Origin of the sequence: Flavobacterium anseongense (assembly GCF_021608185.1) — a bacterium.
GTDB classification, from domain to species: domain Bacteria; phylum Bacteroidota; class Bacteroidia; order Flavobacteriales; family Flavobacteriaceae; genus Flavobacterium; species Flavobacterium anseongense.
On sequence record NZ_JAKIHN010000007.1, the window covers coordinates 1 to 115,343 of the forward strand.

Genomic DNA, 115,343 nt, shown 5'->3' on the forward strand with positions numbered 1-115,343 from the left:
CCGTTATGGCAAACTGCTTAAACAAATCAGTCCGACAGGAGCGGGTTGGGACGGTACGTATAACGGACATCTGTTACCATCGGATGATTATTGGTTTACGGTTGACTTTGCAGAAGGCGGTGTGATGAAACAGTTTAAGTCACACTTTGTGATGAAGCGATAGTTTGAGTTATCAATTATGAGTTATAAATTATAAGTTAAAAAGCCCTGATTAAGTCAGGGCTTTTTTTATGTGATAGAAAAATCAAACGTGATAATAGCCCCGATAGCAGCGAGCTACCGTGTAGCGCGGATAGCGGGAGCAGGGTTGTGGAGAAATCTAAAACGTCTGCTCCTGAAAGAAAAATCCCGTCTCGTATCAAACAAGACAGGATTTTATTGAATATAATTGAGGTAGATTAGAGTTCAATCATAATTTGATTCTGTAGCAGGTTTTCAAAAGTATCACGTTCGCGTATCAGATGACCTTTTCCATCTTTCCATAATACTTCAGCGGGTTTGAAGCGCGAATTATAATTGGAAGCCATAGAGAAACAGTAGGCGCCGGCATTTCTGAAGCAAAGCGTGTCGCCTTCGTGGATTTCAGGAATTCTTCGGTTGCTGGCAAAGGTATCTGTTTCACAGATATAGCCCACCACAGTATAAAAGCGCTCTTTCCCTTTTGGATTGGAAATGTTTTCGATGTTGTGTTGTGACCCGTAAAACATTGGACGGATTAAATGGTTAAATCCGCTATCAATTCCGGCAAAAACTGTCGATGTTGTTTGTTTGATTACGTTTACTTTGGCTAAAAAATAGCCTGCTTCGCTTACTAGGAATTTTCCCGGTTCAAAGGCTAAAGTCAATTCACGCCCATATTCTTTTTCGAAAGCCAGGAAACGTTTGGTTAGTTTTCTTCCTAACTCTTCTATGTTGGTTTCGATATCACCTTTTTTATAAGGCACTTTAAAGCCTGAACCAAAATCAAGGAATTCTAAATTTTTAAATTGTTTCGCAGTATCAAAAAGGATTTCAGAAGCGTATAGGAATACTTCAATATCCAGTATGTCAGAACCCGTATGCATATGGATTCCGTTGATGTTCATCTTAGTATTTTCAACAATTCTTAAAACATGTGGAATCTGATAAATAGAAATTCCGAATTTGCTGTCTATATGTCCAACTGAAATATTTTCATTCCCACCAGCCATCACGTGTGGATTAATTCTGATGCAAACCGAAGTTTTAGGATATTTGGCACCAAAATGCTCTAAAACAGAAAGGTTATCAATATTGATTTGAACACCCAATTTAGCCACTTCTTCAATCTCTTCAAAAGAAACACCGTTGGGTGTAAAAATGATCTTATCGGGAGTAAAACCTGCATGAAGTCCGAGTTGCACTTCCTGAATAGAGACGGTGTCCAATCCGGAACCCAAATTCTTCAGCAGTTTTAGTATTGAAATATTAGATAAAGCTTTCATCGCATAATTGATGCGAAGCTTTTCTACTTTTGCGAAAGCATTAGTTAAGCGGTTGTACTGAACTTCAATTTTATCGGCGTCATAAACGTAAAGAGGATTTCCAAATTCATTGGATAGCGAAAGTAGTTCTGCTGGCTGCATATATAATTTTTTAACAAAGCTATAGTTCTTCAAAAAGAATTGCAATTGTTTAAATATCGAAATTCATCCTTTTTAAAAACATGGAATAGATTAAAGGATTAAATAAGAACCTTTGTGTTTCTTGGTCAGACTTGTTATTTATAATTTTTAGTGCTCTGAAAATTCTTTTAAAAACAACTAAAATCGCTTTCTAAATTCAGTAATTTTGAAAGTGTCGATCTAAATAAATAGGTTATAAGTAATTACATTGCGGTTAATTATTAACTAACTATATTCCACAGCTTATGTATTTAAATTACATTTTAAAACATTCCCCAACTCACAGTGTTTATTCGGTAAATCTTAAAAAGATTTTCTTTGCGATGGTACTACTTTTTAGTGTTGCGTCTATGCAATCGCAAGCTACGTTTACTTCCGTACAATCAGGGAATTATACTGACCCGGCAACATGGGGAACAGTTACGGCTCCTACTTCGGCTGACCATGTAGTAATCAGCACCGGAAATACAGTTACTCTTGATGCTTTGCTAACGGCACAAAATGTTACTATTAGTGGGACATTAGAAAGTACGGCTGCTTCTCCGGAGTTTACAGTTGAAGGTAATTTGACAGTTAATTTGGGAGGATTGCTTAATGGGATTTATTATTATGATGCGGGTTCATTTGGATATTACATAGGGATAAAGATTTCTGTTGCAGGTAATATTACAAATAATGGAAGAATTGATTTGTCTGAGGGTTCAAGTTATTACCCTGAAGGTGTATTGAATTTAAATGGAACAACTGTGCAAACAGTTAGCGGTTTGGGTACGTTTGGAGGTACTGTTTACAGCACTGACAATAGCAATACCGGAGCGGTAATTAATCAATTAATCGTTGATAACTCAAGCATTACATCTCCAAATATTATCTGGGGATTTAACAATATAAAAATTAGAAGTGCTTTAGTGCTAACCAATGCCAAAATAGATTTAGGCACGAACAAAATGAGTATAGGAAATTATGGAAGTGCCAACACTACTTGTTCATCTGGTAGTGGTTTTTTAAACGGAACTATTGGCAGATGGTATGGTGCATATGATACTTTTCCTCAAATAACTCCTGGTTCTGATTATAACAGCGACAAAACTTTGTTTCCTTTTATAAGTGCTGATGGTAAAAATAGAGACGCATTTATTTCGAGACCAAATGACACAACCAATTCGGCAGTTTCGGGAGAACTTTCGGTAAGTTATTTTGATGCAACGTCTGTTGCTGCAGGTTTTTCAGTTCCTGATGGTGCTTATACAGTAACCGACATCTATGAAGGTGCGTGGATTATAGAAAAAGATGCCAATTATGTATTTCCTTTAGGAAATCATGCGATAGCTTTTTCAATTGAAGATGCTTATTTGATAAAAAATGGAAATTCCAGAATTATTAAGGTTGATGAAACGACAGTTGGAACACATCAAACAGGAACAACAACTCCATTTGCACAAAGAATTGGACTATCAGATGCGGATTTAAATAATACTTTCCTTGTCGGATATAATGCAGTTTTAGATACACCTGTAACTTCGGTTCAAACGGGGAATTTTAATGATGCTTCGACATGGAGCAGTAATTCGGTGCCAACATGTGCCGATACTGTGACTATTCTTTCAGGTCATACCATAACTGTTAATTCAGTTAGTAGTGTAGCCGGAGTCAATATTAATGCCGGTGCTACTTTGATTTGTGATTCTTCAAGCTTAACAGTTGGTTGTACTAATAACAACGCTACTTTTTCTAACAAAGGAACGTTTACTATTAATGGTGGTTCTCTTATTGTCAACGGTAATATTTCACATACTAATGGAAGCACATTCAATCAAATTGCGGGTGATATTATAGTTGATGGTAATCATAATGGTGATGCTGCAACCAGCATTGATCAAACACTGTTTAAAATAGCAAACACTACATTGAACTTGACTGGCGGGAAAATAACAATTGTTGACCCACCGGTTGTTAGTGCTAATTTAGTGACTACGCATACAATTACAAGCATAGTTCCATGTACCGGTTTTTTCTGTTGGTTTTCAAGCGATATATTTTTAGATTCAACAACTGATTTGGCCATCGGTCAGGTTTTGGTTGGTACAGGTATTCCGGCTGGGACAACAATAGCTAGTATTAATTTTGATGGTTCAATTAACACAAACCCTAGTTTGCCTGCTACAGGATTAAGCGTGCCTTTAAACGTTTCATTTTATAATGTTGGTAATTCTGTTTCGGCATTTGTTTATGAATCAATTAGCAATTACGCTGTTGGTTCAGGTCACACATTGCAAATTGGAGATGGAATTTCGACAGAAAAAAGTGTAGTAACAACCAACGGTTTCAATTGTAATTTTAGAGCTGCAGACGGTACGTTATCATTGAATAACCTAATTGTTGATGCTTTAGATGCTACAGACAGATTTATTAATTTAGATAATAATAACGTCAATTTCAATCCGGTTATAATGAATGTACAAAATGATTTCACCATTGTACATGGAAAAGTAAAAGGTTCGGGAGTTGATACATATTATGGCGGAAACGTAGTTAATAACGGAGAATTATTTGTGTATAATACAACCACTTTAGGAAATTATATAGATGGTTCTTATGTGGCAACAGCAAATCCACAAACAATTTCAGGAACAGGAACGTTTAATGCTCAAACTGATTTAGCACTTAATACAGATGATAATACAGGTTCGGTAAATCAATTAAGAGTTAATAACACTAGTTTGGCTGGAGTAACATTTACGATACCTTTTAATGTAGTTAGCTCGCTAACTATGACAGATGGGATAATTCATACTTCATCTTCAAGTATTCTTAAAATAGGAGCTCCGGCAATGTCATATACCGGAAGTGTTACAGGTAATTTTGGGGCTAATTGTTATATTGATGGTCCGATGTCAAAAGATATTGGAGGCGGACAGAATGCTGCTAATATAAACAATGGTAGTGGTTTTGACGGTGCTTTCTTTTTCCCTGTAGGGAAATCAACATATTCTCCAATATGGGTTGGAGCTACAACACCTTCAGGAGGTTTTGGAAGTCCGGGTGCGAATTTTAACGTAGAAGCCTTCGAAACAAATTCAGGAACACCATCAGCCAATATTGCTCATTTAAATCAAAATAGATGGGAAGTTTCTAAAACAGCCGGTACGGTTATCGATTTTAATATTAAAGTTACTGCAGATGCTTCAGTAGACGACAGTTATATTATTGTACAAGCACCAGCTGCGGCGGGAGTTTATGATAATGATTTTGGAATAACAGCAACATTTGCTACAGGTACACCAAATACATTAACTTCAACAAGTGACCCATTACCATTTTCTAATTTTAATGGTTTCTTTTCTACAGCAAGACAAGCAGAATGTTCTGTTGTGACTCCGGGTAATACTGTGGCTTCTGAAACGGCTATTTGCGGAGGGAAATCGGTAAAGTTAAGTTTGCAAAATGTAATTGTCGGAGAAGGTATTAGCTACCAATGGCAAAGTTCAACAGATGGAGTTAGCTATACTGATATCAGTGGAGAAACGGCTACAACTTGTTCCGTTACTCCGGTAGAAAACACTTACTATCTATGTAATGTAACCTGTTCTTTTAGTTCATCAACAGTGGCTTCATCCCCAATTCAGATTACTTTAAATAACACTATAATTACTACTACACCGGCAACTATTTGTCAACCAACAGATACAGCCATTTTATCAGCAACTTCATCAGTTGGAGATGTTAAATGGTATCAAACACAAGTTGGTGGAGCTTCTATCGGAACCGGAAATTCATTTACAACTCCGGTAATTACAACAACAACAACATTCTATGCCGGAACAGAAACAACAACAGCTGGTACAGCAGGTTTAGTTTACACTAATGATGGATATGGAACAGGCGGAACTAATAAAGGTTTGGCATTTAATTTATCCAATTCGATTATCTTAAATTCGGTTAAAGTTTACCCACAACAAAGTCCAAGTGGAACTGGTCCGGCACCAATTACAATAAAAGTATTGCAAAATGGTGTTCAGGTACCGGGAACTGCGGATGTTATTTTTACACCAGATGTGGCATCAGGTTGGTCACCAACTACAACTGCTCAAACGGTTACTCTAAATTATTCATTACCTGCAGGAGACAATTATTCTCTTGAAGCAACGGATGGTATATCATACGACAATGCGTTAGCTTATGTGAGTCCGTTTCCAAGTCCGTTCCCGGTTACTACTGGAGCAGTTTCTATAATCGGAGGTATTGATGGTGGATTTGTAAGCGATTACAGCTACTACTTTTTCTTTGATTGGGATATTACCGAAGTTTGCTCTTCTGCTAGAGTAGCGGTAACAGCAACAGTACAAACTGCTGAAGATTGTGGTTTGGGAGTTAATCCAATTACGGATTTGTTGACAAAAGTGGTTGCTTATCCAAATCCGTATTCAAATACATTTAAATTAGCTATACAAACCAATAATACTGCTGATGTTGATGTTAAAGTTTATGATATGCTTGGAAGATTGATAGAGCGCAAAGTGACTAGTTTTGATAGAGCATCACAAATTGAAATGGGTTCAGGTTATCCTTCAGGAATATACAATGTAGTTGTAACTCAAGAAAATGAAACCAAAACACTTCATGTGATTAAAAAATAAACGCCAACTAGCCAATTTTTATAGTGAAAAGACCGATTAGGAAACTAATCGGTCTTTTTTTATTTATTTCGTCGTGATGTTTTAGTAACTTTTACCAAATATAATCGAAGTAGGGGCAATAGATTAAAATTTTAAAAGAGCTTGTCAATTAAGTTTATTTTACAATTAATTTCTTAACGCTTTTTTGAGAGCCCGAATAAACAGTCAATAAATAGATTCCTTTGGACAGGTTTTTAATAGGTATCTCATTAGTATTTTTGTTTGTAGCTAAAACTAATGCACCCAGCATATTGTATATTTCTACTTTATCAATAGTGATTTTTGAATTGATGTAAACATATTCGTCAGCGGGGTTTTGAAAAGTAAATTCTTCCAAATCAGACGGACTTATCGTACCTAATGAACAATTATTTCCAACGACATAAGAAATATATCTGGTAACTGACTGTCCTCCTGAATAAGCAAATTTACAGGCATAATTAATGGTTGAGCCAATAGTTTGCCCGGTTATGGTTTTAGTAAAGATATTTCCGGAAACATTGGTCATTTGAGTTTCAGTGAAAGGGCTTTGCTTCCAAAGAAAAGCAACTACACCAACTCTGCCAGTATCCAATAATTCAAAATTGATTTTAACATCTGTACCTATAGTTTCAAATGTATAATTATAACCCGTAGTGAACGATGTAGATATTTGTGCTTGATTATCAGTACCAGAACAGCCTAATACGCTTGTAGTTGTGGCATTTACAAGTATAGGATTATTGGTATATGCATTTCCGGCCAAATCGGTTGCTGATACTGTAAAAGTATAGTTGGTATTGGGTAGCAAATTAGGAATGATAACCGATTTTTGTACTCCGGAAGGATTGGCAAAAGAAATAGTATTTGACCCATAAGTTATAGTATAGACTACCGTTCCAGAATTGTCGTTTGAATTCAATAATAATTCTACTGATGAACTGGTTACGACACCTAGAGTCGCCGTCAAATTAGTTGGGTTTTCTGTATCTGCCAAAGTATTTTGATACACTCGAACATAATCAACTGCCATTGAAGTTTGATTGAAAGCTGTTGGGATTGTTCCTGCAATTCCTCCCATGGCAATATTTAACAGAAGATATTGTTCAGCATTAAACGGCCAATTGCTTGGCGTTTTAACAGTAGGGTTGTAGGTGTAATAAAGAACACCATCAAGAAGAAATGATATTTGGAAAGGCGACCAATTCATTGAATAAACATGATAATCGTTTCCTAGATTGTTGGCAATGATTCCACCAATATTTGTTGTATTCCCAAAAGAAGAAGGTGTGTGAAGTGCGCTCTGTACGTAATTTGTAGGTTGTGATGGCGTTATGCCATGTTCCATGATATCAATCTCTCCACAAGCAGGCCAATTTGTAGTTCCGAAAGCAGCATCAAAATAGGCACCATCTTCATTTACATTCTTACCTAACATCCATATTGCCGGCCATGTTCCTTGGTCCAAAGGTATTCTTGCTCTTACATCTACACGACCATATAAAAAGGAAAATTTAGAATTCAATCGGGCAGAAGTAAATTGTTTTGTTATTCCTTGATTTGTATAATTTTCTCTTTTTGCTACAATATTTAATAAGCCTGCATTTACAAAAGAATTATTGATTCTATTAGTATAATGTTGTACTTCGCCGTTAAACCAACTTCCTCCTGCGGGTAATTGCGTTTGATGAAACCATTTGGTTGTATTTACGGTTCCATTTGTGTCAAACTCATCTGACCAAACCAAATTATTATAAACGACGTCAACTTGTGAAAAGGTGAATTGTGTGATTAGAAAAAAGAAAATTAAAGTCAGAAACGATGTAGTTTTTTTCATAGTAATTACTTTAAATGATTTTTTTTGAATTTGAAAAAGCTACACTTTTATATCAGTATTTTTAACTTATATAACTTTCATAACAAATTATTTGAATGCTTGAATATTTATGATTTACTCATCAATGAATTTTAATTTTTCGTCCTTATCCCATAATCCCCAATAAGCGCCAACATCACCTTCGGCACCAACTTTCCATGATTCATCAAATGAGGAAAAATAGAACATATCAATATTGTCATTAGCTGACCAGAGTTGAGCATTAATAAAATATTTCATGGCATTTTCTTTAGATGAAAAAGCGCCTCTTAGGCTACCACCTTCGCTTGGCCAACCAGTTTCTGTAATAATTACTTTTTTGCCATTGGCGGCATGGGCTGCCTGACCAAACATGGCTTGCATGTGCGCCAAGGAATTGTCAATATCGCAGCCTTCCCAATAAGGATAACAATTAGACAGGATTACATCACACGCTTCAGTGATTCTAGGTCGATGGGAGAACTCATAATAGGCATCTACATAACCAACCGGAATTCCCGGCAAGGCTTCTTTTACCTGATTAATATAATCTAATAATTCATCTTCTGTTAAATCACCACGGTACATTACCTCGTTACCAACAGCAGCTATGTCTACACATCCTTCTTTTGCTAAGGCAATAAGACCTTCAATTTCTGCATCATTCATTGTCTTATCATTACCTAACCATGCACCAACTAAGGTTTTAAGCCCATTTTGATGTGCGATTCGAGGAATATGTTCATTCCCTTCCACACAAGAAAAAGAACGAATCCATTTGGTATATGGCTTTATGATTTGAATCCTTCTGTTTACTTGTTCTTCAGAAATAATATCACCTGGTTTTTGTCCATCTTCATACATACTAAAACACAGTCCATGCATCCCTTTTTCAAGCGTTTTTAGCCATAATTTTTCTAGTTTTTCTGTTGATGTAGCACTAAAATCAACACCATCATAATGGTTATAGTTCCCACTATATTGAGTATAATTTGTCTCATTTATGGAAGATTGATGGTCTTTTCTATATGACATATTGCGTTAAATTAAAATTAATAAGTCTCGTCTACTTTTTGTGCTTTGTAATGAGATTTTTTATGTTTAAAATCTCCTTTATCATCCCATAATCCCCATGAAGTTCCTGCTTTTCCTTCGGATTGCATTTTCCAGAATTCATCAAAAGAGGAAAAATAAAATAAATCAATATTCTCTTTTTGAGCCCACAATTGTGTTTTGATATAATACTTCATCACATTTTCATTTGAAGCTACTGCTTCTCCAACAGCTTCTCCGCCACTTGGCCAACCTGATTCTGCTATAATCACTTTTTTTCCATGAGCCGCTTCAAGTGTTTTTCGGTATATTTCCTGAAGATAGAATCCGGCAATTCTTATGTCAGCACCTTCCCAAAATGGGTAGCAATTGGCGAGTATAACATCACAAGCAGCTGTTAATTTAGGTCTGTTTATAAATTCAAAATAAGCGTCTACATAACCAACAGGCGTATTTTTGGTTACTTTTTTGACTTGTTCGATATAATTAATAATTGCTTGTTCGTTTAATTCTTCTCTGTATAATACTTCATTTCCAACGGCAGCAATATCAACAAAATCATTTTGTATTAGCTCAACAAGATTTTTGATTTCTATTTCATTCTCTTTGATATCATTACTTATCCAAGCACCTACAATAGTTTTTAGTCCAAGTTCTTTAGCAATTTTAGGTATTTTTTCATGCCCATGTGTACAAGAGAAAACACGTATCCATTTTGTATGTGGTTTAAGTATTTCCAGTCGTTTTCTGATTTGCTCTTCTGAAATAGCGTCTCCCGGCTTTTGTTTATTTGCATAGGCACTAAAACAAATACCATGCATTCCATTTTGAAATGCAGTAGTAAACTCTGCCTCAATATCTTCTGTTGTTAAATCAGAAAAATCAACTTTAGTTGTGAAAAAATCAGGATATTTTTCATTTAATTCTTTCTCGGATAAAACATCGATGTTAATTTCTGAAAGCAACTTCAATTTAGCGTAACCAGAAGGTTTAATTGCTTTTCTTTTTTCTAATTCTTTTGATATTTCTCTGGCTTTTTCTTCAGTCAAGTCATAATTTCTCATAACCCACATAGCTACTAATGTTCCTAAAATTGGAATTCCTGAGAAAAAAAGTCTTAATCCGGTAACGGCACCTTCTGTTTGCGTTGCTGCCCCGGGATGGAAATCTACAAAAGACATAATCATACCCGTTAACAGACCCGCAATGGCAAAACCAAATTTTACCATCCACCAATAAATAGCTCCAAAAATTCCTTCTCTTCGTTTACCTGAAATCAACTCATCCATATCGCAGACATCGGCTGTCATTGACATCATCAAAGTAAATAAACTTCCGATACCAAAGGAAAAGAAGGGTAAGGCAAATATAAACATGTAAGGTTTTCCCGGAATGAAAAGAAACCAAAGCAAAATATATCCAAAAATTGATATTCCTTGACAAACTAAAAATGCTTTCTTTTTTTCCATTTTTTTAGACATCCAGGAAACAATAGGAATCACGACAAAAGTGGTGGATAACGCCCCTAAACATCCAAAAAGTGTTGGCCAAATACCGGCATCTGATGAGCTTCCATTAAATAAATGGTAAACAACTATAAAAAAAGTAAAGCCGGCAACAGTGTTGAAAGCATTAAAAATAAAGAAAGTGGCAATACAAAGCTTTCTGAAAGGGCTGTTTTTAAAAGCTTCTACAAAACTTAAAAAAATCTCTTTTAAACTTCCTCCCATTGTTTTAAAAGTTAGGGGAGAAAAACTCTCTTCATCTTTAGTTGACTTGCTCTTAATGAAAATAGCTGGAATCATTGCCAATATCATACACGAAATTCCAACCCAAACAGCCAAAGTTCTTGTTGCTGTATCTGCATTTGGAAACCAACTTGGATCATACATAACAACCCAAAACCAAGGTGCTATTACCCAAGCCCATTGCCCAATCCATTGTGATATGGCCATGATACTGGTTCTTTCGTGAAAATCATCACTCATCTCATAACCCATTGCCACAAAAGGAACACTAAAAATGGAAAGTCCTAAATAAAATACAATAGACCATATTAAAAAATAATAGAAATTATAATCTATTCCGCTTTCTCTGTACAATTGCCACATTGCAACAAAAGAGATTCCCATAATAATGGCTCCTACAAAAACATATTGTCTTCTTCTTCCCCATTTAGATCGGGTGTTGTCTGAAATGAAACCCATAATTGGGTCAATAAAAGCATCTAATATTCTGGGTAGAAAAAAAGTAATACCCCACATCCATGTTGGCATACCTAAATTTTCGACCAACACGACCATAAAAATGCCCAAGGCAGCAGGAAACATTTGGTTTGCTAACATTCCCAACCCAAAAGCAACTTTCTGTCCGAAGGGTACTTTATTTTGATTAACATTTGTATTTGAACCCATAATTTCTTTTTTTAGATGATATTATTTAATAACCAATTTTTTGAATCGCTTAGTTACCGATTTATCTTAATGCATTGCTTTTGGAACCAATACATCCTTTATCAACGCTTCTTCATTTCCGTTGTATGTTTTAGTTATTTTATTTCCATTTCTGGTTAGTCCCTTGAATATGCCTTTATCAACCAAGTTCCACAGCGCATATTTTGCTTGTCCGTTTAAGGTAAATAAACCAAAATGATTTTCAGAACCCGATGGATTCTTGGCATCTTTCCATTGTTCATCAAAAGCTTCAAAGTAAAAACAAGACATGCCGACATTATTGGTCCAGTCTCTCATATGGTTATAATAAACGGCCTCTTTATATTCATCTGTAGCTCTAGAACCTTCGTTACCATAGTGTTCATTTGATAAACTCGCCCAACCGGTTTCCCCAATATGAATGGGTTTGTTTACCCCTAAGCTTTTCATGTACTTAGAAACCGCTTCATATTGTGAGATGGCGTATTCTTTGGCGCGAAGCATAGCAGCATTTATCTTTTCTATGTCGGTCAAATGGTTTTCCTTTTCGAGAACTCCCCAAAATGCCGGATTGTAATGAGTGTCATGCATAGGGTAGGTGTGCATGGAGATATAATCTACGGCTTTTATTAATTTTTCTAAATCGGGAACGTGATATTGACTTTCACCTCCACCCCAAGAAGCGAAATTATCGGAACTGGTAATCCATAAGTCAGATGGTAGTTTTCCGGATTTTTTTAACTCTTGTAAATGATTGACCCATTTTAGAATCACACCTGGTTGCACAAAATAACTGGTTGCCCATTTTACCATTGCTTCATTTCCAACGGCTATAATCTTTACAATTTCAGGGTATTCATTTGCTAATTCGACTGCTCTGGCAATTTCTGTGGCATTGGCTTGGCTTTCAATATCATGATTTGGTGCTAGATTTGTCCATGCATTTTGACAATCTATCCAAGCGCCTAACATTACATACATTTCAAAGTTTTTATCTTCATTTTTGAGCTGACGAATCACTTCAAGAAGATTAGCTGCTTCTTTTAAATGAACATTATATGTCCTCAATACCTTAATACCCATAGCCGATAGAATTTTCATGTCCTCTTTGAGTTCAGGCATTGTAGGCTCTATATCTCTTGAGGTCTGTCTGAAACCTCCATAAGATATTGCTAAATATTTTGAGTTGCCCAATATATCGGCAGCAGTAAGATTTTTATTTGGCATTGGTTTACTTTCTTTTTTTTGAGCTTTCATGCTTCCACATCCAAACAGTACCAATAGCATTGGAACCAGTAAAAATATATTTTGGATGTTTTTCATTTGGTTATTTTATTATTGAAACTATGATTTGACTAATAGTGTTTTTCCTTCCAAAAACCAGTTTTGAAGTAGTTTCATCTAAGCTCAAATTTTCAAAAAAGCTTGATTGATTATTGTTGTAAACAACTTCTAAACTTTTATTATCTGCTAGTTTATATACGATTGGAATTTGGCAATACGTAAAACACAATGAATTTGGCTCTAACTGAATTTGGGCTTCTTTATTTTCTTTTGTGATATAATTAAATGTTTTGGGAGATTGCAAAAACTCGTTTTTTCTCAACAATCGAGGATTAAAAATGATTTTCCCGTCTTTAACAAAGACACCAACTTCACCTATTCGACTTAATATATCTTCTTTAACCTGACCTGTCATTCCGGGTTGTTGCGCTCCTTTTCCTGCTGGAGTATGAGAATACGGATCGGTTGGGAAAGCACCGTATAATTCAGGCGATTTGTGCACGCCAATTCCGGCATTTATTTCATAATAGTGGTCTAAAAGTTTTCCAATGGTTACGTCATCTTCTTTTGTATTTATGGCTAGTAGACAATTTTCCTGAACGGCCAGCAACAATTTAGAAACCATGTGCCAATAAATAGAACCTAAACCTTCATAACCGTAGAATGTTCCTGAACGCCCTGTAAATGCTTTATGATTAAAAACTTCCTCATACATATCTAATAATAAGGCAGTATCTTTTTCAATTAATGTTTTGTATTTTACTTGATTTAAATTTGACAAGGCTCTTTTTAAAACATTGGCATTATTAAAATTTCCATTAAAATGATAGTTACCTAAAACATCTTTTTCTACGATTTGAGTATTTCCGTCTTTAATTAATTGGATAACCAATTCTGATTTTTTAACTTTTTCAGATGATATATTGTTTTTTTTATCAAATCGAGGTAACTCTTTGTTAGGGTATAAAATATAACTGTATTGATCTTCTCTGAATAAAGCGCTGCTTTTTAATCCGTCGAGTACTTTTAATGCTTCTTTTGGTGATAACATTCCGGAACTTAACACAGCAACTTGTCCTTCTAACATTTCCGGAAGATAGGAGATAGCTATTTCTTTTTCATTTTTAACAGTCATTAGGTTGTAGGCATGATACATGGCATCATCTCTTTTATTTGCTGTTATGGTGTGCGCTAAAAATTCTTTAAGGACTTCAAAAAACGCTAAAAGGTCGTTTTTAGAGATGGCTTTTTTAGCACCTTTAAATCCGTCTTTGTAAATAGATAATCGGTATATACTTCCAGCATTTCCTAGTCCATCAAGTACTGTTTTTCTATCCTTATCGGATATTTTATCAGACAGTAAATGTTTGTTATTAACAAGAGTTGTAACAACAGCATTGAAAAAATTAGCCAATTCTTCTGACAAATCAATTTTGTCAACAGTAGATTTTGCAATCATTTTTTCATAAAAAAGTATAAATCGGTTCAGGTAACACAGAGTCACCATCGAAACACCATTTCCAACTAAAGCGTTGTTGGCGTCATTCCATTCCGGACGCTGGGTGTTCATCCAAATACCACCTTCGGGAATAAAGTTGGCTACTTTTGCTAAAAGAGTGGCTAATAATTTTTCAGTTAGGTTTACTTTATAAATAGTGGAATTACCATCCATTATAAGTGTCCCATCAGAGCCCATTTCGCTTCTCAATTGCCTAATTTTTCCATCTAATTTGTAATCAAAATCGATAGTGTCTTTTGGATTTAAGAGTGTATCCTGATAGCTTTTTATTTTGTAAGGCACATTGGCATAAACAAAAATATTTTGTGTAAATCGTTTTTCTAAAAGGTTCGGATAGTGATTTTCTATAAATTCTAAAAACTTGAGTAAATAAATAATTTGGTGATCGCCCCAATAACCAATGTAAGACCACGGATCGTGTTCTTCGATAGCTTCCCAATCAAAACCATCTTTGGTAACACGGTATGGATTGTATCCATCAAAGGTTGTAGCGTTCAGAAATTTATGAATCATACTTTCTATAAACTCCGGAAAAGAATGTGCCAATGCTTCCCAATTCTGGAAAATATCTCTCCAGTTTCCTTCATAATCAAGTATTTTAGAACCATCTATTTCGCTTCGGGTATTAATCGAAAATTTATTCCAAGGTCGGCTTGGGTCACCATGACGGCGACTGAATTTAAGTGGAAGGTATTCAAAACAAAGACGTTTAAAATTGCTGTCTTCAATAGTATCCGCAGTATTTTTTAACTCTTCTAAAGTAAAATTGTAGGGCAGAGCGGAAAGTATGTTTTGATTAGTGTTGAAAACATTTTTGTTGGCTTTCTCTAAATATGTTATAAAATCTTGTTTTTCAATAGTATATCCATCGTCAAATATACCGCCTCGCATGATGTTAAAGAGTGTATTTGAAAAATGTCTGGTATTAGTTAGTTCATCCTGAGTTATTTGCAACCCATCAGATGCTGCGGTTAATGCGATTAGTTTTTTGGTGCCTAATTCTACATCTTGCTGAATAACATCTGCCAAATCTTTTTCGGTAGTGATAAAAATAAACTCTGCTAAGGCTGTTACTTTGGAAATGGTCTGATTTACATCGGCTACAAAAAACCAATTTTTTTCTGATTTTGCTTCTAATGTAATAGTAGAACTAACAAAATAAGCACCTCTTTCCGCTTTGATATCTACTTCTTTTTTTACGCGATTTCCTTTTCTAAAATTATCAAGTTGTAGAGATGAGATTAAATGCGTTGGAGATTCTAATCCGAATGACCAGACAATATTGGTTTTTAAGCATTCACTTGGTTCTGCTTTATCAACAATGATGGCACTTAATGAGTAAATTCCCATTCCCGAATTAGTTAATAATTCACTCTTTTTATACGCATCGACAAGATTACTTTTACTGCTTTGTAAATCTTCGTTTACACCATTTGGCAAAATGTTTTGCATCCCGTCGAGCAGTGTAATGTCAAGATCATTTTGAGAGTTATTTATTAAGGTTGCCTTTTTTATAAACCCAAATTTATCACTGGAATTCCATTGATATCGGTAGGTTAAATTTAAATCCTCATTAATTTCTTCAAAAATTATTTTATTGCCATAATTGTTTTTATACAGATTTTGGGTCGTTTTGTAAACACCCATTTGTCTGATTGAGAAAGGTTCCCAGATTAGAGTTTTTGAATCTGAATGAATTTGAAAAATGCTCTTGCTGCCTGTAACTTCAGCATTTTCAGTTAGTTTATCGTCTGTGTAATAAGGGAACAATGCATTGTTACTGTCTTTTCTACCGGCTGTTAAACCACCGTTACTGGAAATAAACATCCAATGATTGGAATCGCTAACGATGCTCATAAAAAAAGGTCGCATCACATCACTGTTTGCGATTTTATAGAACTTTTCGTTTTCGAGAGTTACCCATTCCACTTTACTATTCTTTACTTCCATTGAAACCTGTTTACTTAAATTATTTAATGAATTTATTTTCTATTTGTTACTTATTAAAATAGTTTGAATTGAATGAGGTAGCGCTTTTAAATAAGCTGAATTTGATTGAAGAGTCAGGCTGTAATCCAGATTTTTATCACTTGAATTCATGACAACAATGGCCAGGCTTCCATCTGTATTTTTAAAAGCTGTTGTCAATAAGGCATTGCTACTGGAAACACTGGCAATTTTTTTGGCTCCGGGACGAATAAATTTTGAAAAATGTCCTATGTAATAATACGAGTTGGTAAACGTAATTTCATCGGTTTTGGTATTGCCATGAACAGGTGAAAAACAAAGATTTGCCACGTGATTTGGGCCGCCGGTTTCATCAAGAAGGATATTCCAGTCTGTCCAAGCCACGACACCATTATTAAAATCGTTTATCATTGATTTTCCGTAGCGCTCGGCTAATTTTGGATCTTCATTTTTTATTCTTTCCAGATTATAACTTTCATTACAACCTTCAGTAAAAATTAAATTTTTATCGGGGTAAGTTTCTTTAACATACTTAACAGCCTCATACATTGGCACACCGTCTTTCCAATCTTCATACCAATGAAAGCCAACACCCCAGGCATATTTTGCTGCTTCAGGATCGTTTAAAATCACATTGGCCCGCTGAAATAATAAGTCTCTGTTATGATCCCAAACAATATTTTTTATACGGCCCAAACCTTCTTTTTGCAATGTTGGTCCCAAATAGTTTTTTAAAAAGTCGCGCTCTTCTTCAGCAGTATAAATACAAGATTCCCATCGTTGTACTGCTAATGGTTCATTTTGGATGGTTAAACCCCAAACAGGAATGCCTTCGGCTTCATAGGATTTGATAAATTTCACATAATAATTTGCCCAGGATTGATAAAATTCAGGAAGCAACTTTCCTCCATTGAGCATATTCTTGTTTGATTTCATAAAGGCGGGTGGACTCCACGGACTGGCGTACAACGTTAGTTTTCCTCCGGCTGCTTCAATAGCTTTTTTAATGAACGGGATGCGGTATTTTTTATCGTGTTCGATAGAAAAGGTAGTAAGTGCGTTATCACCTTCATCAATATAGGTGTAACTTGATGTTGAAAAATCACAGCTATGTATAGAAGTCCTGGCTAATGAATATCCTATTCCTTTTTCTTGATTATAGTATGCTTCTAAAAATATTTTTTGATTTTTTTTTGATAGTTTATGGAACGTTTCAGCTGCGGCATCGGTTAATGCTCCTCCAATACCTAAAAAGGTTTGAAATTCCTTACCTGAATCAACAATTATAGAAGCATCCGTTTCAAGAGGTTGTTTGAGCTCGTAAAACTTTAATGAATCGGTAACGGTTAATTTTAAATTAGAATGATGTGCGGTTGTATAAACAGCTGTTTTTATTGATTTCAAGTTTAAGACTTTACTAACATTGTACTCTTGTTTGGTATGACAGTTCCCTTTTATTGGCTTGCAACAAATGAACAATAACAACCCAATGAACTGAATTGTTTTTAAATTAAAATATTGGTTCATTAATTGCATGTTGTGCTATAATCTTTAGGATATTTTAAAAATAAGGTTAATCATATACATATGATTAACCTTATTTCTTGACTCTAATTGTTATTGATAAACTCTTACGTAATCAACATACATGGTTTGAGGAAAACTTGTTTCGCCATTAGGAGAGCCTACATAATCTCCTCCCACAGCAAGATTAAGGATGATATAAAAAGGTTTGTCAAATACCCACTCGCCAGTAACTTTATCAGGAGTAATTTGATTGTATAAAACATCATCTACATAGTAGTTTATGTAATTTTTTCCCCACTCAATACCAAAAATGTGAAAATCAGTATCAAAACGGTCGTTTATCAAATCATAACTTTTTGAAATTGAAGTTGCACCTGAATACCCTGGGCCATGAACTGCACCACCAATTTTAGTTGGCTGTTGTCCTCTGTACTCCATGATGTCAATTTCACCACATTGAGGCCAACCAACCGTATCGGAGTCGGCACCTAGTAGCCAAAATGCTGGCCAAAGACCTTGTCCCCATGGCATTTTAATTCTGGCTTCAAATCGACCATATTTTTGTTCAAATCGACCTTTAGATAATATTCTGGCAGAAGTATATGGTGAACCTAAATACAATTCGCTCTTGGCGGTTATTTGAAGCATCCCGTCCAATACTTTAATATTTTCAGGTCTATCAGTATAGTATTCTAATTCGTTGTTGCCCCATCCATTATTTCCAGTTCCGATGTTATATCCCCAAATAGTACTATTCGGTGCTCCGTTGACATCAAACTCATCCTGCATAACGAGCTTAGTCATGGTAATAACAGTTTGTTTTTCATCAGTAGAGCAACTAAGTAACATAAGTAATGCTGCCAGAGTGAAAACACTTTTCTTTATTATACTATTTCTTTTAATCATTTTTAATTATTTAAATTAGGTGTAAATATTTGATTGTTAATTGTTAAGATAGATGTTGTCTACATAGATTACAGAATTATCTCCACCCTCTAAAATTAATTGCGCAAGATGTGATCTGCTGGTTAAACCTGGCATTGCTGAGAAAGGAATGTTGATAGGTATCCAACTTTGTGAAACCAATGTTGGAGCAGTAAATGTTGTAGAGTGTCTTGTATCATCGCCTCCACCAAAAGCTCCATTTGCTCCAAAATCTACTAAAATGACTCTAAGCTGTCTTCCCGGAGCAATAGGACCCGGAATAAAAACATCTAAATGAACATTAGTCATTGCGGTTGCATTGATTGTTGGACTGCTAAATTCGATACCTACAAAATTAAAAATGGTATAGTTTAAAATATTATCCCCAAGAACCGAAAAATCATTTGAAACAGTTGTTTGCCATGGTTGCCAATAACCATTATAATAATTTACCGGGACATTTGTATAAGCATCTGAAAAAATTGAAATTACGTTTGCCGGATTTAATGTTGGTGTTGGTGCGTGAACAAAAGTACCTACACAATTAATTGTTAAACTACCAGTGGTTGGTAAGCCGTTAAATGTTGCTGTGATTACAGCAGTACCAGCGCTCAGCGAAGTCACTTCACCTAAAGCATCTACAGTTGCAACGCTTGGATTTGAAGATGTAAATTGCAAATAAGCAGGGCTAATAGATACTGATTGATTTATTCCATTTGATAAATTAAATGTTGCAATTACTCCATCAACTTTAGATTTAACACCTACAAAAGTTGTTTCAGATTTATCGATACCATTTAAAATCGATGCTTGTCCATGAGCGATTGTGCCTAATTTTTCATACTTTACTTCATCAATCCAAAAGGTATATCCTTGTCCGTTTTCCGGTCCTTCGGCATACCAAAACATCCCTTTTTCACTTTTTAATTTTGAAGCATCCGGAATCGGAATAACATATTTTTTCCAATACGTAGCCAAAGGAACATTTGACATCGTAACCACGTATTTATTTTCATTAAAATCATTTCCGAAACCAAGCTCATTGATAGTAGCTGATTGAGAACCTTTTGCCCAAAAAGTTAGTGCATCATAGCCGGACAAATCTCGTCCACCGCCATCTATAAATACACCACCTACATATGCGCCTTCAGGATCTCCAACATTTGGAACATCAAAACGCATAGAAGCCGTACCTTTATATTTAACCTCTGTATCAACATTAAAACCGGTAAGTAATGTATTGCCAAAGGCACCATAGTCTAGACCGGCACTGAATGCATCTATGAATACCTCTGCAGTTTTTGGATATGTTGCTAACACCGAATCATCAGAAGGTTCTCTGTCACAACCTACAACCAAGCTGAAAATCAACCCTATAAGAAGTGTGATTTTTGAATAAATAAATTTTCTTGTTTTCATATTCATTTTATTTTTATTACTATTTTATTTTCCTATGTTAATATGCACATATGTTCTAATTTCCCATTCACTACCGTTAGGGAATCCAACCGGACTCACGATAGGTTCTGTTATAAATTCTCCGGAGGTTTGATTTGGACTGTAACGAGGAGAATATTGGTCTAAAGATCTCCATGTTCCCATTATTCCAATTTTTGTGTTTGGTAAAACGAACCAATTTGGTTTTCCTACAGATGTTGATAAATCTAACATTAGTTGGAGTGGGTATGTTAAATTAAAGTCACGATGGTAGTCAAATGGTCCCCAATCGTTAAACTTGATTGAACTTGTTAGTTTAATTTTTCTGTAAATTAATCTGATATCACCACCAGCTCTATTTATTGTTCTTTCAGAATCCCCATTAGCTTGTCCATTTCCAAAATAAAAATTTCCGATAATGCCAAGATCCGGAGTTAGTTTTGAAACTATTCTGGTATTTGATTCCCATAAATTTTGAGCAGGCGCAGATTTAGCAAATGCAAAAGCAGTACGATTGCTGAGGAATCCAATTGCAGCATCTTGCGTTGTAGGTAAATTTCTGTATACAAAACCTGTGCTTACCGCAAATTTTGCATCTTCAACCATATCGTTATTCCATTCATACATCCATGTTGCAGGAGTAGGGTCGTAGGTTAATAATAATTCTCCTCCAACAGTTTCTCTATTCGCTCTAACCACAAATGGGTCATCTTGAACGTTACGCAATCTTCCGGGTGCATTTACATCATTTGGCATAGCTTCAACTAGTGGTTTTTGCCATAAAAAATTTGGTGCGATTTGAAAGTTTGAATTAACATTATAAGTAAATCCGGTTAAGAAGTTCATTTGATTTCCGCTTCCGGTATCTTTCAATCTCCAACCTGTGAAAGTTTGAACATTATCGGCACCACCATTTGCAACCAATCCCATAATTGCACCTTGTGTGTAAACATTAAACCTTCCTTTTGAGAATGTTAATTTAGCCTTCCCTCCCCAATTGTCGCCATTATTAATTTTGTCGTTATAAACTGTGTAGTTTCCTGGTGTAGTTTCTTCAGCATATTGAAAAACTCTGCCGTTTAATGGTTGTCCACCCCAAATACCTCCGAACTCTATACCTAATGAACCAACTTTAGTTTTAAGATGTAAAGTCGCTCTTCTGGTTTTTGGTAACGGAATAGCTATAGATGTTAGCGCTGCACCAGCATTTGCAACATCTTCATGATAAACTGCAGTGGCATCAAAGGCACCAATTTTTTTACTGTACTTTAACAATAATGCAGGGTTTGCTCCCCACCAAAGTTGCGGTCCGAAAGCTGCTTTAAGTCCATTTAAACTTCTTTTACCATCTATCTCTAACCCGAGAGTTTCTCCGTTGTATATGTCTAAATTTGGACCGTAATTAGCTTCAGGATATAAGGCAAAAAAATCACCTTCATATCCCCAATGATAATGACCGGTTCTGTAAAATCCTCTTAAATCAAAATCTTTGTCATTCCAAGAGTAAGAAGCATTGTAAATTTGTACTCTGTTGTTATCATTAATTTCAACAGGTCCATCTGGGGTGTTTACTGTTTGTGTGCGCCCTCTATTTTCATAAAATATTTCATTTATTGGATTTTCTGCAACACGACCCAAAATATTCACATTCACATTAGCTTTCATATTTGGAGCAGGATTTCCTTCGACACCAATAAAATAAGATTGCATATGATCGAAGCCTAGCTTATTTGGATAGTTATTTGTTTCTGGATCATCATTTTTTGGAGTTGTAATTAAACTTCCTCCGGTATTAAAAGTGGTGAATTCAGCTCTTAAATTACTGATTTTCAATATTTCATTATCATTACCTCCTAAAGCAGCTTTATCGCCTCTTGCTCTTAAAACAGCATCCATTAAATTTACATTATTGAAAGCTCTGTTTATAGTTTCATTTGTTGTTCCTTGTTCATAAGGATTAACTCTATGAACTTCTTTTAGGGCATAATATGCTGCGCGAGGATATAAATCATATAAGCCTCTTGAATTTGTTGGACCTTTTGCACAAATCCCAAACCATTCCTCGTTCATATTATTTTGGCCTTTAATAAAATCATTTAAATAGCCACCATTAGACCATGAAGCATTATCATCATGTATTTCTAAATTTTTTGTTTGACCATATTTCCACCACCCATCGCTAAATTGAAAAGTAAAACCTCCAATTGAATTGCCAACTTTACCCATACCTGCTGCATTTTCATATATCTCTTTCCAATTACCAACCATGTAGTAAGCTTGTGATTTTTGATCTTCAGCATTTTCTAATACATTAAAAGCATCAGCTCCGAATTCAGTAAATAATATTGGTTTATCTATTTTTTCTTTAACTTTTTGGAAGGCATCTCCGAAAGACACTCCGCGATACATATTAACCCCCAAAATATCAATGTCTTTACATTCTTCAGCGATAATATCTAAGAATAGTAAATCTCCGTTACAAATTGCAATAGGATGCGATTTGTCGATTTTTTTCATTTCAACTACTGCATCATTAAACAGCTTGTACATATCTTTAGATCTTATAGTAGATTTTCTATCTTCCATAGGAATGTCTTCTGTTTCAGCGCCATCCCAAAATAAACCATAGTTATTTTCATTCCCTAAAAGAAATAATAAAACACCGGGAGTATTTTTATACTCTTCAACCATTTGTTTAGTTTCTTTTAGTAGTAATTCTCGAGTTAACGGGTTTGAATATTCTGTATTAGGAACCCAGGTTCCGTTTAAGGTTAAACCATATCTACCAAAAGAGTGATTTAACATAGTGCGAATTCCGTATTTTTCATATATATATTGAATCCATTTTGGCTGAATCCCTGTATATTGTCTCACAGCATTTACCCCCATGTTTTTTAATAATGACATCTCGGTATCGAGAGCAGCTTTAATGACATCATCAGATTGTTTCCACAAACTGTAATTGTAGTTGGTACCAATCGGAAAATAATCCCAGTTCATACCGTTGATTATAAAATCTTTACCGTTGACAACTAGTTTTGTTCCTTGAGCATTTTTTTCAAGTGAAACCTTATCAGCTTGAGCATGAATAGTTGATGAATAACTCCAAAGAATTAGAAGTAAAATAATTTTTCTCATATGTTAATATTGATTATTGGTTTTGAAAAATTTTAAAATTTGATTTAGTATTAATTTTCCATTATAAAAATAGATTTATAAATTATAATAAAATCAAAAACAACCACAACAAAAAACATACATCGCAATATTTTTGCATGTTATTTGTCATTTTTATAGAAAAATAGATTAATTATGAATAAATTAAATCGCATTAATTTAGTTATTATTACTATTGAAAATCAAACTACAAGCTTATTGTTGTGCTTTTGTATAGGTAAATAGCCAAAATTTGTATAGGCTATATATTTAAAATGTATTCAACTAAGCCTTGTTCGTGTGGTAAATCCATTTTTTTACGTAAACGATATCGTTTTATTTCTACACTTCGAACAGAAATATTAAGTAATGGAGCAATTTCTTTGGAAGACAAATTCAATCGTAAATAAGCACAAAGTCTCAAATCATTGGGTGTAAGCAACGAATGTGCCTGCTTAACTTTTTTCAAAAAGTCTTTATCTGCACTATCGAAAGCATCTCTAAATAAATTCCATGAATCCTCTTCGTTAATGTTTTGAGTAATCGTAGAAATTACTGATTTTAAGCTACGATTACCTTCTTCGGAAGTTTTATTTAAATCCTCTTTAATTAAAGCTAATAGTTTGTTTTTTTCTATCAAATTCATAGTAGAGACTGCTAACTCTTTATTCTTACTATCAACATCTTTAGTCAATTGTTCATTTTTCAGCATCATTAATTGTCTAGAGTTTTCGAGCTCATTTAATTCCAGTAAAAGATTATTTTCTTCTATTAATTTTTCTCTTTGTCTTTGATAATAAATTTTATACTTTTTGTTTATAAAATAAGCCAAATAGAGAATCAATAAAAAATAAACAAATAAAGCTAAATTAGTTGCGTACCAAGGTTTTAATATAGTAAATGAATAAACTGCAACATTTTCAGGTAAAGAATTAGCTATTTTAGCTTTTACCTTAAAAGTGTATGTGCCTGGAGATAAATTTTTAAAATTCACAGATGATTTTGAATCCCATTCGCTCCATTCATATTGAAGCCCCTCTAATAAATATTGGTATTCTGTATTGATATATTTATTATATTCCGGAACAGTATAACTAATAGTTATGTTATTTTCATCGTGCTTAAATTCTCCCTGATCAGTGGTAGAAGCATTTCTGACATTTTCGTTAATTTTATTACTGCTTACAGCAGTTATGGAAACGCTGTAGTTTTTAAAACTTAAATCATCAATATTTAATATATAATAACCATCAGTTGTACCAATTAAATATTCCGAATCCGATATTTGGTTAATGTTTTCGTATCCTAACATTGAATTGTTAAGAGATGTTGGGATTGGAATTACGTTCTTTTTAAGTTGCTTACTTAATTTACTTGAAGAAAAATAAATGATGTAATTTTTAGTGAATACCCATATTTTATTTGACTTATCAAGAATCAATTTTCCGGATGTATATTCGTCTTTGTCAAAAATGGCTGATAAAACTTTATCTTTTGTAAAAGTCTTATTTTTATTTAACTTATAAATTCCATCCTTGTTAGCATACAAAATGGAATTATTAAAATTGATTAAACTTGCATTTTTCCCTTTTTTTGGATTAGTATAAGTAAATACTTTCTCAGCTTTTTCAAACATATTGTTTGTTTGAAATCTGAAAACCCCTTTATATTCGTGACTTATATAGAATTCTAAATCTGTTGTCACACCAAAATTTTTAGCCGAATAATCAAATCCTTTAATCTTATTTTTATAGACCCATTGATTATTCTCTTTTTTCAAAACAGAAATCCCAAAATAATTTCCCTGAAACAATATATCTTTTCTACCTGGCATGGGTTCGAATTTCCATGTTCCGGATTGGTAGAAAATATTATTCGAACTATCTTCATTAATTATAAAAGTACCTGAGTCATGTCCACAAAAAAGTGTTCCGTCATGTTGAAATAATGACCAGACTTGACCTTTAGTACCTGATACAAATTTGAATTGCCCTTCTCTTTGAAATGGTTTGTAAAACAATCCTTGATTTGTCCCTATGTATAATTTGTCTTTGTAAACAATAGATGCATAGATAGTTCCCAGAATTCCGGTATTGTCAGAAAAACTTTTTATTGGTGTTTGAAGATTGACACAATTTATTCCATTGTCGGAACCAATCCATAAATTTTTATCAATATCTTCAAATAGAGAAAGCGCTGTATTATTGCTTAATCCTATATTTTGGGTTATATGAAATCTTAAATTCATTTCTCTTGAAAGTATAAAAATCCCATTAGAAATAGTTCCTAATACGAATCCACCATCTGAAAGTTTTTGGCTGCTATATACACTACTCGATTGTAAATCAGAATCAATAGGAGTATTCTTTTTTGTAATTAAATTATTAGACAACTCGTAGAAACCATTACTCTGTGTTAAAATGAGTATGCCGTTATTTGATTTAAAAATACCTTTAACTTTATTTTGTAGTATAATCTGATTATTTGAAAGTAGTTTACTTGACCCATTTTCAATCTCAAACAATCCTTCTGAAAAGGTTTGATAATACAATCCGTTTTCGGTTTTGAATGCTTTTAGAATATTACTTTTTGGAGTAATTATTGAAAATTTATTCAGTTTGGTATCATAAACATATATTCTGTTTAATGATTGAAATAGAACCCATTGATCAAATTGAAGTATGCCCCAAAAATGTTCATCATCAAGAATTTTATTTTTAATACTATTGCTCAACGAATAATATTTTAACAGCCCATTCTTTTGACGTTTCCAATAGCCAAATTCCATGTAACAACCGGTATAAATTTTATCATCTATTACCTTAACTGACCTAATTATTGTTTCATTAGGAGACTGATAAAGTGTCCAATTGGAACCATTAAATTCTAACAATCCTTCATTATTCGCAAAAAACATATAATGATTAGCATCTTGAGCTATCATCCAGTTTTGATTACCGGCAGCATAATTTGATGGTGAATACTTAACAATTGGCGGAAGCTCTTGCGCAAGAAGAGGAATGCTTAAAAATAGAGTTATCGCTATTCTAGAAAAATATCTTTTGATGTATGTTGATTTTTGAGTTGTCATAGTATTACAATATACGAAAACAAAGAATAAATTTATGGATTGTTATGTAAAAATAAAAAAGAAGAGCACAAAATCTCTTTTGTGCTCTTCAAAACTAATTAACTTAATTTATTCCTTGATAAATCTTGTTGAAGAAACGTTTCCATTAATAGAAGTTTTTACAACATAAACCCCAACTTGCAAACTAGCAATATCAAGAGTTACTAACCCGCTTTTAGGGGTTTGTGATATCACTTCTTGTCCCAAAAGGTTGAAAACTGAGACTTTTTCAATAGTCATTGCTGATTCGATGTTTAAAACATTGGTAGCAGGATTTGGATATAATCTAACATTTGAAGCTTCAAAATCTTCAGTACCTAAAGTAGTGTTTTTGTGTAAATACAGGTTGTCATAATATACTGTTCCTAAATCAGAAGTTATAACGAATTGAGCAAAATCAGAAACGCTAGGACAAGCATTTCCTGGTGGTGTATTAATACATTGGAAAGCAGTAAGAGGTAAATCTATTGAAATCCAAGTTCCTTCTGAACCACTTGTTAAAATGTTGGAATTATTTGCAGAGTATTGTAAAGCATTAGTTTCTCCTCCAGTACCATTCCAGTTAGAGAATTTGAAATTAAAACTTTTATCTTGAGTTGGTGTAGCTGTCCAAATATCCATATGAAAGCGAGTAAACCCAGTGGCATCGAATCTTCCTGCTAAAAAGGCTACTCCTTCACATCCTAAACCAGTAATTTTATTGGTATTATTTCCTTCAATTTGAACTAAAGTTGTATTAGCACCACACCAAGAAGTGTTGAAGGTGTTATCGTTGCCCGTGTAACCAATAGTTGTTACAGGTGTATAGCCAACAAGAGCATCACAAAATAATGATTTTACATCAGCAGCAGGTCTGTTTGGAGGAGTTGGTGCTGCAGTAGTAGGAGCTGGTACTACAGGAGGAGTTCCAAGCGGACCTTTAATATTATCAACGTAAAAAGTTCTTGCAGGTGTCGGACAAACTGTTGGAGTAAAGAATGCAGTTCTTCCTGTTTCCCAATAGGTATGAATTACAAAACCAGCGTAAACCCCATTTGCCGGCGCTGCTTGTCCGTCTAATGAAGTGTCAAATGTAAATGAAATTGTTTGCCAAGTGCTGCCACCAGTATGCGTTGCAGAAGCTGCGGATATAGCTGGACCACCGGTTCCGCCAGTAACTTTTACTAAGAAAGTGATAGGAGTGTCAGAAAAAACATCCATTGTCATTGTTTTGGTAGTTGTTAAATTGACAAGAGATGTTAGCGTTAAATTTACTCCTTGCCAAGGTTCGCATGCAGGGTTTCCAACGATTTTAAGAACTTTTGTTGTATTTGTACCAGTTCCATCTTCAACAACAGGTGTAGGCACGACGTTAGCGCCTATATCGCCAAAAGTAGATCCTACACTTCCAGTTTCTCCTGGTTCAAACCCTAATAATTGGTCTTGTGAATATCCAAATGATGTCAAAAATAATGTTAGTGCTACTAAAATTATTTTCGTATTTAAAATAGTTTTATTCATGATTATTTTTTTTAATGATTATTATTTGATTTTTATGCTTGTTTAATCCCAATATTTTATTTTAAATACAACGGATATTTAAAAAAAGAGGAATTTTCGAAAGTTTTGAAAATTCCTCTTTCGTAACCTAATTAACTTAAACTTATTCTTTTATAAATCTTGTTGAAGATACATTTCCGTTGATAGAGGTTTTTACAACATAAAGTCCAACTTGTAAACTAGCAACATCAAGAGTTATTAGCTCAGCGTTTGGAGATTGTGAAATAACTTCTTGCCCCAAAAGATTATATACTGATACTTTTTCAATAACTGAAACTGATTCAATGGTCACAACATTGCTAGCTGGATTTGGATATAATTTAATAGCGTTTGCAGCAAATTCATTAGTACTCAAAGGAGCTCTCCAAATGTAGAGATTATCATACCATATGACATTATTTAAGTTACTTGTAACTCCAAATTCATGCATAATTGGATTACTTACTAAATTTGAAAGTTGGGAAGGAGAAAAAGCTCTATCGAAAGAATACCATGTACCAGGCACTGGAACAGGAGAAAGACCATTAATGTCAATAGGAATTTCTACTTCAGCCGGACCGCCACCTGTATTAGGAACTATTTTTAAGTTAAACACCTTTCCAATTAAATTTGTTCCAGTTGCAATAAAGAAATCAACATGTATATTAGTAAAACCACTAACATTCTGCGTAGCTGAAGGAAAAGTAATTCCTTGACAAGCATTACCTTTGTATGCTAAGACATTGTTGGCAGGACCACCTGCTGTAGTAGCTTGTACTGCATTGGCGCCACACCATCCCGCATCTAAATTTATAGGCGAAATACTAGTGTAAGCATCACTATAAATAGAAACTACATCAGAAGCCGCTCTAGCTGGTGGTACAGGAGAATTAACAGTTGGAGGCGAAATACATGGAGCGCAAGAACCACCACAATCAATTCCAGTTTCAGTACCATCCTGAATACCGTTTGCACAAGTATTTACAATTTGAGTAACAGATACATTATCAATAAATACAAAACCTAAAGCTGCACCCATGTCAAAAATGACTCTGTCATTAACAGCGTCTCCGTAGTTAATGGTGAATTGATATGTAAATGTTTGGGCGGTTGCAGTTAAAACTGGTGTTGCAGTTAAAGCTGCATACGGAGCATTATCTTGACCAAGGCCAACGACCATTGTACGTGTACCAGTAGTAGCATCAGTGAATGCATCAAATTTTAATTCATACGTTAGACCACTTGTTAAAGTAACTACTTGGCTCAAGTTAACGTCATATGGATTACCTACAGATGTTACTTGAGCTTGGTTGACCCAATTCAATCCGCCTAAGTCAACAACATTTGCTGCATTTCCGTACCAAGGTGCGGCCGTACCGGTTTGAAAATCTCCATTAGTTACAATTTGTGAATGAGCAAGTGTACAGAAAATTAATAATAGAAATAAAGTAATTTTTTTCATCTTTCATTTTTTTTTGAGTTATAGTAACAAATGTAAAGAGTAATTGATTAAAATGATTTTTATCAAACTATATAAAAACTATACAAGTTAAAAATAAAATAAAATCTTTTTAAATAGTTTCAAAGTAGCATATTATATGGCTTTAAAAGGTGATTGCATAAAAGTTATCAACATTTAATGTTGTGCTAATGTTGTGGTAAAATATAAAAAAAAGCCATGAAACAGCAATTTAGCCATTGTTGTTATTATATATTATTAACATGTTTTTTTTACTTAATAAAAAAAAAAGAGTTTTTTTTTACAAATTATCTAACATAAAAATATTTCAATTAGCTCTTTTGAAACTTTTGACTTATGTTAAAAATTATAAATTTTGCAGAATAAAAAGCCAAAAAGTTGAAGTCACAGCACCACCAAATTGTGATACTTTTTAATCGGGATAACTGTGGTACTTTGCCAAAAATGTAAAATTACAAATAGTGGCAACTCTTCAGCCAACGAATGCAATCGTCAGTCCAATGAGAGCTCGTTCCTTGAACACCCAAACCAAATCCGTGACCGCCATTTTCATAAACATGCATTTCTGCCGGAGCATTATTCTTTTTTAATGCTAAAAAATAAACGATGCTGTTTTCAACCGGTACCGATTTGTCATTAGCAGCATGAACAAGAAAAGTAGGAGGCGTATCTTTATTCACAGAAAGTTCACATGAGAATTTTTGGATAGCTTCATCAGTTGGATTTTCTCCCAATAAATAATTGCGGGAGCTTTTGTGTCCAATCTCATTTTTCATACTAATTACGGGATAAATCAGCAATGAAAAATCTGGTCGGGCACTTATAGTATCACTTTTAGGATATGTGTTTTCGTTATAATGAGTTGAAAGTAAAGCCGCTAAATGTCCGCCAGCAGAAAACCCAATTACTCCGATTTTATTTGGGTTAATATTCCAAGTGTTTGCATTTCGTCTGATAAGTCTCATTGCTCCCTGAGCATCTTGCAGAGGTCCAATGCTTTTGTCATTCATAATTTTATCACTTGGTAAACGATACTTTAAAACAAAAGCGGTTATCTCTAAAGAATTTAGCCATTGAGCAATTTTCTTACCTTCTTTTAAAATTGATAAATGATCATAACCGCCACCTGGAAAAATTAGTATGGCTGTTCCATTTGCTTTTTTTGGTTTGTAAACGGTCAATGTTGGTACAGAAACATTAGTGACACTTTGAAGAATTGTATCTTTATAAACTTTGTTTTCCTGATATTCGGTATTCTTTATTTCGTTCGGAATGGGAGTTGTCCATAGTGGGATAATTTCAACCTGCGCTATACAATTTGAATTTAAACTTAAGATAAAAAATATAATCGAAAAATGTAACAAATTCTTGTTTATCAGCTTGCTATTCATGTTTAAATTTTTCTAAATCCTTAATATTGGTGTTATTTTTTTAAGATATGTGTTTTTTTTAATAATAAATTTAAAATTATTTTTAAATTATTTGCGTTATAATTATAATAAAATTTATATTTGTGCAATCGATTACATTAATTCAGGTGTAAATATAAAAGTACTTTTCAATAAAATATTATTCTAATGGAAGAAAGAAATAAAGTTAACGGTAATTATCGATGGGCAATTTGCTCGTTATTATTTTTTGCAACTACAATTAATTACTTAGACAGACAGGTATTGTCATTGACGTGGAAAGATTTTATTGCTCCTGAATTTCATTGGACTAATAACGATTATGGAAACATCACAGCTTTATTTTCAATTTTTTATGCGATATCTTTATTGTTTGCCGGAAGGTTTGTAGATGTATTAGATACAAAAAAAGGATTTCTTTGGGCTATTGGAGTTTGGTCAGTAGGAGCTTGCTTACACGCTTTTTGTGGTATAGCAACGGCTGGATATATTTCAGGGGATTGGTTTGTGAGCTTTGAAGGAGCTAAAGATATCATTAGTACCGTCAATGATACAGGAATGGTAATTTCTGTCAGTGTGACCTTGTTTATCTTTGCCCGTTTTATTTTGGCGGTTGGTGAAGCAGGAAATTTTCCAGCAGCAATTAAAACAACAGCAGAATATTTTCCAAAAAAAGACAGAGCTTTTTCTACCAGTATCTTTAATGCCGGTGCTACTGTTGGCGCATTGTTAGCGCCATTGTCTATTCCGTTTATTGCCGAAGCATATGGCTGGGAAATGTCGTTTATTATTATAGGTGCTTTAGGTTTTGTTTGGATGGGATTTTGGGTTTTTATGTACGATAAACCGGAAAGGCATCCTAAAGTGAGTCCGGAAGAATTGGCTTATATCCAACAAGATATTTTAGCAGATAGTAAAATAGAAGGATATGTTCCTGAAACTGCTGATAAAGTGTCTTTCGCGGCTTGTTTTAAATACAAGCAAACCTGGGCTTTCGCTTTTGGAAAGTTCATGACAGATGGTGTATGGTGGTTTTTCTTATTCTGGACGCCGGCTTATTTAAGCTCTGTTTACAATATGGATTCTACACAAGCTGCTTTACCATTGTTTGTTTTATATGCAATTACATTGCTTTCTATTATAGGGGGTTGGCTTCCGACTTATTTTGTTGAGAAAAAGGGTATGAATCCCTATGAAGGCAGAATGAAAGCCATGTTGATTTTTGCATTTTTTCCATTATTAGCATTAATAGCTCAGCCATTAGGGCACTATACCTATTGGATACCGGTAATAATAATTGGTATTGCTGGTGCTGCACATCAATCATGGTCAGCTAATATCTTCACAACAGTTGGTGACATGTTTCCCAAAAAAGCCATCGCTACAATTACTGGTATTGGAGGATTAGCCGGAGGTCTTGGGTCAACACTTATCAATAAAGGATCAGGTGTATTATTTGATTATAGTAAAGATACTGATATGAGTTTTATGGGCTTTCATGGTATTGAAGCCGGATACTTTATCATCTTTTCTATTTGTGCGGTTTGTTATTTAATCGGTTGGTCTGTAATGAAAACTTTAGTTCCAAAATATAGCCCTATAACTGATTTATAGAAGATTAAAAATAAAAAGAATAAATATTACAAATGACAAATTTTGAATTCAGATATGCATCCAATCCAAAAGATGCAGCTAAATATAATACTGAAGAACTAAGAGAACAGTTCTTAATTGACAAACTGTTTGTTGAGAATCAAATCCAACTGACGTATTCTATGTACGACAGATATATAGTAGGAGGAGCCATGCCTGTGGGCAAAAGTTTACCATTGGAAACTATTCCCTATCTAAAATCAGAAAACTTTCTGGACAGAAGAGAACTTGGAGTAATTAATGTAGGCGGTAAAGGAACAGTTAGTGTTGACGGAGAAGTATATGTATTGGATAAAAAAGAAGCACTATATGTTGGTCGAGGCGCGAAAGAAGTTTTGTTCTCAAGCACTGATGTTGCAAATCCGGCTTTGTTTTATATCAATTCAGCGCCAGCGCATAAACATTTTCCAAACAAAAGAGTAACCAAAGAAAATGCAGAAATTGTTCACTTGGGCGAAGAGAAATTTGCCAATAAAAGAATTATCAATAAATTAATAGTAAACAGTGTTGTTGAAACCTGTCAACTGCAAATGGGATTAACGGAGCTTTTAGAAGGCAATATTTGGAATACTATGCCGTCTCACACTCACAACAGACGCATGGAGGCTTATTTCTATTTTGACTTGGAAGCTCCGCAAACCATCTGCCATTTTATGGGTGAACCACAAAATACGAGACACATTTTCATGCAAAACAATCAGGCAGTTTTATCTCCGGAATGGTCAATACATTCAGGTGCCGGAACAGCAAACTATTCCTTTATTTGGGGAATGGCAGGAGAAAATTTAGATTATGGTGATATGGATATTGTAGCACCAAATGAATTAAGATAAGAACATGAATTTATTCGATTTAAAAGGTAGAAGAGCATTAATAACAGGAGGAACACACGGTCTCGGAATGGCTATGGCTGAAGGTCTAGCCAGTGCAGGAGCAGAACTTGTAATTACAGGAACGACACCTTCAAAAATGAAAGAAGCATTGGATTATTACGCAAGTAAAGGATTCAAAGCTTCAGGATATTTGTTTGATGTTACCAATGAAACAGCTGCCGCTGAAAATGTTGCTTTAATTACCAAAGAACTCGGAGATATTCATATTCTGGTAAATAATGCCGGAATTATCAAAAGAGAACCTGCTATATCAATGGCTGTTGCCGATTTCAGACAAGTCATAGAGGTAGATTTAGTTGGACCTTTTATCATGTCTCAATTGATAGCAAAACAGATGATTAAAAGAAAAGAAGGAAAGATTATCAACATCTGTTCTATGATGAGTGAGTTAGGCAGAAATACGGTTTCTGCTTATGCGGCAGCAAAAGGCGGATTGAAAATGCTGACCAAAAACTTAGCGACTGAATGGGCTAAACACAACATTCAGGTTAACGGAATCGGCCCGGGCTATTTTGCCACATCTCAAACAGAACCAATCCGTGTTGATGGTCATCCCTTCAATGAGTTCATCATTAGCAGAACACCGGCAGCACGATGGGGAAATCCTGAAGATTTAGCCGGAGCAACCATTTTCTTAGCTTCAAAAGCAAGTGATTTTGTTAACGGACAGATTGTATATGTTGATGGTGGAATTTTAGCTACCATTGGTAAACCTTCAAACGAAGATTAATATTTTATAGATTTATAATGAGCGCAAATTTCATAAACGATAACTTTTTATTAGAAAATAAATACGCAGAAGAATTATACCATAATTATTCTAAAAATCAACCTATTATTGATTATCACAATCACTTATCGCCTCAGCACATTGCAGAGAATACGATTTTTGATAACATTACAAAGGTTTGGATTAATGGAGACCATTACAAATGGCGAGCCATGCGAACGTTAGGAGTAAATGAGCAGTTTATTACCGGCAATGCAACCGATAAAGATAAATTTTTGCAATGGGGAAAAACGGTTCCGTATACCATGCGTAATCCTTTGTATCACTGGACTCATTTAGAGTTAGCCCGTTATTTTGACATCTATGATTTATTAAACGAAAAATCTGCGGAATCAATTTATGAACAGGCATCTGCCAAAATAAACTCTGCGGAATACAGTACACAAAATTTACTTAAAAAAGTAAAAGCCGAATTAGTTTGTACTACCGAAGATCCAATTGATGACTTAGCGTATCACAAGCAATTAGCGTCAAGTAATTTTGGAGTAAAAGTTAGCACCGCTTTCCGACCAGATAAAGCAATCCTGATTTCAAATGATGGCTACAACGCATACATTGATACTTTGGGCGATGTTGCCGGAGTTTCAATCAACACGTATTCAGATTTACAGTCAGCTTTAAAAAACAGAATCGAATATTTCCATGCCAATGGCAGCAGACTTTCTGATCACGGTTTGGAACATATTTATTTTGAAAACTTTACCGAAAGCGAAATCAATACCATCTTCAAAAAGAAGAGAGAGAATAAGGAATTGAGTTCTGAAGAAGCCTTGAAATTCCAAAGTGCGGTTTTATTATTTTTATCTGAAACCTATCATGAATACGGTTGGGTGCAACAATTTCACTTAGGCGCTTTAAGAAATAATAATGCCCGTATGCACAGAGTTTTAGGTCCGGATACAGGTTGGGATTCTATTGGAGATTTTTCACAGGCACAAAAATTATCATCCTTTTTAAATGCTTTGGACAGCAAAGATAAATTGACAAAAACAATTATTTATAATCTGAATCCGGCAGACAACGAAGTGATGGCAACCATGATTGGGAATTTCAATGATGGAAGCGTAAAAGGAAAAGTGCAGTTTGGCTCGGGTTGGTGGTTTTTAGATCAAAAAGACGGAATGACTAAGCAATTGAATGCCTTATCTAATATGGGATTAATAAGCTGTTTTGTCGGAATGTTAACAGACTCACGAAGCTTTTTATCGTTCCCGAGACATGAATATTTCAGACGTATTCTTTGCAACCTTTTGGGAGATGAAATCCAAAGAGGTGAATTACCAAATGATATGGAATGGATTGGAAAAATGGTAGCGGATATCAGTTATAATAATGCAAAAGAATATTTTAATTTTTAAGTTATGTTGGCAAGCGATGTTTTTTTTAAGTATTTAAAAACCGAATGGGAATCTGTTGATGATAAGATTCAGAGACAGATTGTAGGTTTTGATGATAAAGTGATGATGGTGAATGTACGTTTTGAAAAAGGTGGAGTTGGTGCTTTACACAATCATCCTCATTCGCAAGTAACACATATAGCAGAAGGTAAATTTGAAGTAACCATCGGTGAAGAAACAAACGTATTGGAAAAAGGAGATTCTTTTCATGTTCCGTCTGAAGTATATCACGGAGTAGTTTGTCTGGAAGCCGGAATGTTGGTAGATGTTTTCAGTCCAATGAGAGAAGATTTTGTACAATAAGAAAAAGCGATGAGTAAAGTCGTCACATTCGGAGAAATATTATTAAGGTTGTCACCGCCTAGTTATTTAAGATTAACACAGGCAACATCCTTCGATTTATATTATGGATGTGCCGAAGCTAATGTGGCAGCTTCTTTAGCCAAATTTGGAATTCCGGTAACATTTATTACATCAGTTCCGCCAAATGAATTAGGAGAAGCGTCAATAAGTATGTTGCGCTCTTTTGGAGTAAATCCAATTGTAACTACTCAAGGAAAAAGATTAGGGATTTATTATTTTGAACAAGGTGCTTCCGAAAGACCGGGAAAAGTAGTTTATGACAGAGAAGATTCTTCGTTTTCAATGTTAAGAAAAGGAATGATCGATTGGGAATCGATATTTAAAGATGCAGAGTGGTTTCATTGGTCTGGAATTACACCTTCGCTTTCGCTGGATTTAGCAGAGTTATGTGAAGAAGCTTTACTGGTAGCAGATAAAATGGGATTGACAATTTCAGCTGATCTCAATTATCGACCTACACTATGGAAATACGGAAAAAACGCCAATGAAGTGATGCCAAATTTGGTGAAATACTGTGATTTATTATTAGGAGGAGCAGATGAAACTGAAAAGGTTTTAGGAATTGAATATAATGAAAATGATACTCAGGAAGCCATTTTTGCGAGTTGGATGAAAACTTTTCCAAAGCTAAAAAATATTGTTACAACCCAAAGGATTCAGGCAAATGCCTCTTCCAATGGTATAAGCGCTTCGTTTTGGGATGGAAAAAATATGTTGCAATCACAAAAATACAATGTATCTCATATTATTGACAGAATTGGAGCAGGAGATGCATTTATGGCAGGAATTATATACGGATTATTGACATACGAAGAAGATTATCAAACTGCCTTAGAGTTTGCTGTTGCCGCTGCCTGTTTAAAACATTCCATTTCGGGAGATATTAATTTGGCAACCGTAAAAGAAGTTGAAGCCTTAATGCACGGTTTTGGTGGAGGCAGAGTTTCAAGATAAAATGAATTAAAATTAAAATAGTAACACAATAAAATTAAATGACAATGTCGAAAAAAGTAGTAACATTTGGTGAGATAATGTTAAGATTAGCACCACAAGGATTTTTAAGATTTTCACAAGCTGATAACTTTGAAGTAGTTTATGGAGGAGGAGAATCGAATGTAGCTGTTTCATTAGCCAATTATGGAATTCCGGTTGATTTTGTAACCCGTTTACCTAAAAATGATATCGGAGAATGTGCGATGATGGAGATGCGTAAAAGAGGCGTTGGTGTAGACAAAATTGTTTGGGGTGGTGAGCGTCTTGGAATTTATTTTTTGGAAACTGGAGCCGTATCAAGAGGAAGTAAAGTAGTTTACGATAGAGCCTATTCTTCTATGTCTACTATACAATCGGGTATGATTAACTGGGAAGAAGTTTTTAAAGATGTACAATGGTTTCACTGGACGGGTATTACTCCCGCTATCTCTCAAAGTTCTGCTGATGTTTGTCTGGAAGCTGTAAAAGTAGCAAGTAAATTAGGTGTAACGATTTCAACCGATTTGAATTACCGTGCTAAACTTTGGAAATACTGTGACGCTAAAAAAAGAGAAGAAATCATGACCGAATTGACTTCGTATTGTGATGTAGTTCTAGGAAATGAAGAAGATGCTGAAATGCACTTCGGAATCAAGCCAGAAGGAGCTGCAGTTCAAACACACGGACACGATGTTAAAGCGGAAGCATTCTTATCAGTTTGCCAACAAATGATGGAAAGATTCCCAAGAGCTAAAAAAGTGATTACAACCTTACGTGGTTCTATCTCTGCCTCACACAACACTTGGGCAGGAGTTTTATATGATGGAAAACAAATGCTTCAAACACGTCAATACCAAATTACTGATATCGTTGACAGAGTTGGTGGTGGTGATAGTTTTATGGGTGGATTAATCTACGGATTATTAACCTATCCTGATGATGATCAAAACGCATTGGATTTTGCAGTAGCAGCATCTTGTCTGAAACACACTATCAAAGGTGATGCTAACTTGGTAACTGTTGATGAGGTTAATAAATTAATGGGAGGCGATGCTTCCGGTAGAGTTGCAAGATAATTTATCATGGTAGTAGATACACTTAATAATGCTTCAAAATACAATGGTTTACACCCTTTGTTTGCAACAGCATTTGACTATTTGAAAGGAAAAGATTTAACAAGCCTGGAAGATGGAAAATTCGATATTGCCGAAGGATTAAAGCTTATTGTTAGCAACGGAAACGGAAAAACAGCAACTACAAGCTTGGAAAAATTTGAGTGCCACGATAAAAACATCGACATTCAAATCTGCGCCAACGGTGTGGAAACAATCGGATGGAAGCCAAGAGAAAAATGCAATATTCCTAACGGTGATTATAATGATGAGAAAGATGTTCGTTTTTTCAATGATGAACCGGATATGTTCTTTCAGTTGACAAACAATCAGTTTGTTATTTTTTATCCTGAAGATGTTCATGCGCCGATGATTGGAGAAGGAGCGATTAAAAAATTAGTATTTAAAGTTAAAATTTAAAAAAAATGAGCAACATACAAAAAGTAACCGATGCTATTGTTCAACAGGGAATGCTTCCATTGTATTTCAATGCCGATGAAGAGGTAACTATTGAAGTACTTAGAGCTATCTACAAAGCCGGAGTAAAAGCGGTTGAATATACAAGCAGAGGAGATGCAGCATTAAGCAACTTCAAAAAAATGATTGAAGTGAGAAATGCTGAAATGCCCGGATTATTACTGGGAATCGGAACCATCAAAAACTTACAACAGGCAGAAGAGTATTTTGCTGTAGGTGCTGATTTTTTCATCAGCCCGGGATTTGTTCCTGAAGTTGCAGCTTTTTTAAGAAGCAAAGAAGTATTGTACAGCCCAGGTTGTATGACGCCTTCAGAAATTATAGCAGCTGAAAATGCTGGAGTGAAATTCATTAAGTTATTCCCCGGGAATATGTTAGGTCCGGAATTTTTAAGCGGAATCAAAGATATTTTTCCAAAGTTATTATTCATGCCTACTGGTGGAGTGGATACCACAAGAGAAAATATAGAAGGATGGTACAAAGCCGGAGTTTCTGCAGTTGGAATGGGAAGCAAACTCATTAGCAAACCATTAATGGCGGCTAAAGATTATGCAACAATCGAAACAGAAACAAGAAAAGTTTTGGAATTAATCCAAACAATAAAATAAGTAAGAACATTAAGTAATTAGCAATAAAATGGAAAAATTAAACAGAAAAAACCAGGGATTAGAAAAGAAGTTTCCAATAAAAGTGGTACAATTTGGTGAGGGTAATTTCTTAAGGGCTTTCGTTGATTATGCTTTTCAAAGACTAAATAAAGAAGTCGATTTCAATGCCGGTATTGCTATGGTGCAACCGCTTGAGAATGGAATGATTAATATGATTAATGATCAGGACGGACTTTATACGCTCTTTTTAAACGGAATCAAGAAAGGTGAAAAAATCCAGGAAATTGAACTAATTACGAATGTTGTAAAAGGTATAAATCCTTTTAAAGAGTATTCAGATTATTTAGATTTAGCCAAAGAAGAAGAACTTCAGTTCATAATTTCAAATACCACAGAAGCCGGTATAGAATATATTGATTCAGATACGCTAGATATGAAGCCACCAGTGGCTTTTCCAGCAAGATTAACTGTTTTGTTACATGAAAGATTTAAGTATTTTAATGGCGATGTTTCTAAAGGGCTGACTATTATTCCATGTGAATTAATCAATTATAATGCAGACACCCTAAAAGAAATTATATTAAAGTATTGTGACTTGTGGAGTTTAGATAATTCATTTAAAACATGGTTGTTAGAAAGCTGCACTTTCCATAATACATTAGTAGACAGAATTGTTCCGGGTTATCCAAGAAATGAAATTGAAGAGTACAACAGCAAGTTAGACTATCAGGATAATTTGATTGTTACTGCGGAGCGTTTTTTCCTTTGGGTAATTGAAGGAGGAGAAGATTTAAAGAAAAAATTGCCATTCCACAAAACAGATTTAAATGTGAAAATTGTCGATGATATGCAACCGTTCCGAACGCTAAAAGTTCGCATTCTGAATGGAGCGCATACGGCTATGGTTCCGTTTTCATTGTTGTATGGAAACGATACGGTCAAACAAACCGTTGATGGTGATTTTACTGGTAAATTTGTAAACAGTATTATTTCTGAAATTAATGGGACATTACCATTTGATAAAGAAGAAGTTTTAGCCTATTCGGATGAAGTAATGGATCGTTTCAGAAATCCATTTATTAAACATTTATTGTCTGACATTGCCTTAAATTCTATTTCGAAGTTCAAAGTACGAGTTTTACCAAGCTTGCTTCAGTATTATAATGACAATCAGCAGCTGCCGACCAGTTTAACTTTTTCATTCGCCTGTTTGATTCGATTCTATAAAGGAAAATGGAACGGAAAAGAGTTGCCTGTAAAAGATTCTCAGGAAATTATTGATCAATTTAATGCGGTTTGGAAATTGTCAGATTTAGAATTGATTGTAAATGCGGTATTGGCTAATGAAGAGTTTTGGGGAGAAGATTTAACAAAAATAAATGGCTTGAGTCAGGATATCGTTTTTGCTTTATCGGAAATCGAAACTAATGGCTTGGAAAAAGGATATTTAAATTTTAACAAGCAATATCAATCGTAAAGAATTTATCATGCAAAAGAAATTAATAAAAGTAAACCCAGCCGATAATGTAATTGTGGCCTTGACCGATTTGGTAGGAGGTGAACAAATTGCTTTTGAGGGAACTACAGTTGTACCAACGACTGATGTCAAAGCCAAACATAAAATAGCAGAGACTGATTTTGCAATTGGCGATGACATTATAATGTATGGTGTTTTGGTGGGGAAAGCTTCACAGGCTATAAAAAAAGGAGAAGTAATTACTACCGAAAATGTAAAACATAAAAGTGAAGAAGTTTTTGGTAAAAAAAGTAATTTAGGCTGGACTCCTCCAAATGTAGATCGATGGAAAGACAAAACGTTCAACGGATATCATCGTTCGGACGGACAAGTGGGAACTAAAAATGTTTGGTTGTTTTTTCCATTGGTTTTTTGTGAAAATAAAAATATTGAGAAGCTAAAAGAGATTTTCGAAAACGAATTGATGCCCAAAAAAGATGTTTCGTATAAAAATTTATTACGCTCTTTAATTGAAGAAAAAAGCGTCGAAGAAGTAGCAGAGAAAAACCCAAATGAAAATCTTTTAGATAATATCGAAGTAAAATTTATAAATCATCAAGGTGGTTGTGGTGGAATCCGACAGGATTCAGAACTGTTGGCGAAACTGCTTGCAGGCTATGTGAACAATCCGAATGTTGCAGGTGCTACAGTTTTAAGTTTGGGATGCCAAAATTTACAAATAGATATATTTAAAAAGGCGTTAAAGGAAATAAATCCTAATAGTGATAAAGAAATTTTGATTTATGAGCAACAACAAATCGGTACTACCGATCAAATGTTCCAAATGGTGATTAAAGATTCTTATGAGGCAATTAAAAGAGCCAACCAAATTAAACGTCAACCTGCACCGCTTTCAAAACTAAACATTGGTTTAGAGTGTGGTGGATCTGACGGATTTTCAGGGATATCAGCAAACCCTGCTTTAGGCGTGGTTTCAGATATTTTTGCCGCTTTGGGTGGGAAAACCATTTTGGCTGAGTTTCCGGAACTTTGTGGTGTTGAGCAAGAATTGATGGACAGATGTGTTGATGAAGAAAAAGCCAATAAGTTTTTAACTTTAATGAAAGCTTTTGAGAAATCGGTTGTCGATGCAGGTTCAGGATTTGATATGAATCCGTCACCGGGAAATATTAAAGACGGATTAATTACCGATGCGATGAAATCGGCTGGTGCAGCTAAAAAAGGCGGAACTTCTCCTGTTGTAGATGTTTTAGATTACGGAGAATATATTTCAAAACCAGGTTTAAATCTTTTGAATACACCAGGTAATGATGCCGAATGTACCACTGGATTGGTAGGAGCAGGGTCAACGGTTGTTTTATTTACTACAGGTTTAGGAAATCCAATGGGGAATCCGATTGCACCTGTGGTTAAAATTTCGTCTAATTCGGCACTAATTAATAGAATGTCAGATATTATCGATGTAAATGCCGGAACCGTGATTACGGGGGAGAAAACCATTGCTGAAGTAGGAGCTGAAATAGTAGATTATATTATAGAATTAGCAAGCGGAAATGTAGAAACAAAAGCAGATCAACTGAAACAAGATGTATTTATTCCTTGGAAAAGAGGAGTATCATTATAAAAAAAAAGAGTGAATTTAATTCACTCTTTTTTTTTATGATTTTATTTTTGAAGATGAATTTCGAATTAATAATTCACCATTTAAAACTACCTTTTTTTCAATTTTACTGTCTTTGTTTTTCACTTGTTCTAAAAAGACTTGTGCGGCTACTTTGCCCATTTCCACACTGCATTGATCTACAGATGAAATGGATAATTCCATAAATTCGGTAAAGGGCTCGTTTCCAAAACCAACAACACAAAAATCTTCAGGAATTTTATAACCTTGTTGTTTAAGCTCTTTTATGGCTCCTAATGCAGCAAAATCTGAAGCCGAAAATATTGCGTCAGGTTTAACCTTTAGCTTTAATAATTTCTTTGCAGCTGAATGTCCGGCTTCAACACTACTTTTAATTTTTATCACATATTCATCAGTAAATTCAATGCCATTATCTAAAAGTGCTTGTTTATAGCCATTAAAACGATTTTCATAAATTTCTAAAGAACGATCACCGGTTAGATAGGCAATTTTAGAACATCCTTGCTCTATAATATGTTTTGTTGTTGTATAAGCAGCTCCAAAATCGTTAATTGTAACAGTACTTACTCCTTCAATATTTTTTTTACGGTCAAAAAACACTACAGGGACTTTCTTCTCAAGTGCTTTTTCAATCACACGGTCATTTTCAGAAGCCATATTAGAAACAGACATTAAAATACCATCAACTTGAGCGTTTAACAGCATATTAATGTTCTCTATTTCTCTTTTCTCATCTTCATGTGTTTGACAAATGATTACATTATATTTATGAGAATACAACTCTTCTTCAATTCCACGAATGACAGAAGCAAAGAAATTAGTGTTAATACGTGGAACAATAACACCAATATTATGGCTTTTTCCGCTTTTTAGTGCTTGAGCCAATTTATTCTGTTTGTAATTCATCTTGGTGGCAGTGGCCATAACAAGATCACAAGTGCTTTTACTGATTTTTGGATTGTTGTTTAATGCTCTTGAAACAGTAGCGGCAGATATGTTTAATTCTTTGGCTATGTCGTAAATTGTTGCTTTCGGACTCATTATAAAGTGCTTTTATGAAGGTAAAAGTAGCAAAATTTATTTATAAACATAATTTTGTGCTATCGATTGCACAAATTATTATTAGTTAATGGTTTTTGAATTTGATTTTGTACGGTTAATATTTAATTTTTTCTTAAATTAGCTGGAATATTAGGATATATATAAAAATTTCACGGATTTTTTATATTTATTGTTTTTTAACTATATTTTTTTGGTAAACTGAAAATTAATATTTACGTTTGTGTAATCGATTGCACTAGTTGCATTTTGTAGTTAAAAAAGAACAGGTATCGATGCAAATTAGTTAACATAAATCAAATGTCAAGACAGAATATTCTTAAGATTACCATCGCTTTTTCTTTACTTTCAGTATTGTTTTTTTCGTGTGCTACAAAACAGGATAAATCAACGACTAATGTAGTTAACTGGAATAAAATGCAGGACATTGTGAATAGTGTTAAGGAGCCTGTTTTTCAAAATAAAACTTATTTGATCTCTGATTTTGGTGCTGTAGCAGATGGTGTTTTTGATAATACACAAGTTTTTAAGAAAGCTATTGAAAATTGTTCTGCTAATGGAGGCGGAATTGTTAAGGTTAGTCCCGGAAAATATTTTACCGGTCCAATTCATTTACAGAGTAACGTAAATCTTCATTTGGAAGAAGGAGCTGAACTTTTGTTTAGTACAAATACAAAAGATTATCCAATAGTGCATACCTCTTTTGAAGGTATAGAGTTAATGAATTATTCTCCTTTGATTTATGCATACCAAAAAAGCAATGTAGCAGTTACGGGGAAAGGAACTATAAACGGTCAGGCCGCAAATGGAAATTGGTGGTCATGGTGTGGGAAAGCTGATTACGGATGGAAAAAAGGTGACCCGATTCAAAACGTTAAACGATTAATGGATATGGGGGAAAGTGGTGTTCCGGTTGCTGATCGTCTGTTCGGAGATGGATATTATTTGAGACCAAATTTTATTGAATTTTTTGACTGTAAAAATGTGATGCTGAAAGATATTAAAATTGTTAATGCTCCATTTTGGATTATTCATCCTATAAAATCAGTGAATGTTATAGTTGATGGTGTCAATATTATCAGTCATGGTCCAAATAATGACGGTTGTGATCCTGAATATTCTAAAAACGTTATCATTCGTAATTGCAGTTTTAATACAGGTGATGATTGTATAGCCATAAAATCAGGCAGGGATACAGATGGAAGAAGAGTCGGTATTCCAAGTGAAAATATAGTTGTACAAAATTGTAAAATGTTTGATGGTCACGGCGGTGTAACAATGGGTAGTGAAATTTCGGCAGGCGTAAGAAATGTATATGTAGAGAATTGTGATATGGACAGCCCTGAACTAGACCGGGCTATCAGAATCAAATCAAATACACGCAGAGGCGGATTTGTTGAAAATGTGTGCGTCAGAAACTTAAGAATCGGACAGGTAAAAGAGTCTGTACTGGGAATAGATTTATTTTATTCTATTCACGGAAATCAAACAGGAAATTATATGCCAAAAGTTCAGAATATATTTTTAGAAAATATTACTGTAAAGAATGGTGGTAAATATGGGATTTTGGCAAAAGGGCATGCTGAATCACCAATAAAAAATATTATATTAAAGAACGTTACAATTGATAAAATAGGCTCCAAATACACAGTTGAAAATGTTGAAAATTTGCAATTTATAAACACTAAAATAAACGGAATTCTGATTGAACAACCAAAATAAAATTTAAATAAACCAATAATTATTATGAGTATAAAATGTTTTTATAACAAAGCCGCAAAATATCGTTTTGCAATGACTATTATCCTAATGCTATTCATGAGTTCTCAGGTTATGGCTCAAGGTGATATTACAGTTACAGGGGTAATTATAGATGCGGGAGGTTTAACTTTACCTGGAGTAACCATTAGTGAACAGGGAACAAAAAATGCCGTTAGCAGTGATTTTGATGGAAAGTTCACAATAAAAGTTGCCGGAGCAAAAAGCGAATTGGTTTTTACTTATATCGGATATGAAACACAAACAGTGAAAGTAGGTACAAAAAAACAAGTAAATGTTGTTTTAAATAGTGCAACTAACAAACTGGATGAAGTTGTTGTAATCGGATATGGTACTTCCAAGAAATCGGATTTGACAGGTTCTGTAGTTTCTGTTTCTGGAGAGGATCTTAAAAAAATGGCAACAGCGAGTGTAGCAGAAACTTTAACAGGTCGTGTTGCAGGTTTGCAGGTTGCTTCTACAGAAGGATCGCCGGATGCAAATATAAGCTTAAAAGTTAGAGGTGGTGGTTCTATATCACAGGATAGTTCACCATTGCTAATTGTTGATGGATTTCCGGTTAATAGTATTAATGATATTTCACCATCTGATATTGAAAATATTTCTGTTTTAAAAGATGCGTCATCTACTGCTATTTATGGAGCTAGAGGTGCATATGGTGTAATTATCATAACCACCAAAAAAGGTGGTAAAGACGGGGGTAAAGTTACAGTGAGTTATAATTCATTTTTTGCAACTAAAAAAATAGCTAACACTATTTCAGTGCTGAATCCTCAGGACTTTGCCAATTGGCAATATGAGTATGCTCAACTCACAAATGATATCCCATCTTATGAAGACCCATTCGGTGGAGCATGGTCACCAACTCAATATGAAGGTGTAAAGGCTACAAATTGGCAAAAAGAAATTTATGGACAAACAGGTGTTGTGCAAAACAATGATTTAGGTATTAGAGGAGGTTCAGATAAATTAAATTACAATTTTAATTATACAAAGTATAATGAAAAAACCATTATGCTGGGTTCAACTTTTGATAGAGATAACTTATCCTTAAATTTAAGAAGTAAGGCTAATGATAAAATTGATTTATCATTCACTATGCGGTACTCAAACACAGAAATAACAGGTGGAGGAGCAAATGAGCAAAATGAAGTTTCTTCTCAAGATTCTCGTTTGAGACATGCAGTTGGATATGCTCCATTTCCACTAGCAGGTGTAACTACAGACAATACCGATGAGGCTATTTCTACCTATCTTATCAATCCACTTGTGGCTGTAGCAGATAATGATCGTTTACAAACCAGAAAAAATTATAACACTTTGGGTAGTTTCTCATGGAAAATTACTGATAATATTCAGTTTAAAACGGAATTAGGTCTTGATAATTATTTTTATAATGATAATCGTTTTTATGGTAGGTCTACTTATTATGTTAGAAACATTCCTCTACCTGAGAACCAAGGATTAGCAGCACTTATTATGCGCGGACGTAAAGAAGTGAGGTTTAGAAATGCAAATACAATAAATTATGATTTTAAAAAGACATTAGGCAAAGGTCATAAATTAAAAATACTTTTAGGTGAGGAGTCTATAAATTATAATGTTACTAACTTAACAAATACCATTCATGCTTTTCCACAGGCCTTTACTTTTGATGATGCTATGAATCTTTCTTCTCAAGGAAAACCGTTTAGTGTAGATAATTTTGTTAGTCAGGAAGATAAGTTACTATCCTTTTTTGGACGTGTAAATTATGATTTTAAAGATCGATACATATTTACAGCAACTATGCGTGCAGACGGTTCCAGTAAATTTTTAGGAGATAACCGTTGGGGCTATTTCCCGTCAGCAGCAGGAGCATGGAAACTGACCGAAGAGAAATTTTTGAAAAACGTAAAATGGTTAGACTTATTAAAACTTAGAGTAAGTTATGGTCAGGCAGGTAATAATAATATTCCAACAGGTCAAACGATACAAACATACCAATCGTCAACATCTGCTTGGATAGATGGAGTAACTAACTTTTGGGCAGCATCCCAATATTTAGCAAACCCGGATTTGAAATGGGAAACTGTAATAACACAAAATGTTGGACTTGATTATGAATTGTTTAAAGGTCGTGTTAGTGGTTCTTTTGAATTATATAAAAACATTACTAAAGATTTACTTCTTTCTTTTCCTATTTCAGGAGCTGGTTACAATTTTCAGTATAGAAATATGGGAGAAAATCAAAATACCGGTGTAGAAACTTCTTTAAATGTAACTGCAATACAAAAGAAAAATTACGGATTAAGTTTTGGTTTCAATATTAGTTTCAATAAAAACAGAATTAATTCCCTTGGAGAATTAGATGATTTTGAATGGTCAAGTGGTTGGGCTTCAACAGCTATAGGAACCGACTATGTGGTTAAAGTTGGTAATCCATTAGGGTTGATGAAAGGATATAGAAGCGATGGTCGTTACGAAGTGTCAGATTTTGATTATACGAGCGGTTCGCCTGTTTTGAAACCTGGTGTTGCTAATGCTGATGGAATTTTTGGAACTGTTGTTCCCGGAACTATGAAATTAAAAGACCTTAATGGAGATGGGGTAATAAATGCAGATGATCAAACTGTTATTGGAGATGCTAATCCGGTTCACACTGGAGGTTTTGTAATCAATGCCAATGCCTATGGATTTGATTTGTCAGCAGCGTTCAACTGGAGCTACGGAAACGATGTGTATAATGCAAGTAAGATTGAATACACTACAGCGATTTCAAATAATGATACTGGACAATATAGAAACCTGTCTGCAGAAATGGCTGGAGGAAACAGATGGACAAATACAGATCCAACTTCTGGACTAGTAGTAACTGATCCGACAGCACTCGCTGCACTTAATGCTAATACATCAATGTGGTCACCATATCAGAGCCGTTACGTGTTTTCTGATTGGGCTGTTGAAGATGCTTCTTTCTTAAGATTAAACACGTTAACACTTGGATACTCACTTCCTAAAGATCTTATATCTAAAATATCAATCTCTAAATTGAGATTTTATGTGACGGCTAATAATGTTTTTGTTCTTACCAACTATTCAGGTCTTGACCCAGAGGTATCTACAAGAAGAAATACACCTTTCACTCCTGGAGTGGATTCATCTCCATATCCTCGTAGTAGACAATATGTTTTTGGTTTAAACCTTAATTTTTAATTAAATAATTTATTTTAAAATGAAAAAAATAGTAATAATAACAGGGATATTTATAACAGGGCTGTTTTCTTCTTGTAATAATTTTGATGATGCCCTAGAATCTCAAGCAGTATCAAGTTTGGAGGAGTCTGTTATTTTTTCAAACTTGGATTTGACTAAAGGTGCTATAGACGGAATTAAAATACCATTTGGAGAAACCAATTCATACAGAGGACGTTTCCTCCCTTGGTATGGTTTTAATACCGATTCAGAATGGTACAATTCATCCGAAACAGCAGGTGATAAGGCCGATCTTTGTGTTTACGATGCTAAGCCTAATAATGTTGAGATGAATACCGCTAACAATGCCTGGTCAATGATGTATCAGGGAATTGAGCGTGCCAATCTTTGTATTCGAGGTATTCGTAATTATGGTAACCCAGCTCCAGGAAATGAAATGGGATATTTACTTGGAGAAGCTTTAACTTTAAGAGCTATTTATTATGCTGATTTAGTAAAAGCCTGGGGTGACGTACCAGCTCGTTTTGAACCTACCAACTCACAAACTATATTTTTAGGAAAATCAAGTAGAGATATAATTTATAAACAATTAATTCAAGATCTTGGTGAAGCCTCAACTTTAGTACCATGGCCTAATGGAAATGCTGCTACTACAAATGTACAAAGAATTAATAAAGCATTTGTAAAAGGACTACGCGCAAGACTGGCAATGGTTGCCAGCGGATACCAACAATATCCAGATGGAATAAGAAGAAGTACTGACACTGATCTTTCTGTTGCTAACATGTATGCTTTAGCATTAAGTGAATGTAATGATGTTATTCAAAGCGGTACAGCACATTTAGAGCCATCTTTTGAAACATTCTGGAGAAAATACAATCAGGAAAATACCGCTGCCGGTGGTGAGTCACTTTGGGAATTGCCTTTTGGAGCCGGTAGAGGAAGAATGCTTTTCACTTTTGCTGTAAACCACACTAGTATTGATCAGTTCCAGGCTAATGGTTCTAATAGAGGTGGGGTTGCAGGTCCGCTTCCTCATATCTTTTATGATTATGACGTAGCGGATAGCCGCAGAGATGTTACCTGTGTTCCTTACAGATATGGCACAGCAAGTAATACGGTATTAACAAATGGCTTTCCTACAGCAAAACAAACATTAGTTGGTATTAATAGATGGTATTTTGGTAAATACCGTTACGAATGGATGACTCGTAGAGTAATTTCAACTAATGATGATGGAGTTAATAAAATATACATGCGTTATGCTGAAGTGCTTTTAATGGCGGCAGAAGCTGCTAATGAGTTAAATGGTCCTGCAGCTGCAGCACCATATTTAAAAGAAATTCGCAGAAGAGCTTTTGCACCTGCAAATCATGCTGTGAAAGTTGATGCTTATGTAGATGCATTAGGCAGCAAAGAAGCTATGTTTAATGCCATTGTTGAAGAGCATAAGTTTGAATTTACAGGTGAAATGGAACGTAAACAAGCGCTTATACGTTGGAATTTATTAGGAGCAAAATTAACAGATGCCAAAGCAAAAATGTTCAGATTACAACAACGAACCGGAGAATATGCAGATGTGGCAACAACCTTATATTTTAAATATAATACAGATAATGTATCATTAATTATTTATGGTTTAAATCACGGTGAAACTACTGATCCGGGAGCAGGATACACCTCTTTTAGTTGGAATAATTTGTCAGACACCAAGATAAATGGTCTTGTAAAAGCAGGAGCAGATCCTGATAACAGACAGTTCTGGCCAATATGGCAGGTATTCCTTGATGGTAGCAATGGTCTTTTAGTAAATGATTACGGCTACTAGAAAATAAGTAAGTTTTTAGTAAGGCTCATTTATAGATGAGCCTTACTTTTTTAATGATTTTTTTTGAGATTTCTTATATGGTATTGATTTTAAATTATGAAAAATAAAATGTCTTTTTTTAAAATAAGAATAGCTTTAAATGTTGTAATGGTTTTTATTGGACTCAATGTTGTAGCCCAAAATAAAACGGTTTCAAATATTCCGACTAATTTAAAATGGTCAGAAAGAATGGCTTTGTCCGAAATGAAACGCTATCCTGAAGCTTACCAAATAGATGAAAAAAAAGAACCTAAATGGGATTATGTTCACGGTCTAGTTTTGACTTCGATAGAGAAATTGTACAAAAAGACTAACGATAAAAAGTATTACGACTATATAAAAGGGTATGCAGATGCTACCATCGATAATGATGGCGTAATCAAATCATATAAATTCGACACTTATAATATTGACATGGTTACTGCAGGAAGAATCCTTTTTAACCTATACGATACGACTAAAGATTCAAGATATTTAAACGTATTACAGCTCCTAAGAAAACAACTGCAGGAACAACCAAGAACACCAAGTGGTGGATTTTGGCATAAAAAAGTGTACCCAAACCAAATGTGGCTCGATGGATTATATATGGGAGAACCATTTTATGCACAATATACTGTGACATACGAAAATGGAGCAAACCTTGATGATATTGCCAAACAGTTTGAATTAATTCAGCTGCATGCCACCGATAAAAAGACAGGTTTGTTATATCATGGCTGGGATGAAAGCAAGGAAATGCCATGGGCAGATAAAGAAACGGGCTGTTCTCCAAATTTTTGGTCACGCTCAATCGGATGGTATATGATGGCATTGGTTGATGTGTTAGATTATTTTCCAAAAGAGCACCCAAAGCGAAATGAATTAATTAGCTATTTAAATAATATTGCCAATGCCATAGCAAAAGTTCAGGACAAATCCGGACTCTGGTATCAGGTAACTGATAAAGGAGGAAGCGAAGGGAATTATCTGGAATCTTCAGGTTCATCAATGTTTGCTTATGCTCTAGCAAAAGGAGCCAACAAGGGATATCTACCAAAAAAATTTAAAAAAATTGCGTGCAAAGCTTTCAAAGGATTAACAAAACAATTAATAAAAACAGATGCCGATGGTGAGATTACAATCACTCAGGCATGCGCTGTAGCAGGACTTGGTGGAAAACCTTATAGAGATGGTTCTTATTCCTATTATGTGAATGAACGAAAAAAAGATAACGATCCTAAAGCAACCGGTTCTTTTATTCTGGCCGCTTTAGAATTGAATAAATAGATTTTGTAGCTGATGAAAATGAATAGTATATATTTTTTATGCTTCTTTTTTACCTCTTTCCTTTTTGGACAAGAGCGTGGAGATTCATTTTCTAAATCAATATGGGTTTCGGATAAAGGAGACGGAACATATACCAATCCAATTTTAAATACTGATTATTCCGATCCTGATGTGATTCGAGTTGGAGATAAATTTTATATGACAGCTTCGTCTTTCAATTGTATTCCGGGTTTGCCAATTCTTGAATCTAATGATTTGGTGAACTGGAAACTGATTAATTACGGATTAAAAAAGCAAAAGCCAGTATCCTTTTATAATAAAGCACAGCACGGAAAAGGAGTTTGGGCACCATGCATCCGATACCATAACAAAGAATTCTATATCTATTATCCTGACCCTGATTATGGAATTTATATGATTAAATCCAAAAAAGCAGAAGGACAATGGTCGGAACCAATTTTGGTAAAAAAAGGAAAAGGGTTGATTGATCCAACACCACTCTGGGATGATGACGGAAACACGTATTTAGTTTATGCTTTTGCAGGAAGCCGAGCCGGAATCAAAAGCATATTGGTTGGATGCACCATGAATGCTGAAGGAACTATGACCAATAATGATGAAGTGCTTCTATTTGATGGTCATCAGGATGAACCTACATTAGAAGGCCCAAAGATTTACAAAAGAAATGGTTACTATTATATTTTTGCTCCGGCTGGCGGTGTAGCTACAGGTTGGCAAACGGTTTTCAGAGCCAAAAATATTTATGGTCCGTATGAAAATAAAAAAGTTTTAGAGCAGGGAACATCAAATGTAAATGGACCGCATCAAGGTGCGTGGATTCAAACTAAATCGGGCGAAGATTGGTTTATTCATTTTCAGGACAAAGGTATAATAGGAAGAGTTGTGCATCTGCAGCCAATGAAATGGGTAAACGATTGGCCTGTTATCGGAATAGATACTAATGGTGATGGAATCGGTGAGCCTGTTTTAAATCATAAGAAACCAAATGTTGGCAAATCGTATCCGGTTGTTTATCAAAAAGAATCTGATGAATTTAACAAGCCTATTTTAGACTTACAATGGCAATGGCATGCGAATCCTCAAATAAACTGGGGTTTTCCAAGCAGCTACGGGTATTATATGCTAAATTGTATTCCGAAACCAAAAAAAGCAGTTAATCTTTTTGATGTGCCGAATTTACTTTTGCAAAAATTTCCATCCGAAGAGTTCACAGCTACAACAAAATTGATTGTGAATTTTAATTTTGATGAAGAAGAGGCAGGGTTATTGGTAATGGGGTTGGATTACTGCATGTTAAGGATAAAACAAACAGAGAATAAGTTGTATTTGTCTCAGATGATATGCTTAAATGCAGATAAAAATCAAGCAGAAAGTGAAGCTGCTTCGGTTTTGTTAAAAAGTAACATTGTCTACCTGCAGATTAAATCTCTTGGTGACGGAATGTGTACTTTTTTTTATAGTGAAGATGGAACCGATTTTAAATCAATCGGAATTCCTTTTAAAGCTAGAGAAGGCAAATGGATTGGAGCTAAATTAGGATTTGTAGCGTTGCGTAACGGATTCATTAATAACGCAGGAAATTGTAAGCTGGATTGGATAAGATTTAATAGCTAAATCAGTAAGATATAAAAGATGAAAAAAATAGCGACTATTTTGATACTAATGTTTTTTACTGTTTCCTGTAAATCGGCAGCACAGTATAAAAAAACGGAAGATCAAGAACATTCTAAGATAACAGATTGGAACAAATTCATAGTATCCAAAGATGATAATTGGTACGCAACTGAAGAAGCACAAAAGGTAGCCGAAAACGTCCTATTGTACCAACGCGATTTTGGAGGTTGGCCAAAAAATACCCAAATGCAAAACCAATTATCACAAGCTGAAAAGAAGCAGCTTTTAGAATTGAAATCCGATCCTAATGGATGTACTATTGATAACGGAGCTACGGTTCAGGAAATGCTTTTTTTATCTAAAATAAACAAACAGCAACCGAATGAAAAATACAAAAATGCCTTTTTTAGAGGATTGATGTATTTGATTTCTGCTCAATATGCTAATGGAGGTTTTCCTCAATTCTTCCCATTGAAAAAAGGCTATGCCAAGCACATCACTTATAATGATGATGCAATGGTCAATGTGCTGAAATTATTTAAAGAAATTAAAGATAACTCAAACTATTATTCAATTGTACCCCCTGCAGAAATAGTATCCATGGCACAAACCGCTTTTGATAAAGGAATTGATTGCATTTTAAAAACACAATACAAACAAAAAGGAGTACTTACCAGTTGGTGCGCACAACATGATGAGGTTACATTACTTCCTGCTGATGCCAGAGCGTTTGAATTAGCATCTTTAAGTGGAAAGGAATCTGCAAAAATCACCTTGCTTTTAATGTCAATAGAAAATCCGTCTAAAGAAATTGTAGATGCTGTAGAAGCTGCTGTTCTCTGGTTTGAAAAAACGAAAATAACAGGAATTAAAATCGAAAATGTACCAACCGGAGATGGAGATAAAACGGATAGAACAGTTGTAGAAAGTCCAGATGCTGAACCACTTTGGGCCAGATTTATGGAATTGGATAATAATAAACCATTTTTTTGTGATCGTGATGGTGTGAAAAAGGCAACATTGGCAGAAATTGGATACGAGCGAAGAAATGGTTACGGGTGGTATGCCAGTGAACCAAGAGAAGTTTTAAAGAAATATCAAGATTGGAAAAGCAAGATTAAATAGAATTGAAACAAAACTTTTGATAAAATCTTGCTACAATGCAATCGATTACAAAAAAAATATGTATCATTATAAATTAAAAAAAATATTATGAAATTGAAAATCAAGTTACTCTTTTTTACGTTGTTACTTTCAATGTCATCTCTTCATGCTCAAACTACAGATGTTTGGGATTTTGGAGCGGTACAGTTAAATTCCGGAACATATAATAATATGTTGAACGAAACGGTGATTAACTCATGGTATGGTGCTGTAACACCCGGTAGCACTGCTATCAATTTCCCCGTTAGTTTTACTTCCGGAGCCTTGTCTTGGGTTGGAAACTCGGGAGACAGGTTGCGAACAAGTAATACCAATTTAACCCGTTTTGATGCAAATATTGCCAGTGTAACTACACATACAGGTAGAGTTTATTGTAACGGTACACCAAATCTTTCAGCCGGAGTACCAACAAACAGGTTTATGAGAATGGTTCTTAATGAAGATGACGAAGTTACTGTTGTATCAAGAACAGACGCCGCAGCCTCATTAAGCTTTGTAAATGAAGCAAACCCAAGTTTACAAACTGATCTTGTTGCACCTACTTTTGCCAGTGGTGCTGTAACCGAAGTTAAGTATGTTGCCAAAAATGCGGGTACATTTAAAATTTACTCCGCAGATGGTAAAGCCAGTTTTTACAGAATATTGAGAAGACCAGCAGTCTATACGACCGTGTCGGGAAATATAGATGTTTCACAAGCTACAGGAATTCCTGGAAATTATGCTGTAGTGTTTACAAATCTAGCCGGAAAATCATGGACATCAACCATGAATATGGATGGTACTTATAATGTTAATTTGCCTATTGGATATACTTATGAAATTAGTTTAGTGAATGCAAATGGTTATATAATTTCCAACGGCACCACTTTAAATTTAATACCTGTAACCACACCGACTTTCACACATGATATTACGATTTTACAGGTTTCGTTATATCAAGTCAGCGGTTCAATAGCGGGTCTTGGAACAGCAATATCAAACTTAGGTTTAACCTATACAGCTATTCCTTCAAGTGGTGCGATTTACATTCCGGTGCCAATTATTAATACAGTAAATTCAACATACACGGTTTTATTGGAGGCTAACATTCAATATACTATTACAGCAAATGGGGTTAATGATTATCTGTTAGATTCGAATACCATCACTATTCCGGCAGCTAATACAGTTTCGGATATTAGTTTTACTCCAAAACCAGTTTACAATATTACAATTACTACTACTGGTTTGACCACGACTCAGGAGAATAATTTGCAATTAACATTCACCAATTTAAACGAAAGTGGCTATGTCTATAATTTCACCGGCCTAACTGGAATTGCTTTACGTAATGGTACTTATGCCGTTACCTATGGTGGCTTAAATGCTTATCCGGTTGATATGTCGTTAACATCTAATTTAGTAGTTAACGGTTCTCCGGTTTCAAAAACATTGGCATTTGTTCCGGTAACAGTTTGGTCGTTTAATGATCGGGTTATTACAACGGCAAATTCTTCTTATAAAGGAATGCTTTTTACAGGGAATATTTCTAATTCAATCAGTCAAGGTCATTTAATTGCCCAAGCAGGTTCAACTATTCAGGTTCCGGTGAACGTTGGCGAGAAAATTAGAATTGACTATTATTACTCAGCCAATTTTTCAATTGAAGGAGGAGCAACTTTAAGTACCATAAATTCAACCGGATCAACTTCAATTATTGATAGTGTTGAGTATACTTATACAGGTTCTTCTCCGGGATTTGTCAATATTGCTATAGCAGGGACAACTTATTTTACCGAAATAAAAATAGGAGGAATTGTTCCTTACAGTCCAATAATAACTGTTGGAGTTGGCAAAGATTATCAAACCATTAACGCTGCTTTAGATGCTGTTTCAAATATGATAAGAACTAGCACAGATAGAGTTACTATAGTGATTGATCCGGGTAATTATGAAGAAATGTTAGTAATTAATCAACCTTTAATTAAATTAAAAAATGCTTCCGCTACACCTAGTACTGCTCTTTTAAATGGAGGCGTTAATATTGATGCCAATGCGGTTAGAATTACTTCGTATTACGGACATGGATATACCTATTTTAGTATGTCTTCAGACCAAAAATGGCACCAAGATGTATTGAATGTGAATACAGCAAATGGATATGCATCTTATCAAAATGTTGGAGCGGGAACTACTAATGGTTCTTATTGGAATGCTACTGTAGTAGTTGGTGCAGATGGTTTTGAAGCTGAGGGAATTATTTTTGAAAATTCGTTTAACCAATATATTTCTAATAAAGAATCTCAAGACACCGTTTTGGCATGGACAGTTGGTAGCCCGGGAGTGAGACCTACAAATGTAGGTAATACTAATGTACAAAACAGAACAATGGTAGAAAGAGCAGCTGCGATAGCAATAAAAAATAATATTCAAAAAGTAATTTTGAATAAGTGTAGAGTTGTTGGACGCCAAGATTCATTTTTTGGAGGAACAGGTTCAAGAGTTGCGGTTTATAAAGGTGACTACATGGGTGCAGTAGATTATATTTTTGGAGGAATGGATGTAGTCTTTTATCAGTCTAAATTGAGTATGAATGTAAGCGATCAATCCAATGACCAAGCTTATATTACAGCAGCACAGCAAACTACCGGAAGAGGGTTTTTAATGTATGAATGTACCATTACTTCGGCTGAGCCTTTGGTAGAAACAGCTTCTGTTTACCGCGCAAAACCAGGTTATTTTGGACGTCCATGGCAAGCTAATACTAGTGAAGTTGTTTTCTACAATACTACAATTGAAACTTCAAATTACCCAGGATTCATTGGTAATTCATTGATTGTTCCGCTAGGGTGGCAAAATACTTTAGGAGGTACTTCAAGTGGAATGTATGAATATGGCACAACAGAAATTTCGGGAGTAAATAATGGACCAAGCCGTGCTACATGGGCAACCTATTTAACATCGCCGGTGTTGAACGATGCAACTCCAATCACTACATTTAATTTCACCAAAGGATTAGACAATTGGGATCCGTTTCCGCAATTGATTTTGGACGATGCATTAGGAAATAATGATTTTCAACCAACTTCTAAAGTTAATGTATATGCTTATAAAAATACGGTTGTAATTTCAAATGTGAAATCGAATACAAGTATAGCAGTTTATGCTATGAATGGTTCATTAGTTAAGTCATTCAAAACCGATACCGATACTGAATTTAATTTAAGTAAAGGTTTGTGGATAGTGCATGTAAATGCAGAAGATGGACAAAAATCAGTAAAATTATTAACGTTTTAATAGTATACAATTCTGTATAAATAGACTATTTAAGTTACACAAAATAAAGCACAATAAAATGAATAGAATGAGTAAAAAATTAATTATTGCCTTTTTCTTTTTGACAATGATAAAGGCGTTTGGACAAAATTATTATATGGCAACTCCGGAAGGATTTGGAGCCGCAGTAACAGGTGGCACTAGTACAACGCCGGTAACGGTTAGCACCTACACTACTTTTAAAAATGCACTTCAATCAACATCGGCGGCCAATTCAGTGATTTTGGTTTCAGGAACGATTGACTGTGTTTACACTAGTGTAACATTGAACAACAAAACCATTATAGGATTGCCTGGAGCCAGACTTAGAAATACTCAGATAACTGTTGGTAATTCAACTACTTCTGCTGCTAATTCGGGAATACTTAATATAAAACCGGGTTCCAATAACGTAATTATAAGAAATCTTATTTTTGAAGGTCCGGGGGCATATGATGTTGATGGGAGAGATAATCTTACCAATGAAGGTACAAATGTTTGGGTAGACCATTGTGAGTTTCAGGACGGAATTGATGGTAATTTTGATAATAAAGGAATGGCTGACAATGTAACAATTTCCTGGTGTAAATTTACCTATTTAAAGCCTGCTATATCAGGAGGTTCCGGAGGTTCAAATGATCATCGTTTTTCAAATCTTATTGGTTCAGATTCTAACGATGCTCCGGCAGACGGACATTACAGCATTACGTTTAAAAATTGTTATTGGGCAAACGGATGTAAAGAAAGAATGCCTAGAGCCAGAAATGCTGAGCTTCATATTCTCAACTGCTATTATAGTACAAACGTATCTGGTTCAAGAGCAATTGGTTTAGGCGGTGGAATAAACAATTCTACCTGTTATGTAGAAAAAACACACTTTGCGAATATAGGATCTGTATATACCAGCTATGTTAGCTCAGATGGTGGAACAGTTGGAATTAAATATATGAATTGTCTTAGTGGTGGAAGTAATGTTGGAACAGTTGCTACTCCAACTTACACAACAACGCAAATGCCTGTTAATGAAGTTTCAGCCTTTTTAACGGATGCAACATGTGGAGCAGGAGCTACGTTACAAGTAACTGCCGGTGGAGTAGTTTCACCAAGTAATTGTACCTTGGGGATTAATGAAATTAGCTCTGATACATCTATTACTATTTCTTCTAATTTGGTTGATGATACTTTAAAAATACACTTCTTAAACAATATTGCAGGTAATGGGAAAATAGTTATTTATTCTATGAGCGGTCAAAAAGTTTTTAGTTCTTCAAAATACATCTCATCTGATGAGACAGTTGAGTTTAATTTGGAAAGCTTACCAAAAGGGCTCTATATATGTAAAATTGAAATAGATAACAAAGCAACCAATTTGAAGTTTATTAAATAATATATAATTGAATAACAAAATCAGCATTGTCAAACATTAAAAATAAATAACATGAGTAAATTATTTTCACATAGTGTTTATTTATTAATTAAATTTGTTAGGAAAATATATAAAACCTGTAAAACCTTCTTTAAAAATAAATTTTTGAAGCCGAAAACTGGTTATTATAATCAATTATTGACAAAGTATCTGGATAAATTACAATAAAGCTAAAAAAAAAAGGATATTTTTTTTGAAATCAAAAAATTATATTACTTTTATGCAATCGATTACAATTAACTTAAAAATAAATAATAATAACAAAAAACTCTTTAAAATGAAAACAAAATTACTTTCAATTACTTTAATGATGGTGCTTTTTACTAGTATCACAAATGCACAGACTAAAATATGGGATTTTGGAAATGATACAGCAACATGGCCTGTAACTGGTTCCGGAGTTGGAACTATTGGTGCAGACACTCAGGCCGTAATAGATAATTTAGGATTATTTTCTAATGACCCAAGTGCATCTTCAGATATTGTAAACTTCGGTTCAATCAATGCAAGTGCCGCATCATTTTCAGATGGATTTACAGCTGTAAATAGATTTCAATTGAATGGTGCAGGATATCCATCTGCCGGAGGTTTCATACCTATGCCAACACAACGTTATATCTTTTTTGATGTAAATGGTGCATGTACTGTAAAAGTATGGTTTAAAACAGGAAGTAACGGTACTGTAAGAACAGTATATGTTACTGATGGAACTGCTACTGTTGGTTCTGCTGCTTCAAATTCAGGAGGTAATGCAGATTTAGTTATCTTAACAGCTAATGCTACTGCTGCCGGTAGATATTATATTTATGCAGATGCCGCATGTAACCTTTATAAAGTTAGTGTTGTTGGAGCAACTGTAAATACAGTTTTATCTAATGATGATTTTCAAGCAGAATCACCGGTAAAAGCATTTACAAGAGGTCGTGAAATTTATTTGTCTAATATAGCATCAAAAACTCAAGTGGAAGTATATTCAGTAACCGGAGCTTTAGTTAAATCTATGACTACTGAATCAGATACTAATTTTGATGTTTTAACTGCCGGTGTTTACATTGTAAAAGTTAAATCGGAAGAAGGTCAAAAATCGATTAAAGTAGTAGTTCAATAATTAGGAACTTATACAAATGCAAATAAAAAGCGGTCTCGTTAACAAACGAGACCGCTTTTTATTTGTATACTAGTATACTTTTATTTAACTATAACTTTTAAAGTTTTACTAAAGGTATCAGATTGAATGGATAGAAAATATAAACCTTCAGAAAATAGTGTATTATTGATTTCAATTTCATTTTCTCCTATAGCTATTTCTTTTTTCAATGTTTCTAAAATCTGTCCGTTAATAGAGGATAATGTAATGGTAGTTTCTATTGCTGCCGGAGAAATTACATTCAAATGAATAGCACTATTAGTTGTCGGATTCGGGTATATCCTGGCTTCAAAATTTTGACTTTCATGAAATGCAGTTCCAAGAGAAGTGCCTGTTTCTCTGGCTCCTAAATCGGGTGCACTTCCATTAAATGTAATTCCAGTGGTTGTAACTCCCGCATTTATAAAATCACTACTTAAGTTTAAAGCAAGGAAATTACCTAAATTTGGACTTCCGTCAGCGTTCTTCATTACCGCTGGAGGGGTTAAAGTGATGAAGTCAGCAGCACTGGAAACTATAGCAGGTGTTCGTCCGTTAGTACTAAGATTATTTACAAACCAAACATTAGAAAGGCCAACATTAGTCCCGGTGGTTACATCACTGCTTCCTGAATTATAAGAAACATTATTCCTGAATTGGTGGGTTCCTCCTGCACGAAAATTATAATTAGAATTGGTATTGTTGAAAGAAGTATTATTTGACACTTCAATAGACCCTAAATTATTGTTATCGGTAAATCCATGCTGTCCATTACCAAAAGCAATACAGCGTCTTACAATGTGATTAACAGGGATACCACTTCCACCAAGTTTAAATCCGTTTTTATCTCCATTAACAGATGTAGTTCCGTCTGTCAGTGTTCCATTATTGTATGCGATGCAGTTTTCAAACGATACTACTCCAATTGCTCCGGTAGTAGTATTGGTGAATAAATCCCAACCGTCATCAATGTTATTGTGAGCTATACAACCACGAAAAACATTGCCTGATCCGCAGGTAAGTTTAGCAGCAAAGCCATCAGCATTTTCAGCTAAAACATCTTTGTTGTCAAACGCTTCACAATTCAAAATCAAGTTATTAGATGGCCATTGACTAATGGTGGTGTAAGCACTGTTGTATCTGCTTATTTGAAGTCCGGTATCTCTGTTTTTTTCAAAAACACAATTATCTATTGTATTGTAATTTCCGGAAAGCAACATGCCGTTATCTCCGGCTCTTTTAATAGTAATCCCTTTGATGTACCAATATAAACCATCTAGTACAATACCTCGGTTCCCACTTGCTTCTGCTTGAGCTGAAAAATTAAGAATTGGAATTTCATCAGTATATGCTTCTATTCGTTTAAGGTTTCCGGCTGTCCCACTGTTTGTTCTGGCAATCACAATAGTACTGTTGAAATTATAGGTACCACCTCGCATATAAATAGTTTGTCCCGGACTAATTATACTCAATGCATTTTGTAAAGTGGTTGGACTACCAATGGTACCACTATTAGTCGATAGACCGGTTGGAGAAACATACAGTTGTGAAAACGTATAAAAGGGGAATAGTACTATAGTTACGAAAAGATATTTCATGTTTATACTAATTGTAAATAAAAAAACCTTCTTAATGACTAAAAAGGTTTTTAATTATATTAATTTTTAATAATTTTTCCATTGAATATACCATGATCTGTTTGCACTTTTACAAAATAGGTGCCTTTTCCTAAACCACCCATATCAATCGATCTGATATCTCCAATACTATTTTTTACTTGTTGGCCTAAAAGGTTATATACCGCTACATTTTGTATTATTTCAGAATCTGAAGTAGTAATGTTCAATGTGTTTGTCACCGGATTTGGATACAATACTAATTTTTGTTGATTAGGATTTTCTCCTAAACCAAGCGTGTATTCTGTTTTTATATAATAAAGGTTTGTAGTATTGCCTTTTGTTATAGTATGAGCACCGGCAGCAACTGAAGGGATAACAACGATACCACCTGATGTTGTATAAGATACTCCGTCGAGTTTAATAGGACCGTTAAATGTTGTATCACAAACTAGAGTTAAAGTCGAAGTAGTTAGTGTTGTATATGAAATATTAGTAGCTGTTTCCATTTTTAAACGTGCCGTCAATGTCAAGTCATCATAGGTTGCAGAACCGGGCGTGCTATTCATATTGCAAGATGTAAATGTATAGAACGTACTATTCAAAGTTTGTAATGTGAAGTTGTGGATTTCGGTTCCGGTTGGAGTCCCCGTTATTGTTATATTTCCTGTTCCTGTTACCGGTGAGCCTGTAGGTCCACTGGTAGTAACATTGAATGTTACATTTGCTGTCGGAGTTCCTGATACAGTAACTGTTTTGGCAACAGTATCTTTTACATAATCAATTCCATTTGCAGGCAATCCGTTTACTGTAGCATCAGAGGCAGTTCCGCCCCATGTAAAAACCATATCAGTTATTGGACCACTTATAATGGTTTGATCGTTGTTGTCAGGAACAGTCAAAGTTTGAGGATTTGGAACTACAACAGCTTCACCCTGAATATATACTAAACCGGAAGTATAACCAGCCAAAGCAGCGGCTAATCCTGTATTTACTGTAGATGAAGTGTCATCAGCGGCATTGTTAAATGTCCATGTTAAATCACCACCTCCAACACGACCGGAATAAGCAATTACATTATCTCTTGCTGTAGTCGGATCTTCAACCACCAAAGAGTTAATATACAAAGCTGGGTTAGTATCAAAGTTATTGTAAGTGTTGGCACCATGTAATGAAGTAATGCTGCTTGGTATAGTTTCATTTCTTGTAGTAGCTACATAAGCATCAAATTGAACCGGAAAAGTAACCGGGTCATAAGCAACAAATCTTGTTTGACCACTCATAATGTTGTTGAAAGCTTTAATAGTTCCTCCGTCTTCTCCCGAAAAAGTTCCTTCCGATCCATTATAAACATCAGTACCTTGTAGTGAAGTAAGCATTGGATATTTACAGTTACGGAAGTAATTTCCCTCCACAAATAAGGAAGAACCTAGAGTTGACCCTGAACCATATTTTGAATTTCCATCGAAATAATTATTGTAAATATGAGCAGAGTAATAGCGAACACGAGGATGACGTGAATCGGAATGGTCATACCAGTTGTGGTGATAAGTAACATATAAGTCAGTCGTTGTAGCTTCACTCAATCCTAAAAGATTGCATTTCCCACTATCCCAAAAGTGATTGTATGACATGGTTACATAGGTTGATCTTTTACAGTCCAATGCACCATCGCCTTTAGCCTGATCAGCGTCACCACCCGCAGCACCATAAAACATATCATTATTGTGAATCCAGATATGGTCGTTATCTTGTTGTAAGCCAATATTATCACCTTCAGCTGCATTGGTAAGCATAAAACCAAGATTGCGAATTTCAATATTTGAAGCACTTTTTACACGAATACCCCATCCATTGCAATACGCATCAGAACCAACGCCCTCAAAAGTTATCGAACTACCGGCTGTATTTTTATTTTCAATAACGATATCTCCGTTTAACATATTACTTAAATCAGTAATATTTCCAATTAACCTAACAGCTAATGGACGAAGATCGTTTCCTTTTTTAAATCCGTCAAGAATAGTCTGTAAACCCACACACGGATTTGCAGTAGCACCTGTTACAGTCATAGAACAGGTGTTTTTTGTATTTTGTGTTATATATAAAACAACAGCATTAGCCTTTAAAGTACCATCAAGATTGTATGCACCGGGAACTCTTCCGCCTTCGTGTGCAAAACCATTTCTGTCATGAGCTGTTACGGTTACGCTGCTCGAAATTGCCGGAGTACCTTCAACACCACCTGTAACAGGTACAACTTTCATCGTATAAGTACCGGGAGCTAGCCCTAAAACATCAGCACGAAAATAACTGCCATAACTTCTGATAAGTTGCGTATCAATTATTTGATTAGTTAAGGCACCGCCGGTATAATAAACTCTATAGAAATCAACTCCAGTAAGCGGTTCCCATTTTACATAGGCGCATTCTTTCCATCCGGTGGCTTGAGTAATAGTTACCTGTGCAGCCATATTTAACGACATGAACAAAAATGCGATGTAAAATAGTTTTTTCATAATTCTTTTATAATTAACTGTTTTTAAGTTATGTAATCGATTGCGCAAAAGTATAACTCTTTTCTTCCTGCACAAATGTTTTAACATAAAACAGCTACTAATCCGGCAAATATCTCTTCCGGATATTGAATTTATTATAATTTTTACGCTTTTTATTTACATTATATAAATCATTAATTTTTACTTGTATTATTTATACTAAAAAAGTCATATGCTTATACATTTAATATAACTTTAAGTATATTTTTTTTGTGTTATCTTTATTAATATTTACGTTTGCGTAATCGATTACATTAATAATCGTTTTTCCTGAATGAAGAACTTACTTCTTATTTCTTTCTGTTTACTAGTTTCTGAATTGTTTTCACAAACTCAAGTAGATACTTCATATACGGTATGGAGCACCTACAACAAAGAAGTAAAGAAGTTTCCATTCATTAAAAAAGTCCAAAAACCGGAAAATAAGGAAATCACCAAGTTAAAAGAGGTAGTTTATAAAAGCATAAATTCGAGAGAATTGCATTTAGATGCTTACTTTAAACAACAAGAAACATTGCAGCCTGCAGTGATTTTGATTCATGGTGGCGGATGGAGTTCGGGTAATAAATCGCAAATGAATTATTTGGCACAGGAAATAGCTTCGAAGGGCTATGCGTGCTTTGGTGTCGAATACCGATTAACGGCTGAAGCAAAGTATCCGGCTGCAATTACTGATGTAAAGGAAGCTATAAAATATATTAAAGATAACGCTCTGAAATTTAATGTTGACCCAACCAAAGTAGCTGTTTTAGGCTGCTCTTCCGGTGGACAAATGGCTGCATTAATAGGTACTACTAACGGGAATTTAGCTTTTGAAGAAAAGAGCACTAGTAAGCAAAATGCCAACGTTCAGGCGATAATTGATATGGATGGTATTTTAGCTTTTCATCATCCGGAATCGGCAGAAGGTAAAGCTGCGGCTTTATGGCTTAACGGAACGTATGAAGAAAATCCTCAAGTATGGGAACAGGCATCAGCACTAAATCAGACGGATGAACATACACCACCCATTTTATTTATTAATAGTAGTCTGCCTCGATTTCATGCCGGACAAAATGATATGATAGAAAAACTAAATAAGTATGCCATTTACAACGAAGTAAAAGCACTACCCAATTCACCCCATTCCTTTTGGTTTTTTGAACCTTGGTTTGATGAGATTGTACTTTATTCAACACAATTTTTAGATAAAATTTTTAAACAGCAATAATATATTTATAATTATGAAAACATTAAAAATCGTTGCCGCAATACTATTGGTTTCTCAATTGACCGTAAATGCTCAAGATAAAAAAGTCAAAACAAAAGGGCAGACTTATGCTGAACTTTCTATAAAAGAAGGCGGAACCTGGAAAGGTCAAAAATACGAAGGCGGAACGTTTAAAAACGTTACCAGCTTAAAAGTACCAAAATCACATTGGGATCATTCTTTCTTTATCAGATATGAAGGTCCGGGTTGGGAATCCAATAAAATTGGATATCGATTGTATTTGGATTGGAGAAACTGTATTGATATTTTCGGAAAGGTAACGGATACTCTGGTACTGTCAAAAGTTGGATTGGATGGATTTGATTCGTATCACAATATGAGTCCATGGGGAATGGACATTCTTAAAGCAGGGAAAGCATTAGGAATTGGCGGTATTGGAAGATATGACGGAAAAGATGTACTTCATTTTAAAGAAGTAGATTCTACCTTTGCCAAAGTTGAGAACAATGCTAAATGTTCTAGTGTAACTGTAAAATATGATGGTTGGAAAACAGCCAATGACAAAATTAATTTTGAGTCCAAACTTACTATTAAGCCAAATGAACGTTATACAAAACATACTATCAAAGCTTCAGCAAAGATTGAAGGCATTTGTACGGGAATAGTTAGTTTTAAAGAGATAGCTCTAGTTAAAAAAGAGAGTGCCAACAAAAAATGGGCATATATTGCAACCTATGGTAAGCAAACATTAGTGCCGGATAATTTAGGTATGGCCATTTTCTATGAAGTGGCCACTGTAGATAAACAAATAAAAGGAGAATTTGATCATTTGTTGCTTTTCAAACCAACTACAAAAACGGTATCGTTCTATTTACTTGGAGCTTGGGAACAGGAAAAAGACGGGATTAAAACCGAAGCTGAATTTTACAACTACTTAGATAATAAGTTGACCGAACTGAATAGAAAAAATAAAATCTAAGTTTACTACAATAGCAATCAAAAGAGTTTAGCAGCATTAGTTTTGTATCAAGGCGAAATAAATAAAAAAATGAAAAACATTAAGAAAATAGCATTCACTTTTGTACTTGTTTGTGTTTCATTTTCAAATGCTGTTTCTCAAACTGCAGTTAAAACCGATGCTTTCTATAAAACGGTTGCTCAGGATGGTTCAGGTGATTATACTACCATTCAGGCTGCCATTAACGATTCTAAATCTTTCCCATATCAAAGAATAACGATTTTTATTAAAAACGGAACCTATCACGAAAAGATAAAAATTCATGAGTGGAATACCAATATGTCTTTGGTTGGCGAAAGCAAAGAAAATACCGTTATAACATTTGACGATTATTTCAATAAGGTTAATTTGGGTATAAACAGTACGTTTTATACCTATACCTTATTGGTTGAAGCGAACGATGTGTTGCTCAAAAATCTCACTATTGAAAACGCTTCAGGCGATGTTGGTCAAGCAGTCGCTTTATCTGTTTTTTCAGATAGGGTAGCGGTTATCGATTGCCGAATTACAGGAAATCAGGATACGCTTTATGCTTCGGGGAAAGGCTGCCAATACTATAAAAACTGTTATATCGAAGGCACAACCGATTTCATTTTCGGAAGCGCTACGGCTTGGTTTGAAGATTGCGAAATCCACTCCAAAAAAGACTCCTATATCACAGCTGCTTCAACTCCGGAAGGAACTGATTTTGGTTATGTTTTTAAAGATTGTAAACTGACTTCAAATGAGGCTGTGTCAAAAGTTTATTTGGGAAGACCATGGCGGATTTATGCCAAAACAGTATTCGTAAACTGTACATTGGGCAAACATATTTTACCGGAAGGCTGGCACAATTGGTCAAAACCCGATGCCGAAAAGAACAGCTTTTATGCCGAATATAAATGCACGGGAGCAGGATATTCACCAACAACAAGAGTAAAATGGTCGCATCAGTTAACTAAATCGCAAGCCAAAAAATATAAGGTCGAAAATGTTATTGGAGCTAACTTTCTGAAAGATATCCAGCAATGGGAATCACAGGCAAAAAAATAATTATGGGAATCAGAATCATAGCCATTTTGTTGATTTCATTCACTGCCTTTCCGCAGCAAAATCCGTTTCCAACAGATTCTGTAGATGCGATTGTCAGCCGAATTCAACTGCCTAAAATTCCCAATTATACTATTTTGGTTTCAAAACTTGGTGCTAAAGGCGATTCCATCAGCAATGACAAACCTGCTTTTGATAAAGCTATGAAGTTATGTCAAAAGAAAAAGGGCGGAACCATTATTGTCCCAAAAGGAATTTATACGCTAAATGGCCCGATTCATTTTGTGAGCAACGTAAAGCTTCAGCTTGAAAAAGGAGCCAAAATCCGCTTCAGCGACAATCCGAATCATTATTTACCTATGGTTTTAACGAGTTGGGAAGGCACGATGATTTACAATTACAGTCCACTTATTTATGCCAACAACTGCAGCAATATTAGCATAACCGGAGAAGGCACCATTGATGGGGAAGGGCACAATATCTGGAACAGTTTTAAAAGTAAAGAAGGAGCAGACAAAAAGCTGACCCGTGAAATGAATCATACAAATGTTCCGATAAATGACAGAAGGTTTGGTGCCGGACATTTTTTAAGACCACAATTGATTCAGTTTTTAGAGTGTAAAAACATTTTGGTTGAAAATGTGACCATTGAAGACTCGCCTTTTTGGTGTATCCATTTGCTAAAGTCGGAAAGCATTACTGTTCGCGGATTAAAATACAACGCTTTCAACGCAAATAACGACGGAGTTGATCCTGAATATTCCAAAGATGTTTTGATTGAAAACATTGACTTTAACAATGCCGATGATAATGTTGCCATCAAGGCAGGAAGAGACCATGAAGGTAGAGCAAACTCGGATTTTTCAAGCCAGAATATTGTAGTCAGAAATTGCAGATTTAAAGGATTGCATGGTGTGGTTTTGGGCAGCGAGATGTCGGCCGGAATCAAAAATATTTATGTTGAGAACTGCAAAACGACGGGTTATCTAAAACGTGGTATCTATTTCAAAACCAATGCGGATAGAGGCGGATTCATCAAAAATATTTTTATCAGAAATATTCAACTCGATGAGGTAGAAGACTGCATTTATATCACAGCCAATTATATGGGTGAAGGCGCAGATTTTCCTTCGGAGGTGTCCGATATTTATTTGTCTGATATTAGTTGTACTAAAGCCCGCGAAACAGCTTTGATTATTCAGGGATATCCTTTGAAGAAAGTTCGTAATGTATTTTTGAATAACATCGAAGTAAAATCAGCCAAGAACGGAATGACCCTTCAGCATACAGAAAATGTAACGGTAAATGAGGTCATCATCGGACAAAAAGCAACCATCCCGACATCGGTAAGTAATTCGGTTAAACATTAAATCAGCACTATGAAATACAGTTTCTTTATTTTACTATTTTTTGCAGTAAATGCATCAGCTCAAGAAATTAAACTTTATGGTGCAGGCGATTCCACTATGGCCAATAAAGTTAAGCCAAATGAAAACCCGGAGCACGGTTGGTTGCAAGTATTCCCGGCATTTTTAAACAATAAAATCAAGGTAGTAAACAAAGCGGTTAACGGCAGAAGCACCAAGAGTTTTATAGATCAGGGACGTTGGGATTCCATTTGTAAAGTGCTCAAACCTCATGATTATGTTTTTATACAATTCGGGCATAACGATGCCAAAGTGGAAGACTCTACCAGATACACCAATCCACATACCGCTTATCGTCATAATTTAATCCGGTTCATAACCGAAGCCCGTGAAAAGGGCGCTATTCCTATTTTATTTTCCTCGATTGCCAGAAGAAATTTCAATGAAAAAGGCGTTTTAATCAGCACACATGGCGAATATCCTCAGGAAGCCCGATTGGTAGCCCAGGAATACCAAGTGCCCTTTATCGATTTGGAATATTATTCGGAAGAGCTAGAGAAAGCATACGGTCCCGAAAAATCAAAAGAGCTGCATCTGCATTATAAACCGGGTGAAGTGGCCTATTATCCCGAAGGCAAATCAGATGACACGCACCTAAGTGAAAAAGGTGCTATTGAAATTTCTAAAATAGTAATAAGGGAATTAAAAAAACTGAAACTTTTAGTTGAGTATATCAAATAAAACCAGCTAATCGGCAGAGCAATAGCAAAATAGCTGTACAGAGAAAAAATAAGTTTATTTTTTACCTAAATTCTTTTTGCAATCAACAAAAGGTTATTATATTTGCAACCGCATTCAGCAAAAGAGTGCACGACTTACCGGAGAAATGGCAGAGTGGTCGATTGCGGCAGTCTTGAAAACTGTTGACTGTAACAGGTCCGGGGGTTCGAATCCCTCTTTCTCCGCAAAGGAAACCCGAAACGAAAGTTTCGGGTTTTTTATTTTCAAAAAGCATTCAAAAGTTCACTTTTGAATGCTTTTTGAAAATAAAAAACAAACGGCTTGAAAAGCCGTTCAGGTTTCCTTTGCCCCGGATTCCCCGGAATGGGATCACGGCAGTAATCCCTGGCATAAACTTGCTTTTACTCCGTACATTCGCATCGCTCGCGACCTTTCAGGGCTCAACGATGTTAATCCCTTTTTATCCGCGGAATGTGTGTTTAAAGAAGCACAAAATCTAAAAACTCTTTAAAAACTGATGTTTAAAGGTTTTTTTAAATTTTGACAGAAGCATCAAAAAGCACAGTTAGCCTACAGGTACCTCTCTGATTTTTGAAAAAAAAAGGGTAAATAAATTTACTCTTAAGTCATACAGAGCTCCAAGTTCTCAGTCTATACAGAATTTTAAGAGCTTCTTCGGGCTATATTATTTCACTTTTTAAAAACTGTAATCTACTAAAACATAAACGCATTACCTACCCTAATGGGTAGTTTAATTGATAAATTAATTTATATATTTAAGACATTGTTTCAGAGATATGAAATTATTACATAGTTTCTTGTTTTATTTTTTTCTCCCTTGCGTTGTTTTTCCACAGGGAAAACTGCTTCATTTCAATACAGCTAATGGTTTACCACATGATATCACATACGGTATTTTTCAAGATAGAGATGGGTTTATTTGGATTGGAACTGATGATGGATTAGCCAAATACGATGGACAAGAGTTTAAAGTTTTTACGACTGATGATGGTTTACGAAATAACTTTATTATCGACATCAATCAGGTCCCAAACGGAGATATTGTCTTAGCCACTTGGGGAGGAGGATTGCAAATCATAAGAAATGACAAAGTACTTCCACTCAAAATAAAAGGAGACGGAACAGAAAAATTGAATCATTTGCAGATTTGGGGTGATGACATCATTGCTCGACATTCGTATGGGAATATTATATACGAAAAAACAAATAAAACTTACCAAAAGAAATTGGTAGTTCTGAAAAACAATAAAGTACAAAAAGTTAATTTTACGTTAGGAACCGGTAGACAGTACCTAACCATTATAGATAATAAACCTTTTTTTATAAACGGAATAAAATCGTTGTATAATATATATACAACAACTGATAAAGGAATTTATGAAGTTAAAAATGACAATATTAACTCTTTAACAGGCTATTTTAAAGAATCCGTTGTCAATTCTATCTCAAAAATAGATCAAAACAATTTTTTAGTTACAATAAAGGACAGTTTGTTTTATGTAAACAGGCATACAATAGTTCGTAAATTTAAATTAGATTTCGATGACGCCTCCAATATTATTTGTGATATAGCCAAAATCAATAGTAATCAATATTTAGTGATGGCAACGGACTTGAAAGGATTTAAAAATGCATACCTCTTTTCAAATGATTTCAAAACAAAAGTCGGTATAAAAAAACTATTAAATGTAAAGGCCACCATATCGGATTTCATGATTGACAATGAAAACAATATTTGGATTACCACTAACGGAGAGGGTATATTTTGTTACAATCCCAACCTATCCTCTTTTATGAATATCTCAAAAAACAAGCTTCCTGAGACCTTGATATTGGGCATAGAAGAATTAAAAGAAAAAAAATACATACTCTCGCCGAACTACCTTTCCTCATTTTCAGACAGCACCACCATCAAAAGCATTAAAATCAATGGTATCGGTAAAAAATTAACCGTATTGAATAAGGACCAAATCATAGTAAACTCGATTAATATTAAAAATGGCTCTCAACACACCCCAAACATTAAGGAAGTTACGGGTTTTAACACGATTTGTCTTGAGCAAAACTCTACTATTTATGTGGATGACAGTATTTATATCGAAAAATATCAAGTTAAATTTCCACGCAATAAAAGAAACATTAATGATGCTGTTTTATATAAGGACACGCTTTGGTTTGCGACGAATTTGGGAATGTTTTACTATGACAAAAACAAGCGAGACATAGTAAAGAAATCGATTGGCAATAAAAAATTATTAAGTGAGAATATAAAGAAACTACTGTTGGATCGTGGAGGACTTTGGATTGCCACATACAAAGGCCTTTGCAAAATCAGTAACGATACCTTGTATACCTATAGTCAGAAAAACGGCTTAATTTGCGATCAGATTAATACTTTGATTACAGACCACAATCATAACCTTTGGATCGGGACTAACAAAGGAATTTCTGTTTTTGATCAAAAGAACTTTATTAATTTGACAACCAGCCGTGGATTGCTATCACCGTTCATCAATGTCATTTTTGAAAGTTCAACTAATGAAATTCTGGTAGGAAGTGATAAAGGAGTAACTATTATAGATAATAACAAGCCCTTAAAATTAGAACTGCCGCCACTGTTGCACATCAGTCAAAATCAATCGATTTTTAACTATACAATCATTTCCTATAATCGGTCTAATTCTTTGATTGCACAATATAATCTTGACGAAAAAGGCTGGGTAACCTTAGAAAAACCAAAGGGCTCCCTATCGCTGCAAAACCAAAAAAAGGGAAATCACTCACTCGTGTTCAGAGCTAAAAAACAAGACGGAAGTTGGGGATATTCTAAAGTTTATAATTTCAAAACCAGCATTCCATGGTTTAAAGACATTATATATATATCATTGTTGGTTATGGTAATTTCATTAAGCATAATCATGATGATTTTGTATCAACTCCGTAAAGTCAAAAAAAGAAATAACGATTTAAAGTTTGCCATTGAACGCCAGCATCAGCTTGAAAATGAACTGTCTGAAGTCCGAATGAATATTGCTCAGGATTTTCATGACGATTTAGGTAATAAACTGGCACGTATATCGCTGTTATCTAATTTAGCTAAAGAGGAAGTCAGTCATGAAAACGTCAAACTAAAATCGAGAATAGAACAAATAGAAAATGATGCCGGATACTTGTATAAAGGGACCAAGGATTTCATCTTTTCGCTAAACGATGAAAGTAATTATTTGGAGGAACTGGTCACTTATCTCTCTGATTTTGGAGAAGAATTTTATCAGGATACCCACATTAAATTCATCGTAGAAAAACGGATTAAAAATAACATTAAACTCCCATATTATTGGAGTAAACAACTTATTTATATTTTTAAAGAAGCCTTGACTAATGCGTTCAAACATTCGAAAGGGGATAAGGTTGTTTTTAGTTTTGACTATGATGGGATCACACTTACCATCAAGTGTTCAGACAATGGTATTGGCGTTAAAAAAACTGAATCAATAGCCTCTAATGGTATCACCAACATGACTAAACGAGCCAAAAAACTTGGCGGTGTTCTTGAAATACAGTTTGAGCGAGATGCAGGAACAACCGTAGTTTTTGTAGCTAAAACTACCTCAAAAGGTAGTGCTTAAAAAGGATGAGAATATTAACTTTGCAATGAGTCTATGAAGTACAAAGTAGTTATAATAGAAGACAATTCACCGTTGAGTCAGGCTTTTGAGGAAATCATCAACAGTTCCTCTGATTTCATGGTTTTGGATTCCTATACCAGCTGTGAAGAGGCACTCGATAATCTGAAATCCGATCGACCGAATTTGGTTTTGATGGATATTGATTTACCGGGTATGAACGGTGTTGAAGGCACTAAAATAATCAAACAGAAACTTCCCAATACCATCATCATCATGGTAACAGTTTATGAAAATTCTGAAATGGTGTTTAATGCTTTGTGTGCAGGTGCCACCGGATATCTAACTAAAAATTTGAAGCCGAATGATTTAATCAGTTCATTAGAAGAAGCCGTATCGGGAGGTGCGCCTATGAGTATACATATTGCCAAAATGGTGGTGAGTTCGTTTCAAAAGAAACACAGCGATATCCAACTCTCCAACCGGGAAAAAGAAGTATTGACACTATTGGCCAGTGGATATAGTTATGACAGTATTGGAGAAAAACTATTCATTAGTAAAAACACCATCAAATTTCACTTGAAAAACATTTACATCAAACTTCAGGTACATTCTAATATTGAGGCCATTCAAAAAGCCAATAAAGAAAACCTAATTTAAACATCCTAATAGCTAGCCTTTCTTCACAAATGATAAATTAATTTTGGTTATCCTTAATGTGTTATTTAGTATTCGATTATGAAAAAAAGTTTCTTTGCATTGTTTTTATTTTCTAGTCTATTTTCACATGCACAACGGTGGTATGCCATAAACGACTCTACATCTTATAGTTACGAAAATATCAATATCACCGTCGGAAGACACAATGTATATCTAAACCAAGGTGGTAATCTGAGTGTAATTCGTGATTTTGATATCAATAACCCTCAAATTAATGAAGATTACATCAGAGACTTTGATTTTATTGATGCCGATACTTGGTATGTTTTGGTTGGTAGTCGTTACATAGGTTCTGAAACAGAACTTTACAAAACCGATGATGCCGGGCTAAACTGGCAGTTGTTAGCGCCTGAGTCTTTCACAGTTCCTAATAGTTTAGATGGAACTGCCAACAACATTAACCAAGTTCAGTTTCTCAACGGTCGTATCTACTTGTTTGACGCCTATTATACATCAAGAGTCTTTTATTCTGATGATTTAGGTCAAACTTGGACACATTGGTTTCAATGTTTTTGGAGTCATTATTATCAAATCTATGCCTGTGGTAGCCAACTGTATATACACGGTCTGGCTGGTGATGGTTTCAGGCCCTATATGGTTGAAATTCCGCCTTCCTATTTTGGGCAGCAAAATATTGTTACAACCAACGTTGGCGGATGCAATAATTCGGGTACACCAGGTTGTTATCATGCTCCCGCAAATATGAGCGTTCCTGATGTTTATGATTACTTCAGAAATCTTTTTCAAACTACCATCTGCACTACTTTAGATAATGCAAACATTACTGTTAAAGAGATTAAGGTATATCCAAATCCGGCAATTTACAGCCTATCTCTCGAAGGAGTTGATGCTACAATTCCTTTTAGTATTTCTGTTTACAATAGTTTGGGGCAGAAATTCTTAGAAGATAAAAATAAACGCAACATTGATTTGACTTCTTTTGAATCGGGTGTCTATTTTCTAAAAATTACGCAGCAAAAAATTACCAAATCAATTAAGGTTATTAAACAGTAAATCTTCTTACAGGGTATTGCGAATAGTACTCTAATAAAATATGTCACAGGTAATAATTTAGCAGATTATCAGTCCGAACTGTATTATTTTTTTTAAAAACCAGCTCTGTTTTTACGCTGACAGAAGTTTATTCAAAGAAGCGATACAAAGAAACATCAGGCTATGATTTCGTTAGAACGACAAGTACGATTTTCTCTGCGTTACAAAGTTGAAAAAACTTTGTTTTACAATTTGCCACAAAAAAGATATGACCTACATCTGATTTTCTAAAAGTTACTAAAACTTTCTACCCTAATGGGTAGTACATGAAAGTAGTAAGCCAAAGTATTTTTGAAGAAATCTAAATACTTAACTTATGAAGAAAATTACTTTTTTTATAGCTTTCGGGCTATTTACTTTAATTGGCAATGCCCAAACGTTCCAATGGGCTAAACAAATTGCAGGAACTACGGCATCAGCATTTTCAGTTAATATAAAAGACTTAAGACCGATTGGTACCGGACACGTTTTTGTTTGCGGAAGTTTTAGTGGAACTGTCGATTTTGATCCATCAAGCGGTACCAACTTTAAAACAGCCCAAGGAACAGATGGGTTTGTAGGTCAATATGACTCAGGAGGGAATCTTTTGTGGCTGTACACCACCAATCAATCCGGAGATGAGGAAGCCAAAGGTCTTTGTATAAACAGCGATTTTCTGCCATCAAAATTGATTTCAGTATTTCAACAAGGTACAAACAGTTTCTTTTTACGAAGTTTTACTATTTCTGATGGGACTATTTTTTCGACTTCTTCCATCTATTCAGCAACAGGCACTGTCAACATTACTTCATTAAATGCGTTAGCACAACTTGATGCCTACATGGTTGGTGGTTCTTATTCGGGTTCTATTACTGTTGATGGACAAACCAGAACAAGTGCAGGTCAGCAAGATGGTTTCGTTGCTAAGTTTCAGTCTAACGGCTCAAGTGCAGCTAGTGCCTTTGAATTTGGCTGGCTAAAAAGTTATGGAGGAACGGGTAATGATCAAGTTAATAGCGTAACTTTTTATGGCTTAATGAGTTGTGTCGGATATTTTGAAAATACAGCTGATTTCGATGGTGATCCTTTAACAAGTTCCATTCTTAGAACTTCTGCAGGAGGAAAAGATTGCTTTAAACTAGACCTTGATTATTCAAATGGAAATACACAAACAACAATTGCCTTTGGCAGCACAGGAGATGATTCAGTTTCAGCAATATGTGATACGGATGCAGGAATTATTTCGGGATATTTTTCTAATACATTGCCGGTAGACCCAACTGATGTTGATAATAATTTGGTCTCAAGTGGAGGTAAGGATGGATTTATAATTCGATATAGTGGCTCAACCTATTTTTGGGCTCAAAAAATAGGCGGCACAAATGATGATGAAATAGTTAGCCTTAGTAAGGCTTCCGCAAATGTAGATGTTTATTATGCTGCAAAACTAGGTTCAGTATCTGGTTCTGCAACAACTATAGGGAGTTATTCAAGTGCCACAGGAGTAGTTACGTCATTTGGGGGTATTTTCCTTCCAAACAATCAGACAACACTCAATGCGCCATTACGCATAGCACAGGATTTAAATACATCAATCGGAGTATTTACCAGTGGCGTATTCAATGCAACTACTGATTTTAATCCTCAAACAGGAACTGCTTCCATTACTCCTATTAGCGGTGGTAATAATGGTTTTATTCAAAAAATGTCACCCTGTAGTAATTCTGCAGAAACTCCAACTATCTCGGGTAACAATTCAGTATGTTTAGGACAGAGCATTACTCTTTCTGTTGGTAATTCTGCCACTTTGAGGGATAATAACGAATGGAAATGGTATTCAGATAGTTGTGGTGGCACTCTTGTCGGTACAGGATTTACCCTAGCTGTTTCACCAAATGTTCAGACTACATATTATGTTCGGGGTGAAGGAGGTTGCGTGCCAAACGGAAACTGTTCTGCAGGGAAAACGGTATCTATAATTACTAATTTACCTAGTGATGCAGTAACAATAAGTGGCAATACATTAACGGCAACACAAGCAAGTGCAACTTATCAATGGATTGATTGTAATAATGGAAATTCAGATATAGCGGGGGCTACAAGTCGGTCATATACACCAACAGTATCCGGAAACTATGCTGTTAGAGTAACCAATTCCAGTGGTTGTACTGTTACTTCGAATTGTACTGTATTAACCATTTGTAATCCGGCCACAAACCCTCAAATCACGGGTTCTGCAAATGCAATATGTGCAGGTGAAAGTAGAACACTAACCGCTACCGGAAATCTTAATCAAAGTTTAGAATGGAAATGGTATACCGGTACTAACTGTGGACAAACTTTAATAGGAACAGGTGCCAGCATTACAGTCTCGCCAACAGTAACAACTGCATATTATTGCAGGGGTGAAGGAGGATGCAGTCAGGATGGCTTGTGCAGAACAGTTAATGTACAGGTTAATGCAGTACCTTCTAATGTAGTTTCACAAACTGGAAATATCCTTACTGCCCAAGAGAGCGGTGCTACCTATCAATGGATAGATTGTACAAATGGAAACTCGGATATTTCGGGTGCGACAAGTCAGTCCTACACACCAACGGTTTCAGGAAACTATGCTGTAAAAATCACATCAGCAAATGGTTGTTTGGTTACTTCTTCATGTACTCAAATTACCTTAAGTATTCAAGAATTTGAACAATTAGGAATAAAATTATATCCTAATCCAATAAAAAATCACTTTACTCTCGTTGGTGAAGAGGTTATAAATCGGGTAACCATTTACAATTTATTAGGTCAGAAAGTAAAAGAATTTTCAGGGAATCAGTCTTATTATGACGTAAATGACCTTTCATCAGGAACATTTATCATTGAAGTAGTTACTGAAAAAGGAAAAGCAAAAACAAAGATTATAAAAGAATAAGTTTTAAAGATTAATTATTGAAAGAGTTGGATTTAATCCAGCTCTTTTCTTTTAAATCTACCTGATAGGGTAGTTCCTTTTTTAAATCGGTCTATTATTTTTATTTTTTAATTAACACCAAATGAAAAAAACAATTTTTATTCTCTCACTTTTTTTGCTTGTAAACTTCTCTTACTCTCAAAACAGTCTTCAATTTGCAAAGAGTATAGCTTCGACCGGCTCCATCATTACCAATGGTGGTGTAGTGATTAAAGATGTATTAACCGACAGTAATGGGAATACCTATTTCTTTGGCTACTATTTTGGTACATGCGACTTCGACCCTAATGCGGGTGTTACTGAAAAAACCGCTATCCTAACTGATGGTTTTGTGGTGAAATTTGATACGGGAGGGAATTTGATTTGGGTGAATACAGAAGCAGTTGCCGGCGATCAGGAAATCAGTGCCGGAGTCATTAATGTTGGGAGTATCTTTACCAATGTACTAACTGTAGTTCAAAAAAACAGTTTAAATACTTTTTCACTCAAACAACTTAATCTGACTAACGGTGAAACGACATTTACCTCTTCGAGCTATAGCACTAATTCAGGAAATAATGCAATAAACATTAATAGCATAGCGGTTTTTAATACCGCAACAGTCACTAATTATTATTTAGGAGGATCCTTTTTAGGAACGATTACTTTAGGAGCCTCCACTGCTACTAGTGCCGGAAATCTGGATGCATTTAGTTGTTGCTTTCGCACCACAAACGAGACAAATCCATTTACGTTTCAATGGCTAAATACTTATGGTGGTGCTGGTAATGATGAAATTAACGATCTATCCGCTCCTTCAAATTCTGTTCTTAACTTGATAGGTTATTTTAGCCAAACATCCGATTTCGATGGCAATACTTCTACAAATACTATCTCAAGAACTTCGGCGGGGCTTAAAGATGGATTTTTTGCGGTAGTATCTTCTTCAAACGGAAGACCAACTGCAACAGACAATGTAATTACAATTGGCGGAACAGGTAATGATGTATTCCTAAATATTTCAGGTGAAAGCAACAATTACTTCCTTTGTGGTTCATTTAGTGGAACAGTAGATTTTGATCCAAGCGCTACCGTCAATTCAAAAACAGCTACAGGCGGAACCGATGGTTTTGTGGCAAGATACAATAGCAGCACGCCCGACTTAGCCTGGGTACAAACATCCGGAACATCCGGTTTTAATGATGAAATCACAGACATAACTTCGAATTCTGGCACTAACAGAGTCTATTTTTGTGGTTATACGTCAAATTCGAGTGGTGGAAAAACCATACAATTAGCTTCACTTTTCTTTGATGGAAGTACCAATGCATTTGGAGGACCATTAACTCCAGCTACTGCTACTTCTCAAAATTATCCAACAGCTATAACACAAAATGACTATGACATCTATACCGTTGGCATTTTTAATGATACTGTTGATTTTAATCCGAGTGCTTCATCCTTTACCCTGAATAATAGCCCGAGTGGCAACAATGGCTTTGTTAGTAAAATGACTTTTTGTGGATTTCCTGCCATTACCCCGGTAATTAACGGAACATCAAATTCTTGTGCCTCTAATCAAATTCCGCTTACAATTTCAAATCCAAATTTAAGAAATAATGAACAATGGAAATGGTATAGCGCAAGTTGTGGAGGTACCCTGGTTGGGTCAGGAGAAACCATTACCGTATCGCCAAATAGTACCACAACTTATTTTGTTCGTGGAGAAGGTGGTTGTGCAGCTACTAGTGACTGTAGTGCTGCGTTTACAATAAACATCAATCCAAACCCAAGCAATGTGATTACACAAAATGGAACCATATTAACAGCAACCGAGGAAAATGGAATTTATCAATGGGTGGATTGTAACAATGGTAATCAATTTATAAATGGAGCGACTAATAGAAACTTTGCTCCTGCAGTAGCCGGAAATTATGCGGCTTTAGTTTCTAACGCATTCGATTGTCAGGTGCTGACGAATTGTATTAATTATAGTTGTATTGCAGCCACAGCACCAACCATTAGTGGTGATGTGTACGTTTGCAATGGTCTTGTTTCAAGTATTCCTTTGAATGTTACCGGCAACTTAAACAACAATACATCTTGGGCATGGTATTCCGGAAGTTGTAACGGTACACTATTGGGCTATGGGCCAACCCGAAATGTAGGTGTCGGAACGTATTATGTAAAAGGAATTGCAGGTTGCGCCGGTGATGGAGACTGTTCTCAACCTTTTACCGTTTCATTGTACAACCCAACCATAACCATAACTCCCGTAGGGAACACCTTAGTTACCCAAGATATTCCCGGTGCTACTTATGCCTGGACCGCATGCAATGACAATAGCGTAATTCTGGGAAATCAATACATTTTCACACCCCCGGGAACAGGATCTTACAAAGTATATGTAAACTGGAGCCAGAGCGGAAATTGTGCTTCAGGAGCAGGATGCTTTCAATATAATGGCCCTTTAAGCATACCTGAAGATACTAAGTTTGACTATAAACTATTTCCAAATCCGGTTGAAAATGTATTTGAAATTCAGTCTGAAGAACTAATTAAAGAAGTTACAATTTATAATGTTTTAGGACAAAAAATAGCACAATTTAAGAATCAAAAACATTACAATATTGAGCATCTCTCTTCCGGAACTTATATAATTGACATTAAGTCAGAGGAAGGAATTATAACAGATAAAATTATTAAAAGATAAGTATTAATGTAGTTTTTAATTTTTGGAAGAAAGGGAAGTGTAAATGCTTCTCTTTTTTTCTACCCATTTAGGTAGGTTCGGGTATTTTTTATTACAATAACTTTATTGTTATAAAAAAATTATGAAAAAAGTATTAGTAATTGTTATTGGCATGATAATGTCATTCAATTTAAATTATTGTCAACAGTTAGATGCTACTTTCGGGAATAGTGGCAAATTAGTTAACGACTTAAGTTTGGCTGTTGATGCATTAATTTCTATGAAATTACAGCCCGACGGAAAAATTATTGCGGCAGGTTCTGCAAACGATATGTTATCCTTGGTAAGATATGAACCAGATGGTACGCTTGATAACGCATTTGGTACCGATGGAAAAGTAATCACTCCTATACGTTGTGGTTTTTCTTGGACCGGCTTAGGCATTGAATTGGCACTACAAACGGATGGTAAAATAGTTGTATTGAGTAAACATTTTGTATCTAATACAGATCAAATGATAGTAACACGATACAATTCTAACGGAACCTTAGATACTAGTTTTGGGACTAATGGCATCACAAATATTAGCTCAATTGTTCTCGATAATAGTCTTTTTATCGACTCGATAAGAATACTGGCAAGTAATAAAATAATGGTGACAGCTTCGAATCAGCAAAATAAAATATACGTACTTCGTTTTAACTCTAATGGTAGTTTGGATACCACATTTGCCACCAACGGATTGGTTACACTTCCGGTGCCTGATGGTTTTTCCAGTTTTACGGCCAGGGGTTTTTATATTTATCCTGACAGTAGTATGTTGGTAGGAGCATTTATGTATACTGCTTCAAATTCAAATGCTAATTATGTCTTAACTCGTTTTCTATCAGATGGAACTTTGGATACCAATTTTGGCACTAATGGTTTTTCCATAACCAATATTAATTCCGGCAGTTCAGAACCACGTACTATAAATGTACAAGCCGATGAGAAAATAGTGTTTTCAGGCAGTTGCTATCTTAATTTCGTTATGATACGATATAATACTGACGGTACTTTAGACACCACATTTAATACAACCGGAATTGTTAAAACTAACTTTGGAGCAACTAGTATTTGTTCTGACGCGCTAATAGAGTCAGATGGAAAAATTATTTTAGTTGGTAATATTGGGGATGACTTTGGTTGTGTACGTTACAATTCAAATGGAACAATTGACAGTGCTTTTGGAACCAATGGCGCTTTCAGAGTAGACTTTGGTGCTTCGTATGATTATGGAAGAAAAATAATAGAACAGCCTGATGGTAAGTATTTAACGGGTGGCTTGACTAGTTATATGTGTTCCGATAGAGCATTTGCCCTGGCTCGATTTAGCCTGCCTAACTTAGATGTAGCGGATTCAGAAAGGGCTACGGTAACGCTGTATCCTAATCCAACCTATGATTTATTGAATATCAATAGTAAAAATCCCATTCAATCGGTAGCACTCTACGCTATTAACGGACAATTAGTAGCCTATCAGTTGGTAAACGATCTCACTGCCTGTATCGATGTGGCGCATCTCAGCCCGGGAATTTATCTAACCAAAATACAAACGGATGCCGGAGTATCCACTTATAAAATCAGTAAAGAGTAAAAACCACCTCAAAGGGTAGACTCTAACCTGAAATCAAAGTTTATATTTGAATACCGATGTGAATTATTAATTTTTAATCTAAAGTCTTATGAAAAAAATAGTATTAGTTGTAGTATTAGGTTTGTTCTTTTCATGCACCGGCAGCAATAGTTCTGACTGCGAACCTTCGGCGTTGCCGTTTACCAATTTAGAAGCTGAGTATGGTTGTGTGAATACCAAATACCTTTTATACAATATCGTTCAGGGAGACAATTTTATCATCATCCGCAATCAGATTGATTTTGAAAACATGACGGATGACGTGGCGTGCCGACCTCAAATTGACTTTACTACCTATGATTTGATTATTGGAAAAAAACAACTGACCTCGGGTAATCAGTCGATTCAGTATGAATATATGGATAATTGCACGGAAAAAGTACTGACAGTAACTTTTGTTCAAGATGAGACTATGGTGGCTCCAACAATAATTTATCATGCTTTAATTCCTAAACTTGCGCCTGGAGAACAGGTTGCCGTCGAAACTATTATAGAATAGTAGTATGAAGCAGCTTAACTCATTTATAGTTGAATATCGATTGGAAATAGTAATCACGAGTATATATGGTTTTATGACTTTTATTATATACTCTATTTTTAAATAATTGTTCACAAAATTATGATTGGGTAATTTTGAAGCTCCTCATTTTATGGGGAGTTTTTTTATTTAACCTGGTAGTCAAAACGGTTATTTCAAGTGTCTGGTATGAATTCAATAGGAGTAAATTTACTTACCGGAACGTTCCTTTTTTTTTGAGATGTATATCAAAAAGAGAGGGCTTTTAAAAAGCCGTTCCGGTTTCCTTTGCTCAGGTATCTCCTTAGGGCTCAACGAAGTTAATCCCTTGTCCAAAGTTCGCTTTTACTTCGTTCGTTTGCTATGCTCGGGTGTCTTCGCCAGTCGCTTCGCTCGAGTTCCTTTTGTTCTCATAGGAGTTGATAAGCTGCTAACAGGCGAATGCCATTTTTTGCATTTTATCGTATTAATTTGATTTTCAACGAATAAAAATGACATTTTGACGATGGTTTGAACATGATTTTTTAAATTAGAGTATCGTAAAGGATTCCAAAATACCACCGTTTTACGATTCTAATACCACACAATTTTTAGCGGAAAGTTAGTTGCCACTTTACTCTTTTACAGGGTCTTAAAGGCAATAGCTTATTGTAGTGTAACTTTTAAAATTATATAGGTATGGGAACAAAACAAACTTTAGTCGTTTCAATTCTGCTGTTATTTAGCTTTGTAGGGCTTGCACAAGATGTAGATAAAACTATTTCAGTTGACTTTAAAAATTTGAAGAATAAATATGAAGAGACAGTTGACAGGAAGAAGACGTTTCAAATCAAAATAACAAATATCAACCGAAATCTCTATAAAGTTGACGGGATTAAAGTCGAAACTAATTATAATATAGCAGTTCCTTCGGCATTGACAGGCATCAAGTTACCAGCATATATTTATACTACACCACCATCTCAGGATAAATTAAAATCAACTGGAGTGGGACTAAGCGCCCGGTCTTCTGATATTTACGATGAAATCCAAAAACGGTTTTATAATATCGAAGCAAATGCTAAAAAGTTAGATGATATAACTTTACTTTTTAATAAGTTGTCACATTTATCTAAAGATTGTCAAAATACATTTAATGACATCAAAGTACAAGTCTTGAAAAAAAGTAATCAGTATCTGAATGGTAATGATAATTATGGAACGACTACGGTTGAACAAATGAGAAGCAATCTCGAAGCAAAAATGACCTCACTTACCGAGGAAGCAGAAAGAGAATTAAGTGATTTACCGAATTGGATAGCAAGATATGAAGAACAAACTCCCAATGAATTGGAAGCAAGAAATATGTCGAATATCAAAGAACTTACCTCAGAAAAAAACAAACAGATAAGTTCAACTACAACAATTGAAAATCTTAGTAATCAAATAGCAAACTTTAAGGAAATAAAAGCCGATTTTAAAGATTTATTAAAGGAGATAAAAGCAAACCTAGAAAAAGCGAAAGCATCTGTTAATGACATGAAAAAATTTGAAAAGGAGGATAAGCCATATGAGTTGCTGCATTTATATGATGTTTTAACAAGTCCGGCAACATTTGAATATGATTCAGAAGTTATAACTGCCAAAACTGATGAGATAAAATATACTATTACCATAGAGCCAACAGAATTAAATATTTGTAATGCCAATGGTAAGAAAGTAATTGAGGTTATTGTAAAAGTGAATGGTGGATTTAAGATAGACTTTAGCAGCGGTGCTTTTTTGAATAGTGGGAGTGATGACTTTCTAGGAAACAGCTACTATTATATTAAAACAGATGCAGACCACAGAAAAATTGTTACTGCAGACAGGGGCTCTAGATATTTAATGTCCGTCGGAGCATTGATGCATTTTTATTGGAGAACTACATCTCCTGTAAAATTGGGCGGCAGTATCGGTGTAAGTACAACAGCTGCTGTATCTGACCTTTTGTTTCACATTGGACCATCAATATTCATTGGACATAAGAACCGGGTTGTAATTTCCGGCGGGTTAACCTTAAAATCATCGCCAATCCTTGATCAGAAATTAAAGACGGATGTGATTTACACCAATCTCGAAACTCCCGATGCAGTTCCTACAGTAAATGTATTTCCTAAAGCAGGACTCTTTTTTTCCTTGACCTATAATTTCACCGCATCATCAAATAAATGAAACACACTATGGCAACAACATACAAAACAGTAACGAGCCTATATGCCCAAACCTATAAAAGTATAGGTGCAAATGGCAAAGGAAAATCAAGTAACAACACCCTTTTAATGGGTTCGTTTGTAAAACTGGCTAATGAGACACAAGGGAATTGGGAGAAAGTGACAGCCTTTGGAAAAGAGGGTTGGATAGCTAAAAGCGATATTGGTGATTCACCGGCACTTAAATGTTTTTATGTAGACGTAGGGCAGGGAGACTCTGCACTGATTGAAGTAGGCAATGATGCTAATGGCATGAAAATTATTATTGATGGTGGTCCAAACGATAATCTGAGTCACTACCTAAGTAAATGGCAGTACAAATATTATTTTGACAATAATAAGAAAGTGAAAATTGACTATATTTTCATTAGTCATTTTGATAAAGACCATTATAATGGGTTGATTTCTATCATTAATGATGAGCATTATGAAATTGGCACTATTTTCCACAGTGGCATTGCTAAGTTTAATGATAGAAAATCCAATTATCCTGCAGATTACAATACCGAATTGGGAAAAAAAGTGCAACACCAAGGCGAGGATTATTTAACTACAGGTTTTGACAGCATCGCTGATTTAAATGCGCTCAAAGCTAATGGGGGAATGTTGGATATGCTTGAGACCTTTCTTACTGCGGTAAACAATGCGCATACCCAAGGCCGCTTACAGAATTTTATTCGTCTTGATCACAACAGTACTGTTGCCGGAAAAGTAATAAACGGTAAAAACCTCAGTTTTGAAATTTTGGGTCCTGTAACAGATGTTATTAATGGAAAAACCGCCTATAAATATTTTGACGATGAAGCCCATACGATAAATGGACACAGCATTGTTTTAAAAATCACTTATGGCAACCGCTCTTTTTTATTTGGTGGAGATTTGAATATTCCGTCAGAAGACCATCTATTGGCACATTACGGGGGAGCAAACCCCTTTGAAGTGGATGTAGCGAAATCCTGTCATCATGGAGCATCCGAATTTACTACAGCCTTTATGGCTAAAGTAAATCCCTATGCTACTGTGATTTCTTCAGGAGATAATGAATCTTATTCACATCCGAGAGCCGATGCAATTGGTTGTGCCGGTAAATATACCAAATCAAATAGACCCTTGGTGTTTTCCACCGAATTGGCACGGTCGCATTCTGAAGGTTCCGATAAAATTAAATACGGAATGATAAACATGCGCTGCAATGGCGATGATATAATCATGGCACAAATGAAGGAAGTAACTACCGGCAGCAATGTGTGGGACTTATATGAAGAAGCGTTTTTTTAATTAAAACCACGCGAAGGATTCACGCGGCAGCAGGGTAACCGCTGTTTAACTAAACTTCTTCTTTGCCAAGTTTGGCAATAAATCATAATCACCCCTAATCAATGCTTCTTTCTTAGCTTTAGACCATTTTTTTATCTGTTTTTCTTTTTCGATTGCGAAGTTTATATCTGTGAACTCTGCATAAAAAACCAACGTAACAGGCCTTCTAGAAAAAGTATAGCAATCAGGAAAGTAACCTATTTCATGTCTATAGATACGTTGTGTTAAATTACTGGTTACACCCGTGTAATAGGTGGTGTCAGAACATTTTAGTATTTAGATGTAAGATTGTTTCATTTAGTAAAAGTAAGAAATATTTTATGCAAAAAGCTTCTCGATTAGCTTCGCTCAGTTCGGCTGACGCCTCGGGTCAATTTTTAAAACTAAGAACTGGCGTTCTCACTTTTAAAAATCACTCGAAGTGACGTCCTTCGATACATCCGCCGCCGCGGACACTCAGGATGACGATTACTGCTTAACGTCAGTTCGAGTGTTTTTGGTTCTTGAGTTTAAAAAGGAAGCAAATCGCCCTTACCAAAAATATATCGAGAACCGTTGTTTGAAGTTGGCTTCTCGATACTATTTTATAAACTAAGAACTGTCGTTCATAGTTTATAAAATCACTCGAAGTGACGGCTTAAGGTATACGTCAGTTCGAGTGTTTTTGGTTCTTGAGTTTGATAAGGAAGCAAATCGACCTTACCAAAAATTTATCGAGAACCTTTGTTTGAAGTTGGCTTCTCGATTAGCTTCGCTCAGTTCGGCTAAAGCCTCGGGTCAATTTCACAAAGCAAAAACTAGCGTTTTTACTTTGCAAAATCACTCGAAGTGACGGGGGTATGTATGAGTAACGGAATATTTTGGGTTACATTTAGGTTTAGATAGTATTTTTATTTCACTTATCTTATCAAGGGAATTACTTTGTCGAGGTCAAACTTCATGTAGTCGCAGAACTCGTGGATGGTTATGGGTTGGTGTTTTTCTTTGTTGTGTTTTTTCTTGATTTCGAGCACTATGTTCCTTGATTGCCTTTCTCCTTTGCCTGTGATGGCTTGAACATCTTTTGGGTAAATACAAATTCTTTTCATTGGTTACTAGTTTAGTATTGGAATTTATCTTCCATACTTTAGTAGGCTTTACCATAACGTTTATATGACGTTACCATGACGTTACCATGACGTTACTATGGCGCATTAGGGCAAATTTGATTCTATTATAACGCAATACTACTCAAAATATTATGCACGCATATAAATTTTAACATTTCTTTTAGGGTAAAAACGGCAGTTTTGGTAAAAGACGGCAAAAAGGGTTTGTTATGACCAAGGGGTATATACTAAACGCAAACATTTTGAGTTTTATAGTTGTAAGCTCTTGGTATTTAGTGGTTTGTTATTTTAGTTATAAAAGGACTATACCCGATTAAGATGGCCTGGAATTACAAAAATTTATTTAGTAACCTTAATATTTAGTATTATGGCAAAATCAAATGGAATTTTAAAAATTGAAGGTACAATTGAAGATTTAACCTTCTACAAAAAGGACGGTAAAAATTTTGTTCGTCGTAAAGGAGGGGTTTCAAAGGAACGTATAGCGAACGATCCCAATTTTGTGAGAACCCGGGAGAACAACAGTGAATTTACTATTACGACCGGAGCCGGTAAATCACTTCGTTTGGCTTTGGGTAGTTTAGTCTTTAAGGCAAAGGACACTAAGATGGTCAGCAGATTGGTGAAAACAATGTCAGATATTAAAAAATACGACACTGTTTCTGCCAGAGGTAACCGCCAAATTTATGTTGGTCTCGGCACTCCGGATGGTAAGTTGGCTTTGCAGGGGTTTGATTTTAATGCCAATGCCCCTTTAAGCAGTGTGCTGTTTACGACCTATGAACTTGACACTGCTACGGGTGTCGTTACCTTATCTGAATTTATTCCTTTAGAGCAGATTCGTTTTCCTGAAGGCGCAACTAATGTAAGCATTCAAAGTGCCGTTCTCGGAATTGATTTTGAGACGGAGGTTTCGGAGTTGGCTTTGAGTAATGTGGTTAATTTACCTTTGAACCTTACTCCAACCCCTGTTACTTTGACTCCAACCAGTGTTCCTACGACCACCGGTGTTACTTTGTTTTTGCTTGCTATCTCCTTTTTTCAGGAGGTGAATGGGCAGCAGTATTCTTTGAAGAATGAGGAGTATAATGTGTTGCATATTGTAGATGTAATTTAATTGGTTATTGGTTTTAATTGAAAGGCTCCCTTGTGTTTTTGGATATGAGGGAGTTTTTTTTGAGTTGTTGGTTGTGGGTTTGTCACTTCGAGTGATTTTTAAAGTGGAAAACGCTAGTTTTTTACTTTGAAAATAGTATCGAGAAGCTATAGCCGAACGAAACTAATTCAGCGATAGCGGGTGGTTATCTTCTTTTGTCTTGACACAAAAGAAGCAAAAGGTCAAGGCTCTGAATCTTCAACGGTCAAATTAATTCTTGAATTCTAAATGAAAAGAACTCGCTTCGCTCAAACAGCTTTTCATTTTACGAATTCTTCGAATATTTGACACTCGTTTCCAGATTCTAAAGCCAATTTAAAGTACAACTTACTTATTACAACTAGCCACATAGTATAAAGACCGTCACTTCGAGTGATTTTTGTGAAACTCGACTTTTGGGACGAGATGAAGAAAAATCGTATCGAGAAGTTTAGTTATAACAACTCTTCTAGCTTACGCTCCCTTCGCCTTCGTCTTGGGTCTATCATCTATTCTCTATTTTCTATTAAACTTTAAAAACTATTATTATGAAACTATTACAAAAAGGCAGCCGAGGTGCTGCTGTAAAAAAGTGGCAGTACTTCCTGATAGGGCAGGGACTTTATCGCGGGAGTGCCAACGGAATTTTTAATTGGGCTACGCATGACGCTACGGTCTTATTTCAAAAAAAGTATCATCTGGTGCCTGATGGTATCGTAGGGAACAGGACGGTTGGTGCGGCGCTGTTGCAGGGTTTTGGGTTGGTTGCCGATGTACGCAATGATAGCAGCGGGGCTGATTTCCCACCGAAACCTGATTTCCCTCCTTTGGTGTCCAATAGGGAGCGGGAAGCTCTTTTTGGGAAAATAACCTATACAGCTATCCCTTTGCCCGACAACCCGGAACATTTAGCCATTACGAATCATTGGGACAGGGATAACATTATTAAAGTTACTATACCCCAGCTGAAAGCCCTGAAAGGGAGTGCTACCGTTTATTTTCATAAAAAAGGAGCCGCACAGTTACAACAACTTTGGCACGATTGGGAAAAAGCGGGTTTGCTCCACTTGGTACTGACTTGGGACGGCGCCTATACCCCCAGGTTTGTGCGAGGCAGTAAAACCGTTTTGAGCAACCATGCCTTTGGGATGGCGTTTGATATTAATTATGCGTGGAATAAACTGGGGACTGTCCCGGCTTTAGTGGGGCAGAGAGGAAGCGTTCGCCTATTGGTGGCACTTGCTCATAAAAACGGCTTTTATTGGGGAGGCCATTTTACCCGAAAAGACGGAATGCACTTTGAATTGGCAAAAATTGTAAAACTTTAAAAACTATAATCATGGGAACATTTGAAATTACAAAAAGAACAAACGGCGACTTTCAGTTTACGCTGAAAGCCTCTAATGGAGAGTGTATTTTAACCAGTGAGGGCTATACCACTAAAGCAGGTTGTCAGAACGGAATTGATTCGGTTAGAACCAATGCTCCGAATGACTCACGCTATGATAGGAAAGTAGCTGTAAATGGTGACTATTATTTTAACCTAAGGGCGGCAAATGGAGAAGTTATTGGTACCAGCGAGTTGTATGAAAGTACGGCAGGAAGGGATACTGGGATTGACTCTGTAAAGACTAATGCGCCTCTGGCGACTGTTGCCGATTTGAGTTGACCTAACGACGCTGCTTTTGAACTCCTTATCATTTTGAGATGATGGGGAGTTTTTTATTTTATGGATGGGGGGTGAGATTACCAACGGTTCTTGTTTATTCATGTTTGAGAATGTTCTTATTGTAAATATACTCGTCTGCTGACTTTGTTCCAACATGTGAAAGATAATTAACCTCATTAGTTTTGATTATAGTTCAAAAGACAAATGATAATAACTAATTTAATGTGTTTTAACCTAAAACAAAACCTATTATCTAGATTAATTTTGTTAACAACTAGATAATTATATTAGACTTTTAGGCTCTCTTTTTTTTATTTTTGGTAGTGAAAAATATTTTCGATTAAATAAGTATAATTTTGGACAATAAAGAAATTAGGGTAATAGAATTATTCGCAGGAGTAGGAGGATTTAGGATAGGTTTAGAGGGATACAATGGCAAATCTGCATCATCTAACTTTAATAAAAAAATGTCATCTAACTATAATGTTATATGGAGCAATCAATTCGAACCATTAACTCCAAATAATCAGTATGCTTCAATAGTTTATGAAGCCAAATTTGGAAAAGAAGGACATTCAAATCAAGATATTGAAAAAGTAATTGAAACAAACTTTGATAGCATTCCAAATCATGATTTATTAGTTGGGGGATTTCCCTGTCAAGATTATTCTGTTGCCACAACATTAAAAAACTCCAAAGGGCTAATAGGAAAAAAAGGAGTTTTATGGTGGAGCATTTATTCTATCATTAAAAAAAAAGAAAAAGATAAACCTAAATTTCTATTTTTAGAAAATGTAGATCGTCTTTTAGTTTCCCCATCTTTGCAAAGAGGGCGAGATTTTGCTGTCATTTTAAGCTGTTTATACGAACAAGGTTATGCAGTAGAGTGGAGAATAATTAACGCCGCTGACTATAGCATGCCTCAAAGAAGAAAGAGAATTTATATTATAGCATATCATCAAAGTTCTTCGATATACAAGAAAATTATTTCCTGTACACCTAAAGATTGGATTTTAAACAAAGGAGTTCTTGGAAAAGCCTTTCCTGTTCTAAAAAATGAATTGGATTCAAATAGAGGTTGTATTTCTAATGACCCGAAAATAGTGTCCGATGAATTTAATAAAGGAAAAAAAGTGAGCCCTTTTTTCAATAGTGGTCTTTTTCTAAACGGTGAGTTTACAACATTTAAAACTAAACCTGAAATAAGGCCTCTTTACCCATTAAAAAAAATATTACAAAATATTAATGATGTATCATATGATTTTTACATATCACCAGAGTTAAAATTAAAAAAAGAATTAGAGAAAAAACAAATTGATTCTGAAACAATATATATTAAAAATGAATTAGATATGTGGAAATATCTAAAAGGAAAGAAGAAAGAAGAACGTATTAATAAAATTAATGGTTTTAAGTACAAATATGCTGAGGGTTCAATGACTTTCCCGGATGATTTAGACAAACCTTCTAGAACAATTATTACAGGTGAAGGTGGCAAATCACCGTCACGTTTTAAACATGTTATCCAACAAGAAAGTGTATATAGAAGATTAACCCCCATTGAATTAGAAAGGCTAAATATGTTCCCTGATAATCACACAAAATTTGAAGGTATTACTGATTCAAAACGCGCTTTTTTTATGGGTAATGCTTTGGTTGTCGGAGTAATCGAAAAAATTGGACTTGAGCTATTTAAACAAATTAATAATGGATAAACGTAGTGATAGAGTCCAACCTACAAGACTTTCAACAGATTTTTTTCCGTTAGACATTCATAAATCTATGTTTATAAATGATTTAACAGTCACTATACCATCTTCTTACGTAAAGATGTGGGGTGATAAAGTGTTAAAAAATCATAATAAAAACAACCGTCTTTGGGAAATTGATATTAATTATGAGTCACCAAAAGAATTAGGAAAACAAAAGCATGTTTTTAAAGCTAAATTGACCTTATCTTTCATTAAAAAAAGAAATCAAGTAAGTAGCTATAGACTTAAGTGGGACAACGGATTTGCTGTTCAATTGGCAAAGGATTATCCTAAAAGTTTTGTAAGATCTTTAGAATTTCATATCGGAGACGAACATTATAAAGAATTAAGATATACCGAATTTGATATTGGTGGATTTAAGGAACAAGTGCAAGTTAAAATTGAGTGGAAAAATAATCTTCCGCAAGTAACAATAAAAGAGTTTTTTAGAGTTAGAGATGAATCTCAAGGGTTTCCAAAAGTTTTCAAAGAACTTAGTTCCTATTTAATTGCTGATTACTTATTGAGCTCTGAGGAAGAAATGTTGAGAAGAATCCAAGTTTCTCAATGGAAACCAAGGTCAGAAATATCAAGTGAATTAAATGAAAATAATATTTATTTACTTTTAAATCGAGAAACAAAAGAAATTTATTTCGGTGAAACTAAACAATCATTATCGAAAAGATATCCAGTAACACAAAAACATCACACATTTGATGAATGGAACGAATTTTCAGTAATAAAATTACCTCCTGAAACGTCAGACCATACACGTTTACTTATTGAACGTATATTAATAGCAACTGGTTCTAAATTATTCTCTAACAATCTTTATCCAGAAGTTCCAATTTTGGAAAAACATGTTAGTTTAACTCTAAGAAATAAAAAGAAATAATAGTTTAATAAAAATAAAGCGCATGTGTTTGAAAACTAATAAAAAATAGTATTATTTAAGATGTTAAAGTAATTTTTTATAAAAATGGGTAAAAGTTATAATTTAATAATAAACGAAATAGAAAAATTAATAGTTTCTAAAAATATTTTCGATATAATTAATTTAGAAAAAGACAATATTTACAACAAGTCTGCAGTATCATTGCTAGTAAAAAAATATATAAATGAAAACTGTTTATATAATTTGAACATCATAAATGATTATAATATTAAATTAAAGTTTGTATCTGTAGATAGTAATTATAAATGTTATGAAGCTATGTCTTTTACAAATGATTCTCTTTATAATATTATGTTTGAAAAATGGGATAGCAAAGATCCATTTGAAATAGCTTCATTAAAAAAAGACTTAGAATTTAGTTACTTATTTATTCCTATAATTAAAGAAAAAAGAAGCGGATTATTTAATAATTTCATGGATTGGAAAATAGGAGATTTAAGCTTTTGGAAACCTAATGATGAAATTTTAAGCTTGATAGGGAAAGAATGGAATGATGTTAAAAATACTATTCAAAGTGGAATTATTATAGAGCAGGTTAAATATGGAAGTATCTATAGGAATAACAATAATTTACCTAAACAATCAGAAACTAAATATATACATTTAAGACCTCATGGAAAGGATAGTCGTGATATAGATATTAAATATTTTGATTATACCAATAGGACTATAGAAATTACTAAACAATCATTTTGGCTGAATAAAAGTTTTATTAACCAGCTACTAAATAATAATAAATGGAAAATGAATTTAAAGGGAGAATAATTTTTTCAGATAATTATCAATCAACAATTGATTCGATTAAATTAATAAGCAGTTCTATCGGTAATAAGGCATCTATAATTAAGTCAAGTAAAGATTCTATTGATATTTCAAATGATTCAGATATAAGAATAATATCGGGTTATGAAAAAGAATCTAAAATCAAAAATGAAAATTTATTTCCATCAAAAATTTTAGCTGCATATGATGAATCAATATTAGAATTAAATTCATTAGAAGGAAAAGTAAGGTGCATTGCTCATAGTGCAGTTATACAAAATGAAATGGAATATATACCAGCGGCTTATGTAACTTTAAAATTTTACACAAAATCAAACCTTGTTTCTGCTAAGGCAACAGAATTTTCAGATATAATACAAAGTAATGATATAACATCAGAAATTACAAAAGAATATATTAAAGAAAGAGAATACTTTTTATCTAAAGCATCTCCTGTTGATTCTCTAATATTCATCGATGGCTCAATGTTTTCTGGAGCATCAACTAGTGGAAATTTCATATTAATAGACCAACTTCTTTCTAAAAACTGCAGACCAATATTTTTTGTAAAAAACAGCGAAAGCACTATAATTACTGAAAGATTTGAATTTGCAAAGGGCTATAATTCTGATTTACACTGGGCTTATGTTAATTTAAATCCAGGAGAAATTTCCCCAGTATTTGCTTATACATCAAAAGAAGGAAGAAGCAAAGCAATGTGCTTTATTAAAATATATGACAAAAGAAGTCCTGTTAGGATTGAATTCCCTTTAAAAGCATTTGAAGAAGGTTGGTATGGTGATGATGTTTTTGATTTGATTTTTTATCAATTTTTAGCGAATGGTAGCTCCAACAACATGCAACCTAGAATAATACAAGTTTCAGAAATGTATGCTAGAGAAATATTAAAGTCAACTAACTTGTATAAAGAAATTGAAAAAATGGGACTAACAAAAAGCATGAATGAAGAAAGAGGATTTTAACTATCCCTTAAGTTCTTCTACTATCAATTTATTTATTCCTTTTGATATTTCTCCTAACTCCATAGTCATTTTAAACTCTAATTCTCTTAAAGCATCATAAAACATTTCATTAACAATTAATCTATTTTCTCCAGTATACTTTTCTAAAATTAAATCTAATAAATAGTTTACATTTTTTCGCTTAGTTAAATCCAGAAAATACTTATAACCATTGAAGTTATAAATTGGCGTTTTTGAAAGATCTACAATATTTGTAATAAACTTTCTAAAGCTAGAGTCTTTCCCTGTCTCCCATCCTATTTTTTTACCTAAGGAAATACTATTTTTTTCCATTTCTTTTTCAATAGACATTAAAAAATTATGGTAGTTTTTCAATTTTTCATGTGACAAACCTTCAGAATTAAATAAATGTTGCTCATTATCAGCACCATAAACAAGTAGAAATATACACCAAATTTTTTCTTGACTTTTAAGTGTCAGTGGTTTTTCAAGTTGAAAATTGTTTGTGTCAAAAGCTATAAAAACATTTGTGATACTATAATTTTTCAAAGAGTAAAACTTATACATTCCAGCTGTACCAATAAATATTTTCTCATTATTTAATAAATTGCCTCTAATAATATATTTATTTTCTATACATTCTTTAATAATTTCATTTGAGTAAAAGTATTTCAATTCATCTATTGAAATAGCACCTTTAATCATCAAGTTATTTAAATCATTATTATTCTTTTTTAAAGACATTATAGTTTTTAAAACATCAACTTCGTTAGTACCTTCAAAATAAAAAATTTCTTTAGCCTTTAAATTATCTACAAAAGTATTACTCAAGTTAAGGTATAATTTTTCTAAAAATTCTTCCATTAGTATTCATTAATTTTTATTCCATCAGAATTTGGACTTGTAAATAACGCAATTACAAGTCTGTTTTGATTCTCAAGATTTTTTATTGATTCGATAACTTGGTCAAGCGCATTTTGAGCCATATTACCAATCTCATCAAGTAAAACAACTACATATTTCCCCTCTACATTATCAATGCGTTGTTTCAAATAATTAGCACTTGCTAGACCTGTAGAAACATCTAATTTCTTAATGATTATATTATTTTCACAATGAAACTCCTGCTTAATCATATCATAAAAATAAAGTTTAATGAACTTACCATCTGGACGTAACAATTTATTGTCCATAGAATATGCAATAATTTTACCAGCTAATTCCATGAATTTAATATCTTTTTCGTGCTTAAATTCAGTTAGTTTAGATGATTCGATTTTAGAAATTAGTTCATCATATTTCTTTAAGTTTGATATTATTTGCTTTAACATTCTATCAAAACTCTCTATAACCTTCTTTTGTCCAGAATTGTATTTTGATGGTTTTCGTTTATCTTCTATTTCTAAAGCTTTTAGATTAAAATTATAATTTCCAACTAATTGCACAGTTTCAGAATCTAGAACTCTTATTTTTTTCTCAATTTCATTTATAGAATTATTAATATTCTCAAGTAGTTTTGAATCTGTGATTGATTTTTCAATACTATATTTAAATCCAGCTATTTTATCAACTGAATTAATTAATTCTAAATCTGAAATCTCTAGCTCTTTAGCGCAAAGGCCAGTTGTAATTGCGAAATCATTTTTCAATGACTTTTGGGAGTTTAATAAGGTGTCTAATTCGGCTTTTATTTTATAGTATTTTCCATCATCTTCTATAAACTTTTTTTTGTTTTCATTAATCAATTTAATTTTGGTACGCATAAATTGAGTTAAATCCCCATTAATTGAAGTTAAATCCTTAATTAAAAATGACTTCAATTCATCATAGTTTTTCACTTTGTGTTTACTAACTAAATCTTGTAGTTGTTTTTTGAATTTATTAGAATCTAAATCAATTTCATCTTTCAATAAATAATCTATATTATTTTCAATTAAATCTTCCAATAAATGTAGAAATTGTGAATATGAATTATGTATTAAATAGGTCTTATCATTCTTCTTTTCATTAATAAAATTAACTATTGCTTCTTTTAACTTATCTACACTTTTTTTAAAATTAGCTTGTTTAGTAAGGTAATCCGTATTATCATCGAACAAATCTAGCCTAATATCTGTTTCTCTAATTTTACAATAATCTTTATTTAAGGTAGTGTCATTTGTAATAAGATCATTAACCTCATTTTCATTATTAATGTATCCAATAAATTGCCCGATAGTTTTTTTTAACCTACTCTCTATGTCAACTAGTTCTTTATTTAATTGCTCAATTAGACTTGAGTCTTTTTTTTCAAGTTTTGCCGGTTTTGGTGCTAGTTTAAATTCTTTTTGTTTTTTAGCAATTGAAAGTTCTAATCTATTACTTGTCTCAATTAATGAAATAAGATTTTTTAAATTTTTTAAAATAATCAATTTTTTTAATTGACTAGATTCAGTCTCTTGTCTAACCTTATTTTTTTTTATATCAATTTCTAGTTCTTTAATCTTTTTATTTAAAATTTCAATTTTAGACTCATTTCTAACGTTGTCAAATTCCTTAGAAATTTCAAAAATATGCCTAGCAACTTTTTCAAATTTATTTTTCAAGTTAGTATTCCAATTATTTAAATCCTTAATTACAGCATTTAACCTTTCACTTGGATTTGAAGGAACATCATATATTATCGATAATTCATCATGAAGGACTTTATAACTTATAGGAGCCCCATTGTTTATTTGTATTAGTTTACCTCTTCCCTTTTCTTTAGTTAATGACAAAACTCTATTATCTGGTAAATCAATATCTATATTATATTCTAACGAATAAGACTTTGTATCATCATAACGTTTAATAGATTCCTTAATTGAATTTAAAATTTTCGTGTCATCTAATTTATCGGCATCCAATCCATAAGCTAACAAATTCAAAATAAATGTTTTACCGTAACTATTATCAGCAGTAATTTCAAAAATTTTATTATTTGAATTTACTATGGGGTCTATGAATTCCTTCCTTGGAGTAAAACTAATTTGCTCCCCTATAATTTCTAAATTATAATCTATCCTATTCATTACTTGTTAATTTATCTAGTAAATCATCACAATCTATTTCTTTTTCATCCTGCATAAATAATTTTTCCAAAATATTCATAACATCCTCATCATTAATTATTTCATTTAAATCATCTTTGAAAAGTTCAAAAAGTTCCTTTTTAAATTTATCTTCTTTATTTATCATAAAACACCAGATTTAGAGAGTGGAAATTTAGCTAACTTAAGTTGTGGTAACCCATGAATATTAGTAATACAATATCCTGATTTCATAGACTGAATATCTTCAGGGCTAATCCCATTAATTTTTTTATTATATTCATCTGTTTTAAACATAAATTTAGTGTTTATAACAGACGATAAACCACTTGGTATATCATTTATATTTTGTGATGAAAAAATAACGCCAATTTTTTTACTTCTACCAACCCTACAAATAGTATCTAAATCACCTAACGCATTTTTTGAAGCAGATGAATTATAAAATTGATGAACTTCATCGATTATTATCAATATTGGTACATCATTATTTTTTTCGGTTTTTGCTTTAACAATTCTATTCAATAAATAACGTAAAGCTATTGACCCAAACTCTATACTTCTTGCAACATTAATTACTGTCATTTTGCCTTCTTGCAAAATGTCTTCGGCATCTATTTCGTCACCATGTTCATTTTCAAAGTATTGATTAGCATTTTTCAATCTATTAAACATTGCAGATGCTGTTGAAGGATTTAATGAAGTAGTGCTCTCTCTACCTGCAACATCTAATGTATTATAATTATTATCTTCGTTGCGACAATTTTCTAAAAAATCAAGAAATTGTGAATATTTGCCATTTTTATTATTTTCTTGCCAATACCTAAAAATATCGGGTAATGACTGTGAAGCCAATTCTGTCAAATTTTCAACTATCCCAAGTAAAGCTTCTGGGTCAATTTTACTTGCATTTAAAGTTATGGGTCTACAAAATTCTTTTGAGACACCTTGTGATGTTAAAATATTTATATTTTCATGTGCACTATATAATATTTCATAATTGCTAACTCCAGCAGCTTCTAGTCCAAGAGATTTCCATTCGTTTTTAGCTTCAATATTATTTGTCAATGTCGGCTTATCCATGTTTAAGAAATCTACATCTTTAACATTGATAGCTAAAACACAACCAAATCGATTAATTCCATCTGAAATAATTTTACTTTCAATAAAATGCTGTGCTAAATATTTTGTAGCAACCGTCTTTCCAGAACCGGTCTTTCCAGTTATCTGAATTTGATGCCAATACACATCTTCAGGTATTCTTAATTTTACAGGAACTTGATTTACATCATTTATCTTCTGACATCTTGAAGTATGTACTGTAGCAGGAAAAATATATGGTCCATTATTATTAACTGAATCAGTGGCTTTTAATATTTCCTCCTCATTAGACAATCTAGCCAATGATTGAGGCTTGATATAATCTACTAATCCATCTTCCCTTTGTGTTATATCAAAAATTCTATGAGCTGTAATTTGATTTTTACACTCTCTATCAGCCTCAAGCAAACCTAAGTTCAAATCAGCTAAAAGAGGACTAGGTGAATATATTGCCGTTTGCTCACTCTCTTCAACTCTTAATACAAATTTTCTTGTATCGTTAATGTCACTCAAAGACATGTCAACAGTCAAATAACTACCTTTTGGTAATAATCCTGAATTCGAGGATTTTTTTGAAGTGAGTATTATTTTTCCTGTTTTTTCATAAAGAACAATCCATTTCATTTGGTTTCGTTTGGTTAGTTTTTTGTTATTAAGAAGTGAATTAAATTTATATACAAGTATATGATAATTTATGAACAAAATAACTATTAATAATGTATAATATAAGTATTTTTCTATATTTAAAATAATATTTTTATGTTTTCATCTTATATCAATACACTATCTTTTTAAAAAAGATGATAAATTATTTTTTAGATTAATATCACACAAAATATTTTGTTAAAAACATAAAACCACATGAGTGTAATCAAAGAAATCTTCGATTTTGCTGCATCGGTCACTAAAGCAGCAGATTTAAAACATACGAAAAAAAACCAATTGAGTTTCAAAAACGTAATAAATTACAAATCCTACTGATGATTTGTAAGAAATAATTCTTATTTTTGAGAAAGAAAAAGCGAAACGAACCTTCTTATATTTAATTCTTTTGATTTGGTTTTGAGAAGGTTAGTTTTGGATATAGGCAAGTTAGTGTCAATTTTAAAAACCTACACTCGATGAGAGAAAAGATATTTGAAAAAAGAAGTGAAAATCCAAATTTGGATCATTTAATGTCGTTATTTGGAAATGAGATAATGGCTGCTTTTATTAATGGCCATCTAATAATTGAATCTTTATTAGTTCAATTTATAGAACATAAAACAGGAAGTGATGAAAGGTTATCAAAATTGAACTTCCCAAACAAAGTAAAAAAATGTGTTGAATTGGAATATTTTGACGAGAAGATTGAAGTCTTTTTATTAATGATTAATGACATTAGAAATAATTATGCACACAATTTGGGATATATATTAACTTTTGATGAACTATTTCTATTAGCAGAAAATGCAGGACAAGCTGGAATTGATTTTTCTGATGAAACAATATATCTTGATAAGGAGCTTTCAAGAGAATGGTATGGAGAACATGGAATAATTCAAGAAATATTTCAAAATACAGCAATGGACTTATCGTTCATAATGGAAAGTCATGGTGGAGAATTTATTTTTTGCTAATACTGCACTATCAGAGGTTTGCAGTCATGACTGGTTTAGATTTTCTTAGCAGGAAAATCTAAAAAGGGAAATTGTATATATTTACAACTAACTGTAAGTTTTTGCTACCTCGTGAAGCTTAGTAACGTTAAGTGGCATTGCCAAACAACCTCTTCTAAAAATGAAAAAATATTTATATTACCCGAACTTTGAACCACCAAACACTAATTGGTTAAAATTTGCAATTCTTTACTTTGAGAAATTTGAAAGTATCATACCATTCGAAAGAGAAAATTTAATATCTGATGAATACAGAAAACTAAAAAACGAGACAGACTTAGTTGACTTTTATTCTCCGCAATATTATCAAGGAGAACGAGCAAGTATAAATGCAATTGAAGAAACAGAAAAAATATTTGAAAATAGATATTTAAGAAGCCCATTATTTAATGAGGTTAATATATTTCGAAAATGGCAAGATCAATCAACATGGGATTATTTGATATATGGAGAGAAATTTTCCTTCCATTGGGCAGAATTTTGCGAACACCACAGAATAGGAAGAAGAACTCAAAATGGGTTATTATTACCTAAAACTCTTGCGTTTCTCTACATGACACATTTAGCAAAAGAAATTTCTTTTGAGAGAAACTCTAAAATTATAACTGATAATTTAGAGTTCGATAATTATACAAACTTTGCTAGAATTCAGCCTACCAACAGAAATGTTCGTGATAAATTTTTAAAAGGAGTTATTAACATGCTTGTACCAAGCAATGTGAATGATTTAAGTTTAGATACTCTAATTGCATTTAGAAATGCTAACAGAGAACGAATAACTTCATTAAATAACCATATTACAAGAGTTGAAGATTCAATTGCAAATGGCTTAACCGAAAGAGAGTTTATAGATCAATTTAACAATTCTCTTTCTGAATTTTCAGAGCAAGTATTACTATTAGGTCTTGGAGTCGCTTCTATCCCATTTACAACTTATCTATTAATTAATAATCCAGAAGCCCTGACTGCAGAGTATTCGGAAGAAATTCTTGGGATGTTAGGTATTACATTTGGCGGATATTATGGAGTTAGAAAAGGGCTTTTCGACAGTAGAGAAAACCGTCAATGTAGAAAATACTTTTCAAATTTGCGAAGACTTCAATAGCAACGTCACATAACAGCCATTTGACGCAATAGCTAGTTTAGTTTTTCTCACCTGGAAATTACAAAATTGAAATTTTTGCTTTCTTTTAGAGCCTCCGCTTCCGCACGACTAGAGCAAAGCGACTGGCATAGCACACGAGGCGGAGCCGACTGCCGCAGGAAATTCTTTCGTATTTTGCCGGAAATAGCCAGTATTAAATGCTTTATTTGTGTTTAATACTGGTTATTTCCGGCAAAATATATTTATTAATGATGTATAGATACTATTGCCCTTTGGTAATGCATCATCGCTTTTTATTAAAAAAAAATGTCAATATCGCAATGGCAGGTTGAATTAATCTTTAAAACAATAAAAATTAGAGATTTAATCTAAAAAAATTTGGTTGAAAAGAAAATAAATATATATTTGCCTCATAAATAAAAAGAAAATGATATTTACAGTTTGCAATATGTGTTGTTGTATGGGGAAAATTTCCGCAGAGACGACTATTGCATAATTTTAAATTCTTAAAATAGCAAAAAGCCTCTGCAACGCAGAGGCTTTTTTTTTGTCCATTATTAAATAGTAAAAATGATTTCAAATTCAATAAAATATACCGTTTCAACTTCAGTTTGTTGTATGTGTCTTCTCAAAAAGGAGCCCTAACACTGTAGTTGTATATATCACCAACAAAATAGTATGAGCTCCTTCAATTTGAAGGAGCTTTTTTTATTCAAACCCAATTATAATGAAAAACGATTTAGTAGCAATAGTAGCAGAACATAAGACTTTGGAAGAAAAGCTAAAACACATCTCCGAGAACATCGAGGGTAAAGTTGTTTTCTCCACCAGCTTCGGAATAGAAGATCAGGTAATCTCTCATGCTATTTTTTCACAAAAGATTAAAAGCATTGAAGTATTTACTTTAGATACGGGACGTCTTTTCCCTGAAACCTATTCTGTTTGGGACAAAACGGTATTGCAATACCAAGCCACTATTAAAGCCTACTATCCGAATACCAATACGGTTGAAAATTTTATAAATGCTAATGGAATAAATCCTTTTTACAACTCCGTTGAATTGAGAAAAGAATGCTGCTTTATCAGAAAAGTAGAGCCATTGAACAGAGCTTTAGCAGGTGCAACGGTTTGGATTACCGGCTTACGCGCAGAACAATCTGCTAACAGAAACTCGGTAAAGGAAATAGAATGGGACGAAGAAAAACAACTGTACAAATTCAATCCGTTACTAGACTGGTCTACCGATGATGTAGTGGCCTATTTAAAACAAAATGGAGTTCCCTATAATACATTACACGATAAGGGATTTGTCAGCATCGGCTGCGCTCCGTGTACCAGAGCGATACAACCGGGTGACGATTTCAGAGCAGGTCGTTGGTGGTGGGAAGATCAATCAAAAAAAGAATGTGGATTGCATACATAATTCAATTAAGATAAAAATTAAAAAAATAGAACTAAGATGAGCCAAAAGCACAATTATTTAGAACAATTAGAAAACGAAGCAATTTATATTCTTCGCGAAACAGCTGCGCAATTTGAAAAGCCAGCCTTGCTTTTTTCGGGCGGGAAAGATTCTATCGTTTTAGTACATCTTGCCTTAAAAGCCTTCCGTCCGGGGAAATTTCCTTTTCCGTTGGTGCATATCGATACGGGTCACAATTTCCCGGAAGCCATTGAGTTTAGAGATTATTTAGTCAATAAAATTGGTGAAAAACTAATCGTGGCTTCGGTTGAAGAAAGCATCAAAAAATACGATTTAAAAGAAACCGCGGGTCGTTTCCCTTCGAGAAATGTTTTGCAAACCTATGCGCTTTTAGATGCCATTGAAGAAAATGAATTTGATGCCTGCATTGGTGGCGCACGTCGCGATGAGGAAAAAGCGAGAGCCAAAGAACGTATTTTTTCGGTTCGTGATGATTTCGGACAATGGGATCCAAAATTACAACGCCCTGAGTTATGGGATATCTTGAATGGGAAAGTTAAAAAAGGACATAATGTTCGCGTGTTTCCAATCAGCAATTGGACGGAATTGGACGTGTGGAACTACATTCAGAAATACGATATCGAATTGCCAAACTTATATTTTGCCCACGAAAGAGAATGTATTGTCCATCAGGATAAACTGGTGGCTACTTCAAAATTCATTCAGCCTCTGGAAAATGATGTTGTTGTGGTTGAAAAAGTGCGCTACAGAACCGTTGGCGATATGACCTGCACCGCTGCAGTGCCTTCCGAAGCGACTACAATACAAGACATCATTGATGACATCATTCAAACCCGGGTGAGCGAACGAGGACAAACCCGCTTAGATGATCAATTTTCGGAAGCGGCAATGGAGGATAGGAAGAAGCAGGGGTATTTTTAAAGGAGGGATAAGGGAAAAGGGATAAGGGAAAAGGGAAAAGGGATAAGGGAAAAGGGATAAGTAAAAAGAAAATAGATAATAGAAAAGAGTTGTGTTAACAGACAACCGACAACCGACAACCGACAACCGATAACAGATAACCGATAACAGATAACTAAAAATGAACACATTACGATTTATAACAGCAGGAAATGTAGATGACGGTAAAAGCACCTTAATTGGGCGTCTTTTATACGATTCCGATAGCATTCATACGGATCAATTGGGGATTTTAAAAAAACAAACCAAGCAGGAAGGTGTTGATATCGATTTATCATTAATCACCGATGGTCTTCGTGCTGAACGTGAACAGGGAATTACCATTGACGTGGCCTACAAATATTTTTCTACTAAAAACAGAAAATTTATTATCGCCGATGCACCGGGCCACGAGCAATACACCCGAAACATGATAACCGGTGCTTCGAATTCCGATTTGATTATCATTTTGGTCGATGCCCGAAAAGGAATTACCGAGCAAACCAAACGTCACGCCAGTATTGGTTCGCTAATGGGAATTAAAAAAGCAATCATCGCAGTCAATAAAATTGATTTGCTGAATTATTCTGAAGCGGTCTTTACCCAAATCAAAGCTGATTTTGAAGCCATCAAAACCGAGTTGAATTTTAGTGATGTTAGCTACATCCCTGTAAGTGCCTTAGTGGGCGATAATATTGTCACCAAATCTGAAAACACGCCTTGGTATAACGGTCAGGCGCTCTTAGAAACTTTGGAATCTATTGAAGTGGAAACCACAGAAGATTTGGCTTCCCGATTTCAGGTGCAATGGGTAATTCGTCCCAAAGATGAAGCCAATCACGATTACCGCGGTTATGCCGGTTTGGTTTTGAGTGGCAGCTATAAAGTAGGGGATGCGGTAACCATTTTTCCGGCAAACATCTCCACTACCATTGTGAAGATTGAAAAGAATCTGGAAAGTATTGAAGTAGCAAAAGCAGGCGACAATATCGTATTGCATTTCGAAGACAATATTGATATCAGTCGAGGCGATACAGTGGTTTTATCGGATGAACTACCAACAGAATCCACTCAAATAAACTCTTGGGTTTCCTGGTTAGACAATACGCCTTTGCAATTGGGAAAAACCTATTTGTTACAACACCGATTTAAAAATGTTCGGGTAAAAATCCAGGAAGTAAACCAAAAATGGAATATCAATGATTGGGAATTTACCAAGGAAACAGAAATAAAACTAAATGACATTGCCCAGATAAGTTTGAGAACCAATCAACCATTGTTTTATGATGCGTTTGATAAAAATCCGAAATCAGGGAATGCCATTTTAATAGATGAAACTAGTAATAATACGGTTGGCGCCTTAATGTTTTTATAATTATGTCATATTCAATTTACATCAGAAATCAGGAAAGAACCAGAACTCCTATCGACAAAAGTCAAATCGAAGGTTGGTTAGATGAAGTAATTCATTGGCTGTTTGATATCAATCAGGAGTATCAGAATTACCGGTTTTTTCAAAACAAGGAAAGTCTTATTCAATTAAAGCTTCAGGATATTTTAGGCAAATTAATTGACGACACTAATGAAATCATAGTGAACTCAAATTACTTTTTTGAAAGCATCGAACAAGTTCATTATTTATTAAGTAATGATTTAGATACTATTGTAAGCTTTGACCCGGCAGCAACATCTAAAGAAGAAGTCTTAATAGCGTATCCTGGATTTTTTGCGATTTCGGCTTATCGAATTGCGAATGTTTTTTGGAAACTAAATATTCCAATCATTCCAAGAATCATCACCGAATATGCGCACAGCAGAACCGGGATTGATATTCATCCGGGAGCTGAAATCGGAGAAAATTTCTTTATAGATCACGGCACCGGAATTGTAATTGGGGAAACCTCCAAAATCGGAAAGAACGTTAAAATCTATCAAGGCGTGACACTGGGTGCGTTGTCTGTTTCCAAAGACAGTGCTTCCGAAAAAAGACATCCAACTTTAGAAGACAATGTCACTATTTATGCGAATGCTACCATTTTGGGCGGAAAAACGGTGGTAGGCGCCAATTCGGTTATTGGTGGTAACGTCTGGTTGACGCATTCAATTCCCGAAAGTTCTTTAGTCTATCACAAAAGTGAAATTGAAATAAAGAAGAAAAGCGAGTTTCCGGAAGCGCTTAATTATGTGATTTAAATCAAAAGGGAAAAGGGATGAGGGAAAAGGGAAAAGGGAAAAGAGAAAAGAGAAAAGAGAAAAGAGAAAAGAGAAAAGAGAATAGAACAGGTAAAACACATTAACTAAATAAAAAATAAGTGAGATGAAAGCAAATAATATCTTAGAAACCATTGGAAATACACCGGTTGTAAAAATTAACAGCCTGTACGGTGCCAATAAAAATGTATGGATTAAACTGGAAAGAACCAATCCGGGTAACAGCATCAAAGACAGAATTGCCTTGTCAATGATTGAAGATGCTGAAGCAAAAGGATTATTAAATCCAAATAGCGTCATTATTGAACCAACTTCAGGAAACACCGGAATTGGTTTGGCGTTAGTGGCAGCCGTAAAAGGCTATAAAGTGGTTTTGGTAATGCCCGAATCGATGAGCGTGGAACGCCGAAAATTGATGGAAATCTACGGAGCCGAATTCGATTTAACACCACGTGAAAAAGGAATGAAAGGGGCCATTGAAAGAGCAGCCGAATTAGTAGCGCAAACGCCAAATGCCTGGTCGCCGTCGCAATTTAACAATCCGGCCAATGTAAAAGTACACAGAGAAACTACAGCAAAAGAAATTTTAGCCGATTTCCCTAACGGATTGGATTATATCATTACCGGTGTTGGAACAGGCGGGCATATTTCCGGCGTGGCTGAAGTAGTAAAAGCAAAATTTCCGAATGTAAAAGTGATTGCGGTTGAACCTGAATTATCTCCGGTTTTAAGTGGTGGTAGTCCATCGCCACACCCAATTCAGGGAATCGGAGCCGGTTTTGTTCCTGAAAATTATCACGGAAAATTTATCGATGAGGTGATTCAGGTATCCAAAGACGAAGCCTTTGAATACACCAGAAAAATTGCCAAACAGGAAGGGATTTTAGTCGGAATTTCAACCGGTGCTTCTTTAGCTGCCGTAGCCAAAAAAGTAGCCTCATTACCGGATGATGCCGTAGTGTTAACCTTTAACTATGATACGGGCGAGCGTTATCTTTCGATTGAAGGATTGTTCTAAAAAACACTACTATTTTATAAGTGAAATAGCCCCAACTTTAAAAAGAATACCATGATACAGAAGATAAAAACAGGAAAAGTTATTTTGGCCGGAGCCGGTCCGGGAGATCCCGATTTGATAAGTGTTAAAGCATTAAAATACCTGCAAACTGCCGATGTTGTTTTAACAGACAGATTAGTGTCTCCAGTACTAATTCAGGAAAATGCCCGAAAAGATGCAGAAGTAATCTATGTTGGGAAACAATGCTCCAAAGGCATTCATACCCCACAAAAAGACATTAATGAATTGATGGTTGAATTGGCACTTCAGGGGAAATTAGTACTGCGATTAAAAGGCGGAGATGCTTCCTTGTTTTCTAATGTATTAGATGAGTTGGAGGCTGTTAAGCACTATAAAATTCCATACGAAATCATTCCGGGAATTTCAGCGGCTTTTGGAGCAGCAGCCTATACAGGTATACCGCTGACGGCAAGAGGATTTTCAAGAGGCGTTCGATTTTTAACCTTGTATGATTTAAATACAGTAACACAAAATCAATGGCAGGATTGGGCAACCACCGAAGATACTTTGGTTTTTTATATGAGTGGCCAACGGTTAAATGTTTTATCAAAGCAACTTTTGAATTATGGAATTGATACTTCAAAAGGAATTGCTGTGGTGCAACAAGCCACTACGCCAAATCAAAAAACAAGCGTGTTTTCTTTTGAGGCTATTCAAACAAAAGCTTTGCCTGAATTTGAATTTGTACCAACATTATTGATCATTGGAAAAGTCGTGAATCTACACCAGCAATATGCCTGGTTCACAGAAAATGATTCAAATGAATCCTATTTCGATAACCACATAACAACCCTACAAGATGCTATCTAAAACAAAATTTTCACTATTACAACAGTTCGTACAAAGTGCTTCTAAAGAAGAGCTTATCTGGACAAATGGCTACCTGGCCGGGTTTTTAGATGGGAGTCATTTAGATGGTTCTGCTGCAGAAAACGCGATTCCGGCGGTTGCCCTTAAACCCTTAATTATCTACGGAACTGAAACCGGAAATTCTAAAAAAATTGCTTCCAATCTATTGGCTTCTTTCAAGAAGAATAAAATTCAGGCAAAAGCGATTGATGTCTTTCAATACGATGTAACCAAATTGGAAAAAGAAAATCTGGTATTGTTCATCATGAGTACGCAGGGCGAAGGCGAGTTTCCTCAAAATGCGGTAGCTTTTTATGAGAAATTAAAAGCTTCCGAAGTGAATTTGGGTGCTGTTTCCTATGCCGTTTTAGGCCTTGGTGATTCATCGTATCCACTATTTTGCCATGCCGGAGTTTTGCTGGATGAAGTCTTAGCCGAAAAAGGAGCAAAACGACTATTGCCATTACTAAAATCAGATGTCGATTACTCGGAAACAGTTGCGATTTGGGAAAGTGATTTGCAAAAAGTATTTCAAAATATCGGTTCATTGACCCCAACAGAAGTAAAACCTTCAACTACCGCAACTACTTCTAACAAAACAAATTATTTAGGGAAAATCAGCCATAAAATCGTATTGAATGATAACGGTTCTAACAAAGAAACCTATCATATCGAAATTGAATCGGAGGATGAAATCGTTTATGAACCGGGTGATGCTTTAGGTGTTTTTCCAAAAAACAAGGAAGCCGAAATCAAAGCCATTGCAGCCTATTTCGGGGAAGAAAATTATTCCATTCTGGCAGATAAGAACATCAGAGGTTTGTCTAAGAAATCGTTGGATGCCTTTGCAAACTTATTTGAAATTGAAATCAGTGAAGACAAAGCTAACTTATTAGATATCATCCAAAAATACCAACCTAAAAAGGTATCATTAGATGAAGTCATTGCATTGCTTCATAAAATTGCTCCAAGGCTATATTCTATTTCGTCCTCTTCAGAAGCACATGACGGACAGGTACATTTAACGGTGAATCTGAACAAATTCGAAGTGGATGGCGAAATTAAAACAGGCTTGGCTTCAGAATTTTTGGCTGAGTTTCCATTAGACGAGGAACTTGAATTTTATATTCATAAAAATCAAAACTTCCGATTGCCTAATGAAGATACCGATATCATCATGATTGGTCCCGGAACCGGAATTGCGCCTTTCAGAAGCTTTTTAGCCGAAAGAGATGCCACCGGAGCCGAAGGCAAAAACTGGTTGTTTTTTGGAGAGCAACATTTTGTCTTAGATTTTTATTATCAAACCGAAATTCAGGAATGGATTACCACCGGAGTACTGACCAAATTAGATACGGCTTTCTCAAGAGACCAGGAACGTAAAATTTATGTACAGGACAGAATCCGTGAAAAGGCAAAAGAATTTAATGCCTGGTTAGAGAACGGTTCGAGTATTTATATCTGCGGACAAAAATACCCAATGAGTCAGGATGTTGAACAAGCGATTGTTGAAGTCATTGCGCAGGAACGAAATATTACAGAAGAGCAAGCCAAACACGTTTTGGAAGAATTAGAAAATCAAGGAAAATATCAAAAAGACGTGTATTAAAACCTCCCCCAACCCCTTCAAAGGAGGGGAGTTTTGAAAACGTATAAAATAACACCAACTCTAATTTCCCCCATTGGGGGTTAGGGGGCTAACAAAAATAAAATGAGCGAGAAATTATCCGCAGTAGAACATATCAAGACCAAAAGTGATGGTCTTAGAGGCACTTTAAAGGAAAGTATCGATTTAGATAATCATACCGGAAATGTACGCCCGGACGACGAGATTTTAGTCAAGTTTCACGGAATGTATGTGCAGGACGACCGTGACCGAAGAGCCGAAAGAGCAGCCAAAAAATTAGACAAATTGTATTCGTTTATGATTCGTTTGCGAATTCCGGGTGGCGTAATCAATGCCAATCAATGGATAGCAATCCACGAAACATCGGAACAATTCGGAACAGGAACATTAAAAATTACCACACGTCAAACGGTACAATTGCATGGCTTGTTAAAACACCAATTGCGTCCAACCATACAGGTTTTTAACACGGCCAAATTGGATTCGATTGCGGCTTGTGGCGATGTAAACCGAAATGTGATTGTGAGTTCGCATCCGCAGCTTTCACCGATTCATCAGCACATTTATGATTATGCCGATAAGATTTCGACTTTACTCTTACCAAAAACCCAATCGTATTATGAGGTTTTTATCGACGGAGAAAAAATCTATGAGCGTTCCTCTGAGGCGGATCCCTTATATGAAGACCGCTATTTGCCACGAAAATTCAAGATTGCCATTGCCATTCCGCCAAGCAACGATGTAGATGTGTTTACCAACGATATAGGACTAATTGCCATCATCGAAAACGATGTGCTCAAAGGATTCAATATTGCCATTGGCGGCGGTTTAGCGACCACACACGGAAATCCGAATACCTATTCGCGTTTGGGAAGCATTATTGGCTTTACAGATACCGAAGAGAAAACTTTAAAAGCGGTGTATGAGATTTTAACGATACAACGTGACTTTGGAAATCGAGTTGACAGAAAATTATCCCGATTGAAATATACAGTAGATAAACTCACGGTGGAAGGTTTCAAAAAGGAATTGGAAAATCGCATTGGGTTTGAATTGGAGCCGGAAAGAGAATACACGTTTACCGAAAGAGGTGACCGTTTTGGCTGGGAACAAAATCACCAGGGCAAATGGTTTTATACGCTGTTTGTAGAGCACGGAGTTGTTAAACCCTATCAAAAACAGTTCTTATTCGAATTGGCACAATTGGGTATCAATAACTTCATTTTTTCAGGCAATCAAAACCTGATTTTAGGGGAAATAGAAGAAGCTGACAAACCGAAAGTAGAAGCTTTGTTATTGCAACACGATATCGAAAAACAAATTAGTGCTTTGCGCAAAAATTCTATGGCATGCGTGGCATTACCAACATGTCCGTTAGCCTTGGCGGAAGCACAACGCTATTTGCCGGAATTGGTTACTAAAATCGAACCTATACTGGCAAAATACAATTTAACAAATGATGAAATCACTATTCGTATGACAGGTTGCCCAAATGGTTGCGGTCGTCCGTATGTGGCGGAACTTGGTTTTGTTGGCACCGGACCGGAGCAATATAATTTTATGTTGGGTGGCGATCGCCTCGGAACGCGATTGAATAAAATTTACAAGGAAAAACAAACGGAAGCCCAAATTTTAGAAGAAGTCGATGTTTTGTTAGGCCGATATGTAACCGAAAAACAGGATAATGAGACTTTTGGGGATTTTGCTTTTAGAACAATTTTATAAATAATAGATATGAGAACAGAGACTAACACCAAACGAAGGCCTTACTTTTTGAATCAAAATTATGTGATACTATATTCATGTTGTTGCTGTTGTTGTTGCTAAAACAGAGAACACCATTAAAAGAATATAAATCACATAAAATAAATAAAATGAAAAATAGTAAAAAGTACACATACGTAATTGTTTTTTTTCTGATTGCATTCAATCAAATCGCTAACGCGCAACAAAATGCTAATCAAATATCAGGAGTTATTATAGATAAGGCTAATTTAGCGCCACTTTCAGATGCCAATATCATTGTTAAAAACAGCAATATATCAGTAGTTGCTGATGGCGAAGGAAAATTTGTCATAAACGCCGAACTTCAATTCCCGATTGTATTGTTGGTATCAAACTTCGGTTATAACTCCAAAAAAATAGAATTATCCTCGTATCAAAACAATGTGGTTGTTGAATTAGAAGCCAAAGAAACACAGTTGTTTGAAGTCTTAGTTACTTCCCGAAGAAGAACGGAAGTAGTACAAGATGTGCCTATACCTATTGCGGTGGTTACTTCCAGACAAGTTGAAGAATCGGGTTCGTTTAATGTGAACAGAGTTAAAGAATTGGTGCCTTCGGTACAATTGTATTCTTCAAATCCCAGAAACACAACTTTAAACATTAGAGGATTGGGTTCCACTTTTGGCTTGACTAATGATGGAATTGATCCAGGAGTTGGTTTCTATGTTGATGGCGTTTATTATGCCCGACCAGCAGCTACTTCTCTTGATTTTATTGATATTGAAAGAATCGAGGTAGCACGTGGTCCGCAAGGAACACTTTTTGGAAAAAACACGACTGCCGGCGCTTTCAACATCACAACAAAGAAGCCCAATTTTATTCCATCCTCAACAGCTGAGTTAAGTTATGGGAATTATGGCTATATCCAGGCGAAGAGTTCTATCAATGGAGAATTGTTTAAAAAGTTGGCCGGAAGATTGTCTTTTTCAGGAACACAAAGAGATGGTGTAATTGATAATGTAAGAACAGGAAACTCGGTAAACGACATCAATAATTTAGGTGTAAAAGGGCAGTTGTTGTATGCTCCAAATGAAAAAACAGAAATTTTGTTATCAGGAGATTTTTCACAACAAAAACCTGATGGTTATGCACAAGTGCTAGCCGGTGTGGTAACTACGCAACGTGCAGCCTACAGACAGTTCAATCAGATTATTGCCGATTTAGGCTATGAGTTACCATCGTTAAATGCTTTCGACAGAAAAATTGACCATGATACACCCTGGAGATCAAACAATGATTTAGGCGGAGTTTCTTTAAATATTGAAAGAGACATAGCAGGAGGAACTTTGACTTCAACTACAGCATGGCGCTACTGGAATTGGGATCCATCAAATGATAGGGATTTTACAGGTTTGTCGGTACTAAGAAAGTCACAGGCACCATCGATTCACAATCAGATATCGCAGGAAGTTCGTTATGCCGGAGATTTATCTAAAAAACTATCTGTTGTTTTCGGAGTGTATGCGATTGGACAGGATTTAAAATCATCTCCATACCACACGGAAGAATCGGGTGATGCGCAATGGCGATTTTCGCAAAGTACGACTAGTTCTAACTGGGCAACACCAGGTTTATTTGAAGGTTATGGAATTAAAACAAGATCTTCATTGAAATCGCTGAGCGGTGCTGTATTTGGGCAATTGGATTGGGCTTTGACATCAAAATTACACATCCTGCCGGGCTTGCGTTATAATTATGATGAGAAAGAAGTCGATTACGATAGAAAAACATACGGAGGTTTAGAAACTACCGATCCTGCATTGATAGCACTTAAGAGGTTGGTTTACTCGGATCAGGCATTTAAAGCCAACGTTTCAGATAACAATTATTCAGGTCAATTAACCGTGGCTTATAAATTTTCGGAGAATTTTAATTCATTCGGAACTTATGCCAGAAGTTTCAAACCGGTTGGTGTGAATTTAGGAGGATTGCCTACCGCGAGTGGCGTTGTGCTTACTGATTTGGCAGTCGTAAAGCCAGAGGAAGTAGAACATTTTGAATTCGGTGTGAAAACAAACCCAACACCAAACTCCAGAGTTAATGTAACTATTTACAGTACCAATATCAAAGACTATCAAACCCAAGTGCAAACAGCCGAATTGGGCGTAAACAGAGGGTATCTTGCCAATGCGGAAAAAGTTAGAGTACAAGGTATAGAACTGGAAGGAAATGTCAGATTGCTAAAAGACTTAAGTCTAAATGCCAGTTTGTCTTATACCGATGGTAAATATGTTTCCTTTAAAAATGCTCCGGTGCCTTTGGAAGAAACGGGTTCGGCACAAGCTTTTAAAGATGTTTCGGGCGGAAGATTGCCAGGGGTTTCAAAATGGTCAGGCGCGTTAGGCTCTGAATATGCTGTTGATGCCAAATTTCTTAAAAGAGAAGGTAGATTTTTTGTGGCTTTGGATTCCTATTTCAGATCCGAATTTTCCTCAAGTGCTTCGCCTTCAAAATATTTGAATGTTGAAGGTTATGCACTATTCAATGGTCGATTTGGATTTAGAGTACAAAACGGTTTGTCTGTTTCGATTTGGGCACGCAATCTTCTGAATAAAGATTATTATGAGCAATTGTTACCCGGAGCTGGAAATGCAGGGCATTATGCCGGTGTTTTAGGAGATCCGAGAACTTACGGAATTACGTTAAAGTATATATTGTAAAAATAGCGATATGAATAAAAATAAACTATTTGTATTGGGTCTTTTGGCTTTTAGCAATATCATATTTTCTCAAGAGAATGCTAAATCCGTGAATTATCCACAGGTAAAAGGTTTTTTTGGTGTATTGCATCCTATTGTAACAGTAAACAAAGAGGAAACGGTATATAATTTTTCAGACTATTATACGGTAGGCTTTCCAACAGGGATTAATGTAATAAAAAATGAACATTTTGGTTATAGTTTGGAGGTTGTCCCTTTTATAAAGGCAGAAGATGGTAAAGATAAAGTGACTAATGTACTATTTCATCCCGGACTTTTGTTTAGGTATAAACATGGCTTTACATTTATTCCAAGGCTGGCTTTTGAGACAGGCGGCAGGTATGGTTTTACCGCCATTCTCAATAAGGTTATTGTCAAAAGTAAAGATGTTAGTTATTTTATCGCAACACCATTACCGGTTCGTTTTGGGAATGAGCATCCGCCTTCAATAGGATTTGGTCTCCAATTTGGAGCGACTTTTTAATACACACAGTAAATACAAAATTTAAAATGACAAGTAGTGTCAAACAATAATTTATAATGACGAACACCCTTTTCCCTATATTCTTAAAAACAGAAACCGCTCACTTCTTAATTGTGGGCGGTGGCAATGTTGGTTTGGAAAAAACCGAAACCTTATTGCGGCAAAATCCCAATATCAGGATTACGGTTGTGGCGACTTATTTTCATCCGAAAGTGGTTGAAATTGCCAGTCAGCATAAGAATGTAACGCTTTTGGAAAGACCTTTTGAAAAACAGGATGTTAATGATGCCGATTTTGTAATTATAGCTACCGATAATCCCGAATTAAATGCCAAGATTCGTGATTTGGCAAAAGCCAAAGGAATCAAAGTCAACGCTGCAGATCAACCTGATTTGTGTGATTTTTATTTAGGTTCGATTGTGAATAAAGGCTCTT

79 protein-coding genes and 1 tRNA gene (1 of these 80 running past the window's edge) are annotated in these 115,343 nt (G+C 34.7%); 57 read left to right on the plus strand and 23 right to left on the minus strand.

Annotated features, from left to right (window positions below; genetic code table 11):
• Positions 1-13: 13 nt before the first annotated feature.
• Complete coding sequence (locus tag L1S35_RS10300; protein WP_255700847.1) at positions 14-163, plus strand: T9SS type B sorting domain-containing protein; 150 nt, start codon at positions 14-16, stop codon at positions 161-163.
• Positions 164-398: 235 nt separating this feature from the next.
• Here the strand turns inward: L1S35_RS10300 and lysA are convergent, their stop codons facing one another.
• On the minus strand, positions 399-1,637 hold the full coding sequence (gene lysA, locus L1S35_RS10305; protein WP_255700846.1) for a diaminopimelate decarboxylase: 1,239 nt from the start codon (positions 1,635-1,637) through the stop codon (positions 399-401).
• A gap of 329 nt (positions 1,638-1,966) precedes the next feature.
• Here lysA and L1S35_RS10310 point away from each other — a divergent pair, with 329 nt between their 5' ends.
• On the plus strand, positions 1,967-6,280 hold the full coding sequence (locus L1S35_RS10310) for a T9SS type A sorting domain-containing protein (RefSeq protein ID WP_236400351.1): 4,314 nt from the start codon (positions 1,967-1,969) through the stop codon (positions 6,278-6,280).
• A gap of 154 nt (positions 6,281-6,434) precedes the next feature.
• On the opposite strand, the gene L1S35_RS10315 is transcribed toward L1S35_RS10310, so the two are convergent.
• The 13 genes from L1S35_RS10315 to L1S35_RS10375 form a co-directional block, all read right to left on the minus strand.
• Positions 6,435-8,135: a family 16 glycosylhydrolase gene (locus L1S35_RS10315; protein ID WP_236400353.1), complete on the minus strand. Its 1,701-nt coding sequence runs from the start codon at positions 8,133-8,135 to the stop codon at positions 6,435-6,437.
• Between the two features lie 114 nt (positions 8,136-8,249).
• Complete coding sequence (locus tag L1S35_RS10320; protein ID WP_236400355.1) at positions 8,250-9,188, minus strand: glycoside hydrolase family 17 protein; 939 nt, start codon at positions 9,186-9,188, stop codon at positions 8,250-8,252.
• Positions 9,189-9,205: 17 nt separating this feature from the next.
• Entirely contained in the window at positions 9,206-11,620 is a 2,415-nt protein-coding gene (locus tag L1S35_RS10325) for an MFS transporter (RefSeq protein WP_236400357.1), read from the minus strand.
• A gap of 66 nt (positions 11,621-11,686) precedes the next feature.
• Positions 11,687-12,961 (minus strand): glycosyl hydrolase family 17 protein, encoded by a 1,275-nt coding sequence (locus tag L1S35_RS10330; protein WP_236400358.1) that lies wholly within the window; start codon positions 12,959-12,961, stop codon positions 11,687-11,689.
• Between the two features lie 4 nt (positions 12,962-12,965).
• Positions 12,966-16,391: a 1,3-beta-D-glucan phosphorylase, GH149 family gene (locus tag L1S35_RS10335; RefSeq protein ID WP_236400360.1), complete on the minus strand. Its 3,426-nt coding sequence runs from the start codon at positions 16,389-16,391 to the stop codon at positions 12,966-12,968.
• Positions 16,392-16,430: 39 nt separating this feature from the next.
• Positions 16,431-17,936, minus strand: a complete 1,506-nt coding sequence (locus L1S35_RS10340; protein WP_370641064.1) for a glycoside hydrolase family 30 protein — start codon at positions 17,934-17,936, stop codon at positions 16,431-16,433.
• A gap of 90 nt (positions 17,937-18,026) precedes the next feature.
• Positions 18,027-18,842: a glycoside hydrolase family 16 protein gene (locus L1S35_RS10345; protein ID WP_236400364.1), complete on the minus strand. Its 816-nt coding sequence runs from the start codon at positions 18,840-18,842 to the stop codon at positions 18,027-18,029.
• 36 nt (positions 18,843-18,878) lie between these two features.
• Positions 18,879-20,279 carry an immunoglobulin-like domain-containing protein gene (locus tag L1S35_RS10350; RefSeq protein ID WP_236400365.1) on the minus strand — a complete coding sequence of 467 codons (1,401 nt, stop codon included), beginning with the start codon at positions 20,277-20,279 and terminating at the stop codon, positions 18,879-18,881.
• A 24-nt stretch (positions 20,280-20,303) separates the two neighbouring features.
• Positions 20,304-23,435, minus strand: coding sequence for a glycoside hydrolase family 2 TIM barrel-domain containing protein (locus L1S35_RS10355; RefSeq protein WP_236400367.1), 3,132 nt, complete (start codon positions 23,433-23,435; stop codon positions 20,304-20,306).
• Positions 23,436-23,715: 280 nt separating this feature from the next.
• Positions 23,716-26,544 (minus strand): triple tyrosine motif-containing protein, encoded by a 2,829-nt coding sequence (locus L1S35_RS10360; protein WP_236400369.1) that lies wholly within the window; start codon positions 26,542-26,544, stop codon positions 23,716-23,718.
• A gap of 108 nt (positions 26,545-26,652) precedes the next feature.
• A complete protein-coding gene (locus tag L1S35_RS10365) occupies positions 26,653-28,083 on the minus strand; it encodes a T9SS type A sorting domain-containing protein (protein ID WP_236400370.1) in 1,431 nt (476 codons plus the stop codon).
• A 142-nt stretch (positions 28,084-28,225) separates the two neighbouring features.
• Positions 28,226-29,563 carry a T9SS type A sorting domain-containing protein gene (locus L1S35_RS10370; protein WP_236400372.1) on the minus strand — a complete coding sequence of 446 codons (1,338 nt, stop codon included), beginning with the start codon at positions 29,561-29,563 and terminating at the stop codon, positions 28,226-28,228.
• 470 nt (positions 29,564-30,033) lie between these two features.
• The gene (locus tag L1S35_RS10375) at positions 30,034-30,972 is read right to left on the minus strand and encodes an alpha/beta hydrolase (protein ID WP_236400374.1); all 939 of its coding nucleotides are present in this window, start codon (positions 30,970-30,972) and stop codon (positions 30,034-30,036) included.
• Positions 30,973-31,158: 186 nt separating this feature from the next.
• Between L1S35_RS10375 and L1S35_RS10380 the strand changes: the two genes are divergently transcribed.
• The 11 genes from L1S35_RS10380 to L1S35_RS10430 are packed head-to-tail and all read left to right on the plus strand — an operon-like array spanning position 31,159 to position 42,356.
• Positions 31,159-32,604 carry an MFS transporter gene (locus L1S35_RS10380; RefSeq protein WP_236400375.1) on the plus strand — a complete coding sequence of 482 codons (1,446 nt, stop codon included), beginning with the start codon at positions 31,159-31,161 and terminating at the stop codon, positions 32,602-32,604.
• Positions 32,605-32,636: 32 nt separating this feature from the next.
• A complete protein-coding gene (gene kduI, locus L1S35_RS10385) occupies positions 32,637-33,476 on the plus strand; it encodes a 5-dehydro-4-deoxy-D-glucuronate isomerase (protein WP_236400377.1) in 840 nt (279 codons plus the stop codon).
• Between the two features lie 4 nt (positions 33,477-33,480).
• Positions 33,481-34,266 carry a gluconate 5-dehydrogenase gene (locus L1S35_RS10390; protein ID WP_236400379.1) on the plus strand — a complete coding sequence of 262 codons (786 nt, stop codon included), beginning with the start codon at positions 33,481-33,483 and terminating at the stop codon, positions 34,264-34,266.
• Positions 34,267-34,283: 17 nt separating this feature from the next.
• Complete coding sequence (gene uxaC / locus L1S35_RS10395; RefSeq protein ID WP_236400381.1) at positions 34,284-35,684, plus strand: glucuronate isomerase; 1,401 nt, start codon at positions 34,284-34,286, stop codon at positions 35,682-35,684.
• Positions 35,685-35,687: 3 nt separating this feature from the next.
• Positions 35,688-36,026: a cupin domain-containing protein gene (locus tag L1S35_RS10400; RefSeq protein ID WP_236400383.1), complete on the plus strand. Its 339-nt coding sequence runs from the start codon at positions 35,688-35,690 to the stop codon at positions 36,024-36,026.
• Positions 36,027-36,035: 9 nt separating this feature from the next.
• A complete protein-coding gene (locus L1S35_RS10405) occupies positions 36,036-37,040 on the plus strand; it encodes a sugar kinase (RefSeq protein WP_236400385.1) in 1,005 nt (334 codons plus the stop codon).
• Positions 37,041-37,084: 44 nt separating this feature from the next.
• Entirely contained in the window at positions 37,085-38,134 is a 1,050-nt protein-coding gene (locus L1S35_RS10410; protein ID WP_236400386.1) for a sugar kinase, read from the plus strand.
• A gap of 6 nt (positions 38,135-38,140) precedes the next feature.
• Entirely contained in the window at positions 38,141-38,590 is a 450-nt protein-coding gene (locus tag L1S35_RS10415; RefSeq protein WP_236400388.1) for a NanQ anomerase/TabA/YiaL family protein, read from the plus strand.
• A gap of 5 nt (positions 38,591-38,595) precedes the next feature.
• Complete coding sequence (locus L1S35_RS10420; RefSeq protein ID WP_236400390.1) at positions 38,596-39,255, plus strand: beta/alpha barrel domain-containing protein; 660 nt, start codon at positions 38,596-38,598, stop codon at positions 39,253-39,255.
• A 28-nt stretch (positions 39,256-39,283) separates the two neighbouring features.
• Complete coding sequence (locus L1S35_RS10425; protein WP_236400392.1) at positions 39,284-40,732, plus strand: tagaturonate reductase; 1,449 nt, start codon at positions 39,284-39,286, stop codon at positions 40,730-40,732.
• Between the two features lie 10 nt (positions 40,733-40,742).
• On the plus strand, positions 40,743-42,356 hold the full coding sequence (locus tag L1S35_RS10430; RefSeq protein ID WP_236400394.1) for a UxaA family hydrolase: 1,614 nt from the start codon (positions 40,743-40,745) through the stop codon (positions 42,354-42,356).
• A gap of 33 nt (positions 42,357-42,389) precedes the next feature.
• On the opposite strand, the gene L1S35_RS10435 is transcribed toward L1S35_RS10430, so the two are convergent.
• Complete coding sequence (locus L1S35_RS10435) at positions 42,390-43,415, minus strand: LacI family DNA-binding transcriptional regulator (protein WP_236400396.1); 1,026 nt, start codon at positions 43,413-43,415, stop codon at positions 42,390-42,392.
• A 318-nt stretch (positions 43,416-43,733) separates the two neighbouring features.
• Here L1S35_RS10435 and L1S35_RS10440 point away from each other — a divergent pair, with 318 nt between their 5' ends.
• The 9 genes from L1S35_RS10440 to L1S35_RS10480 all read left to right on the plus strand — a co-directional run bounded on the left by L1S35_RS10440 (position 43,734) and on the right by L1S35_RS10480 (position 60,170).
• Entirely contained in the window at positions 43,734-45,155 is a 1,422-nt protein-coding gene (locus L1S35_RS10440) for a glycoside hydrolase family 28 protein (RefSeq protein WP_236400399.1), read from the plus strand.
• A gap of 24 nt (positions 45,156-45,179) precedes the next feature.
• Positions 45,180-48,407, plus strand: coding sequence for a SusC/RagA family TonB-linked outer membrane protein (locus tag L1S35_RS10445; protein WP_236400401.1), 3,228 nt, complete (start codon positions 45,180-45,182; stop codon positions 48,405-48,407).
• 145 nt (positions 48,408-48,552) lie between these two features.
• Positions 48,553-50,235 carry a RagB/SusD family nutrient uptake outer membrane protein gene (locus L1S35_RS10450; protein WP_370641065.1) on the plus strand — a complete coding sequence of 561 codons (1,683 nt, stop codon included), beginning with the start codon at positions 48,553-48,555 and terminating at the stop codon, positions 50,233-50,235.
• 96 nt (positions 50,236-50,331) lie between these two features.
• The gene (locus tag L1S35_RS10455; RefSeq protein WP_236400404.1) at positions 50,332-51,543 is read left to right on the plus strand and encodes a glycoside hydrolase family 88/105 protein; all 1,212 of its coding nucleotides are present in this window, start codon (positions 50,332-50,334) and stop codon (positions 51,541-51,543) included.
• Positions 51,544-51,561: 18 nt separating this feature from the next.
• A complete protein-coding gene (locus L1S35_RS10460) occupies positions 51,562-53,178 on the plus strand; it encodes a glycoside hydrolase family 43 protein (protein ID WP_236400406.1) in 1,617 nt (538 codons plus the stop codon).
• An 18-nt stretch (positions 53,179-53,196) separates the two neighbouring features.
• Entirely contained in the window at positions 53,197-54,303 is a 1,107-nt protein-coding gene (gene pelA / locus L1S35_RS10465) for a pectate lyase (protein WP_236400408.1), read from the plus strand.
• An 87-nt stretch (positions 54,304-54,390) separates the two neighbouring features.
• Complete coding sequence (locus L1S35_RS10470) at positions 54,391-57,618, plus strand: pectinesterase family protein (protein WP_236400410.1); 3,228 nt, start codon at positions 54,391-54,393, stop codon at positions 57,616-57,618.
• Positions 57,619-57,685: 67 nt separating this feature from the next.
• The gene (locus L1S35_RS10475; RefSeq protein WP_236400413.1) at positions 57,686-59,023 is read left to right on the plus strand and encodes a T9SS type A sorting domain-containing protein; all 1,338 of its coding nucleotides are present in this window, start codon (positions 57,686-57,688) and stop codon (positions 59,021-59,023) included.
• Between the two features lie 316 nt (positions 59,024-59,339).
• Positions 59,340-60,170: a T9SS type A sorting domain-containing protein gene (locus L1S35_RS10480; protein WP_236400415.1), complete on the plus strand. Its 831-nt coding sequence runs from the start codon at positions 59,340-59,342 to the stop codon at positions 60,168-60,170.
• Positions 60,171-60,250: 80 nt separating this feature from the next.
• Here L1S35_RS10480 and L1S35_RS10485 read toward each other — a convergent pair whose 3' ends face one another.
• Both L1S35_RS10485 and L1S35_RS10490 read right to left on the minus strand, forming a co-directional pair.
• Positions 60,251-61,786 carry a right-handed parallel beta-helix repeat-containing protein gene (locus L1S35_RS10485; protein WP_236400418.1) on the minus strand — a complete coding sequence of 512 codons (1,536 nt, stop codon included), beginning with the start codon at positions 61,784-61,786 and terminating at the stop codon, positions 60,251-60,253.
• 59 nt (positions 61,787-61,845) lie between these two features.
• Positions 61,846-64,323: a pectate lyase family protein gene (locus L1S35_RS10490; RefSeq protein ID WP_236400420.1), complete on the minus strand. Its 2,478-nt coding sequence runs from the start codon at positions 64,321-64,323 to the stop codon at positions 61,846-61,848.
• A 313-nt stretch (positions 64,324-64,636) separates the two neighbouring features.
• Here L1S35_RS10490 and L1S35_RS10495 point away from each other — a divergent pair, with 313 nt between their 5' ends.
• The 15 genes from L1S35_RS10495 (at position 64,637) to L1S35_RS10565 (ending at position 86,457) form a co-directional block, all read left to right on the plus strand.
• Entirely contained in the window at positions 64,637-65,572 is a 936-nt protein-coding gene (locus tag L1S35_RS10495) for an alpha/beta hydrolase (protein WP_236400422.1), read from the plus strand.
• 13 nt (positions 65,573-65,585) lie between these two features.
• Positions 65,586-66,551 carry a DUF4861 family protein gene (locus L1S35_RS10500; protein WP_236400423.1) on the plus strand — a complete coding sequence of 322 codons (966 nt, stop codon included), beginning with the start codon at positions 65,586-65,588 and terminating at the stop codon, positions 66,549-66,551.
• Between the two features lie 69 nt (positions 66,552-66,620).
• Positions 66,621-67,622, plus strand: a complete 1,002-nt coding sequence (locus tag L1S35_RS10505) for a pectinesterase family protein (RefSeq protein WP_236400425.1) — start codon at positions 66,621-66,623, stop codon at positions 67,620-67,622.
• Between the two features lie 2 nt (positions 67,623-67,624).
• On the plus strand, positions 67,625-68,989 hold the full coding sequence (locus L1S35_RS10510; protein ID WP_236400427.1) for a glycoside hydrolase family 28 protein: 1,365 nt from the start codon (positions 67,625-67,627) through the stop codon (positions 68,987-68,989).
• A gap of 9 nt (positions 68,990-68,998) precedes the next feature.
• A complete protein-coding gene (locus L1S35_RS10515) occupies positions 68,999-69,727 on the plus strand; it encodes a rhamnogalacturonan acetylesterase (protein ID WP_236400429.1) in 729 nt (242 codons plus the stop codon).
• Between the two features lie 139 nt (positions 69,728-69,866).
• A tRNA-Ser gene (locus tag L1S35_RS10520) sits at positions 69,867-69,951 on the plus strand.
• A 573-nt stretch (positions 69,952-70,524) separates the two neighbouring features.
• Complete coding sequence (locus L1S35_RS10525) at positions 70,525-73,377, plus strand: ligand-binding sensor domain-containing protein (RefSeq protein WP_236400431.1); 2,853 nt, start codon at positions 70,525-70,527, stop codon at positions 73,375-73,377.
• A gap of 33 nt (positions 73,378-73,410) precedes the next feature.
• The gene (locus L1S35_RS10530; RefSeq protein ID WP_236400433.1) at positions 73,411-74,034 is read left to right on the plus strand and encodes a response regulator; all 624 of its coding nucleotides are present in this window, start codon (positions 73,411-73,413) and stop codon (positions 74,032-74,034) included.
• Between the two features lie 78 nt (positions 74,035-74,112).
• Positions 74,113-75,108 (plus strand): T9SS type A sorting domain-containing protein, encoded by a 996-nt coding sequence (locus L1S35_RS10535; RefSeq protein ID WP_236400435.1) that lies wholly within the window; start codon positions 74,113-74,115, stop codon positions 75,106-75,108.
• A 355-nt stretch (positions 75,109-75,463) separates the two neighbouring features.
• Positions 75,464-78,046 (plus strand): T9SS type A sorting domain-containing protein, encoded by a 2,583-nt coding sequence (locus tag L1S35_RS10540; RefSeq protein ID WP_236400437.1) that lies wholly within the window; start codon positions 75,464-75,466, stop codon positions 78,044-78,046.
• Between the two features lie 121 nt (positions 78,047-78,167).
• Positions 78,168-80,777 carry a T9SS type A sorting domain-containing protein gene (locus L1S35_RS10545; protein WP_236400439.1) on the plus strand — a complete coding sequence of 870 codons (2,610 nt, stop codon included), beginning with the start codon at positions 78,168-78,170 and terminating at the stop codon, positions 80,775-80,777.
• Between the two features lie 121 nt (positions 80,778-80,898).
• Positions 80,899-82,392, plus strand: a complete 1,494-nt coding sequence (locus L1S35_RS10550; RefSeq protein ID WP_236400441.1) for a T9SS type A sorting domain-containing protein — start codon at positions 80,899-80,901, stop codon at positions 82,390-82,392.
• A gap of 88 nt (positions 82,393-82,480) precedes the next feature.
• Entirely contained in the window at positions 82,481-82,930 is a 450-nt protein-coding gene (locus L1S35_RS10555) for a hypothetical protein (protein WP_236400444.1), read from the plus strand.
• Between the two features lie 696 nt (positions 82,931-83,626).
• Positions 83,627-85,141, plus strand: coding sequence for a coiled-coil domain-containing protein (locus L1S35_RS10560; RefSeq protein ID WP_236400446.1), 1,515 nt, complete (start codon positions 83,627-83,629; stop codon positions 85,139-85,141).
• On the plus strand, positions 85,138-86,457 hold the full coding sequence (locus L1S35_RS10565) for a ComEC/Rec2 family competence protein (RefSeq protein ID WP_236400447.1): 1,320 nt from the start codon (positions 85,138-85,140) through the stop codon (positions 86,455-86,457). The genes L1S35_RS10560 and L1S35_RS10565 overlap by 4 nt, the downstream gene beginning before the upstream one ends.
• Positions 86,458-86,502: 45 nt before the next feature.
• Here L1S35_RS10565 and L1S35_RS10570 read toward each other — a convergent pair whose 3' ends face one another.
• The gene (locus L1S35_RS10570; protein ID WP_236400598.1) at positions 86,503-86,772 is read right to left on the minus strand and encodes a GIY-YIG nuclease family protein; all 270 of its coding nucleotides are present in this window, start codon (positions 86,770-86,772) and stop codon (positions 86,503-86,505) included.
• Positions 86,773-87,395: 623 nt separating this feature from the next.
• Positions 87,396-87,584, minus strand: coding sequence for a hypothetical protein (locus tag L1S35_RS10575; protein WP_236400449.1), 189 nt, complete (start codon positions 87,582-87,584; stop codon positions 87,396-87,398).
• A gap of 388 nt (positions 87,585-87,972) precedes the next feature.
• On the opposite strand from L1S35_RS10575, the gene L1S35_RS10580 reads away from it, so the two are divergent.
• The 7 genes from L1S35_RS10580 to L1S35_RS10610 all read left to right on the plus strand — a co-directional run bounded on the left by L1S35_RS10580 (position 87,973) and on the right by L1S35_RS10610 (position 94,860).
• Positions 87,973-88,722: a hypothetical protein gene (locus L1S35_RS10580; protein ID WP_236400451.1), complete on the plus strand. Its 750-nt coding sequence runs from the start codon at positions 87,973-87,975 to the stop codon at positions 88,720-88,722.
• 566 nt (positions 88,723-89,288) lie between these two features.
• A complete protein-coding gene (locus L1S35_RS10585) occupies positions 89,289-90,068 on the plus strand; it encodes a M15 family metallopeptidase (RefSeq protein WP_236400453.1) in 780 nt (259 codons plus the stop codon).
• An 11-nt stretch (positions 90,069-90,079) separates the two neighbouring features.
• Positions 90,080-90,409, plus strand: a complete 330-nt coding sequence (locus tag L1S35_RS10590) for a YegP family protein (RefSeq protein ID WP_236400455.1) — start codon at positions 90,080-90,082, stop codon at positions 90,407-90,409.
• A gap of 356 nt (positions 90,410-90,765) precedes the next feature.
• Positions 90,766-92,124, plus strand: a complete 1,359-nt coding sequence (gene dcm, locus L1S35_RS10595; protein WP_236400457.1) for a DNA (cytosine-5-)-methyltransferase — start codon at positions 90,766-90,768, stop codon at positions 92,122-92,124.
• Positions 92,117-93,055 carry a hypothetical protein gene (locus tag L1S35_RS10600; RefSeq protein WP_236400459.1) on the plus strand — a complete coding sequence of 313 codons (939 nt, stop codon included), beginning with the start codon at positions 92,117-92,119 and terminating at the stop codon, positions 93,053-93,055. Before dcm ends, L1S35_RS10600 begins: the two co-directional genes overlap by 8 nt.
• A gap of 84 nt (positions 93,056-93,139) precedes the next feature.
• Positions 93,140-93,880, plus strand: coding sequence for a PDDEXK family nuclease (locus L1S35_RS10605; protein ID WP_236400461.1), 741 nt, complete (start codon positions 93,140-93,142; stop codon positions 93,878-93,880).
• Entirely contained in the window at positions 93,853-94,860 is a 1,008-nt protein-coding gene (locus L1S35_RS10610; protein ID WP_236400462.1) for a DNA double-strand break repair nuclease NurA, read from the plus strand. Before L1S35_RS10605 ends, L1S35_RS10610 begins: the two co-directional genes overlap by 28 nt.
• Here the strand turns inward: L1S35_RS10610 and L1S35_RS10615 are convergent, their stop codons facing one another.
• From L1S35_RS10615 to L1S35_RS10630, 4 genes are read right to left on the minus strand one after another with little or no spacing between them, the layout of a single operon-like run.
• The gene (locus L1S35_RS10615) at positions 94,861-95,724 is read right to left on the minus strand and encodes a hypothetical protein (protein WP_236400464.1); all 864 of its coding nucleotides are present in this window, start codon (positions 95,722-95,724) and stop codon (positions 94,861-94,863) included. It lies immediately after the preceding gene.
• Positions 95,724-97,910, minus strand: a complete 2,187-nt coding sequence (locus tag L1S35_RS10620; RefSeq protein WP_236400466.1) for a hypothetical protein — start codon at positions 97,908-97,910, stop codon at positions 95,724-95,726. Before L1S35_RS10620 ends, L1S35_RS10615 begins: the two co-directional genes overlap by 1 nt.
• On the minus strand, positions 97,903-98,076 hold the full coding sequence (locus L1S35_RS10625; protein WP_236400468.1) for a hypothetical protein: 174 nt from the start codon (positions 98,074-98,076) through the stop codon (positions 97,903-97,905). The genes L1S35_RS10620 and L1S35_RS10625 overlap by 8 nt, the downstream gene beginning before the upstream one ends.
• Positions 98,073-99,653, minus strand: a complete 1,581-nt coding sequence (locus L1S35_RS10630) for an ATP-binding protein (RefSeq protein WP_236400470.1) — start codon at positions 99,651-99,653, stop codon at positions 98,073-98,075. Before L1S35_RS10630 ends, L1S35_RS10625 begins: the two co-directional genes overlap by 4 nt.
• 497 nt (positions 99,654-100,150) lie before the next feature.
• On the opposite strand from L1S35_RS10630, the gene L1S35_RS10635 reads away from it, so the two are divergent.
• The 13 genes from L1S35_RS10635 to L1S35_RS10695 all read left to right on the plus strand — a co-directional run.
• Positions 100,151-100,648 (plus strand): hypothetical protein, encoded by a 498-nt coding sequence (locus L1S35_RS10635; RefSeq protein WP_236400472.1) that lies wholly within the window; start codon positions 100,151-100,153, stop codon positions 100,646-100,648.
• Positions 100,649-100,808: 160 nt separating this feature from the next.
• Positions 100,809-101,792, plus strand: coding sequence for a hypothetical protein (locus L1S35_RS10640; protein WP_236400474.1), 984 nt, complete (start codon positions 100,809-100,811; stop codon positions 101,790-101,792).
• Positions 101,793-102,519: 727 nt separating this feature from the next.
• Positions 102,520-103,215: a phosphoadenylyl-sulfate reductase gene (locus tag L1S35_RS10645; RefSeq protein WP_236400475.1), complete on the plus strand. Its 696-nt coding sequence runs from the start codon at positions 102,520-102,522 to the stop codon at positions 103,213-103,215.
• A gap of 36 nt (positions 103,216-103,251) precedes the next feature.
• Entirely contained in the window at positions 103,252-104,157 is a 906-nt protein-coding gene (gene cysD / locus L1S35_RS10650) for a sulfate adenylyltransferase subunit CysD (RefSeq protein WP_236400477.1), read from the plus strand.
• A 160-nt stretch (positions 104,158-104,317) separates the two neighbouring features.
• A complete protein-coding gene (locus L1S35_RS10655) occupies positions 104,318-105,550 on the plus strand; it encodes a sulfate adenylyltransferase subunit 1 (RefSeq protein ID WP_236400479.1) in 1,233 nt (410 codons plus the stop codon).
• A 2-nt stretch (positions 105,551-105,552) separates the two neighbouring features.
• On the plus strand, positions 105,553-106,368 hold the full coding sequence (gene epsC / locus L1S35_RS10660) for a serine O-acetyltransferase EpsC (RefSeq protein WP_236400481.1): 816 nt from the start codon (positions 105,553-105,555) through the stop codon (positions 106,366-106,368).
• Between the two features lie 124 nt (positions 106,369-106,492).
• Positions 106,493-107,404 (plus strand): cysteine synthase A, encoded by a 912-nt coding sequence (cysK, locus tag L1S35_RS10665; RefSeq protein WP_236400483.1) that lies wholly within the window; start codon positions 106,493-106,495, stop codon positions 107,402-107,404.
• Between the two features lie 51 nt (positions 107,405-107,455).
• The gene (gene cobA / locus L1S35_RS10670; protein ID WP_236400485.1) at positions 107,456-108,274 is read left to right on the plus strand and encodes a uroporphyrinogen-III C-methyltransferase; all 819 of its coding nucleotides are present in this window, start codon (positions 107,456-107,458) and stop codon (positions 108,272-108,274) included.
• Entirely contained in the window at positions 108,264-109,922 is a 1,659-nt protein-coding gene (locus tag L1S35_RS10675; protein WP_236400487.1) for a diflavin oxidoreductase, read from the plus strand. Before cobA ends, L1S35_RS10675 begins: the two co-directional genes overlap by 11 nt.
• 102 nt (positions 109,923-110,024) lie before the next feature.
• Positions 110,025-111,665 carry an NADPH-dependent assimilatory sulfite reductase hemoprotein subunit gene (locus L1S35_RS10680; protein ID WP_236400489.1) on the plus strand — a complete coding sequence of 547 codons (1,641 nt, stop codon included), beginning with the start codon at positions 110,025-110,027 and terminating at the stop codon, positions 111,663-111,665.
• Between the two features lie 149 nt (positions 111,666-111,814).
• The gene (locus tag L1S35_RS10685) at positions 111,815-114,385 is read left to right on the plus strand and encodes a TonB-dependent receptor (RefSeq protein ID WP_236400491.1); all 2,571 of its coding nucleotides are present in this window, start codon (positions 111,815-111,817) and stop codon (positions 114,383-114,385) included.
• Positions 114,386-114,395: 10 nt separating this feature from the next.
• Positions 114,396-114,908: a hypothetical protein gene (locus L1S35_RS10690; RefSeq protein WP_236400492.1), complete on the plus strand. Its 513-nt coding sequence runs from the start codon at positions 114,396-114,398 to the stop codon at positions 114,906-114,908.
• Positions 114,909-114,964: 56 nt separating this feature from the next.
• Positions 114,965-115,343, plus strand: the 5' portion of a protein-coding gene (locus L1S35_RS10695) for a TSUP family transporter (protein ID WP_236400494.1). 1,076 nt of this gene lie beyond the right edge of the window; only the first 379 of its 1,455 coding nucleotides appear in the window; its start codon is at positions 114,965-114,967; the stop codon falls past the right edge of the window.

Excerpts from the sequence above, each read along its gene's own strand:
- L1S35_RS10455 (WP_236400404.1), top strand. The coding sequence starts at position 50,332 with ATGAAAAATAAAATGTCTTTTTTTAAAATAAGAATAGCTTTAAATGTT.
- L1S35_RS10405 (WP_236400385.1), top strand. The coding sequence starts at position 36,036 with ATGAGTAAAGTCGTCACATTCGGAGAAATATTATTAAGGTTGTCACCG.
- L1S35_RS10575 (WP_236400449.1), bottom strand. The coding sequence starts at position 87,584 with ATGAAAAGAATTTGTATTTACCCAAAAGATGTTCAAGCCATCACAGGC.
- L1S35_RS10625 (WP_236400468.1), bottom strand. The coding sequence starts at position 98,076 with ATGATAAATAAAGAAGATAAATTTAAAAAGGAACTTTTTGAACTTTTC.
- L1S35_RS10590 (WP_236400455.1), top strand. The coding sequence starts at position 90,080 with ATGGGAACATTTGAAATTACAAAAAGAACAAACGGCGACTTTCAGTTT.
- L1S35_RS10655 (WP_236400479.1), top strand. The coding sequence starts at position 104,318 with ATGAACACATTACGATTTATAACAGCAGGAAATGTAGATGACGGTAAA.
- L1S35_RS10645 (WP_236400475.1), top strand. The coding sequence starts at position 102,520 with ATGAAAAACGATTTAGTAGCAATAGTAGCAGAACATAAGACTTTGGAA.
- L1S35_RS10445 (WP_236400401.1), top strand. The coding sequence starts at position 45,180 with ATGAGTATAAAATGTTTTTATAACAAAGCCGCAAAATATCGTTTTGCA.
- L1S35_RS10350 (WP_236400365.1), bottom strand. The coding sequence starts at position 20,279 with ATGAAAACAAGAAAATTTATTTATTCAAAAATCACACTTCTTATAGGG.
- L1S35_RS10415 (WP_236400388.1), top strand. The coding sequence starts at position 38,141 with ATGGTAGTAGATACACTTAATAATGCTTCAAAATACAATGGTTTACAC.
- L1S35_RS10580 (WP_236400451.1), top strand. The coding sequence starts at position 87,973 with ATGGCAAAATCAAATGGAATTTTAAAAATTGAAGGTACAATTGAAGAT.
- cysK (WP_236400483.1), top strand. The coding sequence starts at position 106,493 with ATGAAAGCAAATAATATCTTAGAAACCATTGGAAATACACCGGTTGTA.
- L1S35_RS10370 (WP_236400372.1), bottom strand. The coding sequence starts at position 29,563 with ATGAAAAAAATTACTTTATTTCTATTATTAATTTTCTGTACACTTGCT.
- L1S35_RS10420 (WP_236400390.1), top strand. The coding sequence starts at position 38,596 with ATGAGCAACATACAAAAAGTAACCGATGCTATTGTTCAACAGGGAATG.
- L1S35_RS10630 (WP_236400470.1), bottom strand. The coding sequence starts at position 99,653 with ATGAAATGGATTGTTCTTTATGAAAAAACAGGAAAAATAATACTCACT.
- L1S35_RS10410 (WP_236400386.1), top strand. The coding sequence starts at position 37,085 with ATGTCGAAAAAAGTAGTAACATTTGGTGAGATAATGTTAAGATTAGCA.
- L1S35_RS10635 (WP_236400472.1), top strand. The coding sequence starts at position 100,151 with ATGAGAGAAAAGATATTTGAAAAAAGAAGTGAAAATCCAAATTTGGAT.
- L1S35_RS10560 (WP_236400446.1), top strand. The coding sequence starts at position 83,627 with ATGGGAACAAAACAAACTTTAGTCGTTTCAATTCTGCTGTTATTTAGC.
- L1S35_RS10540 (WP_236400437.1), top strand. The coding sequence starts at position 75,464 with ATGAAGAAAATTACTTTTTTTATAGCTTTCGGGCTATTTACTTTAATT.
- L1S35_RS10495 (WP_236400422.1), top strand. The coding sequence starts at position 64,637 with ATGAAGAACTTACTTCTTATTTCTTTCTGTTTACTAGTTTCTGAATTG.
- L1S35_RS10375 (WP_236400374.1), bottom strand. The coding sequence starts at position 30,972 with ATGAATAGCAAGCTGATAAACAAGAATTTGTTACATTTTTCGATTATA.
- L1S35_RS10675 (WP_236400487.1), top strand. The coding sequence starts at position 108,264 with ATGCTATCTAAAACAAAATTTTCACTATTACAACAGTTCGTACAAAGT.
- L1S35_RS10425 (WP_236400392.1), top strand. The coding sequence starts at position 39,284 with ATGGAAAAATTAAACAGAAAAAACCAGGGATTAGAAAAGAAGTTTCCA.
- L1S35_RS10360 (WP_236400369.1), bottom strand. The coding sequence starts at position 26,544 with ATGACAACTCAAAAATCAACATACATCAAAAGATATTTTTCTAGAATA.
- L1S35_RS10400 (WP_236400383.1), top strand. The coding sequence starts at position 35,688 with ATGTTGGCAAGCGATGTTTTTTTTAAGTATTTAAAAACCGAATGGGAA.
- L1S35_RS10555 (WP_236400444.1), top strand. The coding sequence starts at position 82,481 with ATGAAAAAAATAGTATTAGTTGTAGTATTAGGTTTGTTCTTTTCATGC.
- uxaC (WP_236400381.1), top strand. The coding sequence starts at position 34,284 with ATGAGCGCAAATTTCATAAACGATAACTTTTTATTAGAAAATAAATAC.
- L1S35_RS10600 (WP_236400459.1), top strand. The coding sequence starts at position 92,117 with ATGGATAAACGTAGTGATAGAGTCCAACCTACAAGACTTTCAACAGAT.
- epsC (WP_236400481.1), top strand. The coding sequence starts at position 105,553 with ATGTCATATTCAATTTACATCAGAAATCAGGAAAGAACCAGAACTCCT.
- L1S35_RS10690 (WP_236400492.1), top strand. The coding sequence starts at position 114,396 with ATGAATAAAAATAAACTATTTGTATTGGGTCTTTTGGCTTTTAGCAAT.
- L1S35_RS10640 (WP_236400474.1), top strand. The coding sequence starts at position 100,809 with ATGAAAAAATATTTATATTACCCGAACTTTGAACCACCAAACACTAAT.
- L1S35_RS10335 (WP_236400360.1), bottom strand. The coding sequence starts at position 16,391 with ATGGAAGTAAAGAATAGTAAAGTGGAATGGGTAACTCTCGAAAACGAA.
- L1S35_RS10610 (WP_236400462.1), top strand. The coding sequence starts at position 93,853 with ATGGAAAATGAATTTAAAGGGAGAATAATTTTTTCAGATAATTATCAA.
- L1S35_RS10320 (WP_236400355.1), bottom strand. The coding sequence starts at position 9,188 with ATGTCATATAGAAAAGACCATCAATCTTCCATAAATGAGACAAATTAT.
- L1S35_RS10565 (WP_236400447.1), top strand. The coding sequence starts at position 85,138 with ATGAAACACACTATGGCAACAACATACAAAACAGTAACGAGCCTATAT.
- kduI (WP_236400377.1), top strand. The coding sequence starts at position 32,637 with ATGACAAATTTTGAATTCAGATATGCATCCAATCCAAAAGATGCAGCT.
- L1S35_RS10480 (WP_236400415.1), top strand. The coding sequence starts at position 59,340 with ATGAAAACAAAATTACTTTCAATTACTTTAATGATGGTGCTTTTTACT.
- L1S35_RS10515 (WP_236400429.1), top strand. The coding sequence starts at position 68,999 with ATGAAATACAGTTTCTTTATTTTACTATTTTTTGCAGTAAATGCATCA.
- L1S35_RS10460 (WP_236400406.1), top strand. The coding sequence starts at position 51,562 with ATGAATAGTATATATTTTTTATGCTTCTTTTTTACCTCTTTCCTTTTT.
- L1S35_RS10550 (WP_236400441.1), top strand. The coding sequence starts at position 80,899 with ATGAAAAAAGTATTAGTAATTGTTATTGGCATGATAATGTCATTCAAT.
- L1S35_RS10435 (WP_236400396.1), bottom strand. The coding sequence starts at position 43,415 with ATGAGTCCGAAAGCAACAATTTACGACATAGCCAAAGAATTAAACATA.
- L1S35_RS10475 (WP_236400413.1), top strand. The coding sequence starts at position 57,686 with ATGAGTAAAAAATTAATTATTGCCTTTTTCTTTTTGACAATGATAAAG.
- L1S35_RS10585 (WP_236400453.1), top strand. The coding sequence starts at position 89,289 with ATGAAACTATTACAAAAAGGCAGCCGAGGTGCTGCTGTAAAAAAGTGG.
- L1S35_RS10345 (WP_236400364.1), bottom strand. The coding sequence starts at position 18,842 with ATGATTAAAAGAAATAGTATAATAAAGAAAAGTGTTTTCACTCTGGCA.
- L1S35_RS10500 (WP_236400423.1), top strand. The coding sequence starts at position 65,586 with ATGAAAACATTAAAAATCGTTGCCGCAATACTATTGGTTTCTCAATTG.
- cobA (WP_236400485.1), top strand. The coding sequence starts at position 107,456 with ATGATACAGAAGATAAAAACAGGAAAAGTTATTTTGGCCGGAGCCGGT.
- L1S35_RS10380 (WP_236400375.1), top strand. The coding sequence starts at position 31,159 with ATGGAAGAAAGAAATAAAGTTAACGGTAATTATCGATGGGCAATTTGC.
- L1S35_RS10470 (WP_236400410.1), top strand. The coding sequence starts at position 54,391 with ATGAAATTGAAAATCAAGTTACTCTTTTTTACGTTGTTACTTTCAATG.
- L1S35_RS10685 (WP_236400491.1), top strand. The coding sequence starts at position 111,815 with ATGAAAAATAGTAAAAAGTACACATACGTAATTGTTTTTTTTCTGATT.
- L1S35_RS10325 (WP_236400357.1), bottom strand. The coding sequence starts at position 11,620 with ATGGGTTCAAATACAAATGTTAATCAAAATAAAGTACCCTTCGGACAG.
- L1S35_RS10510 (WP_236400427.1), top strand. The coding sequence starts at position 67,625 with ATGGGAATCAGAATCATAGCCATTTTGTTGATTTCATTCACTGCCTTT.
- L1S35_RS10525 (WP_236400431.1), top strand. The coding sequence starts at position 70,525 with ATGAAATTATTACATAGTTTCTTGTTTTATTTTTTTCTCCCTTGCGTT.
- L1S35_RS10330 (WP_236400358.1), bottom strand. The coding sequence starts at position 12,961 with ATGAAAAACATCCAAAATATATTTTTACTGGTTCCAATGCTATTGGTA.
- L1S35_RS10310 (WP_236400351.1), top strand. The coding sequence starts at position 1,967 with ATGGTACTACTTTTTAGTGTTGCGTCTATGCAATCGCAAGCTACGTTT.
- pelA (WP_236400408.1), top strand. The coding sequence starts at position 53,197 with ATGAAAAAAATAGCGACTATTTTGATACTAATGTTTTTTACTGTTTCC.
- L1S35_RS10365 (WP_236400370.1), bottom strand. The coding sequence starts at position 28,083 with ATGAATAAAACTATTTTAAATACGAAAATAATTTTAGTAGCACTAACA.
- L1S35_RS10340 (WP_370641064.1), bottom strand. The coding sequence starts at position 17,936 with ATGAACCAATATTTTAATTTAAAAACAATTCAGTTCATTGGGTTGTTA.
- L1S35_RS10390 (WP_236400379.1), top strand. The coding sequence starts at position 33,481 with ATGAATTTATTCGATTTAAAAGGTAGAAGAGCATTAATAACAGGAGGA.
- L1S35_RS10535 (WP_236400435.1), top strand. The coding sequence starts at position 74,113 with ATGAAAAAAAGTTTCTTTGCATTGTTTTTATTTTCTAGTCTATTTTCA.
- L1S35_RS10355 (WP_236400367.1), bottom strand. The coding sequence starts at position 23,435 with ATGAGAAAAATTATTTTACTTCTAATTCTTTGGAGTTATTCATCAACT.
- L1S35_RS10485 (WP_236400418.1), bottom strand. The coding sequence starts at position 61,786 with ATGAAATATCTTTTCGTAACTATAGTACTATTCCCCTTTTATACGTTT.
- L1S35_RS10315 (WP_236400353.1), bottom strand. The coding sequence starts at position 8,135 with ATGAAAAAAACTACATCGTTTCTGACTTTAATTTTCTTTTTTCTAATC.
- L1S35_RS10545 (WP_236400439.1), top strand. The coding sequence starts at position 78,168 with ATGAAAAAAACAATTTTTATTCTCTCACTTTTTTTGCTTGTAAACTTC.
- L1S35_RS10490 (WP_236400420.1), bottom strand. The coding sequence starts at position 64,323 with ATGAAAAAACTATTTTACATCGCATTTTTGTTCATGTCGTTAAATATG.
- L1S35_RS10615 (WP_236400464.1), bottom strand. The coding sequence starts at position 95,724 with ATGGAAGAATTTTTAGAAAAATTATACCTTAACTTGAGTAATACTTTT.
- cysD (WP_236400477.1), top strand. The coding sequence starts at position 103,252 with ATGAGCCAAAAGCACAATTATTTAGAACAATTAGAAAACGAAGCAATT.
- L1S35_RS10430 (WP_236400394.1), top strand. The coding sequence starts at position 40,743 with ATGCAAAAGAAATTAATAAAAGTAAACCCAGCCGATAATGTAATTGTG.
- L1S35_RS10620 (WP_236400466.1), bottom strand. The coding sequence starts at position 97,910 with ATGAATAGGATAGATTATAATTTAGAAATTATAGGGGAGCAAATTAGT.
- L1S35_RS10440 (WP_236400399.1), top strand. The coding sequence starts at position 43,734 with ATGTCAAGACAGAATATTCTTAAGATTACCATCGCTTTTTCTTTACTT.
- L1S35_RS10605 (WP_236400461.1), top strand. The coding sequence starts at position 93,140 with ATGGGTAAAAGTTATAATTTAATAATAAACGAAATAGAAAAATTAATA.
- L1S35_RS10505 (WP_236400425.1), top strand. The coding sequence starts at position 66,621 with ATGAAAAACATTAAGAAAATAGCATTCACTTTTGTACTTGTTTGTGTT.
- L1S35_RS10680 (WP_236400489.1), top strand. The coding sequence starts at position 110,025 with ATGAGCGAGAAATTATCCGCAGTAGAACATATCAAGACCAAAAGTGAT.
- L1S35_RS10530 (WP_236400433.1), top strand. The coding sequence starts at position 73,411 with ATGAAGTACAAAGTAGTTATAATAGAAGACAATTCACCGTTGAGTCAG.